Raw genomic sequence first — 115,343 nt, 5'->3', positions numbered from 1 at the left:
TTCAGCACAACATATTGCTCATGTTGAAGCATTATACAATCACCAGCAGTCTATTTTAATACGTCAGTCTTAGGGGAGTGTAATTGAAATGATTTATATTGATAAAAATGAAAGTCCAGTTACGCCGTTGGATGAAAAAACAATGACGTCTATTATTAGTGCAACGCCATATAATTTATATCCTGATGCAGCATATGAACAATTCAAGGAAGCTTATGCTAAGTTTTACGGATTATTGCCTGAACAAATTATTGCAGGAAATGGCTCTGATGAATTGATTCAAAAGTTAATGCTAATCATGCCAAAAGGTCCGGCATTAACGCTAAATCCTGATTTTTTTATGTATCAAGCATATGCGGCACAAGTAAATCGTGAAATTGCATTTGTAGATGCAGGATCAGATTTAACGTTTGATTTGGAAACCATTTTAACGAAAATCGATGAAGTACAACCATCATTTTTTATTATGAGTAATCCACATAACCCTTCAGGCAAGCAATTTGATACGGCATTTTTAACAGCTATTGCAGATAAGATGAAAGCATTAAACGGATACTTCGTCATTGATGAAGCATATTTAGATTATGGCATGGCATATGACGTTGAAATGGCACCACACATTTTAAGAATGCGCACATTATCAAAGGCGTTTGGAATAGCTGGCTTAAGATTAGGTGTCTTAATTAGTACTGCTGGAACGATACAGCGTATTCAAAAAATAGAACATCCATATCCATTAAATGTATTTACGCTAAATATTGCGACTTATATTTTTAGACATAGAGAAGAGACAAGAGTATTTTTAACGATGCAACGACAGTTAGCTGAGCAGTTAAAACAAATATTTGATACACATGTTGCAGATAAAATGTCAGTATTCCCATCAAATGCCAATTTTGTACTTACTAAAGGTTCAGCAGCGCAACAATTAGGACAATACGTATATGAACAAGGATTTAAACCTCGCTTTTATGGTGAGCCGGTAATGAAGGGCTATGTAAGATACTCAATTGCAACAGCACCACAGTTAAACCAATTAGAAGAAATTGTTAAAGAATGGAGCGCAAAATATGATTTATCAAAAACAACGAAACACAGCTGAAACACAACTAAATATTTCAATATCAGATGACCAGTCACCATCGCATATTAATACAGGTGTGGGCTTTTTAAATCATATGTTAACATTGTTTACATTTCATAGCGGTCTGTCATTAAACATTGAGGCACAAGGTGATATTGACGTAGATGATCACCACGTAACTGAAGATATCGGCATTGTCATTGGCCAATTGTTACTTGAAATGATTAAAGATAAAAAGCATTTCGTTCGTTATGGAACGATGTACATTCCAATGGATGAAACATTAGCACGTGTCGTTGTGGATATAAGTGGGCGCCCATACCTATCATTCAATGCATCATTAAGTAAAGAAAAAGTTGGTACGTTTGATACGGAGTTAGTAGAAGAATTTTTTAGAGCGGTCGTAATCAATGCAAGATTAACAACGCATATTGATTTAATTCGTGGAGGTAATACACACCATGAAATTGAAGCTATATTCAAAGCGTTTTCCCGTGCATTAGGCATAGCGCTAACTGCAACTGATGATCAGCGTGTGCCGTCATCGAAAGGTGTGATTGAATGATTGTCATCGTTGATTATGGATTAGGGAATATTAGTAATGTAAAACGCGCTATTGAACATTTAGGGTATGAGGTGGTTGTCTCAAATACCTCAAAAATAATCGATCAAGCAGAAACAATCATATTGCCCGGTGTCGGCCATTTTAAAGATGCGATGTCAGAGATAAAGCGATTAAATCTCAATGCAATATTGGCTAAGAATACTGATAAGAAGATGATTGGTATTTGTTTAGGCATGCAATTAATGTATGAGCATAGTGATGAAGGCGATGCATCTGGATTAGGGTTAATCCCAGGAAATATTTCGCGTATCCAAACAGAATACCCAGTGCCACACTTAGGCTGGAATAATTTAGTGAGTAAGCACCCTATGTTAAATCAAGATGTTTATTTCGTACATTCTTATCAAGCGCCGATGTCAGAAAATGTAATTGCATATGCGCAGTATGGGGCTGATATTCCGGCAATTGTTCAATTTAACAATTATATTGGTATTCAATTCCATCCTGAAAAAAGCGGTACATATGGGTTACAAATTTTGCGTCAGGCAATACAAGGGGGATTTATAAATGATTGAATTATGGCCAGCGATTGATTTGATTGGGTCAACAAGTGTGAGGTTAACAGAGGGTAAATATGATAGTGAAGAAAAAATGTCACGCTCGGCTGAAGAAAGTATTGCTTACTATAGTCAATTTGAATGTGTGAATCGTATTCATATCGTCGACTTGATAGGTGCTAAGGCACAGCATGCCCGAGAGTTTGATTATATTAAGTCATTGAGGAGATTAACAACCAAAGATATTGAAGTAGGTGGTGGCATTCGTACGAAGTCACAAATCATGGACTACTTTGCCGCAGGGATTAATTATTGCATAGTTGGAACGAAAGGTATTCAAGATACTGATTGGCTTAAAGAGATGGCACATACATTTCCAGGTCGCATTTATTTATCTGTTGATGCCTATGGAGAAGATATTAAAGTGAACGGATGGGAAGAGGACACAGAGTTAAATTTATTTAGTTTTGTGAGACGGTTATCGGATATACCTCTTGGCGGCATTATATATACTGATATTGCTAAAGATGGCAAAATGTCCGGACCTAACTTTGAATTAACTGGTCAATTAGTAAAGGCAACGACGATTCCTGTCATTGCTTCCGGTGGTATTAGACATCAGCAAGATATTCAACGATTAGCGTCGCTAAATGTTCACGCTGCTATTATAGGAAAGGCTGCACATCAAGCATCTTTTTGGGAGGGGCTAAAATGATTAAAAAACGTATCATTCCATGTTTAGATGTCAAAGATGGTCGTGTCGTTAAAGGGATTCAATTTAAAGGATTAAGGGATATTGGGAATCCTGTTGATTTAGCAATGTATTACAATGAAGCGGGTGCTGATGAATTAGTATTTTTAGACATCTCTAAGACGGAAGAGGGTCATAGCTTAATGCTAGAAGTGATTGAACAGACAGCGTCACGCTTGTTTATCCCTCTTACTGTAGGGGGTGGGATTCAAAGTCTCGATGATATTACCCAATTGCTAAATCATGGTGCAGATAAAGTATCATTAAATTCAAGTGCTTTAAAAAATCCACAGCTCATTAAACAAGCGAGTGATAAATTCGGTAGACAATGCATCTGCATAGCAATTGATAGCTATTATGATCCTGAAAGAAAAGCACATTATTGTTGTACGACTGGTGGTAAAAAAATGACAAATATTAAAGTATATGACTGGGTACAGCAAGTAGAACAGTTAGGTGCAGGTGAGCTCCTCGTTACAAGTATGGGACATGATGGTATGAAACAAGGCTTTGATATTGAACACCTAGCAAATATTAAGTCTCTTGTAAATATTCCAATCATTGCTTCTGGTGGTGGTGGCAATGCACAACACTTTGTAGAATTATTTGATCAGACGGATGTTTCTGCAGGTTTAGCTGCAAGTATATTACATGATCGAGAAACGACGGTTCAATCTATTAAAGAAGTGATACGGCAAGGAGGTATAGCAGTAAGATGACCAATTACAAAATTGATTTTAGCAAAGGTTTAGTGCCAGCAATTTTACAAGATAATCAAACAAAACAAGTATTGATGTTGGGTTATATGAATCAAGAAGCTTTTGATAAAACGATAGAAGATGGTGTAGTATGTTTCTATTCGCGGTCGAAACAACGTCTATGGACAAAAGGTGAAACATCTGGTCATACGCAACGTGTTAAAGATATTCATGTAGATTGCGACAATGATACTATTTTAATTGATGTCATACCAAATGGACCAACATGTCATACAGGCAGTCAAAGTTGTTTCAACACAGAAGTTCCATTTTCAGTGCAAACATTAGCGCAGACAGTTCAAGATAGTGCCCAATCCAATAATGAAAAGTCATATACAAAATATTTATTAACAGAAGGTATAGAAAAGATTACGAAAAAATATGGTGAAGAAGCTTTTGAAGTCGTAATTGAAGCAATTAAAGGTGACAAAAAAGCATTTGTAAGTGAAGTAGCAGATGAACTTTATCATTTATTTGTCTTGATGCATGCGCTAGGCGTCGATTTTTCAGAAATTGAGGCAGAATTAGCGCGTAGACATCATAAGCGCAATAACTTTAAAGGCGAACGACAAAATATCGAACAGTGGTAAAACAAGTATGGGCTGAGATATAGAGAAAAGGATCATGGCTTATACACTTACAAATATTGTGGAAAACGTGACATTTTCAAGTTTAAAATACGACACCAACATATTTTAACTATGAATGCTGTGATGGTACTAAAGTTGCAAACGCGTTATAGATAAGTAGTGGATAATCACAATACGAAACCAAAAATAATTATGAAAAGTGAATTGAGCAACTCAGGAATAGATGTCACTGTTAAAGATGTTGAAAAGTATATGAATCGATATAATGAAGTTATGAAGGGAAAAAATGGCGAAAAAGCTAAAGAGTTATGTTTGTCGTTACTACCTATTAATATCATAGTTGTCTTTACATTCTTTGTATTTATACTATAAATAAAAATATATCTAGCCTGAAATAGAAATGTCATAGCCTATTTAAAAGACAATCTCCATTAGAACTAAGATGTGCATCCCGAAAGTTAGACTAAAAAACTAACTTTATGGGATGTATTTTTATGCTAATCATCATAAATTCGAGATTAAGTTAAAGGTAGTTCAAGAGTAATTAAACAATAAATTAAAAATAGTAGGATACTTACTTTGAGGGAAGAAAATTAACTGTATATATTTAGTTTAGGAACAAGTATTACGGTTTATCCTGATACAATTATTGTGGATGGGATGATATTTTTAGGTTTAAAATACGACACCAGCAAACATAATAACTGTAATAGCTCATAAATCTCCCCATATAGCTAATCTAAAAAAATAATACATCATTGGAATTAAGCCCCAAGCATGTAAATATTAAAAATCAAAAAAGATATATGTAAAAAAGTTACAATTTGCATAATTAAATTGTGTCTAATTATTGACTAATTAAATTTTGCCAAATATAATATTAATTAATAATTTGAAATGATTAGCGTATACACTTTAAATTCTCTTTGGAGAATATATTTTTTAAATACAAATGTAAACGCTTTCTCGTCAAATTAAACAATAGAAAGGATGGTCATTATGAGTGCTTGGTTAAGTAAATTATTTGAGTTTATTCCTCGAATAATTATCAATTTGTTTATCTAAAATAAAAAAATAGAGGTGCTGACAATGATGAAAAGTCAAAATAAGTATAGTATTCGTAAATTTAGTGTAGGTGCATCTTCCATTTTAATAGCTACATTACTATTTTTAAGTGGTGGACAAGCACAAGCAGCTGAGAAGCAAGTGAATATGGGAAATTCACAGGAGGATACAGTTACAGCACAATCTATTGGGGATCAACAAACTAGGGAAAATGCTAATTATCAACGTGAAAACGGTGTTGACGAACAGCAACATACTGAAAATTTAACTAAGAACTTGCATAATGATAAAACAATATCAGAAGAAAATCATCGTAAAACAGATGATTTGAATAAAGATCAACTAAAGGATGATAAAAAATCATCGCTTAATAATAAAAATATTCAACGTGATACAACAAAAAATAACAATGCTAATCCTAGCGATGTAAATCAAGGGTTAGAACAGGCTATTAATGATGGTAAACAAAGTAAAGTGGCGTCACAGCAACAGTCAAAAGAGGCAGATAATAGTCAAGATTCAAACGCTAATAACAATCTACCTTCACAAAGTCGAATAAAGGAAGCACCATCATTAAATAAGTTAGATCAAACAAGTCAACGAGAAATTGTTAATGAGACAGAAATAGAGAAAGTACAACCACAACAAAATAATCAAGCGAATGATAAAATTACTAACTACAATTTTAACAATGAACAAGAAGTGAAACCTCAAAAAGACGAAAAAACACTATCAGTTTCAGATTTAAAAAACAATCAAAAATCACCAGTAGAACCAACAAAGGACAATGACAAGAAAAATGGATTAAATTTATTAAAAAGTAGTGCAGTAGCAACGTTACCAAACAAAGGGACAAAGGAACTTACTGCAAAAGCGAAAGATGATCAAACGAATAAAGTTGCCAAACAAGGGCAGTATAAAAATCAGGATCCTATCGTTTTAGTGCATGGTTTCAATGGGTTTACAGATGATATTAATCCTTCAGTGTTAGCTCATTATTGGGGCGGTAATAAAATGAACATTCGCCAAGATTTAGAAGAAAATGGTTACAAAGCTTATGAAGCAAGTATAAGTGCTTTTGGAAGTAACTATGACCGCGCAGTTGAACTTTATTATTATATCAAAGGCGGTCGTGTAGATTATGGTGCAGCACATGCAGCAAAATATGGACATGAACGTTATGGAAAAACATACGAAGGAATTTACAAAGACTGGAAACCAGGACAGAAGGTACACCTAGTTGGACATAGTATGGGCGGTCAAACGATACGTCAACTAGAAGAATTACTGCGTAATGGTAATCGTGAAGAAATAGAGTATCAAAAGAAACATGGTGGCGAAATTTCTCCACTATTCAAAGGTAATCATGACAATATGATTTCATCAATTACTACTTTAGGAACACCACATAATGGTACACACGCATCAGATTTAGCTGGTAATGAAGCTTTAGTGAGACAAATCGTATTTGATATCGGTAAAATGTTTGGTAATAAAAATTCAAGAGTAGACTTCGGGTTGGCTCAATGGGGTCTAAAACAGAAGCCAAATGAATCATATATTGATTATGTCAAACGCGTTAAACAATCTAATTTATGGAAATCAAAAGATAATGGATTTTACGATCTGACGCGTGAGGGTGCAACAGATTTAAATCGTAAAACGTCGTTGAACCCTAACATTGTGTATAAAACATACACTGGTGAAGCAACGCACAAAGCATTAAATAGCGATAGACAAAAAGCAGACTTAAATATGTTTTTCCCATTTGTGATTACTGGTAACTTAATCGGTAAAGCTACTGAAAAAGAATGGCGAGAAAACGATGGTTTAGTATCCGTTATTTCTTCTCAACATCCATTTAATCAAGCTTATACAAAAGCGACAGATAAAATTCAAAAAGGCATTTGGCAAGTGACGCCTACAAAACATGATTGGGATCATGTTGACTTTGTAGGACAAGACAGTTCTGATACAGTGCGCACAAGAGAAGAATTACAAGATTTTTGGCATCATTTAGCAGACGATTTAGTGAAAACTGAAAAGCTGACTGATACTAAGCAAGCATAATTTATAAAGTAAAGGGAGGAATTAATAATGACTGCAGACTTCTTTCAATTAATCGGATCATTATTTAGAATTCTAAAAGAATTATTCAAGTAAAACATTGGCGAGGCCCCAACATAAAGAATTTCGAAAAGAAATTCTACAAACAATGCAAGTTGGCGGGGCCCCAACAAAGAAGCTGGCGGAAAGTCAGGTTACAATAATGTGCAAGTTGGGGTGGGACGACGAAATAATTTTGCGAAAATATCATTTCTGTCCCACTCCCATTGGCATTTACGAAGTTTAAATGTGCAATTAGAATATATGTATAACAATATTAAACACGCGGTAAAACGAAGTCAGTCAATTCAAACTGATTTCGCCCACCGCGTGTTTTTAACATAGCTTAATAATTAATAAGCATTAATGTTCAATTTATATGGTTGTTTTCCAATAATAAACCTAAAGATATAGAATTCACGCAATATCATGCCGACACCTATACATAATCCTAAAATGAATAGTAGTGATATCGCTAGAAAGACCATTGTATTATCCTCAAATATATTTGTATATGCAAACAATGAGTCTAGAATGATTGGATGTAATAAATAAATAAAGAATGAGAAAGCACTAATCATTTGAATCGTATTAAATAACATTGTTTTAAAATGCGTGCAAATACCCAAGATAACAATAAACATAATACTATTATATGGTGTTAATGAATATGAAAAGCTGGTAACGTTCCAATAGTCTCCATTTGCTAACGCAATAAACACAAAATAAGTAGCTACAGCTAATACAATCATAATAACTAAATAACGTTCTAAGAAATTTAATACACGTTCGTAGTTATAACCCATATATGCACCTAAGAAGAAATAAAAAATCCATCCGAATATTATAGTATTTTCACTTAATGGATAATAGTGTAGCACGGTATCGTGAAACGCTGTGTTGTTCGTAAAGTAATATAAAAATGATTGCTGTAAAATAAAAGATAACAATAATAATATTTTACTGTTGAATAGGTTATAGTTAATTTTAAAAATGATATAACTCAAAATAAAGAATTGCATGATAACAACGATAAAATAGCCATACCATTGACCTAATAGGACATTTTCAATGAATTGTTTATTGAAACTTGAATCTGTTAATAATGATTCACTATAACTGTAAAACAATCCCATTAATATGTAAGGAATAAGTATATATTTTACGCGTGTAGTTAAGTATCTATAGGTGACTTTTTGGTAATTCAAGGTTGTCAGTAACTGTGACAAGATAATAAAGCAAGGTGTACCAAAAATCACAATATTACGAATGTAAAATTGTAACACTAAGGATCCACCCTCCATATTTTCATGTTTTAAAGTAATTTGTGTAAGTAAATGTGTGATAATAATAATTGCACATATAATAGCACGTAAATATACGAGTTCAAGTCTAATCTTTTTCATGGAATCCGTCCCATCTCTTAATTAAATGCTCAAAAGCATCATCACTAATTAATATTCTAGGGATGTAATAATCATTGGAGTTCGGAGTGACTGCTTTTTCCTCTAATGAAAAACCGTATTTTAACCCAGCTTTTTTGATTACCGGTAATTTATCGTCATTCATCAAGCCATAAGGATAGGCTATAGTTTTCTGCGACTTTTTAAAGTTTTTAGTTAGATATTTTTCACTTTTGTTTAAATCTTTTATGATTGTAGCTTCAGAAGCTTTCATTAATTTTGACTTATTATTTTTAGATAAGTTATGCAAATCGTGGGTATGTGTTTCAAATTCCCATAACCCAGTTTTATACATTTCTTTTAGTTCTTTTTTACTAATCATATCGAGGTTGTGAAAGTTTTCTTCCCCAACATGACCTGTGATAATAAACCCAGTTGCCGGTATTTTATATTTTTTTAAGATTGGATAAGCATTTTCATAAATAGTTTCATCCATATCATCAAAGTTAATCCATACACTTCGTTTTGGAAACTTACCTTTTTTCTTGTAATATAAAAATTCTTTCAAGGTTAAAAATTTAGCATCATGTGATTTTAGCCATTTTATTTGAGATTCAAATTGTGATTGACTAACACTATAATTTTTAATTTCTTTACTACTAGAAAAGAAGTAAATAAAATTATTCAGAAAATTCGCTTTTCTTACACGGTGATAATTTAATGCCAGAGCACTATTTTCTTTATATTTCAGTTTTTTAGGTGAATCGTCATCTGCATTTGCAATATGATGACCATCCAGTGTGCTTACAGGCAATATGATCAAGATACTCAACACTAAAATTATAAATTTTCTATACTTCACGATTCTCTTCCTCTCTGCCATTTTTGAATCAATATGCTAATTGTAAAAAATACAAAAATGATAATCGCGAAAATGCCCATAGTTTCAAATATATCTAAAATTTCAGTATTTTCAATGTTTAAAGCAACACGTATTGTATTGATACTTTCGTCATGAATTTCAAATATAGTACCAATATAAACGAGTAGAACAACTAAACAATATATCCAAAAGACACAAGATATAGCGATAAGTGCTGTTTCTCTTACAATATTTAGCGATGATTTTAGCGTTGGGTATTCCCTCTGTCTGGGCTTGACCATGTTGCGTAACCACCTTTCTTACGTTTTAATGCTTTTGGAAATGCGACAAGAACTACTGCTGCGTTAATAATCCAGTATACTGTCGGATACCAACTTACAAATATGAGTCCAGCCATATTCTTTTTCTCGTAGCGACTATCAATAAAGAGTGCGACTGTAAATTGAATAACGTTTATAAAAGTCATAGTAAATGATGATAGTAGAAATATTGAAAAACTATATGTCATAAATGTATAGTCTAAGAAGTTTGCTGTTATGAACAAATAGCCTAAATATAGAAGCACTATATATACCCATAAAATCGAGATGATTTGCTCAAACATCAAAATATATAAAGGAAACCTTTTCGTTTTCATTGTGCTAAAAAAGTCTCGTAGTAATACTTCGTGTCCCCCTTGAGCCCATCTCACGCGTTGCTTCCAAAGACCTCCCAATGTTTCTGGAACCAACATCCAACACATGGCAAGCGGTTCATACTTAATACGATATCCACGTAAATGCAATTTCCAAGAAACTGCAATATCTTCGGTAATCATATCAGTATCCCAGTAGCCAACGTCGACAACTGCACTTTTTTTAAATAGAGTGAAGACACCCGAAATAGTATTGACTGCGCCAGCAAGTGTCTGACTTCGCTTAATACAGCCAATTAAACTTGCATATTCTATCGTTTGAATTTTACCTAAAATAGAACTCTTATTTCGAATTCTAGGATTACCTGTAACTGCACCAAGTTTTGGATCATGTTTGAAATTCTCAATCATATAATATGGTGCATCTTGATCAACGATAGTATCTGCATCCAAGCACATTACATAATCATATGAAGCCTGTTTAATGCCTTGATTGAGTGCGTTGGCTTTACCTCTGTTTTCTTGTAAATCGACGAAAATAAAGTCATTATTTTCTTTGATTTTATAGATGAGTTCTGCTGTATTATCTGAACTTCCATCATTAATGATAATAATTTCTTTCTTCTCGTATTTGAGTGCAAGAACATTAGACAACGTATCTTCAATCGTGTCACTTTCGTTATAACAGGCAAGTAAAAATGTAATGCCTTCTAATTCATCCACATTTATGTCAGGCTTCTTGTTCAATGAATATCTAATTTCTCTGGTAAAATAGAAATAAATTGAACCGACAATCCAGTAAATAGACATAAATACAGGATAAAAAAGCAAAAAGTTAAAAAATTGCAATTTCTTTACCTACCTTTCGTTAGTTAGGTTGTAAGCCATATGGTAATTGATAGTATTTTAATTTGCAATAGATTGTTGTTATAATTAAACGGAAATATTTGTAATTGCAACTTAATTTTCCTGTAACATAGTGTGATTAATTTTCAGTAGGGGGTTATAAAAATTGAAGGATAAGATTATTGATAACGCAATAACCTTATTTTCAGAGAAGGGGTATGACGGTACAACACTTGATGATATAGCTAAAAGTGTAAATATAAAGAAAGCGAGTTTATATTACCATTTTGACTCGAAAAAAAGTATTTACGAACAAAGTGTTAAATGTTGTTTTGATTACCTTAATAATATTATTATGATGAATCAAAATAAATCGAACTATTCAATTGATGCTTTATATCAATTCTTATTTGAGTTTATTTTCGACATCGAAGAAAGGTATATTAGAATGTACGTTCAATTATCTAATACGCCTGAGGAATTTTCTGGAAATATTTACGGACAAATACAAGATTTAAATCAATCATTAAGTAAAGAGATAGCAAAATTCTATGATGAATCAAAGATAAAGATGACAAAAGAAGACTTTCAGAATTTAATATTGCTGTTTCTTGAAAGTTGGTATTTGAAAGCATCCTTTTCGCAAAAATTTGGAGCAGTGGAAGAAAGTAAAAGTCAATTCAAAGATGAAGTGTATTCGCTACTAAATATATTTTTGAAGAAATAATTTTTGTTACTAGTTTGTAATAATTAACTTACTTTTGTAAAAAAAGACATGAGATTATTTTTTTAAATCTATATAAAGTTGACAATACAAATCGATATTGAGAATATTAAGATGTATATGAATTTTATAAATTAAATGCAATACATTAATATAAATATCAATTGTTGCAAAATACGATTTGTTCAATGATTTGATAATATTATTCTTTATATTTGTGAATGGTTAAGTTTGTCTTTGAACATATTATAAAAGTGTAATGTTCCCCTGAAAAGAATAAGTTGTCATCTAATTACAGGAAATCCGCATAAATTAGATGAAATGGAAAGTAATAAGTAATAATTTATTGATAAGCGCCTATGTGATGGTAAATCATGACATAGGCGCTTTTTTTTATAAGTTAAAAATGTAAATAAAAATTATATAAATTACCCACATCTTTTTAAAAGGTGTGGGCTTTATTATCATTAACCCAACTCACAGTGACGGGTTACGCAAGGTATTGAATTACCGAGTACGGGCACGCTCGGTGTTGTAAAGAGCAAATAATCAAGTAATGATGATGCTTCTACTCGATTATAAGAAAGCCATGATAGAGTACGATGGTATCTAGTTTTATTATTAATAGGTTTGGATATTTAAAGTTGGACAATATTATATCTTGTGCAAAAATATAAATAAGTTATACATAATGGTAGAGAATCATGATATAATTTTAAACGATAAAATATTTATATAAATAATTAGAGAAAATGTAGTTGTGTATGTTTTGTGGTCGTTAAACTAGATATAATTGTCCGATTTATAAAACATACATAATGAATACAATGATTGATTATGTGGAGGAAACCATGAAAGAAAAGTTTGATTTAGTAAAACTATTAAATATTCTAAAGAAGAATATTAAATTATTGCTTATTTTACCGGCAATATGTCTTGTAGTAAGTGCGGCATTAACCTTTTTTGTTATGCCTGACAAATATACTGCTTCTACTCAAATATTAGTGAACATGAAAAAGTCCTCAAGTGATTTAGCTTTCCAAAATGTTCAAAGTAGTTTGCAGTCTGTTAATACATATACGGAAATTATCAAAAGTCCTAGAATTCTAGATAAAGTATCTAGAGAATTTGATGGTCAGTATTCAACAGCTGAGTTGAATTCATTTTTAAAAGTAACCAATCAAACAAACTCTCAAATTATTACTGTATCAGTTACCACTGGGAATAAATCTGAATCTGACAAAATTGTTAATAAAATATCTAAAGTTTTTGCTCATGACATGCCTAAAATTATGAGTGTTGATAATGTTACGATACTTTCCTCAGCACATGATAATGCTGTAAAAGTATCTCCAATAGTATCTGTCAACTTAGTTATCAGCATTATTGTTGGTATTGTTTTAGCAATATTGATTATTTTCTTAAAAGAATTATTAGATAAGCGTATTAAGACAGAAGAAGATGTTGAATCGCAACTAGGATTACCTATTTTAGGTTCAATACAAAAATTTTAATTTACGAGGAATTACCATGACGAATACACGAAGAAGTACATCAAGTTTAATTGTCCATGAACAACCAAAGTCACCTATTAGCGAGAAATTTCGAGGCATAAGATCAAATATTATGTTTGCAAATCCTGACAGTGCAGTTCAAAGCATTGTAATCACTTCAGAGGCACCAGGCGCAGGTAAGTCTACAATTGCAGCAAATTTAGCAGTTGCATATGCGCAAGCAGGTTATAAAACACTAATCGTAGACGGGGATATGCGTAAACCTACGCAGCATTATATTTTTAATTTGCCAAACAATGAAGGCCTATCAAGTTTATTGCTAAATTGGTCAACTTATCAAGACAGTATTATCTCAACTGAAATTCAAGATTTAGACGTCTTGACGTCTGGGCCAATCCCACCGAATCCGTCAGAGTTAATTACATCAAGGGCATTTGCAAATTTGTATGACACATTATTGATGAATTATAACTTTGTAATTATCGATACGCCACCAGTGAACACAGTTACAGATGCGCAATTATTTTCAAAGTTTACCGGCAATGTTGTCTACGTAGTTAATTCGGAAAATAATAATAAAGATGAAGTTAAAAAAGGAAAAGAACTTATTGAAGCAACAGGTGCTAAATTATTAGGTGTAGTCTTAAATAGAATGCCTAAAGATAAAAGTGCTAGTTACTATGCATATTATGGGACTGATGAATCATGATTGATATTCATAACCATATATTAGTTGATATAGATGATGGTCCTAAAACAATTGAAAAGAGTATTGCACTATTAAAGCAAGCTAAGGATGAAGGTGTAACAAGTATTGTAGCGACACCTCATCATTTGCATCCGAGATATGATAATACATTTCAACAAGTGCTTGTGAAATTGGCGGAGTTAAGAACGCATCCAGAAGTTCAAGCATTGGATATTAAATTATTTCCCGGGCAAGAAATTAGAATTACAGATTCGATTCTGAAAGGCTTAGATAATGGTAGTATTCAAGGTATTAATCGTTCGAAATATTTATTAATTGAATTTCCAACGGGCGAAGTACCACATTATACAAAACAATTGTTTTTTGAAATACAATCGAGAGGTTACATACCAATCATTGCACATCCTGAAAGAAATAGAAGTATCGCCAAAAATCCGGAAATATTATATGAATTGGTTGCAAATGGGGCATTGAGTCAATTAACATCGAGTTCTTTAGTTGGTGGATTTGGTAAAAACATTCAAAAGTTATCATTACAATTTATAGAATGTAATTTGGCTCATTTTGTAGCTTCAGATGCACATTCATGTGACCAAAGACCATTTTTGATGCAAGAATTATTTCACAATCATAAATTGAAGAAATATTCGAATGATATTGAAGCATTACTTCGAAATGCCAGTTCAGTAATCAATGATAATTTTGTTTATTTAGACAGACCGACTAAGCCAGGAAAAGTGAAGTCGTTTTTGAAATGGTTTTAACTAAATATATTTTTTCGAATTAGACTGGTATACATGTACCAGTCTTTTTGAGTATGCTTAAAATGAATTATAATCATGATTATTTACTAATTCGTATAATACAACTTGTCTAATTGATTAAGGCGAATGGCTTTCAATAAAAAGACTCGTTTTTTATAGTGAAGGTAGTTTGAAAATAATGAATATAAAGATGAAGGTATTACTTTTGATATATAGGGCTAAGGAAGTGTTTTTATGGTATTAAGAAAAGTAATCATGCAGGACTTAGATCAAATTATTGCACTTGAAAATATTGGTTTTTCACCGGAAGAAGCTGCAACACGAGAGGCATTGAAATTGAGAATTGAATAAATTCAAGAAACTTTTATTGTAGCTGAAAAGAATGATGAAGTAATTGGATACATCAACGGTCCAGTCATAAAAGAGCGTTACATTAGCGATGATTTATTTAAAAATGTCTCCACAAATAATAGTGAAGGTGGCTATATTAGTGTGTTAGGTCTTGTTGTAGCACCAAATTATCAAGGTCAGGGTATTGCAGGTCGCTTACTAAACTATTTTGAAACTCTTGCTAAGAATCATCATCGACATGGTGTAACGTTAACATGTCGAGAATCATTAATTTCATTTTATGAAAAATATGGGTATCGTAATGAAGGTGTATCAGAATCATGTCATGGCGGTATTAAATGGTATAACCTTGTTAAAAATATAAAAAAGGATGATGAGGTGTAAATATGGCAGTTGTTTATGTAGCAGGAGGATGTTTATGGGGTGTTGAAGCATTTTTTGCAACAATACCTGGAATTATACATACAGAAGCAGGAAGAGCAAATGGAAGAAGTTCTAAATTAGACGGTCCGTATGATGGTTATGCTGAATGTGTCAAACTTCATTTCGATGATCGTATGTTAACAATTACAGACATTATGAATTATTTATTTGAAATCATTGATCCTTACAGTGTGAATCAACAAGGAAATGATATTGGACAAAAGTATCGAACGGGTTTATATAGTTGTGTAGATGACCACTTAATTGAAGCGCGTCAGTTCATTGAACGACGTAAAGACAGAGATCAAATTGCAGTGGAAGTCTTACCGCTGTCTAACTACATTAAAAGTGCTGAAGAACATCAGCAACATTTAGAAAAATATCCAGAAGATATGCATATGTGTCATATTTCAAAAGATTTGCTAAATAAATACAAGTGATTTTCAGAGGAGAATAGATGTTTAAATTAACCAAAATCGGAGAAATACCTAGATATACTTAGAAAAGAGGTAGGTATTATGTATACGTTTGATGCACAATCATTAACTGCTAGAGAAAACTATAAATTATTAATTGGTTCAATTATTCCACGACCTATAGCTTTTGTTACAACATTAAATCAAGATGCATCAGTAAATGCAGCACCATTTAGCTTTTTTAATATTGTTAATAATCATCCGCCAATGATTGCTATTGCAGTTCAACGTGCAGGAGGTAAGAGAAAAGATACTGCATTAAATATAGAACGGACTGGAGACTTTGTTGTGCATATTACAGACGAAGATAATGTTCAAGATATTAATGAGACTGCAGCGCCGTTAGCATATGGTGACAGTGAGTTGAGTCGTACAGAATTATCACTTTTAACATCTACAACGATTAAGACGCCAGGAATTAAAGATGCGAAAATGAGATTCGAATGTAAACTATCGCAAATGATATTGCTTGGAGATGTATTAGATGGGGCTGATTTAATAATAGGTGAAATTGTAACTTATCATATTGATGACAGTATTTATGAGGGTGATTTTAAAATCAATCCACACGCATTACAGGCTGTTTCTCGTTTAGCCGGAAATGATTATGCTAAATTAGGGGGAATATTTACGATAAAGAGACCAGAAAAATAATAAAACACATGCTATAGCGGTGTACCGTTTATGGATTGAATCAAAAGTACACAGGTGCTAAAGTATGTGCTTCTAAAATGAAGACTATTTTTTATTACAAGAAAATGTATCTAGTAAACTTAAAGTAGCAAGACCTAATAAATCTAATGCATGTTGTGCACCTTTTTTACCTTGGCCAGCTTCGAAATGTTTGTAAGCAGCTACACTTAAAATGCCTATCGTTGATAGTGATGCAAGGCGAGAAATGTTTTTATTGATAAAGCTAGCTGAGTATAAAGCAGCAGTAGTTGCTTCTGCAATGCCGACGTATTTTACAAGTTCTTTTTGCAAGCCAAAAGTATGTTCAAACAGTTCAATCATACCCTTATCTTCTTGCAATTTAGGTTTACTGGCTTGGTATAGCTCTTTCGCAAGTTTTAAATTCGTTGCGTAACGCAAAATCATATTTAATTCCTCCCAATATTTGATTTTTTGTGAAAGATGATTACTTTATCATTTTTACCCGTTTCTATAAAAATGAATCAATTATGTAACGTATGTGTAGTTTAGGAATGTTTGCTATGGAAATATAATTCTGTTCACTCAAAATGTATGAAATTAATGTGTAGTTTTGTCGAGTTGCTCTTTTAATTTGGTTAGATTGTTTTTTAGAGGAGCGGTACTATTTTTAAGTGCATCAACAGATTTACCTTCGTTTTGAGACATTGCGTTTATTACAGCACGAAGTTCTGTTTCTAGTATGTCAGCGTCGCCTTTAGCATTAGAACTTAATACTTTAATATCTCTTAAAAGGCTATCTGATAGTAGTGCATTTTTGCCAGTCTCCAATTTCGAATTGTAATTCCAACCGCTACTTAACTCAATAGCATCTAAATCGGTTATATGATTATTTGTTCTCATCATACTTTCCTCCCTCGATGGAAATTACATTAGTATCCGATTTTAAACGGCCATTTCCATCTACCATTGACGGGGAAACATCATCTTTATAAAACTGTACAAATTTTGTGCTAGGATATGATTGCATAATGTCATTTATAGATTTTTGAAGGTTCCAAGCATAGTTTTTTACTGTTTCTCTATTTTTTTCTTTATCATAATAAGCAATGAACTCTGATTTCATATTTTTTTGTATTTGTGGATATTTGTTAATCAAAGATTGTAACTGTTGATTGAATGCATCACCTTTTAAGTGCATAACAGGTTTGAATTCTTTTTTGAACTTATCCAGATCATCGATACTATCTGTTCTGAAATTCAAGTATTGCCTTGTAACGCCGTTAAATTCTTGTTTTACTTGAAGTTTTTCGCTCATCGCATAATAGCTGTCTTTTTCAATTTCACTTTTAAGCTTTAATCGAGCTTGTTCAATTTCATGTTCATAACGTTTGTACATCATGGCTGAAACGGCTGCTGATGTTTCATTTATATGACCAGGTGTAAATGTTGAAATAGTTATACCATTTCCAGATTCAACAAAAAGCAATTGGAGTTGAAAAGGAACGTCATAATTGACAGTACCAACCACTGAGATACCATCTACCTTACTTTTCTCGCTAAATCCAGATTTATTAGTGTAGGCATCAACTAAATTAATTTTACAATCATAACCAAAGGTGTCTTTCACGTAGTCTTTGTATTTTTTGATTGCTTCATCTTTATGTTTTTTCAGAAATACTTCGTTTCTTTTTTTATGTTCACCAATATATTTACCATCATAATCTTTGACGCTAACCGTTTTTGGAATAGATTTTGTTTGATTCTTTGGTATGAAAGAGCAACCGCTTACTATGATTGATGCGCACAATAAGATTCGCATAATTTTTCTCATATCTTCATTAGCTCCTTTGTATTAGCTGTTTTTCAGTTGATAGATAAATTACACAAAAATCAAAAAATTGTTATTCAATATTATTATAAACTAATCATGATTGAAGTAACTATAATTAATTAAATTTACAAAAGATATCATAAATATTAATTGCATAAATCCTTATCTGAAATTTTCGGATCAAGAACGCAAATTATAAGCAACCACGTCATATATAGTTTCTACTTATAAATAAATTGTTTATTTATATTAGACGCTTATGTAAAGAGGGCGTAACCTTAAATGTAATTACTTATAAGGGGTGAAGATAGTATGAATTATTCGCCAAAACAAGGTGTAAGAAGTCATGGTTTACCGCACGACCCATTTAAAAGTAGTACAGTACCACGTCCAATAGGGTGGATCTCTACTGTATCGAAAGATGGGAAAGATAATTTAGCGCCTTATAGTCAGTATCAAAACTTAACTTGGGATCCGCCTATGGTTATGTTCGCAGCAAATCAATCCGTTCTTGGTGATCACGAACGTAAAGATACAGTGAAAAATGCTGAAGAGACAGGTTGGTTTGTGTGGAATATGGCAACGTATGATTTAAGAGAAGCAGTTAATTTATCATCGAAAGCATTGCCACCAGAAGAGGATGAATTTAATTTTGCAGGTGTAACAAAGGAAAAATGTATAGAAGCTCCAGGATATCGTGTAAAAGAATCGCCAGTTCATTTTGAATGTGAGTACGTTCAAACGATTCGTATTCCAACTGGAGATCCAGTATCTACCGTAGATATTGTTATAGGAAGAGTTGCTCAAGTTCATATTGACGATAAGGTTATTCTTGATAATGGTAAATTGGACATTAAGTCGATTAAACCTATTGCCAGATTAGGATATTACGATTACACAGTAGTGAATGAGATATTTGAAATGAAAGCACCTGCAGCTTCTAAAGAAGAGTTAGCAGGTTTAGAAGGAAGAAATTTCGATAATCAATCAGATGAAAAGATATAAGTAATTTAATCATTTTAGTGAATTCAATGCATCCTTACTAAACATTCAACTTAGTAGCGATGCATTTTTTCGCTTTATAAATGAAAATGTTAAAGCAATATGTCGTGGTATTTATATTTTTAAAGAAGAATCTTTTAGAATTACACATATATTACACTAGGTTTATTGAAAAAATATTGGTATTACTTTAATATTAAAGATGTATTTTGCATATAATATTTATCGTTTAGTTGTAAATTAACTATTTATAAATAAAAGGTGGATGGTATAGATATATTAATACAATAATTATTTTAAAAACGAAACAATTATAATGATTAAACATAAAGCCAATTAGCCAAATTTATATAAAAAAAGATTATACGCATAAACGAGAAAAAGTAATTTTAAAAATATGAAAACGATTACATTTAGACGAATAAAAATGAATTTTTACAAATTTTAACAAAATGAGTATTTTTGTATCAAAAAAGAGTTGTATTAAATTGAATAGTGGCATATATTATAATCTAATGAATGTAAAGATAATACAAGGAGTTATTACATGAGTAAAAGACAGAAAGAATTTCATGACAGCTTAGCAAACGAAAAAACAAGAGTAAGACTTTATAAATCTGGAAAAAATTGGGTAAAATCCGGAATTAAAGAAATAGAAATGTTCAAAATTATGGGGCTACCATTTATTAGTCATAGTTTAGTGAGTCAAGATAATCAAAGCATTAGTAAAAAAATGACGGGATACGGACTGAAAACTACGGCGGTTATTGGTGGTGCATTCACGGTAAATATGTTGCATGACCAGCAAGCTTTTGCGGCTTCTGATGCACCATTAACTTCTGAATTAAACACACAAAGTGAAACAGTAGGTAATCAAAACTCAACGACAATCGAAGCATCAACATCAACAGCCGATTCCACAAGTGTAACGAAAAATAGTAGTTCGGTACAAACATCAAATAGTGACACAGTCTCAAGTGAAAAGTCTGAAAAGGTCACTTCGACAACTAATAGTACAAGCAATCAACAAGAAAAATTGACATCTACATCAGAATCAACATCCTCAAAGAATACTACATCAAGTTCTGATACTAAATCTGTAGCTTCAACTTCAAGTACAGAACAACCAATTAATACATCAACAAATCAAAGTACTGCATCAAATAACACTTCACAAAGCACAACGCCATCTTCGGTCAACTTAAACAAAACTAGCACAACGTCAACTAGCACCGCACCAGTAAAACTTCGAACTTTCAGTCGCTTAGCTATGTCAACATTTGCGTCAGCAGCGACGACAACCGCAGTAACTGCTAATACAATTACAGTTAATAAAGATAACTTAAAACAATATATGACAACGTCAGGTAATGCTACCTATGATCAAAGTACCGGTATTGTGACGTTAACACAGGATGCATACAGCCAAAAAGGTGCCATTACATTAGGAACACGTATTGACTCTAATAAGAGTTTTCATTTTTCTGGAAAAGTAAATTTAGGTAATAAATACGAAGGTAATGGAAATGGTGGAGATGGTATCGGCTTTGCCTTTTCGCCAGGTGTATTAGGTGAAACAGGGTTAAACGGTGCCGCAGTAGGTATTGGTGGCTTAAGTAACGCATTTGGCTTCAAATTGGATACGTATCACAATACATCTAAACCAAATTCAGCTGCAAAGGCGAATGCTGACCCATCTAATGTAGCTGGTGGAGGTGCGTTTGGTGCCTTTGTAACAACAGATAGTTATGGTGTTGCGACAACGTATACATCAAGTTCAACAGCTGATAATGCTGCGAAGTTAAAAGTGCAACCTACGAACAACACGTTCCAAGATTTTGATATTAATTATAATGGTGATACAAAAGTTATGACTGTAACGTATGCAGGTCAAACATGGACACGTAATATTTCAGATTGGATTGCAAAAAGTGGTACGACCAACTTTTCATTATCAATGACAGCCTCAACAGGTGGCGCGACAAATTTACAACAAGTACAATTTGGAACATTCGAATATACAGAGTCTGCTGTTACACAAGTGAGATACGTTGATGTAACAACAGGTAAAGATATTATTCCACCAAAAACATATTCAGGAAATGTTGATCAAGTCGTGACAATCGATAATCAGCAATCTGCATTGACTGCTAAAGGATATAACTACACGTCCGTCGATAGTTCATATGCGTCAACTTATAATGATACAAATAAAACTGTAAAAATGACGAATGCTGGACAATCAGTGACATATTATTTTACTGATGTAAAAGCACCAACTGTAACTGTAGGCAATCAAACCATTGAAGTGGGTAAAACAATGAATCCTGTTGTGTTGACTACAACGGATAATGGTACTGGGACTGTGACAAATACAGTTACAGGATTACCAAGCGGATTAAGTTATGATAGTGCAACGAATTCAATCATTGGGACGCCAACGAAAATTGGTCAATCAACAGTGACAGTTGTGTCTACTGACCAAGCAAACAATAAATCGACGACAACTTTTACAATAAATGTTGTGGATACGACAGCACCAACAGTGACACCAATAGGAGATCAATCATCAGAAGTGTATTCGCCAATATCACCGATTAAAATTGCTACGCAGGACAACAGTGGAAATGCGGTGACGAATACAGTGACTGGATTGCCATCTGGACTAACATTCGATAGTACAAATAATACCATTAGTGGTACACCAACAAACATTGGTACAAGTACTATTACAATCGTTTCTACAGATGCGAGTGGTAACAAAACGACAACAACTTTTAAATATGAAGTAACAAGAAATAGCATGAGTGATTCCGTATCAACATCAGGAAGTACACAACAATCCCAAAGTGTCTCAACAAGTAAAGCTGACTCACAAAGTGCATCAACGAGTACATCAGGATCGATTGTGGTATCTACATCAGCTAGTACCTCGAAATCGACAAGTGTAAGCCTATCTGATTCTGTGAGTGCATCTAAGTCATTAAGCACATCTGAAAGTAATAGTGTATCAAGCTCAACAAGCACAAGTTTAGTGAATTCACAAAGTGTATCATCAAGCATGTCGGATTCAGCTAGTAAATCAACATCATTAAGCGATTCTATTTCAAACTCTAGCAGTACTGAAAAATCCGAAAGTCTATCAACAAGTACATCTGATTCATTGCGTACATCAACGTCACTCAGTGACTCATTAAGTATGAGTACATCGGGGAGCTTGTCTAAGTCACAAAGTCTATCAACAAGTACATCAGAATCGTCTAGTACATCAGCATCATTAAGTGACAGCACATCGAATGCAATCAGCACATCAGAATCATTGAGCGAGTCAGCTAGCACCTCGGACTCTATCAGTATTTCAAATAGCATAGCCAACTCTCAAAGTGCGTCAACAAGCAAATCAGATTCACAAAGTACATCAATATCATTAAGTACAAGTGATTCAAAATCGATGAGTACATCAGAATCATTGAGCGATTCGACGAGCACAAGTGGTTCTGTTTCTGGATCACTAAGCATAGCAGCATCACAAAGTGTCTCAACAAGTACATCAGACTCGATGAGTACTTCAGAGATAGTAAGTGACTCTATCAGTACAAGTGGGTCATTATCTGCATCAGACAGTAAATCAATGTCTGTAAGTAGTTCAATGAGCACGTCTCAGTCAGGTAGTACATCAGAATCATTAAGTGATTCACAAAGTACATCTGATTCTGATAGTAAGTCATTATCACTAAGTACTAGTCAATCAGGTTCAACAAGTACATCAACGTCGACAAGTGCTTCAGTACGTACTTCGGAATCACAAAGTACGTCTGGTTCAATGAGTGCAAGTCAATCCGATTCAATGAGCATATCAACGTCGTTTAGTGATTCAACGAGTGATAGCAAATCAGCATCAACTGCATCAAGTGAATCAATATCACAAAGTGCTTCTACGAGCACATCTGGTTCGGTAAGTACTTCGACATCGTTAAGTACAAGTAATTCAGAACGTACATCAACATCTATGAGTGATTCCACAAGCTTAAGTACATCAGAGTCTGATTCAATAAGTGAATCAACGTCAACGAGCGACTCTATAAGTGAAGCAATATCTGCTTCAGAGAGCACGTTTATATCATTAAGTGAATCAAATAGTACTAGCGATTCAGAATCACAAAGTGCATCTGCCTTTTTAAGTGAATCATTAAGTGAAAGTACGTCTGAATCAACATCAGAGTCAGTGAGTAGTTCGACAAGTGAGAGTACGTCATTATCAGACAGTACATCAGAATCTGGTAGCACATCAACATCATTAAGTAATTCAACAAGTGGTAGTGCGTCCATTTCAACATCGACAAGTATCAGTGAATCAACGTCAACGTTTAAGAGCGAGAGTGTTTCAACATCACTAAGTATGTCAACGAGTACAAGTTTGTCTGACTCTACAAGTTTGTCAACATCATTAAGTGATTCCACAAGTGATAGTAAGTCTGATTCATTAAGTACATCAATGTCGACAAGTGATTCAATCAGTACAAGTAAATCTGATTCCATTAGTACATCCACATCATTAAGTGGTTCTACAAGTGAAAGTGAATCCGACTCAACATCATCAAGTGAAAGTAAATCCGATTCAACATCAATGAGCATAAGTATGTCTCAATCAACATCAGGAAGTACAAGTACGTCAACGAGTACAAGTTTGTCTGACTCAACGAGTACGTCATTGTCACTAAGTGCATCAATGAATCAAAGCGGAGTAGACTCAAACTCAGCAAGCCAAAGTGCCTCAAACTCAACAAGTACAAGCACGAGCGAATCCGATTCACAAAGCACATCATCATATACAAGTCAGTCAACAAGCCAAAGTGAATCCACATCGACATCAACGTCACTAAGCGATTCAACAAGTATATCTAAAAGTACGAGTCAATCAGGTTCGGTAAGCACATCAGCGTCATTAAGTGGTTCAGAGAGTGAATCTGATTCACAAAGTATCTCAACAAGTGCAAGTGAATCAACATCAGAAAGTGCGTCAACATCACTCAGTGACTCAACAAGTACAAGTAACTCAGGATCAGCAAGTACGTCAACATCGCTCAGTAACTCAGCAAGCGCAAGTGAATCCGATTCGTCGTCAACATCTTTAAGTGATTCAACATCTGCGTCAATGCAAAGCAGTGAATCCGATTCACAAAGCACATCAGCATCATTAAGTGATTCGCTAAGTACATCAACTTCAAACCGCATGTCGACCATTGCAAGTTTATCAACATCGGTAAGTACATCAGAATCTGGCTCAACATCAGAAAGTACAAGTGAATCCGATTCAACATCAACATCATTAAGCGATTCACAAAGCACATCAAGAAGTACAAGTGCATCTGGATCAGCAAGTACATCAACATCAACAAGTGACTCTCGTAGTACATCAGCTTCAACTAGTACTTCGATGCGTACAAGTACAAGTGATTCACAAAGTATGTCGCTTTCAACAAGTACATCAACAAGTATGAGTGATTCAACGTCATTATCTGATAGTGTTAGTGATTCAACATCAGACTCAACAAGTGCGAGTACATCTGGTTCGATGAGTGTGTCTATATCGTTAAGTGATTCGACAAGCACATCAACATCGGCTAGTGAAGTAATGAGCGCAAGCATATCTGATTCACAAAGTATGTCAGAATCTGTAAATGATTCAGAAAGTGTAAGCGAATCTAATTCTGAAAGTGACTCAAAATCGATGAGTGGTTCAACAAGCGTAAGTGATTCTGGCTCATTGAGCGTCTCAACGTCATTAAGAAAATCAGAAAGTGTAAGCGAGTCTAGTTCATTGAGTGGCTCACAATCGATGAGCGATTCAGTAAGCACAAGCGATTCGTCATCATTAAGTGTATCGACGTCACTAAGAAGTTCGGAAAGCGTGAGTGAATCTGATTCATTAAGTGATTCAAAATCGACAAGTGGTTCGACTTCAACAAGTACATCTGGTTCATTGAGTACCTCAACATCATTAAGTGGTTCAGAAAGCGTAAGCGAGTCTACCTCGCTAAGTGATTCAATATCAATGAGTGATTCTACTAGTACAAGTGACTCCGACTCATTAAGTGGATCAATATCTTTAAGTGGTTCCACAAGTCTTAGCACTTCGGATTCATTAAGTGATTCAAAATCATTGAGTAGCTCGCAAAGTATGAGTGGATCAGAATCAACGTCAACAAGTGTGAGCGATTCGCAGTCAAGCTCAACAAGTAATAGTCAATTTGACTCTATGAGCATCAGTGCATCAGAAAGCGACTCAATGTCTACAAGTGATTCGTCTAGCATCAGTGGATCAAATTCAACGAGTACATCACTTTCAACATCTGACTCAATGAGCGGAAGCGTATCAGTTTCAACATCGACAAGTTTAAGTGACTCAATATCAGGTTCAACAAGTTTAAGTGACTCGAGCTCAACAAGCACATCTACATCATTAAGTGATTCAATGTCACAAAGCCAGTCAACAAGTACAAGTGCATCTGGTTCCTTAAGTACATCGATATCAACATCAATGTCAATGAGTGCTAGTACATCGTCATCACAAAGCACATCGGTGTCGACATCATTATCAACATCAGACAGTATCAGTGATTCTACTTCAATAAGTATCAGTGGTTCACAAAGTACAGTAGAATCAGAATCTACAAGTGATTCAACTTCTATCAGTGACTCAGAATCATTGAGTACATCAGATTCAGACTCGACATCGACAAGTACATCGGACTCAACAAGTGGTTCAACTTCAACAAGCATATCTGAATCATTAAGTACGTCTGGTTCAGGTTCAACGAGCGTATCTGACTCAACATCAATGAGTGAATCCGATTCAACAAGTGTTTCAATGTCACAAAGTATGTCCGGTTCAACGTACAACTCGACTTCAGTGAGCGACTCAGAATCAGTGTCAACAAGCACATCAACGTCATTGAGCACATCCGATTCGACAAGCACATCCGAATCACTGAGTACATCTATGTCTGGTTCACAAAGCATTTCTGACTCGACATCAACAAGTATGTCCGGCTCAACAAGTACATCTGAATCTAACTCAATGCATCCGTCAGACTCAATGAGTATGCATCATACTCACAGCACGAGCACATCTCGCTTATCAAGTGAAGCAACAACGAGCACGAGTGAATCTCAGTCTACATTAAGTGCAACATCTGAAGTGACTAAACATAATGGCACGCCAGCACAAAGTGAAAAAAGATTGCCAGATACAGGTGACTCAATAAAACAAAATGGATTACTAGGTGGCGTTATGACATTATTAGTTGGTTTAGGTTTAATGAAGAGAAAGAAAAAGAAAGATGAAAATGATCAAGATGATTCTCAAGCATAAATTGAATTTATAGCTGGCTAAAATTAAAAAGACTGAGGCACCAATCACTAGAAAAATCGATATAGGATTTTAATAATTAGTGATGAACCCTTAGTCTTTTTAATGTTTTTGATATAAAAGAGGTGCAACATGTTAAAACTTTTACAACAATACGAATATAAAATTATATATAAACGTATGCTATACACATGTTTTATCTTGTTTATTTATATATTAGGCACAAACATTTCCATCGTTTCCTATAACGATATGCAAGTAAAACATGAGTCATTTTTTAAAATAGCTATTTCTAATATGGGTGGAGACGTTAATACTTTAAACATTTTCACTTTAGGATTAGGTCCGTGGTTAACATCAATGATTATCTTGATGCTGATTTCTTATCGGAATATGGATAAATACATGAAACAAACAAGTCTTGAGAAGCATTATAAAGAGCGCATCTTAACATTAATTTTAAGTGTTATTCAAAGTTATTTTGTGATTCATGAATATGTTTCGAAAGAACGTGTTCATCAAGACAATATTTACTTAACAATATTGATTTTGGTTACTGGAACGATGTTATTAGTTTGGTTAGCTGACAAAAATAGTCGTTACGGCATTGCAGGACCAATGCCGATTGTAATGGTTAGCATTATTAAATCAATGATGCATCAAAAAATGGAATATATAGATGCAAGTCATATTGTGATTGCGTTGTTAATCATCCTTGTGATAATCACATTGTTTATCTTATTATTTATTGAATTAGTAGAAGTGAGAATACCATATATCGATTTAATGAACGTTTCCGCAACAAATATGAAATCTTATTTATCTTGGAAAGTTAACCCTGCAGGCAGTATTACTTTAATGATGAGCATTTCAGCTTTTGTTTTCTTAAAAAGTGGCATTCATTTTATTTTATCTATGTTTAATAAAAGCATATCAGATGACATGCCAATGCTGACATTTGATAGTCCAATTGGTATTTCGGTGTATTTAGTGATTCAAATGTTATTGGGTTATTTTTTATCGAGATTTTTAATCAATACTAAACAAAAATCCAAAGATTTCTTAAAGAGTGGCAATTATTTTTCAGGAGTTAAACCTGGTAAGGATACAGAACGTTATTTAAATTATCAAGCACGACGCGTATGTTGGTTTGGATCGGCATTAGTTACAATCATTATTGGTATACCGCTTTATTTCACATTGTTTGTACCGCATTTATCTACTGAAATTTATTTCTCAGTACAACTAATTGTATTAGTTTACATCAGTATTAATATTGCAGAAACAATTCGTACATATTTATATTTTGATAAATATAAGCCATTTTTAAGCCAGTATTGGTAAGGAGGTAATTATGAAATACTTTATTCCAGCTTGGTACGATGACCAACGATGGTGGCAAGACACGACTGTGCCGTATTATCAACTACAAAATAAGACGGAATTTGACGATATGATTAGTTTAATGGGAATGCACCTTGAAAATGACTTAGATTATCAACTGATTGTTCTCAATCATGCACCAAATTTAAGAACATTTTTACATCGATATGACTTATATGAGACAAAGTATTCGTCTGTGTTTGATGAAATTCAAGGATTCAGCCACCATGCGCCACAAGCGATTAATTATCATCACTTAAAATGGCCGGATGATGTTGAGTTTGTGTACACACCGTATTTATTAAAATGTGTGACGAGTGAACAGACCTATACAAATATTTATTTTAGTCAAGAAGGGTATTCAATTTGGTTTGAAGAATTTGAAAGAGATCAGTTACAACGGCGTTATATTTTTGATGACAGAGGTTATTTATCAGCGATACGTTATTTTGATGATCAGGGAGAGGCTTCTTACCAAGAATATTTAACGATTAATGGAGATTGTGTACTTCATGAAGATTTGAAAAATGGCAGAGTCACTGTTTCAAAAAGATATCAACATCACTATCAACAAACAGAATATAACAATATGGCTCAACTAATTGAAGAAAAATTTCAAGCAATGATTGCACAACAAATACATGAAGATGATCATGTGATTGTGGCTTCAGATGCTAGGCACAATCGACAAATAGCCAATCATATTCCAGCGAAATCATTAAGTTATTCATTTTTTAAAAATAGAAATGAAACTGTGTCAGATGAGGAATATCAATCTATCGTAAAGAATGCCCATTTAATTGTTGATAGTGTGCAACTAGAACGTGATTTAATTAGTCATCAAGAGAAGTATCAGCGGGAGAATACAATGATTCGAATCACACCATTTGAAACGAGACAATCACCTAATATAAGTAGTCAATTGATGGAAACATTTATAGGTGTATGGATAGATGGTATGAGTGACGCTGATTTGCAACAAATGATGCAACGACTTGTGGATTATATCGCACAGGAAGATTATTACCGTTTAATTTTATTATCGCGCCATCAAAATGACATACCGATGTGGCTTCGTGAATGTATTACGTCGGTAAATGAGGAATACCAAGCTAAACAGAATGCGGATGTTAATGTTTCAGCATTAATGACACCTGAAGATCAAGATGACATCATTGCTGTTAAGACGATACATGCTGAACATGATGTTGTAGAAGCATTGCGGACGTTGCGACTTGTGATAGATATGTCAAAAGAACCTGACTTGTATTTACAAATTAGTGCAATTAGCGCTGGGATTCCACAAATTAATGGTCAACAAACAGATTACGTCTCTGATTATGACAATGGCCGTATTATAAATACAGTTGATGAATTAGATGATGCGTTAAATTATTATTTATTTTATTTGAAAAATTGGAATTATGCGTACGCCTATTCTTTAAAATTAATAGATGCATATGCTTCTAAGAATATTATTAATCAGCTCGATGAGTTAATAGAAGGTGAAAATGATGCCACGTAAATTTAGAGTTTTGCAAATTGGAGGAGACGATTTAGAACCTATTTTTCAACACAAAAAAGGTGTGAGTTGGGATTACTTCGATATTGGATTGTTTGAATTTGATAGTGGTTATGTAGAGGCTATTGAAGCGATTGTTGAAGCAGAAGGGCGCTTTGATTTTATCTATATTCAAGCACCATACTCGGAGACATTAACGAATTTATTACAAATGATAAGTGAACCATACAATACGTATGTTGATGAATCATTTTGGTCAGTTGAATATGAACAAGACGAAAATGTCCAAAAATACGTTGTTCAACCATTACATTACCGGAATATTGAAGAACGTAATAATAAATTAGAGGCAGTTAGCTTCTCAGGACAGTATGGAGATAAGGTTTCTCCTAAGTTAGCACTTGTGCATCCGAATTTTAAAGGAGATGTCGTTTACCAAGGTAATTCAGAGCTCACATTGAGTGGAGAATTTGGAAAAGAATTTAAACCTATCGCATCTTGGCAAAATAATCTCGTTTACGATAAAGATAAAGTCATTCAAATATGGCCAGAATTTGATATTGATGGTGCGGTCGAGTTGCAATATACATTTAGATTGATTCAGACTGGCGCTGATGGTGCATTAATTGAACAAATCGTATTGACTGATGATATGTTAGACAGTCCTTTAGAGATACCTACGAAACCATTTGATGCTTATATAAGTGTAACTGTTAAGGCGCGTGGCAACGGAACGGTACATTTAGGACCTATACACAAACGATGGTCTAGATTAGATATGGGTCAATTTTTACTCGGTGGTAGTCGTTTCGTAGATAGTCAACGACAGGAATTTATTTATTATTTCCACCCTGGTGATATGAAACCACCACTAAACGTATATTTTAGTGGTTATCGAACAGCGGAAGGTTTCGAAGGATATTATATGATGAAACGTATGAATGCACCGTTTTTACTTATCGGCGATCCTCGTGTTGAAGGTGGTAGTTTTTATATCGGTTCATCTGAATATGAACAAGGTATTATCAATGTTATTGACGAGACATTAGAAAAGCTGAATTTTAAATCACATGAATTAATATTATCTGGTTTATCTATGGGTTCATTTGGTGCCTTGTATTATGGTGCTCAGTTAAATCCTCAGGCAATTATTGTTGGTAAACCACTTGTTAATATTGGAACGATTGCTGAACATATGCGATTACTTAGACCAGAAGAGTTCGGTACAGCATTAGACGTCCTGGTGTCTAATGAAGGTGATACATCTCAAGCGTCGATACAGGCATTAAATCAAAAATTTTGGCAAACATTTCAAAAGAAATCATTGTCACAAACTGTTTTTGCCATAGCATATATGCAACATGATGATTATGATCCAAATGCATTTCAAGAGCTATTACCTGTATTGACAGCACACCAAGCAAGAGTGATGAATCGCAGTATTCCTGGGCGACATAATGATGATTCACCTACCATTGCAAGTTGGTTTGTTAATTTTTACAACATTATTTTGGAAGACAAGTTTGGGAGAGTTCAACATGCTGAAAAACAAAACATTTAAAGTTACTTGGAATTATATTTCACAAACTACATTTATGTATGGCTCTAAAGTATCATTTTCAAATGGTGAAGTGACTTTTATAAACCCTTTGATGCCCTCTGGATTACCGATTCATGAGTGGTTGATGTTAAAGCAATTTTCAAAATATAAAAGTGCGCCAAGTTTACCAATTTTGCGTAGAGGACAGCATTATAAATTGCATTTTGATTTTGATGCAACGCCTGCTGGTTCAGTGTATTTTATCATCATTTTTTATAATAAAAATGGCACAAAACTAAGTACTGAGATTGTAAAGTCAAATAGTATTACGATTCAATATCCTGATGAAGCCTATGCTTATAAAATAAAAATGATGAATGCAGCATCGACGAGTCTTGTATTTAGATGTTTAACAATCACAGAGATGACGCATCAAGATGATTTAGAATATAAAAGCATGCGGGTAACGAAGATAGACGATAACCAATATGGAAATGATAAAATAAATGTCATTATTGCAGAACCATCTGACGTCTATCCAACTATTTCGAATGATTTTTTGAAACTGTTTGGTCATGTTTGGCTCGTCGAACGTTGGATGGAAGACGATATCAAGGAAAATATTAAGCAACTAAAGGATGATTTGCAAAGTCAAGATACCCTAACGGCTATTAATTTGATTAGTTATGGGTCAAAGTCAAATGTTTTTGCAACTTATGTCGCTCAGCATTTAGATTGCAAAGTATATCGTACAAGCCATGAAGATGATGATTTAAAAGAATGGCTTAAAGAACATGTCCCAGGAAATCATGAACTAAAAGATACAAATGTCGAGGTTTATTTTAAAGAAGAGCAAGACAACCATCTAAATTATATGTCACGTTTAATGAATCCAGTACGATTTTTAGATTACTTAGATGTATCGAAACTGAATGGTGGGGAAGTAAATGAAACATAAACTAGATGTTACGATAAACGAATTAAGACTAAAGTCGATTAGAAAAATAGTGAAACGCATCAATACATGGGGCGATGAAGTTAAATCATATTCTGATGATGCGTTAAAACAAAAGACAATAGAATTTAAAGAACGTTTAGCATCAGGAGTTGATACACTAGATACATTGTTACCTGAAGCTTATGCAGTGGCACGTGAAGCGAGCTGGAGAGTATTAGGTATGTATCCTAAAGAAGTTCAGTTAATCGGAGCGATTGTATTGCATGAAGGTAACATTGCGGAGATGCAAACAGGCGAAGGTAAAACATTAACAGCAACGATGCCTTTATATTTAAATGCACTTTCGGGAAAAGGAACATATTTAATTACAACGAATGATTATTTAGCGAAGCGTGATTTTGAAGAGATGCAACCATTATATGAATGGTTAGGTTTAACTGCTTCATTAGGTTTTGTTGATATTGTGGATTATGAGTATCAAAAAGGGGAAAAACGTAATTTATATGAACATGATATTATATATACAACTAATGGACGTCTCGGTTTTGATTATTTAATTGATAATTTGGCTGATAGTGCGGAAGGGAAATTTTTACCACAATTAAATTACGGTATTATTGATGAAGTGGACTCAATCATTTTAGATGCTGCGCAAACACCATTAGTTATTTCGGGCGCACCAAGATTACAATCAAATCTATTTCATATTGTGAAAGAGTTTGTAGATACATTGATTGAAGACGTGCATTTTAAAATGAAGAAGACCAAAAAAGAAATATGGCTGTTAAATCAAGGTATTGAAGCGGCACAATCATACTTTAATGTTGAAGATTTATATAGCGAACAAGCGATGGTCCTAGTGCGTAATATTAATCTAGCACTGCGCGCGCAATATTTGTTTGAATCTAATGTCGATTACTTTGTATATAATGGTGATATTGTTTTAATTGACCGTATTACAGGTCGTATGTTACCGGGAACTAAGTTGCAAGCTGGACTTCACCAAGCTATTGAAGCGAAAGAAGGTATGGAGGTTTCAACAGATAAAAGTGTTATGGCAACAATTACCTTCCAGAATTTATTTAAACTTTTTGAATCATTTTCAGGTATGACAGCTACAGGAAAATTAGGCGAATCAGAGTTCTTTGATTTGTATTCAAAAATAGTCGTACAAGTACCAACTGATAAAGCGATTCAACGTATCGATGAACCAGATAAAGTGTTTCGTTCAGTTGATGAGAAAAACATCGCGATGATTCATGATATAGTTGAACTTCATGAAACGGGGCGACCGGTTTTACTCATAACGAGAACTGCTGAAGCGGCTGAATACTTTTCGAAAGTATTATTCCAAATGGATATTCCTAATAATTTACTCATTGCGCAAAATGTTGCAAAAGAAGCGCAGATGATAGCTGAAGCAGGGCAAATTGGTTCCATGACTGTTGCGACTAGTATGGCAGGTCGAGGCACAGATATTAAACTTGGTGAAGGTGTCGAAGCATTAGGTGGATTAGCTGTTATTATTCATGAACATATGGAAAATAGCCGTGTAGACAGGCAATTACGTGGTCGTTCTGGTAGACAAGGGGATCCGGGATCATCTTGTATATATATTTCACTAGATGATTATTTAGTTAAGCGATGGAGCGATAGTAATTTAGCGGAAAATAATCAATTATATTCATTAGATGCACAACGATTATCGCAAAGTAATTTGTTTAATCGCAAAGTTAAGCAAATTGTAGTTAAAGCGCAGCGTATCTCGGAAGAACAAGGGGTTAAAGCTCGTGAAATGGCTAATGAATTTGAAAAAAGCATTAGTATACAGCGAGATCTTGTATACGAGGAACGCAATCGAGTTTTAGAAATAGATGATGCTGAGAATCAAGATTTTAAAGCGTTAGCTAAAGATGTATTTGAAATGTTTGTAAATGAGGAAAAGGTGCTAACAAAATCGCGTGTTGTCGAGTATATTTATCAAAATTTAAGTTTCCAATTTAATAAAGATGTGGCTTGTGTTAATTTTAAAGATAAGCAAGCAGTAGTGACATTTTTATTAGAGCAATTTGAAAAGCAATTAGCTTTGAATCGTAAAAACATGCAAAGTGCATATTATTATAATATTTTCGTTCAAAAAGTCTTTTTGAAAGCAATTGATTCATGTTGGTTAGAACAAGTCGACTATTTACAACAATTAAAAGCAAGCGTTAATCAACGACAAAATGGGCAACGTAACGCTATTTTTGAATACCATAGAGTTGCATTAGATTCATTTGAAGTTATGACACGAAATATCAAAAAAAGAATGGTGAAAAATATTTGTCAAAGCATGATTACATTTGATAAAGAGGGTATGCCAGTTATACATTTTCCATAAATGAAAAGGGGTAGCGCATGACAATATATAATATAAACTTTGGTATAGGCTGGGCGAGTAGCGGTGTTGAATATGCACAAGCTTACCGTGCTAAATTATTGAGACGTACAAATCAAGACACTAAATTTGTGTTTTTAGATTTTATACAGTCAGAGAACATACAGACATTAACGCAAAACATTGGGTTTAAAGATCAAGAAGTTATTTGGTTGTATCAGTATTTTAGTGATATTTCTATAGCACCAACAACGTACACGTTAGATGACATTGAACGTGAGCTTGGTCATGAAATTAGTTTTAGAGAAAGAAATGGTAAGATAGTCCGTCTATATTTTAATGGGAAATCATCATTTGTAACATGTTATCTACAAAATGAACAAAAAGATGTTGTGGATCGTGCAGAATTTGTAATTAATAGTATGTTAGTACGTAAAGATTTTTATAGTTATACGCGTATATTTTCTGAGTATTATGCACCAGCTGATAATAAAGCGAAATTATATATGCGACAATTCTATAATGAAGATGGTTCCATCGCTTATAACGAATATATTGATGGAGACAGCTCTATATATGTGTTTGAAGATGCGGTGTTGTATAACAAAACCGAATTTATTGCATACTTTTTACAACGATTGAATTTAACCCGAGACGATATTGTCATATTAGACCGCGCTTCTGATATTGGTCAGGCTGTTTTGCAGCATAAAGGTGATAGTAAAGTTGGTGTTGTGATTCATGCTGATCATTATAGTAATAATATGATGAGTGAGCAGCATATACTATGGAACAATTATTATGAATATCAATTTTCAAAAGCTAAATACATTGATTTCTTTATTACAGCAACAGATATTCAAAATCATATGGTTTGTCGACAATTTGAGCAATATCAAGGTTATCGCCCACGTGTTTATACTATTCCTGTGGGAAGCATTGATGCATTATCATATCCTAAATTATCAAGAAAGCCATATGCGATGATTAGTGCATCTCGTTTAGCAAATGAGAAACATATTGATTGGCTTGTCAAAGCGGTTATCGTGGCTAAACGACAAGTGCCAGAATTAACATTTGATATTTATGGAGAAGGTAGCGAGAAGACGCGACTGCGTAAAATTATTGATACACACCGCGCGCAAGATTATATTCGTTTACTAGGGCATGTTAAACTTGATGAAATTTATAATGATTATGAGTTATTTCTTTCTGCATCAACTAGCGAAGGTTTTGGGTTAACACTAATGGAAGCGGTAGGCTCAGGACTAGGTATGATTGGATTAAATGTGAATTATGGTAACCCAACCTTTATTCGAGATGGGGAAAATGGCTACTTGGTACCTTTTGATACCGATGAAGATAGTGTGGATGATGTTATCGCAAAACTAGCTCATGCCATTGTAATGTATTTTAACAATGGTCCCCAGACACCACATGACATCTCTTATGAAGTGGCACAGCAATTTATGACTCAAGATATTATTTTAAAATGGGAAACATTAGTTCAAGAGGTGCTACATGATTAAATTATTTGATTACTTTAACAATCATTCACGAAAGTTATATGAGTCTTTTAAAGCCAGTAAGTTGGAAGAAGATTTAACAATTGTACTCAATGACAATGGCTTTTTACCGGACGATGTTATATCACCGTATCAATTTTTTGCAGATAATCATAATACAGAAAATATGAAACCACGATTTTTTAATCAGGTTACTGTACCAGCTTTTTGGGAAATTAAAGGTAACAACAATTCGGCTACAATTAATGATATGGGACGTCTACGAGGCAAAATATTTTATCAAAGTGGAGAGCGCCCTAGAATTGTTAGTCGTGTCGAATGGTTTGATGACCAACAACGTGTCCGATTTGTCGATTATTATTCTAAGAATGGTATTAAATTTGCACAAACTGTTTACGATTTAAATCGTAAAGCGATCTTGAAGAAATATATGACAGCAGAAGGTAAAGAAGTGATTTATGAAAATTTTGTAACATCTGATGTCATATTGGATTGGCAAGGGAAGTCTTACTTTTTCCCTTCAAAGCTCGCATTCGTATTATTTTTTATCAAGCAACTTGAAATTACGGAACATCATTTCGTTATTAACTCACTAGCCCTACCATTTTCAGTGTTATATAATTTGCCATCAAAAGGTAGTGATGTTTTGGTATGGCAAGAACACTGTAATGGTAATGTCCCGGGAAATATGCAATTGATGTGTAAAGGTGATATGAAACGACATTGTAATATTATTATTCCAGATAAAAACGAATATGAAACGATGCTCAATATAGCAGACGCAAAGGTTCAATCTCGTATTTTACAAGGCGGATATCTATATAACTATCGTAGTCGTAATAGATATACTAAAGAAATTGTAATATTAACTAACTCGGATCAACTTCGTAACATCAAGGTATTGGTTGAAACTTTACCAGATTTTAAGTTTCACATCGCTGCTATTACAGAGATGTCTGATAAGCTAATGCAACTTGATCAATATGCTAATGTGCATTTATACCCATCTATTAATATAGATAGGGTAAATGAACTATACCAGTTATGTGATATTTATCTTGATATCAATGAGGGTAATGAAATTTTAAATGCGGTGGAACAAGCGTTTGACTATGAGTTGTTGATTTTAGGTTATCGTCAAACCGCACACCATGCTAAAGTAACATTATCAGAGCACTTATTTGAGCATAATGATGAGATAACAATGGAAAGTAAAGACCAATTAATACAAATGTTAGAGAGTTTGAAAGATCAACAACAGTTTCAAGATGCTTTATTAGCACAAAAAGCACATGCACACGAAATCTCGCGTGAACAATTCGAGCAAGTTTTTAAACAGGCGCTCGAAAGCTAAAAAGAAAAAGCAGTCTAAAATAAAGCATCATTTAATATAAAAGATTTGACGTAATATGATGTAAGCGACATGGACAATATGATATTACGTCATGCTTGTTTTGTTTACTTAAATATAAGCTAAGTAATAAGTAGATAATTACTAACAACAATAACTAGATAGATAAGTATAAATTTCTTGTGAACAGGTATATAATAGTATGTAATTCTTTGAAGGAAGTAAGTGAGGAAGGAGTATATTGATGGCTAAATATCGAGGGGAACCGTTTCAATTATATGTAAAGTTATCGTGTTCGACAATGATGGCGACAAGTATCATTTTAACGAATATCTTGCCGTACGATGCCCAAGCTGCATCTGAAAAGGATACTGAAATTTCAAAAGAGATATTATCTAAGCAAGATTTATTAGACAAAGTTGACAAAGCAATTCGTCAAATTGAGCAATTAAAACAGTTATCGGCTTCATCTAAAGCACATTATAAAGCACAACTAAATGAAGCGAAAACAGCATCGCAAATAGATGAAATCATAAAACGAGCTAATGAGTTGGATAGCAAAGACAATAAAAGTTCTCACACTGAAATGAACGGTCAAAGTGATATAGACAGTAAATTAGATCAATTGCTTAAAGATTTAAATGAGGTTTCTTCAAATGTTGATAGGGGTCAACAAAGTGGCGAGGACGATCTTAATGCAATGAAAAATGATATGTCACAAACGGCTACAACAAAACATGGAGAAAAAGATGATAAAAATGATGAAGCAATGGTAAATAAGGCGTTAGAAGACCTAGACCATTTGAATCAGCAAATACACAAATCGAAAGATGCATTGAAATATGCATCGAAAGATCCAGCAGTGTCTACAACAGATAGTAATCATGAAGTAGCTAAAACGCCAAATAATGATGGTTCTGGACATGTTGTGTTAAATAAATTCCTTTCAAATGAAGAGAATCAAAGCCATAGTAATCGACTCACTGATAAATTACAAGGAAGCGATAAAATTAATCATGCTATGATTGAAAAATTGGCTAAAAGTAATGCCTCAACGCAACATTACACATATCATAAACTGAATACGTTACAATCTTTAGATCAACGTATTGCAAATACGCAACTTCCTAAAAATCAAAAATCAGACTTAATGAGCGAAGTAAATAAGACGAAAGAGCGTATAAAAAGTCAACGAAATATTATTTTGGAAGAACTTGCACGTACTGATGATAAAAAGTATGCTACACAAAGCATTTTAGAAAGTATATTTAATAAAGACGAGGCAGATAAAATTCTAAAAGATATACGTGTTGATGGTAAAACGGATCAACAAATTGCAGATCAAATTACTCGTCATATTGATCAACTATCTCTGACAACGAGTGATGATTTATTAACGTCATTGATTGATCAATCACAAGATAAGTCGCTATTGATTTCTCAAATTTTACAAACGAAATTAGGAAAAGCTGAAGCAGATAAATTGGCTAAAGATTGGACGAATAAAGGATTATCAAATCGCCAAATCGTTGACCAATTGAAGAAACATTTTGCATCAACTGGCGACACGTCTTCAGATGATATATTAAAAGCAATTTTGAATAATGCGAAAGATAAAAAACAAGCAATTGAAACGATTTTAGCAACACGTATAGAAAGACAAAAGGCAAAATTACTGGCAGATTTAATTACTAAAATAGAAACAGATCAAAATAAAATTTTTAATTTAGTTAAATCGGCATTGAATGGTAAAGCGGATGATTTATTGAATTTACAAAAGAGACTCAATCAAACGAAAAAAGATATAGACTATATTTTATCACCAATAGTAAATCGTCCAAGTTTACTAGATCGATTGAATAAAAATGGGAAAACGACGGATTTAAATAAGTTAGCAAATTTAATGAATCAAGGATCAAATTTATTAGACAGTATTCCAGATATACCCACACCAAAGCCAGAAAAGACGTTAACACTTGGTAAAGGTAATGGATTGTTAAGTGGATTATTAAATGCTGATGGTAATGTATCTTTGCCTAAAGCGGGGGAAACGATAAAAGAACATTGGTTGCCGATATCTGTAATTGTTGGTGCAATGGGTGTACTAATGATTTGGTTATCACGACGCAATAAGTTGAAAAATAAAGCATAATTATATTGGGGGAAGAGCATCTATATATTTTTTTTAAGTATATAAGACGTCTTATTTCCCCTTAAATTATTGTGAAGTATATGCAAAATGCAATGAATAGATTGTCCATCATTTTAACGTTATAATGAATTTAACGACTTAGAACTACACAAGTAAAGGAGAATGAAGATGTCTCGAAAAACGGCGCTATTAGTTTTGGATATGCAAGAAGGTATAGCGAGTAGTGTACCTAGAATAAAAAATATTATTAAAGCGAATCAGAGAGCAATTGAAGCAGCAAGACAACATCGAATACCAGTCATTTTCATACGTTTAGTTTTAGATAAGCATTTTAATGATGTCTCCTCGAGTAATAAAGTGTTTTCAACAATTAAAGCTCAAGGATATGCGATTACTGAAGCAGATGCATCTACACGAATACTTGAAGATTTAGCACCACTAGAAGATGAGCCGATTATTTCTAAGCGACGCTTTAGCGCATTTACAGGTAGTTACTTGGAAGTTTATTTACGTGCAAATGATATTAATCATTTAGTATTAACGGGTGTCTCTACAAGTGGAGCTGTATTGAGCACGGCATTAGAAAGTGTAGATAAAGACTATTATATTACTGTTTTAGAAGATGCTGTTGGTGATAGATCAGATGATAAACATGACTTTATTATTGAACAAATTTTATCACGCTCATGTGACATTGAATCCGTAGAGTCATGGAAAAGTAGTTTATAGTTAATATAACGTCAATTAAAGCTCGGCAGTAATGTTTGAGAATAAGTACATTTGCTCATATTTATAAAATGTGTGAGATGGCAATTGAAACGGATATGATGAGGAACATTTGAACATAAAATAATATATTTATATAAAATGACCCGAGGCGTTCGAACTGAATGCCTCGGGTTTAATTGAATAAGAAATCGGACTTATGAACAGAAATATGTTTAAGTCCGAACTCCTTGTTTATACTTATAAATTTTACGGGTTTAATAATACTTATTTACCTGTAATATATGATAATTCTTCAGCGGCAGCTGCATTGATAGTTCTATGAGAAATGATACCTAATCCTTTAACATTGGATTCTGAAATAACGATAGAACCATCACTGTTAACTTTTTCAACAAATGCTACATGACCGTAATGTTGATCTGCACCAAATTGTCCAGCCTCAAATACAACAGCAGCATGACGTTTTGGTGTATGACTTACTTGATAATCACGGTATTGAGCTCGATTATTCCAATTATGTGCATCACCTAAATCACCTGAGATAGATGTACCAAATTGTTTCATACGGTTATATACGTACCAAGTACATTGACCATGTGGATATGGCATACTATCAGATACCTCACGGAAAGGTTTGAATTCATCTGATGAATCATCATAATCCTTGATAGAACGTTCATATTTATCTAAATCTGGCATGCGTTCATCGTCAAACTGAGTTAATTGATAGTGTTTAATAATACTGTTTAATTTCTTAGCATAGTTTGGATCTGTAGCATATGTTTTAGATAAGTGTGATGTTGCATCTTTATAAGAATCGGCTTCCGATTTCCATGTTGGTTTATAAATTGTTCGATTGCCATCAATACCATTTTTAATAAGGTCAGAGTAATCTTTTAGTGATTCTTTCGTGCTTGGATATTTTCGGAATCCAGCATTAATACTATACAATTTATTACCATCAGCTTCTAATGTGTTAAAAGGAACAGAATTCCCTTCAAAAGCACCTTTGATACCGAATAAATTATGGTTTGGTGACTTAGCTAAAGCACTACGACCTGAGTCAGATTCTAAGATTGCTTGGGCAATCATGACAGACGCATAAATATCGTTATCTTGACCAATGCGATGTGCATCTTTAGCAATTGATTTGACAAATTGACGTGTATCTTTTGAGTCAACAACGTTAAATTGTCCGCTATCATCATTGTTAGATATACTAGGATCTGTTTCGAATAATGATGTTGCACGTGTATCCTTTTGATTAACATCGTTATTGAATGATTGAGCAGGTTTAGATTTATGTTTCAATTCATCTTGTGTTGGTAACTGTGGATTCTTTGTATTAGATTTTTCATTTTTGTCTTTTTTAGATTGAGATGCATAATCTTTTTGTGTTTTCTTTGCATCTTCACTGTATTGATCCAAAATAGAGTCTAAAGCCGAATCTGACATTGATTGATTATCTTTCGATGAAGATTTTTGATTTGCTTTATCGTCACTTGCTGGTTGACTATTTGATTGATTAGGTTGTGTTGGCTTTGGCGAATTTGGTTGCTTATTAGATGTACTTGGTTTTGTATTGTTTGATTTAGGTGCTTTTTGATTGTCTGCTTTATCTTGTTTAGATGATTGCGTATCAGTGTCATTTTTGATGCTATTGTCACTGTTTTTATTCGAATCATTTGTTGACTTTTCGCCATTACGAGGTTGTTCGTAATCAGAAATATCCGAATTTAAATTGAATAGGTTTTGGATTAAAGTTGTTAATGAGTAATTATCATCGTATTTATTTTTGGTTAGCAATTGGTTTATATTGGTTTGTGGTAAATTCTTATAAATAAAATCAATGATATTGTTAGAGTCTGAAGTGCTGTCGTCTATAGTTTTAAATTTTTTGTCGTTATTGTCTTGGTTACTTGTATTATTGTTGTCTGCTTTATCAATATCTTTACTTGTAGTATCCTTAGAAGTTTCATCGTCATTAGATTTTTTTGAATCATGAGATGTTGTCTTAGCTGTAGTATCTTTTTGAGGTGTATCAGCATAAGCGGTAGGTGAAACTAAAGTAGGTAATACGAGCGTAGTTGATAGCAAATAAATTAAAATTTTATTTTTAGGCATATTTCGTATTCTCCCTTGAAAAATATAATAATTAAGTGTGATAATAAACTATGATTTGTTATAATTTATCGTATGCTGAAAATAGTTGATAGGTATCAATCGACTAAATATCTTCCAGTAAATTGATTATACTAATTCACAACGCAAAAATAAATTAATTTACAAAAAATATATAAAAAATATGAATAATTCCTACATAGGAGTGTGACAATGAAGAACGCATTTAAATTATTTAAAATGGATCTGAAGAAAGTAGCTAAGACGCCAGCTGTGTGGATTATCTTAGCAGGCTTAGCTATTTTGCCATCGTTCTACGCTTGGTTTAACTTATGGGCAATGTGGGATCCATATGGCAACACGGGACACATCAAGGTCGCAGTCGTTAATGAAGATAAAGGCGACATAATCAGAGGGAAAAAAGTTAATGTCGGTAATACGATGGTTAATACACTCAAGAAAAATAAAAGTTTTGATTGGCAGTTTGTAAGTAGAGAGAAAGCTGATCATGAGATAAAAATGGGTAAATATTTTGCAGGTATTTACATCCCATCTAAGTTTACACATGAAATTACCGGGACACTACGTAAGCAGCCTCAAAAAGCAGATGTAGAATTTAAGGTGAATCAGAAGATTAACGCTGTTGCGTCTAAGCTAACAGATACTGGTTCGTCAGTTGTCGTTGAAAAAGCGAATGAACAATTTAATAAAACAGTAACTCGAGCATTATTAGAAGAAGCTAACAAAGCAGGTTTAACTATTGAAGAAAATGTGCCGACAATTAATAAGATAAAAAATGCGGTATATTCGGCAGATAAAGCTTTACCTAAGATTAATGACTTTGCGAATAAAATTGTATATTTGAATAACCACCAAGCGGATTTAGATAAATATGCCAATGATTTTAGAAAACTAGGAAATTATAAAGGTGATATTTTAGATGCTCAGAAAAAATTAAACGAAGTCAATGGTGCTATTCCGCAACTTAATGAAAAGGCTAAGTTGATATTAGCTTTAAATAATTATATGCCGAAAATTGAAAAAGCGTTAAATTTTGCAGCTGATGACGTGCCAGCGCAGTTCCCTAAAATTAATCAAGGACTTAACATTGCGAGTCAAGGGATTGATCAAGCTAATGGACAGTTAAATGATGCCAAAGGCTTCGTCACACAAGTTAGAAGTAGAGTCGGTGATTATCAAGATGCAATTCGACGCGCGCAAGATTTAAATCGAAGAAACCAGCAACAGATTCCTCAAAATAGCGCGGCGAACAACGAAACATCAAATAGTGCACCTGCAGCTGGTAATGGTGTAGCATCAACGCCACCAAGTGCACCAAGTGGCGATACTGCACCAAATAATAATGTTACGCAAAATACCGCACCAAATAGTAATAATGCGCCTGTATCGACTACACCACAAAGTACAAGCGGGAAAAAAGATGGTCAAAGTTTTGCAGATATAACAACAACACAAGTCAGCACAGCTAACGAGAACACACAAAACATTACAGATAAAGATGTTAAATCAATGGAAGCGGCATTAACGGGCTCTTTATTATCATTATCAAATAATTTAGATACCCAAGCGAAAGCCGCACAAAAAGATAGTCAGGCATTACGTAATATTTCGTATGGCATTTTAGCATCGGACAAGCCTTCTGATTTTAGAGAGTCTTTAGATAATGTTAAGTCCGGTTTAGAATACACAACGCAATATAATCAACAATTTATCGATACATTAAAAGAGATTGAGAAGAATGAAAATGTTGATTTATCAAAAGAAATTGATAAGGTAAAAGCAGCTAATAATCGAATTAATGAATCATTAAGGTTAGTTAATCAATTAAGCAATGCATTAAAGAATGGTAGTTCAGGAACTGCTGAAGCTACTAAATTACTAGATCAACTTTCAAAACTAGATTCATCATTATCATCATTTAGAGATTATGTTAAAAAAGATCTTAACAGCTCTTTAGTATCAATATCACAACGTATTATGGATGAATTGAACAAAGGGCAAACTGCATTATCCAATGTTCAGTCTAAATTAAATACAATTGATCAAGTCATTAACAGTGGACAAGCTATTTTAAAAAATGGTAAAACACGTATTGATCGCTTACAAACAGTATTACCAAGTATTGAACAACAATACATTAGTGCTGTTAAAAATGCTCAAGCAAACTTCCCGAAAGTGAAAAGTGATGTAGCTAAAGCTGCTAACTTTGTGCGCAATGACTTACCACAGTTGGAACAGCGATTAACTAATGCGACAGCAAGTGTGAATAAAAATTTACCAACGTTATTAAATGGTTATGATCAAGCGGTAGGATTACTAAATAAAAATCAGCCACAAGCGAAAAAGGCTTTATCAGATTTAGCTGATTTTTCTCAAAATAAATTGCCTGATGTTGAAAAAGATTTGAAAAAAGCGAATAAAATTTTCAAGAAATTAGACAAAGATGATGCAGTCGACAAATTAATCGACACACTTAAGAATGATTTGAAAAAGCAAGCGGGTATTATTGCAAATCCTATTAATAAGAAGACTGTTGATGTTTTCCCAGTTAAGGATTATGGTTCAGGTATGACACCATTCTATACTGCACTGTCAGTATGGGTAGGTGCACTCTTGATGGTAAGTTTATTAACGGTTGATAATAAACATAAGAGTCTAGAGTCAGTCTTAACGACAAGACAAGTGTTCTTAGGTAAGGCAGGATTCTTTATAATGCTTGGTATGTTGCAAGCACTCATTGTATCGGTTGGAGATTTGTTAATCCTAAAAGCAGGAGTTGAGTCACCTGTATTATTTGTACTTATAACGATTTTCTGTTCGATTATTTTCAACTCAATCGTATATACGTGCGTATCATTACTTGGTAATCCAGGTAAAGCCATTGCAATCGTATTGCTTGTATTACAAATTGCAGGTGGTGGAGGAACATTCCCAATTCAAACTACGCCACAATTTTTCCAAAACATTTCGCCATACTTACCATTTACGTATGCAATTGATTCATTACGTGAAACAGTAGGCGGTATTGTTCCGGAAATCCTAATTACAAAATTAATTATATTAACGTTATTTGGCATAGGATTCTTCGTTGTAGGTTTAATTTTAAAACCTGTAACAGATCCATTGATGAAGCGCGTATCTGAAAAAGTTGACCAAAGTAACGTTACAGAATAAAAATTAAATCCACACATTAGGGTTATAGCTCCTTAATGTGTGGATTTTTATGTTTTTAGACAGAAGAGATAGTAATTTCTGTCTTTTATGGGACGGGTGTTATCATTGCTATTATCCAGGATGACTTACTATAGCACTAATATTACCGACAAAGTGAATATCCTCGTCTTCCGTAGTTAAAATAAAGCTAGAACCTTTTTGGATGTCATAGTGCTTATCGTTTACTGTTAAAGTACCAGTACCATCGATAATAGTAACTAAGCAATAAGCATGTGGTTTATTGAATTTTAAATCTCCATGAATATCCCATTTATATACTGCAAAATATTGATTATCTACAAATTGAGTTACAGTGTGTGTGTCGATGTGAGTTGTTATAGGAGTAGTATTTGGTTCATGATTGCCTAATTCAATCACATCTTTACTTTGCTCTAAGTGCAAATCACGCAATTGACCATTTTGATCTCGTCTATCATAGTCATAAATACGGTATGTCGTATCGGATGATTGTTGTGTCTCTAAAATTAAAATACCCGAACCAATGGCATGGACAGTGCCAGCAGGCACATAATAAAAGTCACCGGGCTTAACAGGTATACGTTTGAAAAGACTGTCAAATTCATGATTATCAATCATGTCTATTAACGTCTGTTTATTATGTGCATGTACGCCATATATAATTTCAGCACCTGGGGCTGCATCTAAAATATACCAACATTCTGTTTTACCTAGTTCGCCTTCGTGTTTTAAAGCGTAGTCATCATCTGGATGAACTTGAACAGATAATTTATCATTGGCATCTAATACTTTAGTTAGCAGAGGGAAACTATCTCGTGAATCATTATCGAATAATTCACGATGTTGTGACCAAAGTTGATCTAGGGTCATATCCTTGTATGGACCATTGATAATTGTATTAGGACCATTTGGATGTGCAGAAATTGCCCAGCATTCACCAGTTGTCTCATTAGGGATATCATAGTTAAATGCTTTTAATGCATGACCGCCCCAAATTCTGTCTTTAAAAACGGGTTGTAAAAATAATGCCATAGTTAAAACTCCTCTATATTTTCATTAATAAGTTATAAATTTCTGTAGTACTGTTTGCATTAATTAGTGATTGGCGTGTCTCATCATTCATTAACGCTTTAGATAAGCGCTGAAGTATTTTTAAATGTGTATCCTGACTGTTGTTTGGTACGGCAATTAAGAATATCAATTGAGGTAGACTACCATCTAGACTGTCCCATTTAACACCATGATTATTTTTCATAACAGCTACAATCGGTTGTTTTACAACATCAGACTTTGCATGTGGAATGGCCACGTTCATGCCAATAGCTGTCGTAGACTCCATTTCACGTTCTAGGATTGCATTTTTTAAATGCGATGTGTGCTCTACATAACGGCAAATTTTAAGTTTATGAATCAACATATCAATTGCTTCGTTTCGAGACATGTCGTGATCAGTAATTATCATAGTTTGTTGATCAAAAACATGAGAATGTTTATTGAGATCTGAATGTTTCGCGGTTTTATCTACATTGTCAACCTCTGTATCATGTTGTGTAATATCTGTATCATGAAGTTGCGTGTGTTGCGCTGGTGCATCTACTGCTATAACTGGTGTATTGCGTTTTAATAATAGTACAGTAGTCATTGTGACAAGACTACCTACTATCACTGCAAAGATAAACCATAATACATGATCAATACCACCTAATACAGCCACGATTGGACCTCCATGTGCGACTCTATCGCTGACACCACCAATGGCTGCAATGACTGATGCAATCATTGCACCAATGATGTTTGCAGGTATAATGCGCAATGGATCTTGGGCTGCGAAAGGAATAGCACCTTCAGTAATACCAAACAGTCCCATAGTGAAGGAAGCCTTACCCATTTCTCTTTCGGAATGATTGAATTTATACTTTTGAACAAACGTTGCTAAACCTAAACCGATTGGTGGTGTACATACAGCAACTGCGACCATACCCATAACGGCGTAATTACCTTCAGCAATAAGTGCTGAGCCAAATAAAAATGCTACTTTGTTTACTGGACCGCCCATATCGAAGGCAATCATCGCACCTATAATCATCGCAAGTATAATAATATTAGCACCTTGCATACTTTTTAACCAGGTTGTTAATGCCTCAAAAATATTAGAAATTGGTGCACCGATTAAAAATATAAATATCAATCCTACAACGACCGATGAAATAATGGGAATAATAATGATAGGCATAATTGGTGCCATTGCTTTTGGAACTTTAATATCTTTAATCCACTTTGCGATATAACCTGCTAAGAAACCAGCAACAATACCACCTAAAAATCCTGCGCCTGCATCACTGCCATAAAAACTACCGTCAGCAGCGATAGCGCCGCCAATCATACCAGGAACAAGACCGGGCTTGTCAGCGATACTAACAGCGATATATCCAGCTAGTATTGGAACCATAAATTTAAAGGCTAAACTACCAATGTTTTCAATGGATTTCCAAAATGAATCATCTGGGATGACTAATCCTTTTGATGTCGTTTCACCGCCTAGAGTCAGCGCGATGGCGATAAGGAGTCCACCAACTACGATAAAAGGAACCATAAACGATACACCGTTCATTAAATGTTGATACACCATTTGAATACCACTTTTAGACTTACCGCGATCTTTCGAATGATAATTTGTTTCAGATTGATAAATAGGCGCATCTTGATTAATGATACGTTGAATTAGACCTCTCGGATTATGAATCCCTTCGCGAACATTTTCATTAATCAACCGTTTACCAACAAATCGGGACAGATCAACTTGTTTATCAGCTGCAATTATGACACCGTCAGCTTCTTCGATGTCTTGCGTAGTTAAAACATTTTCAGCACCAACACCGCCCTGTGTCTCTACTTTAATATCCACACCCATTTCTTTTGCTACCTGCTCAAGCTTTTCTTGAGCCATATATGTATGTGCAATGCCATTTGGGCATGAGGTAATAGCTACAATTTTCATAAAATCATCTCCTTTTCTATATTGTAAGCGTATTCTCGATACTAAAAAAAAGAATAATTACCGTTACTAGTGGCAATTATTCTTGTAAGTATTCAAATAACTGTTGCTTTAAACTATGATCATCTAAACTACATAAATGGTTCACTGAATCATCATCCAAGTTAGCAATTAATTGCATCATTTGTTTTGTAAAAGCTTTGTCTTTATGCGAAATCGCTAAGAAAAAGACAAGTTTGACATCGTGTTGTCGCCAAGGAAAAACATCTTTTGTGCGAAAAATAAGCACATGTGATTGTAAAACTTTTTCAGGATCTCCATGAGGAATCGCCATAAAATTACCTATGTATGTAGAAGATGATTTCTCACGCTCTAAAGCTGATTCGATATATCCTTCTACAATCGCATGATGTGCTTGTAATATTTTTTGAGCTTCTTCAAAAATTTGCACAGTATGCCGTGATTTTTGTTCAGTATTTACGACAAGGAAATTGACAGTGTCCATATGATGATGTGCTTGAACTGGATTTTGCTTTTGCTTCACAACGAGTCTGATTTTGTGACGGTCATCTTCAGAAAATAATGGTGCAACCTTGATAGTCGTTAGGTGCTTAGGAAGTATGTTTAGCGTTTGTTTTGGAATATCATGGGTCGTTATTAATAAATCTACATTGTCAAAGTGATAGTGTGTTATATTTTCTAGTTTAATCGTATTTATCACTGACAACTCTTCGGATAAGTTATTTATTTTAGTTTCTAAAAAATTCGACACACCTAGACCATAATAACAAGCAATGACTACATTTAATTGTGTTTTGGTACGACGCTCGATGGCAGCTTGAAAATGAATTGTTAAAAATGCAATTTCATCTTCGCTCATCTCTATATCAGTATCAATTGCTAATTTATCAATCGCTTCAAAAAGTGTGTTAAACACAAAGGGATAGAGTTTTTTAATCTCTATAACTAAAGGATTGTTTAAATAAATGTTTTGAGTGATACGTAAATATGCTTTACTAAAATGATTATATAAATTTTGTTGTAAAATCGAATCTTCATTGAAAGGTATATGAATACGTTGCTGCATCAATTCGATTAAGCGATCAATATAACTTTGTATAAATATACGTTCTATGCCAATATCGAGTTTATTAAAATGATAAGCAATAAAGAATGAAAACATATTGATTACTTTTTCGTTCAAGTCATAACCTAATCTTTCGTTGATTTGCTTAATGCAAGATTGAGATATCAATTTTGAATCGTGGTTTAACGTGTCTAGCTCACTTAAAGATTGCTTACGTTTAATGATTAAAATGAGATGAATTAAAAGCTGTTGTATTTGAATATCAGTTGTTTCAATACTATGTTGTTGAAGTGTCTCTTGTATAATATGCGAAATCATCCTTTGGTGTGAATCAGGTAATTCATTTAAAATTAGGTCTTCAACATGTACATGCCCTGATGATAATTGATTTAAATGGATGATGGCATTAGTGATATCATTATCTGTTCCATCGACCACAATACCTTGTTTTTTCTTGATTGTTAAAGCGATATTAAATTTTTGACACCATTGTTGAATTCGAACGAAATAGTCGTTGAGCACAGTTTTAGATAATAGATAATCTTGCTCTAGTTGTTGCAATGTCTGCGATTTATTGTGCATTAGCAGTTGATACGCCATAGATAATAATAGTTTTTCTTTATATGATTGAATATGCGTGTAACGTTCAGTTATCGTTTCTAAGGTATACTGCGATGTATTTAATTGATATCCTTTAGATTTAATACTAACGATGATATCATCCATAAAATTGCTATTGATAACATGAATATCATTGCGAACTGTGCGGTTTGAAACATTGACATGTTCAGCAATTTCATTAGAACTAATGTGCTTTGATGGATTTTTAATAAAAAACTGGAGTAGTTTTAAGTGTCTATCAAGCATTTAACATGTACCTCCTTTCTAAATTTTCCGTGTAAGCGTTTTTAAAGGTGTATTAATATTATTAAACATGAGAGCTTATACATACGTCAATGACATTAAAGCGAACTTTTATATGAATTTAACAGAGTGCGAATTATGCAAATAAAGAACAGCAGTAAGATATTTCAAATAGAAAAATATCATATTGCTGTTCTTCTGAATTTATGTACCTGATACTTGTGGACGTATCAGGTAAATGATTAATTTTTAGGTGATTGTGCTTGAGGTGTTTGTTTAGAAGACGTATTGGTATTATTTGATTTATTAGCAGGTGGTGTGTTCTGTTGTTGATTATTTTGGTTGTTTGTTGACGATTGACTACCACCATCGTGAGTATTATTTTTATTTGAATTTGAGTCTTTTGGCTGAGCTGGTTGCGTATTCGATGGTGCTGTTGAATGGTTGTTAGGAACATTTGACTGTGAAGATGGTTGATTGTCATTAGTAACGTTATTGCCATTATTTTGATTTTTATCTGCTTTGTCTGCACTATCATCTTGTTGATCATTTTCTTCGGTTTCTGTCTTTTTATGCGTAGCTTTATTTTCTTGTTCTTGGTTATTACTTGATGATGTAGAATGATTTATTGCAGCATAAATTGCGAACCCAAGTGCTCCGATTAATACGATAATTACGATGGTAATAAGAAGTTTTTTCAAATATAACGCCTCCATGTTAATGAAAAGTAGTTGATACGTGAAGCTAAATAATTTATTTCAATATTGCCATAATCATTTTAAAAAATAAATATTAGAAAAGTAGGCGATATTAATATTTTCATTGTTTTTTGTGTACTTCAATTAGTATAACAAAACTGTTGTGTATTTATAAATATAATCATTAGTATTTTTATGGCTGAAAAAGTTATAATAAAAGTGTAAGGAATAAAATATTTGTATGGAAAAGAGAGATAATTATGAATAAAACCAGTAAAGTTTGTGTAGCAGCAACATTAGCATTGGGCACACTGATTGGAGTAACAGTTGTTGAAAATTCGGCGCCAACAAGTAAACAGGCACAGGCAGCAATAACCCCATATTATACTTATAATGGTTATATTGGTAATAATGCTAATTTTATTCTGGATAAGAATTTTATTAACGCGATTAAGTATGATAATGTGAAATTCAATGGTATTAAATTAGCTAAAACGAATACGATAAAAAAAGTAGAGAAATATGATCAAACTTTTAAAGGTGTTTCTGCAAAAGGAAACGAAGCAAGTCAATTGCAATTTGTAGTTAAAAATAATATTTCATTAAAAGATATCCAAAAAGCTTATGGCAAGGACTTGAAAAAAGAAAATGGTAAAACAAAGGAAGCTGATAGCGGTATTTTTTACTATCAAAATGCTAAAAAGACATTAGGCATCTGGTTTGTCGTTGATCATAATAGAGTTGTCGAAGTAACAGTTGGACATACACCATACAAAACAAGTAAATAAAATAATGGCATATTAAGGCTAGAGTGTGAGGGGAGATACCGCATTCTAGTCTTTTTTATTAAATAATAACGATTATTGCGTCTTACATAGTTGTTTGAAATTGATAAAAATGTTTATTTGATCATGATTATTTAAATAGTTATCTCACATATTTCAAGCATTGATTAAGTGTATAGAGCACTATTTTGTATTTGTTAATATTTTCACAAAAATAAAGCCTTGATAAATTTTAAAATATAATTAAGCTCAATTTTTAAAATTTTATTTAGTTACAGATAACATTTTTAAAAAAGAAAAGAATCAATAAATAAAATCAACGAACAAAAAGTATCGAAATAAATAGAAATAATCATTTACTTTTCTGAAAAATTAAATTAATATTTTATTTATAAGCTGTTTTTAAGATTTCAGGAGGAATGAAATGTGAGGAAATTTTCAAGATATGCATTTACAAGTATGGCAGCAGTAACATTGTTGAGCACTTTATCACCAGCAGCATTAGCGATTGATTCAAAAAATAAACCAGCTAATTCTGATATTAAATTTGAGGTGACTCAAAAGAGTGATGCGGTCAAAGCATTAAAAGAATTGCCTAAATCCGAAAATGTAAAAAATATTTATCAAGATTACGCTGTTACTGATGTAAAAACTGATAAAAAAGGATTTACGCATTATACATTGCAACCGAGTGTTGATGGTGTTCATGCACCTGACAAAGAAGTGAAAGTACACGCAGACAAATCAGGAAAAGTCGTTTTAATCAATGGGGATACTGATGCGAAGAAAGTAAAGCCAACGAATAAAGTGACATTAAGTAAAGATGACGCAGCCGACAAAGCATTTAAAGCAGTTAAGATTGATAAGAATAAAGCGAAAAATCTTAAAGATAAAGTCATTAAAGAAAACAAAGTTGAAATCGATGGTGACAGTAATAAATACGTTTATAATGTTGAGTTAATTACAGTGACACCAGAAATTTCACATTGGAAAGTTAAAATTGATGCTCAAACTGGCGAAATTTTAGAAAAAATGAACTTAGTTAAAGAAGCTGCAGAAACTGGTAAAGGAAAAGGTGTACTTGGCGATACAAAAGATATCAATATCAATAGTATTGACGGTGGATTTAGCCTAGAAGATTTAACGCATCAAGGTAAATTATCAGCATTTAGCTTTAATGATCAAACAGGTCAAGCAACATTGATTACTAATGAAGATGAAAACTTCGTAAAAGATGAGCAACGTGCTGGCGTAGATGCAAATTATTACGCTAAACAAACATATGATTATTACAAAGACACATTTGGTCGTGAATCATATGACAACCAAGGTAGTCCAATTGTTTCATTAACGCATGTTAATAACTACGGTGGTCAAGATAACAGAAATAATGCCGCATGGATTGGTGACAAAATGATCTATGGTGATGGTGATGGTCGCACATTCACAAGTTTATCGGGTGCAAATGACGTAGTAGCACACGAATTAACACACGGTGTGACACAAGAGACTGCAAACTTAGAATATAAGGACCAGTCAGGCGCTCTAAATGAAAGCTTTTCAGATGTTTTTGGATACTTTGTAGATGACGAGGATTTCTTAATGGGTGAAGATGTCTACACACCTGGAAAAGAGGGAGACGCTTTACGCAGCATGTCAAACCCAGAACAATTTGGTCAACCAGCTCATATGAAAGACTATGTATTCACTGAAAAAGATAATGGTGGCGTACATACGAATTCTGGAATTCCAAATAAAGCAGCTTATAACGTGATTCAAGCAATAGGGAAATCTAAATCAGAACAAATTTACTACCGAGCATTAACGGAATACTTAACAAGTAATTCAAACTTCAAAGATTGTAAAGATGCATTATACCAAGCGGCCAAAGATTTATATGACGAGCAAACAGCTGAACAGGTGTATGAAGCATGGAATGAAGTAGGCGTGGAGTAAAAATATATAAACAAGAAGAAGTAATGTTAAACACTTATAAATAATTAAATTTTAAATACAGCTTATATATGGGGTATACCTACATTGATAATTGACTTTGTAGGTATACCCTCTCTTTGTAATTAGATGAGAGGAGTGTGAGGGTTGTCTGCCGAAAGACTACTCGGCAGTCTAAAATCATTACAAGTAGTAGATATGTGATAATTAAATGCTGACTTAGAATACAAAATTCATTTTAAAAGTTGTCACAAAAAATTTACATGTATTTTTATTATCTTTTGCAAAACAAAGTGTTAAATTATAAATGAAACATGCATGAATTTATTTTTTAATACAAGAAACGTAACTACCAAAGGAGTTTACAATATGAAGAAAAGTAAACGATTAGAAATTGTTTCTACAATAGTTAAAAAGCATAAGATTTATAAAAAAGAACAAATCATTTCATATATTGAAGAATATTTTGGTGTAAGATATAGTGCAACAACAATTGCTAAAGACTTGAAAGAACTTAATATATATCGTGTCCCTATCGATTGTGAAACATGGATTTATAAAGCTATTAATAATCAAACAGAACAAGAGATGAGAGAAAAGTTTAGACACTATTGTGAACATGAAGTTCTAAGTTCAATCATCAATGGTTCATACATTATCGTTAAAACCTCACCTGGTTTCGCCCAAGGCATAAACTATTTTATCGATCAGCTAAATATAGAAGAGATATTAGGTACGGTGAGTGGAAATGACACTACATTAATCTTAACTGCCTCAAATGATATGGCAGAATACGTATATGCAAAATTATTTAAATAGACATGTATCAAATGAATAATAAAAATTTGTTTCGTATCACGTGTACTCAAGTTAGTTACCAAATATTAACTTGTGTACGCGTTTTTTTATGGAAAGAAAGAATTCATAGTCATTCAATTGACTGTATAAAAAACTTTATACAACATGTTTTTATGGGTATTTTTGAATAAAAAATGTATATTTTGACCCAAAATACCTTTATTTATGTATAAAAATCCATTATTATGTATTGTATAACAAAAAGATATGAAATTTTCGACTTTCTTTATGTGAATATAATCACATGTAAGCGTTTGAAGATTGTCTATACTCTAAATGAATTCAAAGATAAAAGGAGGAAATAGACATGACAGATGGTCCAATTAAAGTAAATAGCGAAATTGGAGCTTTAAAAACTGTGTTACTTAAGCGTCCTGGAAAAGAATTAGAAAATTTAGTACCTGATTATTTAGATGGATTACTATTTGATGATATTCCATATTTAGAAGTAGCTCAAAAAGAGCATGACCATTTTGCGCAGGTGCTAAGAGAAGAGGGTGTTGAAGTACTTTACCTTGAGAAGTTAGCAGCTGAAAGTATTGAAAATCCTCAAGTAAGAAGTGAATTTATTGATGATGTATTAGCAGAGTCTAAAAAAACAATATTAGGTCATGAAGAAGAAATTAAGGCATTATTTGCGACACTTTCTAATCAAGAACTTGTAGATAAAATAATGTCAGGGGTACGTAAGGAAGAAATTAATCCGAAATGTACACATCTAGTAGAGTATATGGATGATAAGTATCCATTCTATTTAGATCCAATGCCAAACCTTTATTTTACTAGAGATCCACAAGCCTCAATAGGACACGGTATAACAATCAATCGGATGTTCTGGAGAGCACGACGACGAGAATCAATATTTATTCAATATATTGTAAAGCATCATCCTAGATTTAAAGATGCGAATATTCCAATCTGGTTAGATCGAGATTGCCCATTCAATATTGAAGGCGGCGATGAACTTGTTTTATCTAAAGATGTCTTGGCTATAGGCGTTTCAGAACGTACATCTGCACAAGCTATTGAAAAGTTAGCGCGACGTATTTTTGAAAATCCGCAGGCGACGTTTAAAAAAGTAGTAGCAATTGAAATTCCAACTAGTCGAACTTTTATGCACTTAGATACAGTATTTACAATGATAGATTATGACAAATTTACAATGCATTCAGCCATTTTAAAGGCAGAAGGCAATATGAATATATTTATTATTGAATATGATGACGTAAATAAAGATATTGCCATCAAACAATCTAGTCATTTAAAAGATACTTTAGAAGACGTACTAGGTATAGATGATATCCAATTCATTCCAACAGGAAATGGTGATGTCATTGATGGTGCTAGAGAGCAATGGAATGATGGCTCAAATACATTATGTATAAGACCAGGCGTTGTAGTGACTTACGATAGAAACTATGTATCGAATGATTTATTGAGACAAAAAGGCATTAAAGTCATTGAAATATCTGGTAGCGAGTTGGTACGTGGACGTGGGGGCCCTAGATGTATGAGTCAACCATTATTCAGAGAAGACATTTAACGTAATAAATTATAGAAACGAGGGTGAAAATAATGACAGAAATTCAAAAACCGTATGATTTAAAAGGCAGATCATTATTAAAAGAAAGTGATTTTACCAAAGCAGAATTCGAAGGACTTATTGATTTTGCAATTACATTAAAAGAGTATAAGAAAAACGGTATTAAGCATCACTACTTATCTGGAAAAAATATTGCACTACTATTCGAAAAGAATTCGACGAGAACGCGTGCTGCGTTTACAGTTGCGTCTATTGATTTAGGTGCGCATCCAGAATTTTTAGGGAAAAATGATATTCAATTAGGCAAAAAAGAATCTGTAGAGGATACTGCGAAAGTATTAGGTAGAATGTTCGATGGTATTGAATTCCGTGGTTTTTCACAACAAGCTGTTGAAGATTTAGCGAAGTTCTCTGGTGTGCCGGTGTGGAATGGATTAACAGACGATTGGCATCCTACACAAATGTTAGCTGATTTTATGACAATAAAAGAGAATTTTGGATATCTAGAAGGAATAAACTTAACTTACGTTGGAGATGGACGTAATAATATTGCGCATTCATTAATGGTAGCAGGTGCTATGTTAGGTGTTAATGTAAGAATTTGTACACCTAAATCATTAAATCCAAAAGAGGCATATGTTGATATTGCAAAAGAAAAAGCGAGTCAATATGGTGGTTCAGTCATGATTACGGATAATATTGCAGAAGCAGTTGAAAATACAGATGCTATATATACAGATGTTTGGGTATCGATGGGTGAAGAAAGTGAATTTGAACAACGTATTAATTTATTAAAAGACTATCAAGTGAATCAACAGATGTTTGATTTAACAGGTAAAGATTCAACGATATTCTTACATTGTTTACCAGCATTCCATGATACAAATACACTTTATGGACAAGAAATTTATGAAAAATATGGATTAGCTGAAATGGAAGTTACAGACCAAATCTTTAGAAGTGAACATTCAAAAGTGTTTGATCAAGCTGAAAATAGAATGCATACAATTAAGGCAGTAATGGCAGCAACATTGGGGAGTTAATCACTAAATGGAACGATATGAATATGATGTGTCTGATGATATAAGTGTCATGTACAGACACCTCATATTGGTATTAAAGGAGAAATGAATATGAACGAATCAGGAGATAACAAACTCAGTAAATCTTCTTTAATTGGACTAGTTATAGGATCCATGATTGGTGGCGGTGCGTTCAATATAATGTCTGATATGGGCGGTAAAGCCGGTGGATTAGCCATTATTATTGGTTGGATTATTACAGCTATAGGAATGATTTCATTAGCGTTCGTATTTCAAAATTTAACCAATGAACGGCCGGAGCTAGACGGTGGTATTTATAGTTATGCTCAAGCAGGATTTGGCGATTTTGTAGGATTTATCAGTGCTTGGGGATATTGGTTCTCAGCGTTTTTAGGCAATGTTGCCTATGCAACACTATTGATGTCAGCAGTAGGTAACTTTTTCCCGATTTTTAAAGGAGGCAACACATTACCAAGTATTATTGTCGCCTCGTTACTACTCTGGGGTGTCCATTTCTTGATTTTAAAAGGCGTTGAAACAGCAGCATTTATCAATAGTATTGTTACTGTTGCAAAGTTAATACCGATTTTACTTGTAATCATATGCATGATAATTGCATTCAATTTTGACACTTTTAAAACAGGCTTTTTCGGTATGACGTCAGAGGGTGTATTGCCATTTAGTTGGGCGAGCACAATGAGCCAAGTTAAAAGTACGATGCTAGTGACAGTTTGGGTGTTTATCGGTATCGAGGGTGCAGTAATTTTTTCTAGTAGAGCTAAAAATAAAAAAGATGTAGGTAGTGCCACGGTTATAGGACTTATATCAGTTTTAATTATCTATTTCTTATTAACTGTATTAGCTCAAGGCGTGATTTTGCAAAATCATATTTCTCAATTAGATTCGCCAAGTATGGCACAGGTGCTTGCAACTATTGTAGGTGGTTGGGGATCTACACTTGTAAATATTGGTTTAATTATTTCGGTACTAGGTGCATGGTTAGGATGGACATTGCTTGCTGGTGAATTACCTTTCATTGTTGCAAAAGATGGATTATTTCCAAAGTGGTTTGCTAAAGAAAATAAAAATGGAGCACCTGTAAATGCACTGCTTATTACCAATATATTAGTACAATTATTTTTAATAAGTATGCTATTTACACAGAGTGCGTATCAATTTGCATTTTCACTAGCATCAAGTGCTATTTTATACCCTTACATGTTCAGTGCATTTTACCAAGTTAAATACACTTTAGAGCATCGACAGCAAGCAACTACTAAGCAATGGACGATTGGCATCATAGCCTCAATTTATGCTATATGGCTTATATATGCAGCAGGTATCAATTACTTATTATTGACGATGTTACTTTATATTCCAGCTCTTCTTGTTTATTCAATCGTTCAAAAGAATAATCAGACACGTTTGATTAAATCAGACTATATTCTTTTTATGATTATTATCGTACTTGCAGTTATCGGATTAATTAAGTTATTGATGGGAACGATAAATGTTTTTTAAAAGGAGCGACAAAAATATGAAAGAGAAAATTGTCATTGCATTAGGCGGTAATGCGATACAGACAAAAGAAGCAACAGCTGAAGCACAACAAACAGCTATTAGACGTGCGATGCAAAACCTTAAACCTTTATTTGATTCACCAGCGCGTATTGTCATTTCACATGGTAATGGCCCACAAATTGGAAGTTTATTAATCCAACAAGCTAAATCGAACAGTGACACAACGCCGGCAATGCCATTGGATACTTGTGGTGCAATGTCACAGGGTATGATAGGCTATTGGTTGGAAACTGAAATCAATCGCATTTTAACTGAAATGAATAGTGATAGAACTGTAGGCACAATCGTTACACGTGTGGAAGTAGATAAAGATGATCCACGATTCAATAACCCAACCAAACCAATTGGTCCTTTTTATACGAAAGAAGAAGTTGAAGAATTACAAAAAGAACAGCCAGACTCAGTCTTTAAAGAAGATGCAGGACGTGGTTATAGAAAAGTAGTTGCGTCACCACTACCTCAATCTATACTAGAACACCAGTTAATTCGAACTTTAGCAGACGGTAAAAATATTGTCATTGCATGCGGTGGTGGCGGTATTCCAGTTATAAAAAAAGAAAATACCTATGAAGGTGTTGAAGCGGTTATAGATAAAGATTTTGCTAGTGAGAAATTAGCAACGCTGATTGAAGCAGATACCTTAATGATTCTTACGAATGTAGAAAATGTATTTATTAACTTTAATGAACCTAATCAACAACAAATCGATGATATTGATGTAGCAACACTGAAAAAATACGCGGCACAAGGTAAGTTTGCGGAAGGATCGATGTTGCCAAAAATAGAAGCTGCGATACGATTTGTTGAAAGTGGGGAAAACAAAAAAGTTATCATTACCAATTTAGAGCAGGCATACGAAGCTTTGATTGGTAATAAAGGTACACACATTCACATGTAGCACTTTATCACGCGACAAAACATTAAATATGTTTCTCCGTTGATTCAAATGAAAAAGTTGTCTGCTGACACTTTGCAAGGTTTGAAGGAGTTTAACTTATGACAGAAAACTTTATTTTGGGTAGAAATAATAAATTAGAACATGAACTAAAGGCATTAGCAGATTACATTAATATCCCATATAGTATATTACAACCATATCAAAGTGAATGTTTTGTCAGACATTATACGAAAGGCCAAGTTATTTATTTTTCGCCACAAGAAAGTAGCAATATTTACTTTTTAATTGAAGGTAACATTATTAGAGAACATTACAATCAAAATGGAGATGTATATCGTTATTTTAATAAAGAGCAAGTATTATTTCCAATCAGTAACTTATTTCATCCGAAAGAGGTTAACGAATTGTGTACAGCATTAACCGATTGTACAGTTCTTGGATTGCCTAGAGAATTGATGGCCTTTTTGTGCAAAGCTAATGATGATATATTTTTGACACTTTTTGCATTAATAAATGATAATGAGCAGCAACACATGAACTATAACATGGCATTAACAAGTAAATTTGCTAAAGATCGAATTATTAAATTGTTTTGTCATCTATGTCAGACAGTAGGGTACGATCAAGATGAATTTTATGAAATCAAACAGTTTTTAACTATTCAACTCATGAGTGATATGGCTGGGATTTCCCGGGAAACAGCTGGTCATATTATTCATGAACTTAAAGATGAAAAACTTGTTGTTAAAGATCATAAAAATTGGTTAGTAAGCAAACATTTATTCAATGATGTATGTGTTTAATATACAATGTAAAATGAATAAGTTGAACATGAGGTCTAACGTACATTTATACGTTAGGCCTTTTTTGCTAGCATGATGAATAATTTAAAATGTTAGTTAAATTTGATTGTTGAAATTACAGTAAAATTTAAGGTGATGAAAAATTTAGAACTTCTAAGTTTTTGAAAAGTAAAACATTTGCAATAGTGTAAAAATGGTATATTGATTTTTGCTAGTTAACAGAAAATTTTAAGTTATATAAATAGGAAGAAAACAAATTTTACGTAATTTTTTTCGAAAAGCAATTGATATAATTCTTATTTCATTATACAATTTAGACTAATCTAGAAATTGAAATGGAGTAATATTTTTGAAAAAAAGAATTGATTATTTGTCGAATAAGCAGAATAAGTATTCGATTAGACGTTTTACAGTAGGTACCACATCAGTAATAGTAGGGGCAACTATACTATTTGGGATAGGCAATCATCAAGCACAAGCTTCAGAACAATCGAACGATACAACGCAATCTTCGAAAAATAATGCAAGTGCAGATTCCGAAAAAAACAATATGATAGAAACACCTCAATTAAATACAACGGCTAATGATACATCTGATATTAGTGCAAACACAAACAGTGCGAATGTAGATAGCACAGCAAAACCAATGTCTACACAAACGAGCAATACCACTACAACAGAGCCAGCTTCAACAAATGAAACACCTCAACTGACGGCAATTAAAGATCAAGCAACTGCTGCAAAAATGCAAGATCAAACTGTTCCTCAAGAAGCAAATTCTCAAGTAGATAATAAAACAACGAATGATGCTAATAGCATAGCGACAAACAGTGAGCTTAAAAATCCTCAAACATTAGATTTACCACAATCATCACCACAAACAATTTCCAATGCGCAAGGAACTAGTAAACCAAGTGTTAGAACGAGAGCTGTACGTAGTCTTGCAGTTGCTGAACCTGTAGTAAATGCTGCTGATGCTAAAGGTACAAATGTAAATGATAAAGTTACGGCAAAAGATTTTCAATTAGAAAAGACTACATTTGACCCTAACCAAAGTGGTAATACTTTTATGGCGGCAAACTTTACAGTGACTGGACAAGTGAAATCAGGGGATTATTTTACAGCGAAGTTACCAGATAGTGTAACTGGTAATGGAGACGTGGATTACTCTAATTCGAATAATACGATGCCAATTGCAGATATAGTAAACGATAAAAATGAAGTTGTAGCAAAAGCGACATATGATATTTTGACTAAGACATATACATTTGTCTTTACAGATTATGTAAATGATAAGCAAAATATTAATGGGAAATTTTCATTACCACTATTTACAGACAGAGCAAAGGCACCTAAATCAGGAACATATGATGCAAATATTAATATTGCGGATGAAATGTTTAATAATAAAATTACTTATAACTATAGTTCGCCAATTGCAGGAATTGATAAGCCAAATGGCGCGAACATTTCTTCTCAAATTATTGGTGTAGATACAGCTTCAGGTCAAAATACATACAAGCAAACGGTATTTGTTAACCCTAAGCAACGAGTTTTAGGTAATACGTGGGTGTATATTAAAGGTTACCAAGATAAAATCGAAGAAAGTAGCGGTAAAGTAAGTGCTACAGATACAAAACTGAGAATTTTTGAAGTGAATGATACATCTAAATTATCAGATAGCTACTATGCAGACCCAAATGACTCTAATCTTAAAGAAGTAACTGATCAATTTAAGGATAAAATCACTTATAAATACCAAAATGTAGCAAGTATTAATTTTGGTGATATAAATAAAACGTATGTCGTTTTAGTCGAAGGTCATTATGATAAAACAGGTAAAAACTTGAAAACGCAAGTCATTCAAGAAAATGTTGACCCAGCGACAGGTAAAGACTACAGTATTTTCGGTTGGAATAATGAGAATGTTGTACGTTATGGTGGTGGAAGTGCTGATGGTGATTCAGCAGTAAATCCGAAAGACCCAACTCCAGGGCCACCGGTTGACCCAGAACCAAGCCCAGACCCGGATCCGGATTCGGATTCAGACAGCGACTCAGGTTCAGATAGCGATTCGGATTCAGACAGCGATTCAGACTCAGACAGCGACTCAGGTTCAGATAGCGATTCGGATTCAGACAGCGACTCAGAATCAGACAGTGAGTCAGATTCAGATAGCGATTCAGAATCAGATAGCGACTCAGATTCAGATAGTGAGTCAGATTCAGACAGTGACTCGGACTCAGATAGCGATTCAGACTCAGACAGCGATTCAGACTCAGACAGCGACTCAGATTCAGATAGCGACTCAGACTCAGACAGCGATTCAGAATCAGATAGCGACTCAGATTCAGATAGTGAGTCAGATTCAGATAGTGACTCGGACTCAGATAGCGATTCAGACTCAGACAGCGATTCAGACTCAGACAGCGACTCAGACTCAGATAGCGACTCAGATTCAGATAGTGAGTCAGATTCAGACAGTGACTCAGACTCAGATAGCGATTCAGACTCAGACAGCGATTCAGATTCAGACAGCGATTCAGACTCAGACAGCGACTCAGACTCAGACAGCGACTCAGAATCAGATAGCGATTCAGACTCAGACAGCGATTCAGATTCAGATAGCGACTCAGACTCAGACAGCGATTCAGATAGCGACTCAGACTCAGACAGCGACTCAGAATCAGATAGCGATTCAGACTCAGACAGCGATTCAGATTCAGACAGCGACTCAGACTCGGATAGCGACTCGGATTCAGATAGTGACTCCGATTCAAGAGTTACACCACCAAATAATGAACAGAAAGCACCATCAAATCCTAAAGGTGAAGTAAACCATTCTAATAAGGTATCAAAACAACACAAAACTGATGCTTTACCAGAAACAGGAGATAAGAGCGAAAACACAAATGCAACTTTATTTGGTGCAATGATGGCATTATTAGGATCATTACTATTGTTTAGAAAACGCAAGCAAGATCATAAAGAAAAAGCGTAAATACTTTTTTAGGCCGAATACATTTGTATTCGGTTTTTTTGTTGAAAATGATTTTAAAGTGAATTGATTAAGCGTAAAATGTTGATAGAGTAGAATTAGAAAGGGGTCATGACGTATGGCTTATATTTCATTAAACTATCATTCACCAACAATTGGTATGCATCAAAATTTGACAGTCATTTTACCGGAAGATCAAAGCTTCTTTAATAACGATATAACTGCTAAACCATTAAAAACTTTAATGTTGTTACATGGATTATCAAGTGATGAAACGACATATATGAGATATACAAGCATAGAAAGGTATGCGAATGAACACAAATTAGCTGTGATTATGCCCAATGTGGATCATAGCGCATATGCTAACATGGCATATGGTCATAGCTATTATGATTATATTTTGGAAGTATATGATTATGTTCATCAAATATTTCCACTTTCCAAAAAGCGTGATGACAATTTTATAGCAGGTCACTCTATGGGAGGATATGGCACAATTAAATTTGCATTAACACAAGGGGATAAATTTGCCAAAGCTGTACCATTATCTGCTGTGTTTGAAGCGCAAAATTTAATGGATCTAGAGTGGAATGATTTTTCAAAAGAGGCCATAATTGGCAATCTTTCAAGTGTTAAAGGAACTGAACATGATCCGTATTATTTGCTAGACAAAGCTGTAGCTGAAGATAAACAAATTCCAAAATTGCTCATTATGTGTGGTAAACAAGACTTTTTATATCAAGACAACTTAGATTTTATCGATTATTTATCACGTAAAAATGTTCCTTATCAATTTGAAGATGGACCAGGAGATCATGATTATGCATATTGGGACCAAGCGATTAAGCGTGCTATAACATGGATGGTGAATGATTAATTATTTCCTGGAAAATATGTGGTTGCATTAAATACACAGAGTGAGAGATACAAACTATTTACGCACGACTAACATTTCTGAGTGTTTAAATTAAATTTGTATTAATATGATTGGCGCAATTTGCTGATACGCAAAAATGTTTCTCGTGAAACTTAGATTTAGCTTATAGTTTTATCATCATTTGTATGACTTACATTATAAATTTTATTATAATGAGGTTAACGCTTTGAAAGGAGTCATCATCATGTCGACCAATAAAAACGATTATGAGCATATGTTGTTTTATTTTGCATATAAAACGTTTATTACTACCGCTGATGAAATTATAGAGAAGTATGGTATGAGCCGTCAGCATCATCGTTTTTTGTTTTTTATCAATAAATTACCTGGTATTACTATTAAATCATTACTAGAAATATTAGAAATTTCTAAACAAGGATCACATGCAACACTTCAAAAATTAAAAGAGCAAGGTCTCATTATTGAAAAAGTTTTAGAGACTGATCGACGTGTCAAAAAATTATATTCGACGGATAAAGGCGATCAACTCATTGCTGAATTGAACAAGGCGCAAGATGAATTATTGCAAAATATATATCAACAAGTCGGTTCGGATTGGTATGATGTGATGGAAGCATTGGCTAAAGGGCGACCTGGCTTTGATTTTATTAAGCATTTGAAAGATGAAAAAGAAAGCTAGCATCAGAAATGTTAAAAAATCTTCGCATTCTTAAATTTAAAAAATATGTCAAAAAGTGTATAATAAAAACATATAATTTAATTGAACTCAGTTTCAACACATCTTAGAAAGGAGTTTGAATGATGAAAAAATTAGCAGTTATTTTAACATTAGTTGGCGGTTTATACTTCGCATTTAAAAAATACCAAGAACGTGTTAACCAAGCACCTAACATTGAGTACTAAATTAAACCATAAAAAATTCCCGAACACCTTGTTATAGTGCTCGGGAATTTTTTTATGCTTTACTTGAATATATCAAATATTATTTTTGCGCTTTCTGTATTTTCGATATTACCACTAAATGATTCTGATCTAGGTCCATAAGCGTAGGTATTAACATCCTCGCCTGTATGTCCATCGGAAGTCCACCCTGTATAAGATTTATCATTTACTGGCTTCTGAATAGCGTGTTGTAGGGCTTTTGTTTGCGTTTCTACTTTTGCGGATTTTTCGTCTTTTTCTTTTTTAAGTAGTCTTTTTAGCTTTTTATTCTCTTTTTTAACCTTTTTCATATCATCTTGTGAAAATTCAAAGCCATAACCTTCATTAATAACTTTTTCAGGGTCTTCACCTTTAGCCATTTTTTCTGTCATATATGATCCAGAGTGTTTCATCGATTTAATCGGTTGAGGATTCCATTCGTATCCTTTATCTTTACCAATTGTTAGACCACCAGTAGAGTGATCTGCTGTTGCAACGACAAGTGTATCTTTATGTTTCTTAGCATATTGAATGGCGTCATCGAATGCTTTTTCAAAACCTTCCATTTCAGACATAACGCCTGTAATATCGTTGGAATGCGCTGATTTATCTATAGAAGCACCTTCGACCATTAAAAAGAATCCTTTTTTATTACGCTCAAGCTTACTAAGTGCACTTTGTTGCATATCAGCTAATGATGGTTCATCTTTAGAAGCATCTATTGCAAGTGGCATATTTTTATCTGCAAACAAACCAAGAACTTTATCTTTATCAGATTTTGATAACTCCTTACTGTTTGTGGCAAGGTCGTAACCATCATTTTTGAATTTTTTATCTAAATTGCCATTACTTTTACCGAAATATTTAGCGCCGCCGCCTAATAAAACATCAACTTTATGCTTTCCGTTGATTTTATCTTTATAAAATTGTTTAGCGATTTCGTTTTTATCATCTCTAGAAGTCACGTGTGCAGCATATGCTGCTGGTGTTGCATCTGTTAATTCAGCTGTTGAAACAAGACCAGTCGACTTACCTTTTTCTTTTGCACGTTCAAGCACCGTCTTTACTTTCTGCTTGTTACTGTCAACACCGATGGCACCATTATATGTCTTATGACCAGAACTAAAGGCTGTTCCGCCAGCTGCAGAATCAGTAATATTCTGTTTTGGGTCATTTGAATATGTACGATTTGTGCCTTTTAAATATGAATCAAAAGCAGTAGGGGTCATTTCTTTAGCATGCGGATCATTTTTATAATAACGATAAGCTGTGTTAAATGATGGACCCATGCCATCGCCAACTAAAAAGATAACATTTTTTGGATTTTTAGTATTACCAACCGCGAAACTTTCATCTTTAGAACTTTTATCGGATTGCGCAATTGCAGGTGTGACAGAACTAAAAACCGTTGACACGATAATAAGGTTAGCAACTGCAAATTTTGTGGCTTTTTTAACTGATAACATAAGACATCCTCCTGAGTATATGACTATGTCTTCAGTGTAAAAGAGGAATTTTGAGCAATTATGTAGTTTTAGTTAAAAATATGTAAACAGAGTGATTTAGAATAACAAAAAATGAATATATATGACAATTTGTTATAGAAAGCGTTAGAATAGAAGCGTGTGAAAATATAGAATTAAATATAATTTGAGGTGGAAAAATGATACTAGTAATGTTATCTCCATTATTAATCATATTCTTTATAGTGTTGTCTATTTTAGAGGAGCGTAAACGTACGAAGAAAAAGCAACTCGAGAAAGAAAAAGCAAATACACTAAATCAAAATACAAATGACACGGAAAGTTCAAATCAAGAGCCGTCATTGCAACAGGCTAAAGAACAAAAAGATAACAAAGGGTAATTCAATTGAAGGAAGAAGATTATAGATGAAAATATTAATTGTTGAAGATGATTTTGTTATAGCAGAAAGTTTAGCATCTGAACTTAAAAAATGGAATTACGGTGTTATTGTCGTTGAACAATTTGATGATATACTGTCTATCTTTAACCAACATCAACCTCAGCTTGTATTGCTAGATATTAATTTGCCAACGTTAAATGGTTTTCATTGGTGTCAAGAAATCCGAAAAACATCTAATGTGCCAATTATATTTATTAGTTCCCGTATTGATAATATGGACCAAATTATGGCAATACAAATGGGGGGAGATGATTTTATCGAAAAACCATTTAACTTGTCATTAACGATTGCCAAAATTCAAGCATTATTGAGACGAACTTATGACTTGTCAGTAGCTAATGATTCATTGACGGTTAAAGGTTGTACATTAATATTAGATGAAGCAAAAGTCGTGTATCAAGAACAAAACATACAGCTATCTTTGACTGAATTACAAATATTAAAGTTATTATTTCAAAATGAAGATAAATATGTAAGTAGAACTGCTTTAATTGAAAAATGTTGGGAATCAGAAAACTTCATAGATGATAACACATTAGCTGTTAACATGACGCGCCTGCGTAAAAAATTAAATACTATTGGCGTTAATGATTTTATTATTACAAAGAAAAATGTCGGATATAAAGTATAGGGTGAATGCAATGACCTTTCTTAAAAGTATTACTCAGGAAATAGCAATAGTCATAGTTATTTTTGCTTTATTTGGCTTAATGTTTTACCTGTATCATTTGCCATTAGAAGCATATTTACTAGCACTTGGCGTTATTTTATTATTATTACTCATATTCATAGGTATTAAATATTTAAGTTTTGTAAAAACTATAAGCCAACAACAACAAATTGAAAACTTAGAAAATGCGTTGTATCAGCTTAAAAATGAACAAATTGAATATAAAAATGATGTAGAGAGCTACTTTTTAACATGGGTACATCAAATGAAAACACCCATTACTGCAGCACAACTGTTACTTGAAAGAGATGAGCCTAATGTTGTGAATCGTGTTCGTCAAGAGGTTATTCAAATTGATAACTATACAAGTTTAGCACTTAGTTATTTAAAGTTATTAAATGAAACTTCTGATATTTCTGTCACTAAAATTTCGATTAACAATATCATTCGCCCAATTATTATGAAATATTCAATACAGTTTATTGATCAAAAAACAAAAATCCATTATGAACCTTGTCATCACGAAGTATTAACTGACGTTAGATGGACCTCTTTACTGATAGAACAATTAATAAATAATGCACTTAAGTATGCGAGAGGTAAAGATATATGGATTGAATTTGATGAGCAATCCAATCAATTATACGTAAAAGATAATGGTATCGGTATTAGTGAAGCGGACTTGCCTAAAATATTTGATAAGGGCTATTCAGGTTATAATGGCCAGCGTCAAAGTAACTCAAGTGGGATTGGCTTATTTATCGTAAAACAAATTTCAACTCACACAAACCATCCTGTTTCAGTCGTATCTAAACAAAATGAGGGTACAACATTTACGATTCAATTTCCAGATGAATAAAAACTTTCAATATTGTAAGCATACTAGTAACATTTTTTCACTAATTTAAATGTTATTAGTATTTTTTTGTTTTAATATAGAACTAACAAAGAAATGAGGTGCATGCCATGTTGCTAGAAGTGAAACATGTAAAAAAGGTTTATGGTAAAGGTTTGAATGCTACGACAGCACTTAATCAAATGAATTTATCAGTTGGAGCTGGTGAATTTGTTGCAATTATGGGTGAGTCTGGGTCAGGGAAGTCTACACTACTAAATTTAATTGCTTCTTTTGATGGACTAACTGAAGGTGACATTATTGTGGATGGCGCACATTTAAATAATATGAAAAATAAAAGTAAAGCACTGTATCGTCAACAAATGGTAGGTTTTGTTTTTCAAGATTTTAATCTTTTACCAACAATGACGAATAAAGAAAATATAATGATGCCATTAATTTTAGCTGGTGCTAAACGAAAAGATATAGAACAAAGGGTACATCAGTTGGCAGTACAATTACATTTAGAGGGATTCTTAAACAAGTATCCTTCTGAAATCTCGGGGGGTCAGAAGCAACGCATTGCCATTGCACGTGCATTAGTTACTAAACCGACGATTTTACTAGCCGATGAACCTACAGGTGCACTTGATTCAAAAACATCAAAGGCATTGATGATGTTATTTCAAGAGATTCATCAATTGGAACAGACAATTTTAATGGTAACTCATTCAAATATCGATGCGTCTTATGCAGAGCGAGTAATTTTTATTAAAGATGGGCGTCTATATCATGAAATATATCGTGGCGAAGAAAGTCAATTAGCTTTTCAACAACGAATAACAGATAGCTTAGCACTTGTGAATGGAGGAAGTGTCAATATATGAAGTTAAGATTGTTATGGCACATAGTGCGACGTCAATTTATTACGCAGCGACTTGTAATCATTCCATTCATTTTAGCGGTAAGTGTACTATTCATGATTGAATATACGCTTGTGTCAATTGGGTTAAATAGCTACATAAAACAGAAGAATGACTTCCTAGTACCATTTATTATCATAGCTAATTTTTTTATGGCGCTTTTAACTTTTATTTTTATTTTCTATGCAAATCACTTTATGATGTCACAAAGACGAAAAGAGTTTAGCATTTTTATGACATTGGGCATGACCAAGAAAAGTATGCGTTTAATTGTAGTAATGGAAACTATCTTACAATTTATAATAATTTCAGTCGTTAGTATTGCCGGCGGATACTTACTTGGTGCGATATTTTTCTTGTTTATACAGAAAATAATGGGCAGTGAAGTTGCGACGTTAAGGTATTATCCATTTGACTTTGTAGCGATGTTTATTACTTTGATTATCATTGCTGTATTAATGGGCATGCTACTTATATTCAACTTGTTCAGTATTAATTTTCAACGGCCGATAACTTATCAACATCGTTCCGATTCTAGTGTCATATCACGATGGTTGCGTTACGTTTTAATTGTTATAGGAAGCGCAGCACTATATTTAGGCTACTTTATTGCATTACAACAAGATACGACGTTTGGTGCCTTTTTTAAAATATGGATTGTCATAGGATTAGTTATTATCGGTACTTATGCATTTTTTGTAGGTATAAGTGAAATAATTATTAGTATATTGCAGCAGGTATCAAAAGTTTACTATCATCCACGGTATTTTTTTGTGGTAGTTGGGATGCGTGTACGTCTTAAAATGAATGCAGTCAGTCTTGCAACAATCACTTTGCTGTGTACATTTTTGATTGTAACGCTCACAATGACATTAACAACCTATCGTGATATGAATCATACCATTACGAAATTGATTACGAATGATTATGATTTGTCATTTAGCGACAATTCTAAGTCACAAATAGAACGTCAACAAACAATTGAGAATATTAAACGTGATATACAGGGTTCGGTTAATGCAAAAGACTTCAAAGTATATGAAACGACATTATTTAGAGCTTCTTTAGAAAAGAATCGTGCTTATTACAAGTTAAAACAGGCTAGTGATGATATTCCAATAGACTTCATTGGTAATGAAGGCGCGATATTTTCAAGACAATCAGTAATGATTACAGCTTTTACTGCACAAGATTATAATCGATATCACCAAAACAAATTACACTTAGACAATCAAAGTATAGGTATGATTACGAATGTACCTATTTTTAAAAAGCAGTCTAAGGTCGGTCTTAATAATGAAGTCTTTAAAGTGAAACAACTTGACGCACATGCGTTAAATTTGATGATGATTCAAGATAGTATGGTTTTAATTGTTAAAGATAACAATCAATTACAAAAAGTAAAAGGATTTTATGCACATGAACAAAAGAATTCGACAATATCGATAAACTTTAATGTATTTGGAAAGACGAAATTAACAACATCACAAATACAAAAGCTATCGAAAAAATACGATGCGTCAATAAATTCTAAATCAGAAATGCTAATGGTTTGGGATCGTTTGACAGGTGGACTAATATTTGTAGGTGGCGTAGTATCAATTGTACTTGTCATTGGAATATTTCTAATGATGTACTATAAACAAGTTTCAGAAGCCTATGCAAATCAGCACAATTATGACATTATGAAAAAACTTGGTTTAGATAATGGAAGAATAGCAAAGATAACACGAAATCAAATGACTTTCTTGTTCGCAATACCAATAACAGTAGCACTGATTCACACATTAATTTCTAGTAACATTGTATATACGTTACTAAATATGATAGGTATTAATAACCATCATATATTTTTAACAAGTTACGTACTAGCTGTCATTATAATTTCGTTTCTATATATGGCGATGTACAAAATAACTTCCTATATTTATGCTAAAGTTATTCATCAACAACGCAATTAACCATGTTTCAGTGAAATCACAATCAATCATGTATTTTCACTGAAATATATTATATTAAAAAGAAACCTAAAAACATTACAAATAACAATAACAAATTTCAACCGATAAGATAAAATGTCTTGTCGGTTTTTAATATAACAAGTGATATTTTGGAAATGCCAAAAATATATAGATTGTTTATATAAAATGATTTAAAATGTTTTATAACAACATATTTTATGCAACACATAAAATGGGTAACTAACATCACGAAATCATTGTATTTGTTGTTACACTGATGAAGCGATGTCACAAAGAAATGTCGTTATCAAACGAAGCCCGAAATACATACTGATACTCGAAATAATGTAACGATAAATAACAATGATAACGATTGATTACTACGCAAAAATATATGTAAATTGACGATTTAAATGCAATTCGTATATTTTGCCAATGATTTACACATTAAAATGTTTGAAAATTGTCATAATTCAGTCTAATTTAAAAGGAAGTTAATTACAAAATTCAAAAATCATGCATCGTGTCATTTAGATATTGAAAAAGATGAGTCAAATTTGTTTCATATATTTTCCAATAACAAATTATTATATCTAAATATACAATCAGAAATATATGAATAGAAATATCAATAAGAAAAATAATATGATTAAAAATGATGAATGGCATACTTATAAAGTGTCTAAATATTGGCGGTCAATATTACTTATAAACACGAATGTTAAGTAATGTAGACAATGATGAAAAAACAATAAGTAGAAACTCTATATAGAATGTTCGTTTTTATTTTTAATAATTGAATAATCATTATTGATGATTTAATATGTATTCGGTCGCACACGATACAAAGTGACTTGTTTTAATGATATGCAATAATATGACGTTTATCGTCGCGTGTAACAATGTATGAGTGTGTCAGTTTAATTTTAAAAGGGTTATAAGGATATTTAATAAGATAAAGGAGGGCTTAATAAACAATCACATGTGAAGTTTTTAAGGATTATATGAGTTGGGCAGCTCTTTAATCCATAGTTATAACGAATTTTAAATTGTTAGATCTAACGTATGGTATCAGTATGTATGAGTTTAACTTAAGTATTAATCTATAGTTTAAAGAGCGGTCTAATTGTCTTTTTAAAAATAGAAAATAAGGATGATTATAATGAGGGGTTATAACGAAAGATATTGTAGCTGGACTAATACAGCTATACAATGTGATTATTTTAATAAAGTAAGACAGGTGAAAAAAGACGGTAAATCGGATAGGTTGAGCAACAACATAAACTCGAACATTATTTATCGTGTGCTCGAAAAATGTATCACGCTATATAATGTATGTTCGCGGTGTAAACGCGCACTTATTTTATCAGAACATTCTAAAAAGAACATATTCAATATAAAAAAGGCTGTGTAGGGGTGTCTTATGAATAATAGAAATGTGTATGATATCGAAGTAAGTGATTATAAAGGCTTAACTTATAAATTAGAAGCATTTAGAGGTAAAGTGATTTTAGTTGTTAATACTGCAACAGAATGTATATATAGCGAACAATTGAAAAAACTAGAGACTTTGTTTCAAAAATATAAGGATCGTGGGTTTGTAGTGTTGAGTTTTCCGAATAATAATTTTGACAATCGACAACCAGGTTCTAATGAAGAAATCTTGAAAATTAGTCGTGAGAAATTTGGTGTTACATTTCCAGTGCTAGCTAAAATATCTGTGAACGGGAACGATGAACATCCGTTATTTACGCATTTAAAGAATGAACAACCAGGAATCTTTGGGTCCCCAATAAAATGGAATTTCACAAAATTTATAATCGATCGACAAGGCAATGTTGTAAATCGATTCTTGCCAATGGAAGATCCATTGGATATATCGACAAATATAGAAATATTATTGCAAGAATCTTCATCTTAAATTTAAAATTGAGCGCTTAGTATGCAAATAACACAAGAGCCTCTTAATGATGTACTAATAGTATGTCATTAGGAGGCATTTTATATTTAGAAAATCAGTAATTTGACCTATTTTACTGAAAGGCTGATTTGGTACATAATAAATAGTAAATAAATAAAAAATAACAACGATGCATTACTGTATGCATTAATAACTGACACGACATAATCAAAGTTTTGTCTGAATTACTGATAATGTCATTCAAGCAACATGAAAGTTGTAAATATTTGCAAGTATAACTATCAGACACAACTCAAGTTTGTTTTAATTTATACCATACATATTAAAAAATTGACTAAACTATCGATAAAAAAAGAGTCAATCATCTATTTCAAGTTTATTGAGGTGAAAACATTTGAAATTAAATACATCTAATAGTCCATTTACAGAAAAACAAGTCACAGAGATTAACAATCTGCTGCAAACATTAACAGAGAGCCAACAACAGTGGCTTAGTGGTTTTTTACTAGCTAATAGTAACGATACGACAAGTGATAGTAATCAACAACAATTAGAGACAGAAGTGTGGCAACAATCACAAATATCAGAAGAACAAGCAACTTCAACAACGTATATGTTACAAAATAAAGAGCCACATATCGAAGCTAATCAGCGGCATGTTACAGTGCTATATGGTTCTGAATCAGGTAATGCCATGCGTTTAGCTGAAATTTTTTCAGAACGTTTAAGTGATATCGGACATCAAGTTGTTTTGATGTCAATGGATGAATATGATACGACAAACATCGCGCAGTTAGAAGATTTATTTATTATTACGTCTACTCATGGTGAAGGAGAACCGCCTGATAATGCATGGGATTTCTTTGAATTTTTAGAAGACGATAACGCACCTAATTTAAATCATGTGAGATATTCAGTACTAGCTTTAGGTGATCAAACATATGAATTTTTCTGTCAAGCTGGTAAAGATGTAGATGCTTTACTAGAAAATCTAGGCGCTGAGCGTATATGTAAGCGTGTAGATTGTGATATTGATTATGAAGAAGACGCAGAAAAGTGGATGGCAGACATCATTAATATGATTGATACTACATCAGAAGGTATTCAAAGTGAATCGGTGATAAGTGAATCAATTAAGTCTGCCAAAGAAAAGAAATATTCTAAATTAAATCCATACCAAGCAGAAGTTTTAGCGAATATCAATTTAAATGGTACCGATTCAAATAAAGAAACACGACATATAGAATTTTTACTTGATGATTTTAGTGAATCATATGAACCAGGAGATTGTATAGTAGCATTACCGCAAAACGACCCTGAATTGGTTGAAAAACTAATATCCATGTTAGGTTGGGATCCGCAATCTCCGGTGCCAATTAATGATCATGGTGATACAGTTCCTATTGTTGAAGCACTAACATCACATTTTGAATTTACTAAATTAACATTGCCATTATTGAAAAATGCAGATATCTATTTTGACAATGAAGAATTATCTGAACGTATTCAAGATGAGTCATGGGCGCGTGAATATGTTATAAATCGGGACTTTATAGATTTAATAACAGATTTTCCAACTATAGAATTACAACCTGAGAATATGTATCAAATCCTTAGAAAATTACCACCAAGAGAGTATTCGATTTCTAGTAGTTTTATGGCAACGCCAGATGAAGTGCATATTACCGTTGGTACGGTTCGTTATCAAGCACATGGACGTGAGAGAAAAGGTGTATGCTCGGTTCATTTTGCTGAGCGAATTAAACCAGGCGATATAGTACCAATTTATTTGAAGAAAAATCCGAACTTCAAATTTCCGATGAAGCAAGATATACCGGTTATTATGATTGGACCAGGTACTGGAATTGCTCCTTTTAGAGCATATTTACAAGAACGTGAAGAACTTGGTATGACTGGGAAAACATGGTTGTTCTTTGGCGATCAACACCGTAGTTCTGACTTTTTATATGAAGAAGAAATAGAAGAATGGCTTGAAAATGGAAACTTAACACGCGTAGATTTAGCATTTTCAAGAGACCAAGAACACAAAGAATATGTACAGCATCGTATAATGGAAGAAAGTGAACGTTTCAATGAATGGATTGAGCAAGGCGCAGCAATCTATATTTGTGGTGATGAAAAATGTATGGCGAAAGATGTCCATCAAGCCATTAAAGATGTATTGGTAAAAGAACGTCATATTTCTCAAGAAGAAGCGGAGACGATATTGCGTCAAATGAAACAGCAACAACGCTATCAACGTGATGTTTATTAGCGATTGGTGTTAAATGTTTTAAGATGAAATGACGTAAAAAGATATAAAGGATGTTGCTCAACATGAATATGCCATTAATGATAGATTTAACAAATAAAAATGTCGTCATAGTTGGTGGAGGCCTCGTTGCAAGTCGTCGGGCACAAACATTAAGTCAATACGTTGAACACATAATGGTTATCAGTCCTGAAATCACTGAAAAACTTCAAAATATGGTAGATAAAGGTGTCGTCATATGGAAAGAAAAAGAGTTTGAACCAAGCGATATTGTAGACGCGTATCTAGTTATTGCAGCAACCAATGAGCCACGTGTCAATGAAGCGGTAAAACAAGCCTTACCTGAGCATGCCCTTTTTAATAATGTTGGAGATGCATCAAATGGCAATGTTGTATTTCCAAGTGCACTACACCGCGACAAGCTAACTATCAGTGTATCAACTGATGGTGCGAGTCCTAAGTTGACAAAATCAATTATGGCAGAGCTTGAGGCGTTATATCCACCATCATACAGTTCGTATATCGACTTTTTATATACTTGCCGACAGAAAATAAAGTTACTTGATATGAATCACAGCGAAAAGCAGCAATTGTTATCACAAATAGTGACGAAAGAATTTATAAACGATACTAAACAAGCTCAATTTTTAGCGTGGTTGGATAAAAAATAATAACTGTGTGCCGTCTAAAGGCAGTCTTGAAGTAATAACATGTCTGTTTGTAAATGAAGATGGGATGCATACTAATAATTTCTAAGCGAAGATGATAAACATATGTAAGATGATTTCTAACATAGAGAAATAGACGATTTGAAAAATCTTAATAAATATATAGGTTATTAGAAAAACTGGTTGAAGTTGCTATGAATAATAGCTAATTTTAGCCAGTTTTTTTGTGTAATAGAACCGAGAATTCAACCATTGCTATTAAAAATGATACTTATGAAAAGATTCAAATTAATCAATTGGATTCAAATAGTCATTAGAGATACTGCATAAAAATTAGATAACCGAATTAACTATTACGCAAAAAAGATTTTTTTGATAAAATGAGATAACTTAAATATAAAAAATTATATTAATTATAATATTTAAGTTAAAGAGGGGGATTATGTAAATTGTATTAAAAGTGGAGGGAGAAAATAATATGAATAGTGATAATATGTGGTTAACAGTAATGGGGCTCATTATTATTATTTCAATTGTAGGTTTACTCATTGCCAAAAAGATAAATCCAGTTGTTGGTATGACAATCATACCTTGCTTAGGTGCAATGATTTTAGGATATAGTGTGACAGATTTGGTTGGATTTTTTGCTAAAGGGTTAGATCAAGTCATCAACGTTGTTATTATGTTTATCTTTGCTATTATTTTCTTTGGCATCATGAACGATAGTGGTTTATTCAAGCCGCTTGTCAAACGCTTAATAATAATGACACGAGGCAATGTCGTCATTGTCTGTGCAATGACAGCTTTAATTGGCACAATAGCCCAATTAGATGGGGCCGGTGCGGTAACATTTTTGCTTTCTATTCCTGCATTATTACCTTTATATAAAGCGTTAAATATGAATAAATATTTATTGATTTTACTATTAGCATTAAGCGCGGCGATTATGAACATGGTACCTTGGGGAGGTCCAATGGCACGTGTAGCTGCAGTGTTAAAAGCCAAAAGTGTCAATGAATTATGGTATGGATTAATTCCTATTCAAATAATAGGATTCATTCTTATTATGTTGTTTGCGGTATATCTTGGATTTAAAGAACAGAAACGTATCAAAAAAGCAATAGAGAGAAATGAATTACCGCAAACACAAGATATAGATGTACATAAATTAGTTGAAGTATATGAACGAGATCAAGATGTAAGGTTTCCTGTAAAAGGACGTGCAAGAACAAAATCATGGATAAAATGGGTGAATACAGCTTTAACTTTAGCTGTTATTCTATCGATGTTAATAAATATTGCGCCACCTGAATTTGCATTCATGATAGGTGTCTCATTGGCGCTCGTTATTAATTTTAAATCAGTGGATGAACAAATGGAGCGATTAAGAGCGCATGCGCCGAATGCATTAATGATGGCTGCAGTGATTATTGCAGCAGGTATGTTTTTAGGTGTACTAAATGAAACCGGTATGCTTAAAGCGATTGCGACGAATTTAATCAAAGTGATTCCTGCAGAAGTAGGACCATACTTGCATATTATTGTAGGTTTACTTGGCGTACCATTAGATTTACTAACTAGCACAGACGCTTATTATTTTGCTGTGTTACCGATCGTCGAACAAACAGCAGGGCAATTTGGTGTACCGTCTGTATCAACAGCTTATTCAATGGTTATAGGGAATATTATAGGTACATTTGTCAGTCCGTTTTCACCAGCCTTATGGTTGGCAATTGGTTTAGCAGAGGCAAACATGGGCACGTATATTAAGTATGCATTCTTTTGGATTTGGGGATTCGCCATCGTTATGTTAGTAATTGCAATGTTGATGGGCATTGTGACGATTTAAGTATGAAAAATAGAAACTATAGTCCCGGTGCAAAATGAAATAATAGTTGCATAAACATGTCGAAATGACAGAACGATTCGAGAACAATTTTAAAAATTAATGAAATAATTGTGTAGAAATATGAATTTCACTAAATGTTAATAACTTTGTGACGTTTTAGTTAACAGACTAATAAAAATTTGAAAATACTATATATAGTGGTATAACGTAATGAGTAGACACAATATATAGGAAGAAGGGGTAAAATGAATCAAATCGAAGAAGCATTAACGGGTTTGATTTCTAAAGATCCTGCTATTGTTAACGAAAATGCCAACAAAGATAGTGATACATTTTCAACAATGAGAGATTTAACAGCAGGTATCGTTTCTAAATCTTACGCATTAAATTATTTATTACCAAAGCACGTTGCAGATGCACATCAAAGAGGGGACATACATTTTCACGACTTAGATTATCATCCATTCCAACCGTTAACAAACTGTTGTTTAATAGATGCTAAAAATATGCTACATAATGGATTTGAAATAGGCAACGCGAATGTAACTTCACCAAAATCAATACAAACTGCATCAGCGCAGCTTGTACAAATTATAGCCAATGTTTCCAGCAGTCAATATGGTGGCTGTACGGTTGACCGCGTTGACGAATTACTTAGTACATATGCACGACATAATGAAGAACAACATAGAAATATCGCAAAGCAATTTGTCAAAGAATCTGAAATTGATCGTTATGTTGATCAACAAGTCACTAAAGACATCAATGATGCGATTGAAAGTCTAGAATATGAAATTAATACCTTATATACATCTAATGGACAGACACCTTTTGTAACATTAGGATTCGGCTTAGGTACAGATCATTTAAGTCGCAAAATTCAACAAGCTATCTTAAATACTCGTATCAAAGGCTTAGGAAAAGACCGCACGACAGCGATTTTCCCGAAACTTGTATTTTCAATTAAAAAAGGAACCAACTTTAGTCCGCAAGATCCGAACTATGACATTAAACAACTAGCATTAAAGTGTTCAACGAAACGTATGTATCCAGATATTTTAAATTATGACAAACTCGTAGAAATATTAGGTGATTTCAAAGCGCCAATGGGTTGTCGTTCATTTTTACCAAGTTGGAAAGATGCGGAAGGTCATTTTGAAAATAATGGTCGTTGTAATCTTGGTGTTGTTACACTTAATTTACCTAGAATGGCATTAGAATCTGCCGGTAATATGACGAAATTCTGGGAAATCTTTTATGAACGTATCGATGTGTTACATGATGCATTACTTTATCGTATAAATCGTTTGAAAGATGCTGTACCGAATAACGCACCGATTTTATATAAAAGTGGCGCATTTAACTATAAATTAAAAGAAACAGATGATGTTGCTGAGTTATTTAAAAATAAACGTGCAACGATTTCAATGGGCTATATAGGGTTGTATGAAACAGCTACTGTTTTCTATGGTCCAGACTGGGAAACATCTCAAGAAGCAAAAGCATTTACGCTTGAAATTCTTAAAGAAATGAAACGTTATCAAACGAAATGGACAGAATTATATGACATTTGGTTCAGTATTTACAGTACGCCGAGTGAATCGCTAACGGATCGTTTTTGTCGTTTAGACCAAGAGAGATTTGGAGATATTAAAGACATTACAGATAAAGGATATTATCAAAACTCTTTCCATTATGATGTACGTAAAGATGTTACACCTTTTGAAAAGTTAGATTTTGAAAAAGATTATCCTTATTATGCGAGTGGTGGTTTCATTCACTATTGTGAGTATCCGAAATTGCAACACAATTTGAAAGCACTAGAAGCGGTATGGGACTACTCTTATGACAAAGTTGGTTACTTAGGTACAAATATTCCGATTGATCATTGTTATGAATGTGATTACGATGGAGATTTTGAAGCAACTGAAAAAGGATTTAAATGCCCGAACTGTGGCAATGATAATCCTAAAACAGTTGATGTCGTTAAACGAACATGTGGTTACTTAGGCAATCCAGTTCAACGTCCAGTAATTAAAGGCCGTCATAAAGAAATTTGCGCACGAGTAAAACATATGAAAGCGCCTAAAGAATGACACTTTTAGACATTAAACAAGGACAAGGTTATATTGCTAAAATAGAATCAAATAGCTTTGTTGACGGTGAAGGAGTAAGATGCAGTGTTTATGTATCAGGATGTCCATTTAATTGTGTTGGATGTTATAACAAAGCCTCACAAAAGTTCAGATATGGCGAGAAATACACTGATGAAATATTAGCAGAAATATTAGATGATTGCGATCATGATTATATATCTGGGCTAAGTCTATTAGGTGGCGAACCATTTTGTAATTTGGATATTACATTAAATCTTGTCAAAGCATTTCGAGCACGTTTTGGAAATAAAAAGACAATTTGGGTATGGACTGGATTTTTATATGAATATTTAGCAAATGATTGTGCAGAACGTCGAGAGTTATTATCATACATTGACGTTTTAGTAGATGGTCTATTTATACAACACTTATTCAAACCTGATTTACCATATAAAGGTTCTTTAAATCAACGCATTATAGATGTACAACAATCACTCTCGCATGCGCGTATGATTGAATATATAGTTAGTTGAATATGTATTAGAAGTCAAGGTAACATTCGTTGCCTTGGCTTCTTTTTAGGTTAGGTACATAATTGAAAGTTAATAAAAGCAATTCTTTAGAAAAATATATTGATAGAATATGACCTAACAATCATTTTGATACCAATACTAAAAGTTGCATATCCGTTTTTTAAAAAAGTTGAAAGAGAAAAGTGGTATTTTAGTGGGAAGGAAGTCTAACTTTTTGGTAGCGTTTTACAATAAATAAATATTCGTTAATAACGTATAAATATTCTTAAATGCCGTCCTAGTAAAATTTGTTAAATTCGTTAAATCATAACTTAACACTATTGTTTTAGCGCTATTAAGGTTTTGTTTATTACGGGAAAAATTATATAAATATTCAATAATTGCCAAGTTTCAAATTGTATGAAATTTGCATTATTATTAAATGTTAGTTATTGTCAATTTTGTGAATCAATATAATTATTACATTTTGAGATAAATCGAAACAGGATTCATAAAATTAATAATTAGGGGGAGCACAATTGAAAAAAGAGAAAGTTATGGACTGGACGACCTTTATAGGGACAGTAGCTGTACTTCTTTTTGCAGTTATACCTATGATGGCTTTTCCAAAAGCAAGTGAAGATATCATCACTGGTATTAATAGTGCCATTTCTGATTCAATTGGTTCGATATATTTATTTATGGGGCTGGCGATTTTTTGCTTTGTAATGTATATCGCATTTGGTAAATATGGTAATGTCACACTTGGTAAAGCAAGTGATAAACCAGAATTTAATACATTTACATGGGCGGCAATGCTGTTTTGTGCAGGCATAGGCTCTGATATTTTATACTGGGGCGTTATTGAATGGGCTTTTTACTATCAAGTTCCACCAAATGGCGCGAAAAGTATGAGTGATGAAGCACTCCAATATGCGACGCAATATGGTATGTTCCACTGGGGGCCAATTGCTTGGGCTATTTACGTTTTACCAGCATTACCAATTGGTTATTTAGTATTTGTTAAAAAACAACCGGTGTATAAAATTAGTCAAGCTTGTCGTCCGATTTTAAAAGGTCAAACAGATAAATTTGTAGGTAAAGTTGTAGATATCTTATTTATCTTTGGATTGCTAGGTGGTGCGGCAACATCACTAGCGTTAGGTGTGCCATTAATTTCTGCAGGCATAGAAAGATTAACTGGTTTAGATGGTAAAAATATGATTTTACGTTCGGCCATTTTATTAACAATCACGGTTATATTTGCCATTAGTTCATATACAGGATTGAAAAAAGGTATTCAAAAGTTAAGTGATATCAACGTTTGGCTATCCTTTGTACTTTTAGCCTTTATATTTATTATTGGACCGACTGTTTTTATTATGGAAACGACAGTGACAGGGTTCGGAAATATGTTGAGAGATTTTTTCCATATGGCAACATGGTTAGAACCATTCGGTGGTATTAAAGGTCGAAAAGAAACGAATTTCCCACAAGACTGGACAATATTCTACTGGTCATGGTGGTTAGTATATGCGCCATTTATCGGTTTATTTATCGCTAGAATTTCAAAAGGTCGACGCCTTAAAGAAGTCGTGCTAGGAACAATTATTTATGGAACGCTTGGATGCGTATTATTCTTTGGTATTTTTGGTAACTATGCTGTGTATTTGCAAATTTCTGGACAGTTTAATGTAACACAATATTTAAATACACATGGTACAGAGGCAACCATTATTGAAGTGGTGCATCATTTACCATTCCCATCATTGATGATTGTACTATTCTTAGTATCTGCTTTCTTATTCTTAGCAACAACATTTGATTCGGGTTCATATATTTTAGCGGCAGCATCTCAGAAAAAAGTGGTAGGCGAACCATTACGTGCCAATCGTTTATTCTGGGCATTTGCATTGTGCTTATTGCCATTTTCATTGATGCTAGTTGGTGGCGAACGTGCATTAGAAGTATTGAAAACTGCTTCAATACTGGCAAGTGTGCCATTAATTGTTATTTTTATTTTCATGATGATATCATTTTTAATCATTTTAGGGCGCGATAGAATTAAACTTGAAACGCGTGCTGAAAAATTAAAAGAAGTTGAACGTCGTTCATTGCGAATCGTTCAAGTATCAGAAGAAGAACAAGACGATAATTTATAATTCAAAGCGGGTCTGGGACGACGAAATGAATTTTGTGAAAATATCATTTCTGTTCCATTCCCCTTTTTTTAGTAGCATTGTAGGATGAACTTTTAGGTTTTCATTAATGTTGTACTAAAAGATTTAATTTTTTAGTGCTCCAAGTACTTATTTATTGTATGAAGCATATTCTAAATCGAAGTTTGAAAGACTCTCATTGATTATTAAATAAAGGGTACTGCGTATGTACAATTCAAATTAATCGAAGGATGAAATAAAATGACTAATCAATTTAAAAATAAACAGTCCAAATTACATGACAGTTTAGAATCCATCACAAAAAACTTATATGCGACACCTACTTCGGAACTGCCTTTTGATAATCGATTTCTATTTAAATCTTTTATTTTAAAACGTGAAACAGGTAATATTGTTATCTATCATTCCGGACACTTAGGTGACTCCCAACAAGACATTGCATCATTAGGTGGTGTTTCAAAAGTATTGATGAATCATGATCATGAATCTATAGGAGGTTCTAATCAAGTTGAAGCCCCTTACTTTATACATGAAAATGATGTGGCTGCACTGAAACATAAGATTTCTGTTCAAAAACAATTTAGTAATCGTGTAATGTTGGATAAGGATTTAGAAGTTATTCCCGCGCCTGGACATACACCAGGGACGACACTATTTTTATGGGATGATGGTCATCACCGTTACTTATTTACTGGAGATTTTATATGTTTTGAAGGGAAGAGATGGCGTACAGTTATATTAGGTTCAAGTGATAGAGAAAAATCTATTCAAAGTTTAGAGATGGTTAAAGAATTAGATTTTGATGTACTTGTACCTTGGGTTACTATCAAAGATGAACCGTTAGTTTATTTTGTAGAAAATGAATATGAAAAACGTGAACAAATACAAAATATTATTGATAGAGTACGTGAGGGCGAGAATAGCTAATTGAAATAAATTGGCGAAGCAATGTAACGAATCTAAGAAAGCTCTAGAAAATACCTCCATGATTGATTGTCATATAAAACAAAAACGGTAATTTCTATTTATTGAGATAGAAATTACCGTTTATTTCGTGGACCTATTGCATTGTTTTCATCATGCATAATCATCATTGTCGTTGTTTGAGTCAATTTTAATTTTCAGAATCAGAAGGCTGTTCTGGAATTGGGAAATATTTGAAAATTTCACCGCTTTCAATCGCTTCGGTTAACTGTTCTAACCATTCGTAATAAACATGTGTATGATCAAGCTGAGCTTTAATTTTTTGTGCCTCTTGTGTTTCAGCTTCAGTTAAATCACTGCTTTCAAGTAATGGATTGATAATAGCTTGAGCATCTTTTACTGCTTCGACATTGATGTCAATTTCACGCTGAAATTTTTTAGTGAAAAAGTTTCGGAAAAAGATGAAAAAGTCTTTCTCGGCGATAAAATGTTGTTTGCGGCTTCCTCTCGTAAATTGTTGTTTAACAATATCAAATTCCTGCAATTTCTTAACGCCAGCACTCATACTTGGTTTGCTCATTTGCAATTGATGACGCATTTCATCAAGCGTCATACTGCCTTCAAACACCATAGTGCCATATAAGTTTCCTACACTTCTATTAGTGCCATACAAATCCATTGTCTGTCCAATTGAATTAATTACAATATCTTTTGCTTGTTCTAATTGTTGCTGTTTGTTCTGAGAACGAGTCATCATTGCACCTCCGTACATCATTTTGGTCATTCTAAAATAAATACTAATACATTATAAAACCTTTTCTAAAAAAAGACATTAAAAATATTTAAAGCATTAAAGTTAAATGTTTCGTTAAATAAAAATCTAACAAACTTACAAAACTTAATTCTTGAGTTGTTTTGTAAATTGACACATTTTTCATTTCTATGCTAACATAAGTTTGTAAAATTCGTTAAATAAAAATTTAACAAACTTAACGGAGGTTGTTGAATGGAACTTTTAAAACATTTATCTCAGCGTCAATATATTGATGGTGAGTGGGTTGAAAGCGCGAATAAAAATACAAGAGATATTATCAATCCTTACAATCAAGAAGTGATATTTACGGTTTCTGAAGGGACAAAAGAGGATGCAGAACGTGCAATCTTAGCTGCAAGACGTGCGTTTGAGTCTGGTGAATGGTCGCAAGAAACTGCTGAAACAAGAGGTAAAAAAGTACGTGCCATCGCGGACAAGATTAAAGAACATCGCGAAGCGTTAGCACGATTAGAAACATTAGATACTGGAAAAACGTTAGAAGAATCATATGCAGATATGGATGATATTCATAATGTGTTTATGTATTTTGCTGGATTAGCAGATAAAGACGGTGGCGAAATGATTGATTCACCAATTCCAGATACAGAAAGCAAAATTGTTAAAGAACCAGTAGGTGTAGTTACACAAATTACACCTTGGAATTATCCGTTATTACAAGCATCATGGAAAATTGCGCCAGCGCTTGCTACGGGTTGTTCACTAGTTATGAAACCAAGTGAAATTACACCATTAACAACAATACGTGTTTTTGAATTAATGGAAGAAGTTGGTTTCCCTAAAGGAACAATTAATCTTATTCTAGGTGCAGGTTCTGAAGTTGGTGACGTAATGTCAGGTCATAAAGAGGTTGACCTTGTATCATTTACAGGTGGCATTGAGACTGGTAAGCATATTATGAAAAATGCTGCTAATAATGTTACGAATATTGCCTTGGAACTTGGCGGTAAAAATCCAAACATTATCTTTGATGATGCTGATTTTGAATTGGCAGTAGACCAAGCGTTAAATGGTGGATATTTCCATGCAGGTCAAGTTTGTTCAGCAGGATCAAGAATATTAGTACAAAACAGTATTAAAGACAAATTTGAGCAAGCACTTATTGATCGCGTGAAAAAAATCAAATTAGGTAATGGTTTTGATGCTGATACTGAAATGGGACCAGTGATTTCAACAGAACATCGTAATAAGATCGAATCTTATATGGATGTAGCTAAAGCAGAAGGCGCAACAATTGCTGTTGGTGGTAAACGTCCAGATAGAGACGATTTAAAAGATGGTCTATTCTTCGAGCCAACAGTCATTACAAATTGTGATACGTCAATGCGTATTGTACAAGAAGAGGTTTTCGGACCTGTCGTTACTGTAGAAGGCTTTGAAACTGAACAAGAAGCGATTCAATTAGCGAATGATTCTATATATGGTTTAGCAGGTGCTGTATTTTCTAAAGATATTGGAAAAGCGCAACGCGTTGCTAACAAGTTGAAACTTGGAACGGTGTGGATTAATGATTTCCATCCATATTTTGCACAAGCGCCATGGGGTGGATACAAACAATCAGGTATCGGTAGAGAATTAGGCAAAGAAGGCTTAGAAGAGTACCTTGTTTCAAAACACATTTTAACAAATACAAATCCACAATTAGTGAATTGGTTTAGCAAATAAAAATTAGATAAGGTGAGTGCCATTGTAAGAACACAAGACACTCACTTTGTTTTGTATAAGTGGCGAAATGTTGATTGATAATTTGGACTAAACGCAAAATGAATCATAGATTATTTCATGACTGTTAGTAACAATCGTAAAAGGAAAATCGAGTGTTTTGGTTAGCTAAGTTTAGCAATTCAACGATAACCAATCAGCCACTAACAAATATTTCATGCAATACTCACTTTGAAATACAACAAACTTTGGAGGTCATAACGATGAGTAACAAAAACAAATCATATGATTATGTCATCATTGGAGGAGGCAGTGCAGGTTCTGTACTAGGTAATCGTCTGAGTGAAGATAAAGATAAAGAAGTCTTAGTATTAGAAGCGGGTCGCAGTGATTATTTTTGGGATTTATTTATCCAAATGCCTGCTGCGTTAATGTTCCCTTCAGGCAATAAATTTTACGATTGGATTTATTCAACAGATGAAGAACCACATATGGGCGGTCGTAAAGTAGCACATGCCCGAGGTAAAGTTTTAGGTGGATCAAGTTCGATTAATGGCATGATTTACCAACGTGGTAATCCAATGGACTATGAAGGCTGGGCAGAACCAGAAGGTATGGAAACTTGGGATTTTGCACACTGTTTACCGTATTTTAAAAAATTAGAAAAAACATACGGTGCAGCGCCTTATGATAAATTTAGAGGCCATGATGGACCAATTAAGTTAAAACGAGGGCCAGCAACGAATCCTTTATTCCAGTCATTCTTTGATGCAGGTGTTGAAGCAGGCTATCATAAAACACCTGATGTGAATGGATTTAGACAAGAAGGTTTTGGACCGTTCGATAGTCAAGTACATCGTGGTCGCCGAATGTCAGCTTCAAGAGCATATTTACATCCAGCGATGAAGCGTAAAAACTTAACCGTTGAAACACGTGCCTTTGTAACTGAAATTCATTATGAAGGTAGAAGAGCAACTGGTGTTACGTATAAGAAAAATGGCAAACTACATACCATCGATGCTAAAGAAGTCATTTTGTCTGGTGGGGCATTCAATACGCCACAATTACTACAATTATCTGGTATAGGTGATTCAGAGTTCCTAAAATCAAAAGGCATTGAGCCACGTGTTCATTTACCTGGTGTGGGTGAAAACTTTGAAGATCACTTAGAGGTATACATTCAACATAAATGTAAGGAACCTGTATCATTACAGCCAAGCTTAGATATCAAGCGCATGCCATTTATTGGTTTACAATGGATTTTCACACGTACAGGTGCAGCAGCATCTAACCATTTTGAAGGTGGCGGATTTGTACGTTCAAATAACGAAGTTGATTATCCTAACTTAATGTTCCATTTCTTACCAATAGCTGTAAGATATGATGGTCAAAAGGCAGCGGTCGCACATGGTTATCAAGTTCACGTAGGACCAATGTATTCAAACTCTCGTGGTAGCTTGAAAATCAAATCTAAAGATCCATTCGAAAAACCAAGTATCCGCTTTAATTATTTATCAACAGAAGAAGATAAAAAAGAATGGGTAGAAGCAATTCGTGTAGCAAGAAATATCTTATCTCAAAAAGCAATGGATCCATTCAATGGTGGAGAAATTTCACCAGGACCAGAAGTGCAAACAGACGAAGAAATTCTTGATTGGGTTCGTAGAGATGGTGAAACAGCATTACACCCATCTTGTAGTGCTAAAATGGGTCCTGCTTCAGATCCAATGGCAGTAGTTGACCCGTTAACAATGAAAGTCCACGGTATGGAAAATTTACGTGTAGTTGATGCATCCGCTATGCCACGTACGACAAATGGCAATATACACGCACCTGTTTTAATGTTAGCTGAAAAAGCAGCAGACATTATACGTGGCAGAAAGCCTTTAGAGCCACAATATATTGATTATTATAAGCATGGTGTTCATGATGAAAATGAAGGTGCAATCGAAGTAAAACCATACGCTAAATAAATTTATATAGTAGGCTCTTAGTCTGGCATCTATTGTATTGGTGCCAGGCTTTTTTGCGTTTTATCTAAATGAGAAGTTAATGTGTTGTTCAAAAACGGTGTGTGAGTATATGAACTGAAAATAGAGTTAATTGTACATTGTGATGATTAATTGACCTAATTGGCAGACATTAAAAGAGTGCACAACCTTAAAAAGTTCACTAAATAGACATTTAATTGTGTTTTCTTGAAAGCTTTCGTGGTAGGATTTATATAAGTAAATTGAGAGAAGGAATACTATGAGCTTTTACGAATATATACAAACATTTAAAGATGATAAAACACCATTAGGCGAATTAGCGATTTGGATTAAAGAAGATGATTCATTCCCAAAACAAGAGAAGCTAACAGAAAACATTTTGTCTTATTTTCATCAAATGTCCAATATAGATCATGAGTTTTTAGAAATTGTAAAAAGATCACTTTCTCTGTATGATCAATTAAAATCGTAAAATCAGAAATAAAGTTAGCTAAAATAAAAGGCCGGTGATTTCACAGATGAAGTTGTCGGCTATTTTCATGACTAATGTTAAATAATGATCATGAAATTGAAGACACAAAAATAGTGGGCGACTCCTGTCCCCATTTGCATGAAATATTAATACTTTTTACAAAGTCTTATCTTTTAAAAAGAAGCCAAACTATGATTGTAATTAATAAATACGGGAATGAATTAGTAATAGATATAAAGTAATATGACCAAAAATATAAATGAAATGAAGGCATTTATTATGAACATTTATGATGAATATAGAAGTTATGTAATAGAAGAACTGGATGATTGTCTCACAATACAAAAAAATAATGACACTGCATATTACGATGTTTTGGAAGCGATAAATGATTTATCAAATGATTCATTATGTGTGTTAAATCATTTATATATTAACGAAGGACAAGAAGAAACATTCGAGCAAAAATTTTTGCGACGTAATAAGCATTTAAAAAACGTTGATGGATTTAAAGCATTAAGGTTTTTAAGACCTAGAACAGCTGGTAGACACTATATCATTATTACGCTGTGGGAAAATAGGCAAGCATTTTATCATTGGCAAAATTCAGCTGAGTACAAGCATACACACAAGCATCGTGGCACTTCGAAAGGTGCAGATGTAAAAATAATTAATCGTGAATTATCATACAATATTCGTATTGAATTAGCTGATATGGTCTAGCCCGAGATATCAACCCTCAATCATTTGAAAGTCCTTGAATGCTACGTCATGTCAAAGTGTAGTGTCGAGGACTTTGGTATTTAACCCTATTTAATTGAAAATTCTGTAAAGATAGGCGTATGATATATATAATTCATTTATAAAATTACAATGTTCATCACAGGAAAAGTGGATGTATGAAAGGAAGTTAGTTATGCAAAAGTCAGCTCTATTCGCGCCTGAAAAATATAACATTATTTCGGAAATCGAAAAATATAGCCACATACCAGATAAAAAGGCAATTTTATATCATAATACTGAAGGCGAAGATATATCAGTCACTTACCAACAGCTCATTGAACAGTCTAATAAAGTAGGTAATGTTTTAGCATCGCACGGTTTATCTAAAGGCGATAAAGTACTCATTATGATGCCACGATCTATTGCGACGTATGAATTATATATTGCTGCTTTAAAATTAGGTGTTGCAATCATTCCATGTTCTGAAATGCTAAGAACTAAAGATTTACAATACCGTATCACGCACGGTGAAATAAATGCAGTTATTGCACTAGAGCCATTCACAGTTGAATTTGAAAAAATTAAAGAATATGATGCGTTAACTAAATTTGTTATTGCCGGTCAAAAAGATGGATGGATTTCACTTGAAGCTGAAAAAGAAAACGCAAGTAACAAACTAGAAATGGCAGATACGACGCGTGATGATATGGCGATTCTGTCATATACATCTGGTACAACTGGCAATCCTAAAGCCGTTACACATTGTCATGGATGGGGATTTGCACATTTACAAATGGCACCAAAACATTGGTTATGTATTAATGAAGATGACTTAGTTTGGGCAACAGCAGCACCAGGTTGGCAAAAGTGGGTATGGAGTCCTTTCTTATCTGTATTAGGTTCAGGCGCAACTGCTTTTGTATTTAATGGAAGATTCAGTCCTGAAACATACTTAGAATTGCTTCAAAAATATCAAATTAATGTTTTATGTTGTACACCGACAGAATATCGTATGATGGCTAAATTACAGAACTTAAATGATTATGACTTAACGCATTTACATAGTGCCGTTTCTGCAGGTGAGCCACTAAATCGAGAAGTAGTTGAACAATTCAAGAAATACTTTAATTTAACTGTAAGAGATGGATATGGCCAGACTGAAAGTACCTTGCTTATAGGCTTTTTAAAAGATACACCACAGAGGATTGGATCAATGGGTAAAGGCATTCCAGGTAGTTCGGTCACTGTAGTAGATGATGAGGGGAATAGCGTACCTGCTAATACGAAAGGGAATATTGCAGTACCACTTGATTTGCCAGCACTTTTTAAAGGGTATTATAAAGAGCCAGAACGTACGGCGAAAGCGCAAACAGGTAAATACTACATCACTGGTGACTTAGCTCATGTAGATGATGATGGTTATTTCTGGTTTGAAGGACGTCGAGATGACATTATTATTAGTTCAGGCTATACGATTGGGCCTTTTGAAGTTGAAGATGCGTTAACGAATCATCCAGCCGTTAAAGAATGTGCTGTAGTAGCAAAGCCTCATGATATACGAGGAAATATTGTTAAAGCATTCGTTATTTTACAGGACCATACTGCGGGTGATGATACGTTAGTTAAAGAACTACAACAATTTGTTAAAAATGAAGTTGCACCATATAAATATCCGAGAGAGATTGAATTCGTTGACGACTTACCAAAAACAAACTCAGGTAAAATTCGTCGTGTTGAACTACGAGATTCTGAAATAGAAAAATGGCAACAACAAAAAGATAGCAATCAATAAACATAGCAAAGCAGTCCAATGCGTAAGGTATGATGATACGCACTGGACTGCTTGTTTATTTATGATGTTCTTTGTCGTCTAGTTATAAATATTAAAATTAGTTTAGAAACAAGCGCAACCAGTATTAAGAATGAGAAAATATAAGATGTTAAACCTCGAATATCCCATGTTAATAAAAACACATTACTATCACCGGCATTAAGTTGAAACTCAGCATGTGTAAAAACGATAATCACAATGCCTATAAGTGAAAGATTCAAAATAGTTTTCAATATTAAAGGTAATTGTGATGTTTTTCTTGGATGCAGATATTGAATCTCCTTTTTATGATTGATTTTACACTTATATTGTATCAAAATAGAGTATAGGTTTAAAATGCTATAATCCAAATGTAGATTAAAACAATCGTTAGCTATTTGTTGTCAAATAATTATGATCGATTTGATATTTATCTTCTATGAATAAAAGATTTAATATATTGCAAAGTTAATGAATAATTATAATTTACATTTACCACTGCTTGCTTTAACATATACATGTAAGCACTAACTATAGTATTTTGTTACAGCGTATCAATTAAAACAGGAAGTTATCTATGGCGTTGATATTTTAAAGAAATATGTCAGTTTTATGTAACTTTCATATTGATGATACACATTTACAATTTTTGGAGAGGTGAAACCAATGGCTAAGTCTAATAGTAAAGACATCGTTTTAATTGGAGCCGGTGTACTTAGCACAACATTTGGTTCAATGTTAAAAGAAATTGAGCCAGACTGGAATATCCACGTTTACGAACGCTTGGATCGTCCTGCAATCGAAAGTTCAAACGAAAGAAATAATGCTGGTACGGGTCATGCAGCATTATGTGAGTTGAACTACACAGTTTTACAACCTGATGGTTCTATCGACATCGAAAAAGCGAAAGTGATTAACGAAGAGTTTGAGATTTCAAAACAATTCTGGGGTCACTTAGTGAAAAGCGGTAGCATCGAGAACCCAAGAGAATTTATCAATCCATTACCACACATCAGTTATGTTAGAGGTAAAAACAATGTTAAATTCTTAAAAGATCGTTACGAAGCGATGAAAGCTTTCCCTATGTTCGATAATATCGAATATACTGAAGACATCGAAGTAATGAAAAAATGGATTCCATTGATGATGAAAGGCCGTGAAGATAACCCTGGTATCATGGCGGCAAGTAAAATTGACGAAGGTACAGATGTAAACTTCGGTGAATTAACACGTAAAATGGCTAAAAGCATTGAAGCACATCCAAATGCTACAGTGCAATTTAACCATGAAGTTGTTGATTTTGAACAATTATCAAATGGTCAATGGGAAGTTACTGTTAAAAATCGCCTAACTGGTGAGAAATTCAAACAAGTAACTGACTATGTATTCATCGGTGCTGGCGGTGGAGCGATTCCATTATTACAAAAAACAGGTATCCCTGAAAGTAAACATTTGGGTGGATTCCCTATCAGTGGTCAATTCTTAGCTTGTACAAACCCACAAGTTATTGAACAACACGATGCCAAAGTTTATGGTAAAGAGCCACCTGGTACACCACCAATGACTGTACCTCATTTAGATACGCGTTACATTGACGGCCAAAGAACATTGTTATTTGGACCATTTGCTAATGTTGGACCTAAATTCTTGAAAAATGGTTCTAACTTAGATTTATTCAAGTCTGTTAAAACATACAACATTACAACTTTATTAGCAGCAGCAGTTAAAAACTTACCTTTAATTAAATACTCATTTGACCAAGTAATTATGACAAAAGAAGGTTGTATGAACCACTTACGTACTTTCTATCCAGAAGCACGTAATGAAGATTGGCAATTATACACTGCTGGTAAACGTGTACAAGTTATCAAAGATACACCTGAACACGGTAAAGGATTCATCCAATTCGGTACAGAAGTGGTTAACTCACAAGACCACACTGTAATCGCATTATTAGGTGAATCACCAGGGGCTTCAACTTCAGTTTCAGTTGCGTTAGAAGTATTAGAACGTAACTTCCCTGAATACAAAACTGAATGGGCACCTAAAATCAAGAAAATGATTCCATCATACGGTGAATCATTAATTGAAGACGAAAAATTAATGAGAAAAATCCGTAAACAAACTTCAAAAGACTTAGAATTAGGTTACTACGAAAACTAAATTCTAATAGCTATATTTAAAATCGGGCAACTGAGAAATCTTATAGATTTTTCAGCTGTCCGATTTTTTCGCGTAATCTATAATACATATGGCAAAATCAACTTTAATCAAAAAGACTCATACACAATGCCTTTAAAGCACATGTATGAGTCCTTTTAGTAGTTTATATCAAAAAATATGTTTAATGTATAAATTAGTTTTTGTTTACAGATGCGTCGTAGATTGATTCTACAGCGTCACCTAATGCTTTATCGAATTCTTCTTTAGATTGTCCAGCTCTTAAATCACTAGCTAATGCACGTGAGAAGCTTGCGATAAGTTCAGCGTTATCTTTAAGTAATTCATTTGCTTTTTCTCTGCTGTAACCACCTGATAATACAACGACACGAACAACATTAGGATGTTCAGCTAACTCTTTGTATAAGTTTGGTTCAGTAGGAATTGTTAATTTCAACATTACTAATTGATCAGCATTTAAGTTATCTAAACCTTTTTTAAGTTCAGCTTTTAATACTTTTTCAATTTCAGCTTTGTCTTTTGCATTAATATTAACTTCTGGTTCGATAATTGGAACTAAACCTTTAGCAATAATTTGTTTAGCAACTTCAAATTGTTGTTCAACAACGTCTTTGATACCTTGCTCATTTAATTCTAAAATGTTAGAACGCATTTTTGTACCAAAAATGTGACGTTCGTTTGCACGGTCTAATAAACTGTCTAAGTTGTCGATTGGTTTCATTAATTGAACACCATTTTGCTCTTCAGCAAGACCTTTGTCTACTTTTAAGAACGGAACAACACCTTTATCAGCTAAGTAATCTGCAGTGTATTTGCCTTCTACTTCGCGATCCATTGTTTGTTCGAAAAGAATAGCACCCAAAATTTTATCTGGTGAGAATGAAGGTGAAGTTACCACACGTGTACGCATATCGTGAACAAGTTGGAACATTTCGTCTTCATTGCTATATTGATCTTCGTTTACACCATATTCTTTAAGTGCTTTTGGTGTACTACCACCACTTTGGTCTAATGCGGCAATAAAGCCTTTTCCATTTTTCATTTTTTCTAATTGCTCTTTATTCATACTTTCCACTCCTTAACTTTTCAATACACCTCCAGTATGATAAAAATGAGAACATTTCTCAAGTCATAAACCTTGAAAAGTGTATAAAATGTGAAAAATAATTGTCAGTTTAATTAAAAATATTATTTTATTCTAGGTATGACTAACGCCATTAATGACATAAAGAAAATATGTGTAATAATCCAACCGATTAATTCTGTCACACTAAATTGAAAAATTGGACGTTGCGCAATAAATACTAAAAAGGGATACAATGCTATAAATAAGAAAAATAAAGGGATATAACATAGATAGTAAAGCCTTTTAGAAGTATGAAACAGTAACACAAATACAAAATAAATGAGGCTACCAATTAGTAAGTGACATATTATTTCTAGAATAAATGGTGTATTGTCAGAAGGAATTAGAAAATCTAAATTCAATAATAAAGCTTTTAAATGTGATTGATTGCTTATTAAGTCAAACAACATGGTCATCCATAGCAACATGAATGATATGAAAATAGCAGCAATGAAATGGAACAATACTTTTAAACGCATTCGTATCACCTCAGAGTCAAATGGAATATAGTAAACAATTCCCTAATCGAACAAAATTATGCGCATAAACAAAGTAGATTGATATAAAATTCTTAATTATCAGAATATATTTACAAATCTGAAATTTATTAGTATATTGGATAGTATTCATAGAGGCATGACGGTATTTGAGCAGTATTTTAAATCGGATTTTATAATCGATTTAAGAGAGGCCACTTTGCTTGCACATTAATACTGTCAATGGGAGGGGAATGTATATGAGTAAAGCACATCAATTAATTCAAGAGGATGAACATTATTTTGCGAAATCAGGACGTATTAAATATTATCCGTTAGTGATTGATCATGGATATGGAGCAACATTGGTTGATATTGAGGGGAAGACATATATCGATTTGTTATCGAGTGCGAGTTCTCAAAACGTAGGTCATGCACCTAGAGAAGTAACAGAAGCGATAAAGGCACAAGTTGATAAATTTATTCATTATACACCAGCATATATGTATCATGAACCGTTGGTACGTTTAGCTAAGAAGCTTTGTGAGATTACACCTGGAGATTTTGAAAAAAGAGTGACCTTCGATTTAACCGGATCAGACGCAAATGATGGCATCATTAAATTTGCCAGAGCATATACAGGGCGTCCTTATATCATTAGTTTCACTAATGCATATCATGGTTCAACTTTTGGCTCATTGTCTATGTCAGCTATTAGTTTAAATATGCGCAAACATTATGGTCCGTTATTGAATGGTTTTTATCATATTCCGTTTCCAGATAAATATCGTGGTATGTACGAGCAGCCACAAGCTAATTCAGTAGAAGAATATTTAGCACCCTTAAAAGAAATGTTTGCGAAATATGTACCTGCTGACGAAGTAGCATGTATTGTTATTGAAACGATACAAGGCGATGGTGGACTTTTAGAACCAGTTCCAGGGTATTTTGAAGCGTTAGAAAAGATTTGTCGTGAACATGGTATTTTAATCGCTGTCGATGATATTCAACAAGGTTTTGGGCGAACAGGTACATGGAGTTCAGTCTCGCATTTTAATTTTACGCCTGATTTAATCACTTTTGGAAAATCTTTAGCAGGTGGTATGCCTATGTCAGCAATTGTTGGACGCAAAGAGATTATGAATTGTTTAGAAGCGCCAGCACATTTATTTACAACAGGTGCTAATCCAGTTAGTTGTGAAGCTGCATTAGCCACAATTCAAATGATTGAAGATCAGTCGCTTCTTCAGGCTAGTGCGGAAAAAGGGGAATATGTTAGGAAACGAATGGATCAATGGGTATCTAAATACAATAGTGTAGGCGATGTTAGAGGTAAAGGTTTGAGCATTGGTATTGATATTGTTTCCGACAAAAAACTCAAAACACGTGATGGCAGTGCGGCACTTAAAATTTGTAATTACTGCTTTGAGCATGGCGTAGTTATTATAGCTGTAGCAGGAAATGTGTTGCGATTCCAACCGCCATTGGTAATAACATATGAGCAATTAGACACGGCGTTAAACACTATAGAAGATGCACTGACTGCTTTGGAAGCAGGTAACTTAGATCAATATGACATATCTGGACAAGGTTGGTAATAGCGATTATCTTAATATAAAATAAAAAATCATTTCCACATCTGGATGTTAATCAGATGGGAAATGATTTTTTTGATTTTTATTTTGGTGGGTGGTATTCAGCTACGTCATTTTTCTTAGAATGTCTAAGTCCATAACTTAAATATAGAATGATACCAACAATAAACCAAATTAAAGTGTATAATTTCGCTTCGAATCCTAATCCCCAGAATACTAGCAATACTAAAACAAATGTAACTGCTGGTAACACAGGATATAAAGGTAATTTAAATGCAGGAATTGGTAGATCTTTACCTTCACGCTTTCTCAAACGATACATTGCTAATGAAACGAACATAAATGCAACAAGTGTACCTGCTGAAATTAATTGTGCTAAAAATGCGAATGGGAACATAGAACCAATTAAAACACCAATAATAGTAAGTATAACTAGTGCGCGATTAGGTAAATGTTTGTCGTTTAAATGGCTTAACCATGAAGGTAATAAGCCGTCACGTCCAAATGAATAAAGTAAACGTGAGCCTGCTAACATCATACCAATTAATGCTGTAAACATACCGATAACAGAGATAGCTTGAACAATAGCTGCTACAACACCATGACCACTTTGACGTAAAGCCCAACCAACAGGTTCAGCATTGTTTGCGTATTGTGAGTAATGGAACATACCAACTAACACAAGTGCTACAGCAATAAATAATACGATAGCAACACTTAAAGAACCAAGAATACCTCTAGGCATTGTCTTTTGAGGGTCAAGTGCTTCTGCTGAGTTTGCTGCGATAGAATCGAAACCGATATACGCTAAGAAAATCATTGAAACACCAGCATATATGCCTTGCCAACCACCAAAGTCACCTGTAGCAGTTACTTTGTGTTCTGGAATAAATGGCACATAGTTACTAACATTTATTGCTGTTAAACCTACGATGACAAATAAAATAATAGCTAATACTTTTAAAATAACTAAAATATTTTCCATACGTGCTGCTTCCGACATACCACGTGATAGTAATAATGCAGTTAATAAAATAACGATAGCAGCAATAATATCGATAAAACCGCCATTCGTACCAAATGGATTTGATAATGCTGCTGGTAATTCGATGCCAATTGGTTTCACAAGTCCGCGTAAATTCGCTGAGAATCCTGATGCAACAAAGGCTACGGCGATAAAATATTCAGCTAATAGAGCCCAACCGGCAACCCATCCAAAAAATTCACCAAATAATACATTGACCCAAGAATAGGCTGAACCTGCAAATGGCATAGCGGCAGCCATTTCTGCATAAGTAAATGCAACTAAACCAGCAACAATAGCAGCGAGTAAGAATGATAACGCAACGGCCGGTCCTGCATGTTCTGCAGCAACAATGCCAGGTAGTGTAAAGATAGATGTCGATACAATTGTTCCTACACCTAAAGCTAAGAAATCACGCACCCGAAGTGTACGCTTTAAATGACCATCTTTATTTTGATAGATAGCCGGATCCTCTTTTCGTGCTATTTTATTGAAAAAACTTCCCATAAACTTTCCTCCCAAACATTCATAAACAATTCTATACGGTGTTTTTTTATATGTTATATCATAGCACAAATAATCAATATTTTGTCTAAAAATTCTGAAAAATCACAACTTTATGTTACGTATTAATGACTTGTCTTGATAACATCCATAGATTTTTTAAATGATAAAACTGATTATAACAGATATTAAATGAATAAGTACTATTTTTTGCTAATTTTCTAACAATTTTGCACATTATATTTTTAAAATCAATTTCATGTTTATGTCTGATTGGCTAGTTTGTATGAAATGTAATTCTTTGACTATAAAATGATGCATCAAATATGATGAGGGTAAGGCGGAAAATAGGAGGTTATATAGTAAGTCATTTAAGTCGAATAGCCATCCTTTTTAAAATGAAAAAAATAGAAAGCTCAATAGTTTGTTAAAGCCTTTAAATAGCGTCGTTACGCAATTTTAGAATGCTAAAAATTGTCACAAATTTCAAATTACGTGCTAAAGCTTGAGATATCAATATTTATTGGCGATAGAGTGTAATTTGACTCCGCTTACATCTCAGTTTTATGTTTGTAATTTGGTAGCATAATATTATAATAAAATAAAATTGTTAATCTTTAATTTCAGTATAGATATTTTTACGTGTAGTCACGTGTAAAATAAATTCAATTAGGTTAGGAGACATAATTATGAAAACATTTGGTAAAAAGGTTGTATTAATCGGAGATGGATCTGTAGGATCAAGCTATGCCTTTGCAATGGTTACGCAAGGTGTTGCTGATGAATTTGTAATTATTGACATTGCAAAAGACAAAGTAAAAGCAGATGTTCAAGATTTAAACCATGGTACAGTCCACAGTCCTTCACCAGTTGATGTGAAAGCAGGTGAATACGAAGACTGTAAAGATGCAGATTTAGTTGTTATTACAGCTGGTGCACCTCAAAAGCCAGGTGAAACACGTTTACAATTAGTTGAAAAAAATACTAAGATTATGAAGAGCATCGTTAAGAGTGTTATGGATAGTGGCTTTGATGGATATTTCTTAATCGCGGCAAACCCTGTAGACATTTTAACAAGATTTGTAAAAGAATATACTGGATTACCAGCAGAGCGTGTTATCGGTTCAGGTACTGTATTGGACAGTGCACGTTTACAATATTTAATTAGCCAAGAACTTGGTGTTGCACCTTCAAGTGTTGACGCTAGTATTATTGGTGAGCATGGTGATACTGAACTTGCAGTTTGGTCACAAGCAAATGTAGCAGGTATTTCAGTATATGACACATTAAAAGAACAAACTGGTAGCGAAGCTAAAGCGGAAGAAATTTATGTAAATACACGTGACGCTGCTTATGAAATTATCCAAGCTAAAGGGTCAACATACTATGGTATTGCATTAGCATTGATGCGCATTTCAAAAGCCATTTTAAATAATGAAAATAATGTCTTAAATGTTTCTATACAATTAGATGGTCAATATGGTGGTCACAAAGGCGTTTACCTAGGTGTACCAACATTAGTTAACCAACATGGCGCAGTTAAAATTTATGAAATGCCATTAAGTGCCGAAGAACAAGCGTTGTTCGATAAATCTGTTAAAACATTAGAAGATACATTTGATTCAATTAAATATTTATTAGAAGACTAAGCCTATTTTAAGTATTAATTAGAAATATATTAATGGTAAGAGGATCTATTAGTGTTGCAGTAACACGTGGCACTGATAGGTCCATTTTTTTAGCAAGCATTGATAGAGGCAATACTTTTGCGTAAAATAATAATTGAATAAAGTATTATGACTCGTGAAAATTTAGTGACATGAATAAAAATGTTGAGGCGTCATTGAGTATAAAGGAAAGTAGTTCTGCATTAATCACGAAGTAGAGCATGACAACGAGGAATAACTATAGGGAGATGGTTTTGGAATGACGAATGTCTTGTATCAACATGGTACATTAGGTACGTTAATGGCTGGCTTACTAGAAGGCACAGCTACAATTAATGAATTGTTAGAACATGGGAATTTAGGGATTGCAACGTTAACAGGGTCTGATGGCGAAGTAATATTTTTAGACGGGAAGGCATATCATGCTAACGAGCATAAAGAATTTATAGAATTAAAAGGCGATGAGAAAGTACCGTATGCATCGATTACTAATTTTAAAGCGAGTAAGACATTTTCATTGCAACAATTATCACAAGATGATGTATTCGCACAAATTAAAAATGAAATGTTAAGTGAGAATTTATTTTCGGCTGTTAAAATTTATGGCACATTTAAACATATGCATGTACGAATGATGCCTGCTCAGCAACCGCCATATACACGTTTGATTGATTCAGCACGCAGACAACCTGAGGAAAAAAGACAAAATATTCGTGGTGCCATTGTTGGATTTTTTACACCAGAATTATTTCATGGCGTAGGATCTGCTGGTTTTCATATACATTTTGCAGATGATGAAAGAGCTTATGGTGGACATGTTCTTGACTTTGAAGTGGATGACGTTGTCGTTGAGATACAAAACTTTGAAACATTCCAACAACATTTCCCGGTAAATAACGAGACGTTTGTTAAAGCGAAAATAGACTATAAAGATGTGGCAGAAGAAATTAGAGAAGCTGAATAGTCTAATATAATTAAAAGACCTTAGCGATATAAGGAACAGGTGGTTCTAAATGCATCGTTAAGGTCTTTTTATATTATATATGAGCTTACATATTTTGTTGATACGCGCGTAAAAAGCTATAAATAGTATCAAGATATGGGGTGTCAAGATTGTGTTCACGTGCACGTCGATAAATAAAGCCTTGAATTGCTTCGACTTCAAGAGGTTGCTGATGCACAATGTCGTAATACATGCTCGTTCCCATTTCGTCGGGATAACCTTGATATATAGTCATAATAGTATCGACAGTTTGTTCTGAAAAGTTTAACCCCTCTGCCTGTGCAACACGACAACCATCTAGTAATAGCTGTCTACACAGTGTACGTATTTCAGGATTATGCATGATTGCAACTGTCTGTCTACCGAGTGCTGTGATAGAATTAATGCCCAAGTTAACTAACAATTTATACCAAATAGCTTGTTGAATATTTGCTTCTAATACAATGTCGATTTGACTGTCTTGGACCAAATCTCTAAATTGTCGAGTTAATGCATTATCTTGTATACGTAATTGATAATCTCTGAAGTGCGTAACAACATCGCCTTTCTTTTGACCACTTATATAGACAACTGCTTGGCATACGTTTTTAAATGAAATATGTTCGAGTTGACCATAACCATTTTGGGCTAAAATGATGAGCGTGTCCTCATGTGCAAGATGAGTTAAATGAGGAATAACTGCATCAAGTTGATGTGTTTTGACTGCAATAATAATAACATCAAATGTGTTTGTGACATCTTCATAACCTTTCACAACAATATCTTGTGCAGGTGCATGTGGTACAGTATAATATGTTATTGTTTTGGCGTGTCTCCCGATAAGCGTTGTATGAGGCAATGATTGTTGTAATTCATAGGCAATAGTTGTACCGACAGCGCCTGGGCCGATAATCGCAACTGATAACATCTTCTTCTTTCCTTTCTATAAAAGATTCATTATACTATTTCTAATAATACTGCAAAAAGAGGTTGAATAACATTGAAAACAGTAAGTCAATTAATAGATATGAAACAAAAGCAAACTAAAATTTCTATGGTAACAGCTTATGATTTTCCAAGTGCTAAACAAGTGGAAGCAGCGGGTATTGATATGATTCTTGTTGGGGATTCACTTGGTATGACTGTATTAGGTTATGAAAGTACCGTACAAGTGACGTTAGCAGATATGATTCATCACGGTCGTGCAGTAAGAAGAGGCGCACCAAATACATTTGTAGTTGTTGATATGCCGATTGGTGCAGTAGGCATCTCTATGACACAAGACTTAAATCATGCTCTAAAGCTTTATCAGGAGACGAATGCAAATGCAATTAAAGCAGAAGGAGCGCATATTACACCATTTATTGAAAAAGCAACGGCAATTGGTATTCCTGTTGTTGCACATTTAGGATTAACACCTCAAAGTGTTGGCGTTATGGGGTATAAATTACAAGGTGCAACGAAAGAAGCAGCGGAGCAACTTATTTTAGATGCGAAAAATGTAGAACAAGCTGGTGCAGTTGCGTTAGTACTTGAAGCAATTCCAAATGATTTAGCAGAAGAAATTAGCAAGCACTTAACAATTCCAGTCATTGGTATTGGTGCAGGAAAAGGTACAGATGGTCAAGTATTGGTTTATCACGATATGTTAAATTATGGTGTTGAACATAAAGCGAAATTTGTGAAGCAATTTGCTGATTTTAGTGTTGGTGTGGATGGTTTAAAACAATACGATCAAGAAGTTAAATCTGGTGCATTTCCATCAGAAGAATATACGTATAAAAAGAAAATTATGAATGAGGTTAATAACAATGACTAAGCTGATTACTACGGTAAAAGAGATGCAACACATTGTTAAAGCAGCCAAACGCTCAGGAACAACGATTGGTTTTATCCCAACAATGGGTGCCTTACATGATGGACATTTAACGATGGTACGCGAATCAGTTAGTACAAATGATATTACAGTTGTGAGTGTATTTGTTAATCCATTACAATTTGGTCCAAACGAAGATTTCGATGCTTATCCGAGACAAATTGATAAAGATTTAGAATTAGTATCGGAAGTAGGGGCGGACATTGTTTTTCATCCTGCAGTAGAAGATATGTATCCAGGTGAATTAGGTATTGATGTCAAAGTAGGTCCATTAGCTGATGTGTTAGAAGGAGCGAAGCGTCCAGGGCATTTTGATGGGGTGGTAACAGTAGTTAATAAGCTATTTAATATTGTTATGCCGGATTATGCTTATTTTGGTAAAAAAGATGCCCAGCAATTGGCTATTGTCGAGCAAATGGTAAAAGACTTCAATCATGCCGTTGAAATTATTGGTATTGATATCGTTCGAGAAGCAGATGGTTTGGCGAAAAGTTCAAGAAATGTTTATTTAACAGAGCAAGAACGACAAGAAGCGGTACATTTAAGTAAAAGTTTGCTATTAGCACAAGCGTTGTATCAAGACGGTGAACGTCAAAGTAAAGTAATTATAGACAGGGTTACTGAATATCTTGAATCACATATAAGTGGACGCATTGAAGAAGTTGCTGTTTATAGTTATCCTCAATTAGTAGAACAACACGAAATAACTGGACGCATATTTATCTCGTTAGCTGTTAAATTTTCAAAAGCGCGTTTAATAGATAATATAATAATTGGAGCTGAATAAAGTGATAAGAACAATGATGAATGCTAAAATTCATAGAGCAAGAGTGACTGAGTCAAATTTAAATTATGTAGGTAGCATTACGATTGATTCAGATATATTGGAAGCGGTAGACATCTTGCCAAATGAAAAAGTAGCCATCGTGAATAATAATAATGGTGCACGTTTTGAAACATACGTAATAGCTGGTGAAAGAGGTAGTGGTAAAATTTGTTTAAACGGTGCAGCATCAAGACTTGTTGAAGTAGGCGATGTAGTCATAATCATGACTTATGCACAGTTGAATGAAGAAGAAATTCAAAACCATGCACCTAAAGTAGCAGTAATGAATGAAGACAATGTCATTATTGAAATGATTCATGAAAAAGAAAATACGATAGTGTTATAAAATAGTATAAGTTAGAAACCTCTAGTAGATAACAATGTAGTTATCCATTAGGGGTTTTTATTTTTATGCCAATTGGGTTAGCGTAATAGAAGTAAAGGTATTATCGTTGCAATTTTATCAGTGTTGATTTTTACGGATAATGCGAACGCCGAAAATAACAAGCCTGAAGGTGTGAATGAAAACAGCAATTTAATACCAGTTAGACAACCGGATGCAAATTATCCTGGGCCAGTTAGTGACATAGCACGTGTGAAAAAACTTGATAATTTAATAGATGGCACGAAAGATCCAGATGTTATCAAGCAGTTGAAAGATGATAATGAGGTGCCGAATAATGCGGTAAAGGCAAAAGATTCTAAAATAGTATCCGACTGCAGACATTTACTAAAACATCCAGATAATTTAATAGATGGCACGAAAGATCCAAATGTTATTAATCAGTTGAAAAACGCAAATGGAACATCGAATAATAGTGCTGTAAATCCAAGTATTAAAGCAAATGATATTCACACAAAAAGTAATAAACAAATGGCTAAACAACAAAGTATTCATTTGGATAGCAAGAGCAAGTCAGTACATAAGCAACAATTGAAAGAATTGCCAAAAACAGGAGTAAACAACGAAAGTAATACAGCAATAATGGCTTTATTTATTGGTTTAATATTGCTTGTAGTAAGTTTAGTGACAAGATTTATAAAATTAAATAGCCATCAATAATAAAAAGGGCCACACCTTGGTTTAAGATTCCAAGCGTGTGGCCTTCTCTTCTATCACTATGTCACTTTTAATCAAAAGCGACCGTAATTGCTGCATATCAATTAACGATAGGAATGATTAATTGTGAATCATATTTACCACCAGTATAAATCATGTGCATGCCTTTATTTACGGTTTCTTCATGTTCATAACGCGTTTTCATGCCAGGGGTACTATTACCAATTACAATTTCACTACCTTTTACAACAACTTCTAATGTTTCGCCTTGTTTAAATAGCGTGCCTGAAGGTAACAATTCGATTTCAACAGGTACAATCTCATCTTGTGACAACTTTAATTCTGTTTCATGTTTATGCCAAGGTTGCGCAATTGTGGATTTTTCTTGATCTAATTCACGATGTGATACGCGTAACCAACCGGTAGCTACTTGACCATTTTCAATATGATTAAAATCAGGGAAGTTAACTTCATTACCACGACGATCTAACTTTTTAATACCTGCAAATAAATCCATATCGTCTGAGTCTTTAGTGCTTACCCATAGTTTTAAGTTCATGTTTCCAACTAACTCAGTATCTTTGTCAAACGTATATTTAAAACTTACATCTTGTCGTTTATCTTCAGAGTCATATTGTGCGACATACGCGCTACTAATCTTTGCATGATTCAATGTGTGATTTTCAGCATTCAAATACAATGGTGTATATTCTGTGTTAGGTAAAGGGAACGCTGACGCTGATTTGAATTCGCCTTTATAAAATTGATCTCTAACTTCATAAATGACATGAGGCGTATCTTTCCAATCGTTATTTTCTTCTTTAAGGTAAAAATCAAAGAATGATTTTTGGCGTTCGAGATTTTCTCTAGCGTAGTAACTTTCCCACTCTTTACGTCCATGCACATATAGCCATTTTTCTTCTGATACAGCTTGTTTAAATCCTTCAAAAGAGCCACGGTTGTGCAAACCTTGTGTAGACCAACTAGCACATGTTAGTAGAGGTGTTTTAATTTGTGATAATTGCACTTGATGCTGTTTCCAAAAATCATCGAACAAAGGGTGTTCTTGTTGTGCTTGAATCAAGTCTTCGATATTTGGATTATCTGTCCATCTCGCAAAAATACCTTGAGTCCAGAAACGATAAAAGCCAGTATCCGGTATACCTCCATGAAAGGCTACTTCTCTATACATATCATTTAAGCCTTCCCAAGGAATCATTGCTTTTAAATGTGGTGGATTTAATGATGCGACCCACCATTGAGTCACCGCAAGATAAGAAACACCATTTGTCCCGATATTTCCATTACTCCATGACTGATTTGCTGCCCATTCAATCACTTCGTAATAATCTTCCGCTTCTCTTTTTGACCATGGAGATAAGACGCCTTTTGATTTGTCACTACCGCGTAATGCAACTTTAACTACAACATAATCATTTGGCACCCAAAATCCTGGGTCTGGTGATTCTTCAGGTGTAAAACTAGATGTCGGAATGGCGCCTAATGTTGGCCAAAGGGCACCCATATTGGTGATTTTAGGCTTATTATCTTTACCATAAGTATCTGCAGACATAACTACAGGGAATTTGCCATCTTTATTTGGTCTGAAAATATTAATATATAATTTTTCGCCATCGCGCATTTCCACAGTGACATCTTTTTCCATAATCATTTCTTGATTTCCATATTGAACACTGTCGACAACGATGTGGTTAATACCGGCTTTCACTTCATTGACATGAGTTACAGTTAATTTTGGATTTCCTAGTAAATGTTGGTTCATTGTTATCACCTTTTTCTGTTTGTTTGTATCACCTATATTAAACAGGTAAACATTGTGTGCCAATCATCAATGTTGGAGATTTGTAGGATAATGAAAATAACATTTATAATTGTTTATAATCATTGGGGAGGACTTGATACAAATGACTATAGATCGACGTATTAGAAAATCACAAGTTGCAATGAGAAATGCATTTATTGAACTTTTACATCAACACCAATTAGAAGAGATTACTGTGCAACAAATTGCAGATTTAGCTGATGTTAACCGTAGTACATTTTATACGCATTATTATGATAAGTATGATTTGCTTGAAAAATTAGAGGACCAGCAGTTGGAGGAAATAAGAGACTTCATTCATGATGAGAAGTTAAATGGAGCAGTTAAGTTATCCACGGATAACATACATCAAATTATGACCGTTTTAATAGAAATGATAGAAAAAGACATCGCATTTTATCAATTGATGTTTCGTATGGGTAAAGATTCAAATATCCACGAAAAACTTTATGATTTAATTATGTGTCATTTACAACGTTATAAAAATGAAAATGATCAAATTAATGGTATACCATTTTCTTATTTCATGAGTTATGTTTCAGGTGCGGGATTGTCTTTTATAAGACATTGGGTAGAAGATCCAAACCGTATAGACAAAGTTGACTTAATAAGGCATTTTAATACGATTGTCAATCAAGGGCCAGCAACGATAATTAAAAATATACAATAAAATAAGGCAAGCCATGAATCGAGAGTGGCTTGCCTTGCTAAATAACATAAGCTTATTAAATGATATCTTTATCAATAACATTATTGTTGGATTGCAGTATAGTCTTGACCATGTAACATCCAACGAACACCGTATTTATCGGTAAAGACGCCCATTTTGCCACCCCAGAATTGGTCAGCAAACGGTAATTCTATTTCAATTGAAGAATGATCTTTAATTTGCTCATAGAATGCTTCAACTTTATCAGCATCTTCCTTATTGTTAACATCATAATCAATTAATAATGATATGCCATTATTAATTTTGTCAGCGCGACCAAAAGAATCAGAACATAGCACTTTTACGCCAAGCACTTCAAACTCAGCATGCATAGTTGCTTCTTGCGCTTCTTCCTTAGTCATGCCAAAATGTGACGCTTGTTCTTCGCCAACTTCTAAACGTTTAACGTCAGTTGCACCAAATACTTCTTCGTAATATGCAATGGCTTCTTTTGAATTTTCAAAAGCGATATAAGGGAATAATGCTGTCATATAAAACACCTCAATGTATTATTTTTATTACTAACACCATGTTACATTAAAAAATGGCAAAAGTATAACTTTTACGATGAATTGAAGTCAATCTTTTGTAAAATACACGATAAATTATAAGATGAAATTGATTTAAATGAAGTAAACATATATATGACATACAAAAAATGAAAATGACACAGAGACGTATGTGTTGTTTAGTGTTTTAAAATTCAAGTTTAAAAAATGCTTTTAGATACATAAGGGATTTTCGAAATATAAATGCATTAAAATGAATTTCTAACTTTTTTGACTGACATTTAATATGAATCATATATAATAGAAGTTAATGATTAAATGTGGGAGGTTAAATCATGATTAATGCTGAACCTATTATCAGTAAAATGAAAAATCAAAAAATTAATTATGACAAGGTGTTGAAGAAATTAATCGGGCAGTGGGAAAGAGAAGCAATCAGACCTAAAATCTTATTGCATAGTTGTTGTGCACCTTGTAGTACATATACATTAGAGTTTTTAACACAATATGCAGACATTGCAATTTATTTCGCGAATTCAAATATTCATCCGAAAAATGAGTACTTACGACGTGCTAAAGTGCAAGAACAATTTGTGGAAGATTTTAATCGCAAGACTGGTGCGAATGTGAAGTATATTGAAGCACCTTATGAACCGCATAAGTTTGTGAAAATGGTGAAGGATAAAGAATTAGCTGATGAAAAAGAAGGCGGCTTACGTTGTACCGCTTGTTTTGAAATGCGTTTGGATATTGTAGCGAAAGCAGCTGTAGAACATGGCTATGATTATTTTGGCAGTGCAATCACATTATCACCTAAAAAGAACGCACAATTAATCAATGAACTTGGTATGGATGTCCAAAAAATATACGATGTGAACTATTTGCCAAGTGATTTTAAGAAAAGTAAAGGTTATGAGCGTTCCATAGAAATGTGTAATGACTATAATATCTTTAGGCAGTGTTATTGTGGATGTGTCTTTGCAGCGATGCAACAAGGTATTGATTTTAAAACAGTTAATAAAGAAGCGAAAGCATTTTTAGAACAATATCCAGATTAATCATTGGAAATGAGATAAAAGGCAAGAACGTATACATGCCATATCCCATTAAAAATTATCAAATAGAAACCCGAGATTTTAGTGAAATGAATCATACTAAAATCTCGGGTTATTTATATAATCGTAAATATTGTAGATATAATGAATAACTGGATCCTGAGACATAAAACAATGTCTCACTCTAATTACATCATTTTATGAACAAATCTTATAATTGCTAAAATGACAATGACAAGTGTTGAAATAAGTGAAAACACTTTAAACTTTTTATAGTCATTTTTCGTTTCATTTTCTCCTGTTTTCATCATTTCACGTAGCTCTTGCTCGATTTCTAAATCAAGATCTGTTTTACGATAACCATTCAAACCTTGACGTTCATCTTCTTCAGGTTGATTTTGTTGCTGTGTGTCTTTGTTGTCAGAAGTCGCTACTGTTTTTTTATTATCTGTTTCTTTAGTCATAACAAACGCCTCCGTTATAAAACGCTATATTTAATGATATGTGATATTTAAGCCATTATTTTGAAAAATGGTGATAAATATATCTTCTTGAGTTATATCATAATTTTAATAAGACGATTCAGCAAGTTTTAAAGTATTATTTGACTATGTTGGATTAGGCATCTAGTCCTATAATATCACTGACATTGTCAAAATGATGATCTTTTAAGTAACGTGCGATGCCTTTGTTCATTTTCTTAGTTAAACCTGGGCCTTCAATAACAAGTGATGAATAAATTTGAATAAGTGACGCACCGTGACGCATCATTTTGATTGCATCTTCAGTACTGAATACGCCGCCTGTACCTATAATTAAAAATTCACCATTTGTTTGCTGATAAGCATACTTAATCAATTTTAAATTACGTTCAAATAATGGACGACCACTCAAACCGCCTTCTTCGACTTTATTAGCAGAAGTTAAACCATCTCGTTGTCGCGTTGTGTTTGCTAAGATGATACCGTCAAATGTCTCAGTAATCGCTGGTAATAGTGCTTTTAAGCCATCGAAATCCATATCAGACGTTAGTTTTAAATAAATTGGCACTGTTACATCATGTTGTTTTTTAAATGTTGTCAAAGCTTGACATAACATTGAAAATTCATCTTTATCATGGAAATTTTGAAGGTTTTCAGTATTTGGAGAACTGATATTGACTGTGAAAAATGAAACGTCGTGTTTAAACGTATCAATGACTTTTATATAATCTTGATAACGCGCTTCATAAGGTGTCATTTTATTCACACCAACATTGATACCAACAGGTACTTGATAAGCATTTTTACGCAAATGACTGAGTGCTTTGTTCATACCAATATTATTGAAGCCCATTCGATTTATCAAGGCATCATCTTCTAATAATCTAAACATGCGTGGTTGAGGGTTACCCGGTTGAGGTTTAGGTGTGATACCACCTAATTCTAAAGCACCGAATCCAAGGTGTTCCAATGCTTTTGGTACTTCGCAAGATTTGTCGAAACCAGCTGCTAAGCCAATTGGATTGTCGTACGTATTACCTTGTATCGTTTGTGATAACGTTGGATTCTTATAAGTAAATAGTTTATCGACGACTGGGAATAAAACCGGAAACTTTTGTAACGTTTTTAATGCATCGATAGTTAGTCCGTGTGCTTTTTCGGGTTCGATTTTGAATAAGAAAGGTTTAATTAATTTGTACATGAGTATGCTCCTATTTCATTATATTTGAGGCTTACTATCCTCAACTTAATATATGTGAAATATATTCTTTTAATAGACTAGCATTTCCCTACATAATTTCCTAGTTAAAACTAAAAAGTTTTGAAAATTGACGCAAGTTTGAATAACGTTTTTAAGATTAAATCATCCTAATTAGGCAATATTATAGTATAAAGTAAGTAGATTGGAAGGTGTTTGTATGAATGAACAATGGTTAGAGCATTTACCTTTAAAAGATATTAAAGAGATTTCACCAGTGAGTGGTGGTGATGTAAACGAAGCATATCGAGTCGAAACAGATACGGATACATTTTTCTTACTTGTCCAACGTGGACGTAAAGAATCATTTTATGCTGCAGAAATTGCAGGTTTAAATGAATTTGAACGTGCAGGTATCACGGCACCTAGAGTAATTGCAAGTGGCGAGGTTAACGGTGATGCGTATTTAGTGATGACGTATTTAGAAGAAGGGGCTTCAGGGAGTCAACGCCAATTAGGGCAACTCGTAGCTCAATTACACAGTCAGCAACAAGAAGAAGGCAAATTTGGCTTCTCATTACCTTATGAAGGTGGCGATATTTCTTTTGATAATCATTGGCAAGACGATTGGTGTACCATTTTTGTCGACAAGCGCTTGGACCATTTGAAAGATGAGTTGCTAAATAGAGGGCTATGGGATGCCAACGATATCAAAGTATATGACAAAGTGCGACGTCAAATTGTGGCGGAATTAGAAAAGCATCAAAGTAAACCGTCTTTATTACATGGTGACCTATGGGGTGGTAATTATATGTTTTTAAAAGATGGACGTCCTGCATTATTTGATCCAGCACCATTATATGGTGACAGAGAATTCGATATCGGTATTACAACGGTATTTGGTGGTTTTACGAGCGAATTTTATGATGCGTATAATAAACATTATCCACTCGCAAAAGGTGCATCCTATAGACTTGAATTTTATCGTTTATATTTATTGATGGTCCATTTATTGAAATTTGGTGAAATGTACCGTGATAGTGTTGCGCATTCTATGAATAAGATTTTACAAGATACAACAAGTTAGTTATTACGTTAGATTGAGATAATAATATGCACAGATATTTTTACAATGAGAAGCGATACAGCTGCCTCAATAAAAATATTTGTGCTTTTTTATTGTTGGAAAATAAAATTTTAATCGCTATTGTTAATTTCTGTAATGTAAAACAAGGTTGAGTTGCAATAAAAGTTATTTTATAACTTTTTGTTCAATAAAATTCTAGGAATGATACATATTTATTGATACAATAATTTTGAATATAATCATAAAACAATATTTAAGTATAATTGAATGTTTGAATATCATATATTGATACAGTTTCTAATAATTTTAAAATAATTAAAATGGAGAGAGAGGTGTAAATGATGAGTACAGTTCAAAGTGATATTTTTAAGACCAATAGTGCATCATCATCTATTAAAAGCGCTGTTGAAACATGTAATAATGTGTCGAAACCGGATAAAGATGAAAGTACAACAGTAAGTGGAAATAATAATGCTCATAGTGTGATAGATGATTTGATGAGTAAGAATCAATCTGTTGCTGAAGCAATACGAACTGCGAGCGATAATATACAAAAAGTTGGTGAGGCTTTTGACCAAACTGACGTAATGATTGGTAATGAAATTGGTAAAAATTAAAACGTGGTGAAATGATGTCGAATAAACTGGATGAAATCAATAAAATAATCACAGCGAAACATAAGCAAATGGATGACTTATATGATGAAAAGCGAGAGGTTAAAGCATTGATAGATGAAAGTGATGCGCTTAATCATTCGATAGATCAATTATATCAACATTTAGGTGAGCGTTATTATAGTAGCAATATGGCTAGTCGTATGGAACAGTTCCGCGATGAATTTCATTTTGCGAAACGACGTTCAACGGAAGCGTTATACGAGCAGCAACAGCAAATTCAACATGGCATTCGTAAAGCAGAAGAAGAGATGATTGACTTGGAAATGCGAAGGAATGTTGAAATTGAGACGGTGACAAAGGAGGAAAATAAATGGAAACAATAGGAAGCATTATTTATTTAAAAGAAGGTTCGCAAAAGTTAATGATTATTAATAGAGGACCAATTGTAGAAATTGAAAATCAAAAGTATATGTTTGACTATTCTGCATGTAAATATCCGATTGGTGTTGTAGAAGATGAAATTTATTATTTTAACGAGGAAAATATAGATTCAGTTATTTTTAAAGGTTATTCTGATCAAGATGAGGTTAGATTTCAAGAGTTGTTTGAAAATATGAAACAAAATTTGGATAGTGAAATACAACGTGGAGAAGTTACACCCCAATAAATTTTGTAAAAATATGATTTCTGTCTCACCGCCAAAATGTTATCTCCAAGTACTGAGGCTGGATGATACCATGAAATGTCATTCATAATCATTTGAACTAACCGTAGCATCTTTAAATTTAATAAAAAAGACACATACCAACTTCCGAAATGTAGATGAATTCTCTACAATAACGGAAGTTTTTCTTTTAATATTGAAATTTCTCAAGGATAGGTCTATACTTTATAAATCGTAATTATTACGATTTATAGTCAAAAACAATAACTTGAAATAGATCATTGAGGGAGTGTTAATATGCAACATCATAAAGTGGCTATTATCGGTGCCGGTGCTGCAGGTATAGGTATGGCCATTACCTTAAAAGATTTCGGTATAACAGATGTCATTATTTTAGAAAAAGGAACAGTAGGACATTCATTTAAACATTGGCCGAAATCGACTCGTACGATCACGCCATCATTTACGTCTAATGGATTTGGCATGCCTGATATGAATGCAATTTCCATGGATACTTCACCAGCATTTACATTTAATGAAGAACATATTTCCGGAGAAACATATGCTGAATATTTACAAGTGGTTGCCAACCATTACGAGCTGAATATCTTTGAAAATACAGTTGTCACAAATATATCTGTAGATGATGCATATTATACGATTGCAACGACAACAGAGATATATCACGCGGATTATATCTTTGTCGCAACAGGTGATTATAATTTCCCTAAAAAGCCATTTAAATATGGTATTCATTATAGTGAAATTGAAGACTTTGATAACTTTAATAAGGGGCAATATGTGGTTATCGGAGGTAATGAAAGTGGCTTTGATGCTGCATATCAACTTGCAAAAAATGGCTCTGACATCGCACTTTATACTAGCACAACCGGTTTAAATGATCCGGATGCTGATCCTAGTGTTAGATTTTCACCTTATACACGTCAGCGACTAGGTAATGTCATTAAGCAAGGTGCTCGCATCGAAATGAATGTACATTATACAGTTAAAGATATTGATTTTAACAATGGACAGTATCATATCAGTTTTGATAGCGGACAAAGTGTGCATACGCCTCATGAACCAATACTAGCAACTGGCTTTGATGCAACAAAAAATCCAATCGTTCAACAATTATTTGTGACAACAAATCAAGATATTAAATTAACAACACATGATGAATCGACACGTTATCCGAATATTTTTATGATTGGTGCAACAGTTGAAAATGATAATGCCAAATTATGCTATATCTATAAATTCAGAGCGCGATTTGCAGTACTTGCCCATCTTTTAACACAGCGGGAAGGCTTACCAGCTAAACAAGATGTCATTGAAAATTATCAAAAAAATCAAATGTATTTAGATGATTATTCATGTTGTGAAGTGTCATGCACATGTTAGAAGTGAAATATGATATGAGAACTGGGCATTATACGCCCATACCTAATGAACCTCATTATTTAGTTATTAGTCATGCGGATAAACTTACCGCAACAGAAAAAGCGAAATTAAGATTATTAATCATAAAACAGAAGTTAGATATTTCATTGGCAGAAAGTGTAGTTTCTTCGCCTATAGCGAGCGAACATGTGATAGAACAATTGACACTATTTCAACATGAGCGACGACATTTAAGGCCTAAAATAAGTGCGACATTTTTAGCCTGGTTGTTGATATTTTTAATGTTTGCATTACCAATCGGTATCGCTTATCAATTTTCAGATTGGTTTCAAAATCAGTATGTATCAGCATGGATAGAATATTTAACTCAA

Annotated in this window: 100 protein-coding genes and 4 pseudogenes (2 of these 104 cut by a window edge); 78 read left to right on the top strand and 26 right to left on the bottom strand. The window is 33.6% G+C overall.

Annotated features, from left to right (window positions below; all coding sequences use genetic code 11):
- The 8 genes and pseudogenes from hisD to lip1 all read left to right on the top strand — a co-directional run.
- Positions 1-73: the final stretch of a histidinol dehydrogenase gene (hisD, locus tag IDG66_RS04285; protein ID WP_000930649.1), read on the top strand. The gene continues 1,178 nt to the left of window position 1, outside the view; only the last 73 of its 1,251 coding nucleotides appear in the window; its start codon lies off the left edge, out of view; its stop codon occupies positions 71-73.
- A gap of 15 nt (positions 74-88) precedes the next feature.
- Positions 89-1,102, top strand: a complete 1,014-nt coding sequence (locus IDG66_RS04280; protein ID WP_000639180.1) for a pyridoxal phosphate-dependent aminotransferase — start codon at positions 89-91, stop codon at positions 1,100-1,102.
- Positions 1,071-1,649: an imidazoleglycerol-phosphate dehydratase HisB gene (gene hisB / locus IDG66_RS04275; RefSeq protein WP_000640266.1), complete on the top strand. Its 579-nt coding sequence runs from the start codon at positions 1,071-1,073 to the stop codon at positions 1,647-1,649. Before IDG66_RS04280 ends, hisB begins: the two co-directional genes overlap by 32 nt.
- Positions 1,646-2,224, top strand: a complete 579-nt coding sequence (hisH, locus tag IDG66_RS04270) for an imidazole glycerol phosphate synthase subunit HisH (protein ID WP_103143683.1) — start codon at positions 1,646-1,648, stop codon at positions 2,222-2,224. The genes hisB and hisH overlap by 4 nt, the downstream gene beginning before the upstream one ends.
- Positions 2,217-2,921, top strand: a complete 705-nt coding sequence (gene hisA, locus IDG66_RS04265) for a 1-(5-phosphoribosyl)-5-((5-phosphoribosylamino)methylideneamino)imidazole-4-carboxamide isomerase (protein ID WP_000571736.1) — start codon at positions 2,217-2,219, stop codon at positions 2,919-2,921. Before hisH ends, hisA begins: the two co-directional genes overlap by 8 nt.
- Positions 2,918-4,305: pseudogene (gene hisF, locus IDG66_RS14130) on the top strand (imidazole glycerol phosphate synthase subunit HisF). The gene hisA and the pseudogene hisF overlap by 4 nt, the downstream one beginning before the upstream one ends.
- Positions 4,306-4,497: 192 nt before the next feature.
- Positions 4,498-4,677, top strand: coding sequence for a hypothetical protein (locus tag IDG66_RS04250; RefSeq protein WP_000834346.1), 180 nt, complete (start codon positions 4,498-4,500; stop codon positions 4,675-4,677).
- A 720-nt stretch (positions 4,678-5,397) separates the two neighbouring features.
- Positions 5,398-7,440, top strand: coding sequence for a YSIRK domain-containing triacylglycerol lipase Lip1 (gene lip1 / locus IDG66_RS04245; protein ID WP_000842036.1), 2,043 nt, complete (start codon positions 5,398-5,400; stop codon positions 7,438-7,440).
- A gap of 389 nt (positions 7,441-7,829) precedes the next feature.
- Here lip1 and icaC read toward each other — a convergent pair whose 3' ends face one another.
- The 4 genes from icaC to icaA are packed head-to-tail and all read right to left on the bottom strand — an operon-like array spanning position 7,830 to position 11,245.
- A complete protein-coding gene (gene icaC / locus IDG66_RS04240; RefSeq protein ID WP_000723836.1) occupies positions 7,830-8,882 on the bottom strand; it encodes a polysaccharide intercellular adhesin biosynthesis/export protein IcaC in 1,053 nt (350 codons plus the stop codon).
- Complete coding sequence (gene icaB / locus IDG66_RS04235; RefSeq protein ID WP_000877317.1) at positions 8,869-9,741, bottom strand: intercellular adhesin biosynthesis polysaccharide N-deacetylase; 873 nt, start codon at positions 9,739-9,741, stop codon at positions 8,869-8,871. The genes icaC and icaB overlap by 14 nt, the downstream gene beginning before the upstream one ends.
- Positions 9,738-10,043, bottom strand: a complete 306-nt coding sequence (gene icaD, locus IDG66_RS04230) for an intracellular adhesion protein IcaD (protein WP_000240580.1) — start codon at positions 10,041-10,043, stop codon at positions 9,738-9,740. The genes icaB and icaD overlap by 4 nt, the downstream gene beginning before the upstream one ends.
- Positions 10,007-11,245, bottom strand: a complete 1,239-nt coding sequence (icaA, locus tag IDG66_RS04225; RefSeq protein ID WP_001159427.1) for a poly-beta-1,6 N-acetyl-D-glucosamine synthase IcaA — start codon at positions 11,243-11,245, stop codon at positions 10,007-10,009. The genes icaD and icaA overlap by 37 nt, the downstream gene beginning before the upstream one ends.
- A gap of 163 nt (positions 11,246-11,408) precedes the next feature.
- On the opposite strand from icaA, the gene icaR reads away from it, so the two are divergent.
- From icaR to IDG66_RS04190, 7 genes and pseudogenes are all read left to right on the top strand, one after another.
- On the top strand, positions 11,409-11,969 hold the full coding sequence (icaR, locus tag IDG66_RS04220; protein WP_000653261.1) for an ica operon transcriptional regulator IcaR: 561 nt from the start codon (positions 11,409-11,411) through the stop codon (positions 11,967-11,969).
- 848 nt (positions 11,970-12,817) lie between these two features.
- Positions 12,818-13,480: a Wzz/FepE/Etk N-terminal domain-containing protein gene (locus IDG66_RS04215; RefSeq protein WP_000659675.1), complete on the top strand. Its 663-nt coding sequence runs from the start codon at positions 12,818-12,820 to the stop codon at positions 13,478-13,480.
- Between the two features lie 16 nt (positions 13,481-13,496).
- Complete coding sequence (locus IDG66_RS04210) at positions 13,497-14,189, top strand: polysaccharide biosynthesis tyrosine autokinase (protein WP_000185863.1); 693 nt, start codon at positions 13,497-13,499, stop codon at positions 14,187-14,189.
- A complete protein-coding gene (locus tag IDG66_RS04205; RefSeq protein ID WP_000565310.1) occupies positions 14,186-14,953 on the top strand; it encodes a tyrosine-protein phosphatase in 768 nt (255 codons plus the stop codon). The genes IDG66_RS04210 and IDG66_RS04205 overlap by 4 nt, the downstream gene beginning before the upstream one ends.
- 234 nt (positions 14,954-15,187) lie before the next feature.
- Positions 15,188-15,688: pseudogene (locus tag IDG66_RS04200) on the top strand (GNAT family N-acetyltransferase).
- Between the two features lie 2 nt (positions 15,689-15,690).
- A complete protein-coding gene (locus tag IDG66_RS04195) occupies positions 15,691-16,167 on the top strand; it encodes a peptide-methionine (S)-S-oxide reductase (protein WP_000301926.1) in 477 nt (158 codons plus the stop codon).
- Between the two features lie 78 nt (positions 16,168-16,245).
- Positions 16,246-16,857 carry a flavin reductase family protein gene (locus IDG66_RS04190; protein WP_000287917.1) on the top strand — a complete coding sequence of 204 codons (612 nt, stop codon included), beginning with the start codon at positions 16,246-16,248 and terminating at the stop codon, positions 16,855-16,857.
- Between the two features lie 84 nt (positions 16,858-16,941).
- On the opposite strand, the gene IDG66_RS04185 is transcribed toward IDG66_RS04190, so the two are convergent.
- The 3 genes from IDG66_RS04185 to IDG66_RS04175 all read right to left on the bottom strand — a co-directional run bounded on the left by IDG66_RS04185 (position 16,942) and on the right by IDG66_RS04175 (position 18,688).
- Positions 16,942-17,301 carry a hypothetical protein gene (locus IDG66_RS04185; RefSeq protein ID WP_000603479.1) on the bottom strand — a complete coding sequence of 120 codons (360 nt, stop codon included), beginning with the start codon at positions 17,299-17,301 and terminating at the stop codon, positions 16,942-16,944.
- Between the two features lie 153 nt (positions 17,302-17,454).
- Positions 17,455-17,757 carry a hypothetical protein gene (locus IDG66_RS04180; RefSeq protein WP_001260042.1) on the bottom strand — a complete coding sequence of 101 codons (303 nt, stop codon included), beginning with the start codon at positions 17,755-17,757 and terminating at the stop codon, positions 17,455-17,457.
- Positions 17,744-18,688, bottom strand: coding sequence for a hypothetical protein (locus tag IDG66_RS04175; protein ID WP_001226791.1), 945 nt, complete (start codon positions 18,686-18,688; stop codon positions 17,744-17,746). Before IDG66_RS04175 ends, IDG66_RS04180 begins: the two co-directional genes overlap by 14 nt.
- 312 nt (positions 18,689-19,000) lie before the next feature.
- On the opposite strand from IDG66_RS04175, the gene IDG66_RS04170 reads away from it, so the two are divergent.
- The 11 genes from IDG66_RS04170 (at position 19,001) to IDG66_RS04120 (ending at position 40,600) form a co-directional block, all read left to right on the top strand.
- On the top strand, positions 19,001-19,693 hold the full coding sequence (locus tag IDG66_RS04170) for a flavin reductase family protein (RefSeq protein WP_001109879.1): 693 nt from the start codon (positions 19,001-19,003) through the stop codon (positions 19,691-19,693).
- A gap of 544 nt (positions 19,694-20,237) precedes the next feature.
- Complete coding sequence (sasA, locus tag IDG66_RS04165; RefSeq protein WP_000044592.1) at positions 20,238-27,065, top strand: serine-rich repeat glycoprotein adhesin SasA; 6,828 nt, start codon at positions 20,238-20,240, stop codon at positions 27,063-27,065.
- A gap of 129 nt (positions 27,066-27,194) precedes the next feature.
- Complete coding sequence (secY2, locus tag IDG66_RS04160) at positions 27,195-28,406, top strand: accessory Sec system protein translocase subunit SecY2 (protein WP_000916118.1); 1,212 nt, start codon at positions 27,195-27,197, stop codon at positions 28,404-28,406.
- Between the two features lie 10 nt (positions 28,407-28,416).
- Positions 28,417-29,970 carry an accessory Sec system protein Asp1 gene (gene asp1 / locus IDG66_RS04155; RefSeq protein WP_000873197.1) on the top strand — a complete coding sequence of 518 codons (1,554 nt, stop codon included), beginning with the start codon at positions 28,417-28,419 and terminating at the stop codon, positions 29,968-29,970.
- Positions 29,960-31,528 (top strand): accessory Sec system protein Asp2, encoded by a 1,569-nt coding sequence (asp2, locus tag IDG66_RS04150; protein WP_001137475.1) that lies wholly within the window; start codon positions 29,960-29,962, stop codon positions 31,526-31,528. Before asp1 ends, asp2 begins: the two co-directional genes overlap by 11 nt.
- Positions 31,506-32,465, top strand: coding sequence for an accessory Sec system protein Asp3 (gene asp3, locus IDG66_RS04145; RefSeq protein ID WP_000916746.1), 960 nt, complete (start codon positions 31,506-31,508; stop codon positions 32,463-32,465). The genes asp2 and asp3 overlap by 23 nt, the downstream gene beginning before the upstream one ends.
- Complete coding sequence (gene secA2, locus IDG66_RS04140; protein WP_000680932.1) at positions 32,455-34,845, top strand: accessory Sec system translocase SecA2; 2,391 nt, start codon at positions 32,455-32,457, stop codon at positions 34,843-34,845. The genes asp3 and secA2 overlap by 11 nt, the downstream gene beginning before the upstream one ends.
- A 17-nt stretch (positions 34,846-34,862) precedes the next feature.
- On the top strand, positions 34,863-36,371 hold the full coding sequence (gene gtfA, locus IDG66_RS04135) for an accessory Sec system glycosyltransferase GtfA (protein WP_000158425.1): 1,509 nt from the start codon (positions 34,863-34,865) through the stop codon (positions 36,369-36,371).
- A complete protein-coding gene (gene gtfB / locus IDG66_RS04130) occupies positions 36,364-37,722 on the top strand; it encodes an accessory Sec system glycosylation chaperone GtfB (RefSeq protein WP_000593171.1) in 1,359 nt (452 codons plus the stop codon). The genes gtfA and gtfB overlap by 8 nt, the downstream gene beginning before the upstream one ends.
- 241 nt (positions 37,723-37,963) lie before the next feature.
- Positions 37,964-39,871 carry a cell-wall-anchored protein SasF gene (gene sasF, locus IDG66_RS04125; protein WP_001151881.1) on the top strand — a complete coding sequence of 636 codons (1,908 nt, stop codon included), beginning with the start codon at positions 37,964-37,966 and terminating at the stop codon, positions 39,869-39,871.
- Between the two features lie 168 nt (positions 39,872-40,039).
- Positions 40,040-40,600: a cysteine hydrolase family protein gene (locus IDG66_RS04120; RefSeq protein WP_000088195.1), complete on the top strand. Its 561-nt coding sequence runs from the start codon at positions 40,040-40,042 to the stop codon at positions 40,598-40,600.
- Between the two features lie 264 nt (positions 40,601-40,864).
- Here IDG66_RS04120 and IDG66_RS04115 read toward each other — a convergent pair whose 3' ends face one another.
- Positions 40,865-42,724, bottom strand: coding sequence for an amidase domain-containing protein (locus IDG66_RS04115; protein WP_001125619.1), 1,860 nt, complete (start codon positions 42,722-42,724; stop codon positions 40,865-40,867).
- A 210-nt stretch (positions 42,725-42,934) separates the two neighbouring features.
- On the opposite strand from IDG66_RS04115, the gene IDG66_RS04110 reads away from it, so the two are divergent.
- The gene (locus IDG66_RS04110) at positions 42,935-45,916 is read left to right on the top strand and encodes a YhgE/Pip domain-containing protein (RefSeq protein ID WP_000785090.1); all 2,982 of its coding nucleotides are present in this window, start codon (positions 42,935-42,937) and stop codon (positions 45,914-45,916) included.
- A 111-nt stretch (positions 45,917-46,027) separates the two neighbouring features.
- On the opposite strand, the gene manA is transcribed toward IDG66_RS04110, so the two are convergent.
- From manA to IDG66_RS04090, 4 genes are all read right to left on the bottom strand, one after another.
- Entirely contained in the window at positions 46,028-46,966 is a 939-nt protein-coding gene (gene manA / locus IDG66_RS04105) for a mannose-6-phosphate isomerase, class I (RefSeq protein ID WP_001173201.1), read from the bottom strand.
- 13 nt (positions 46,967-46,979) lie between these two features.
- Entirely contained in the window at positions 46,980-48,932 is a 1,953-nt protein-coding gene (locus IDG66_RS04100) for a fructose-specific PTS transporter subunit EIIC (protein ID WP_206172179.1), read from the bottom strand.
- Between the two features lie 76 nt (positions 48,933-49,008).
- On the bottom strand, positions 49,009-50,883 hold the full coding sequence (locus IDG66_RS04095; protein ID WP_000887016.1) for a BglG family transcription antiterminator: 1,875 nt from the start codon (positions 50,881-50,883) through the stop codon (positions 49,009-49,011).
- A 239-nt stretch (positions 50,884-51,122) separates the two neighbouring features.
- Positions 51,123-51,581 (bottom strand): hypothetical protein, encoded by a 459-nt coding sequence (locus IDG66_RS04090; RefSeq protein WP_000734795.1) that lies wholly within the window; start codon positions 51,579-51,581, stop codon positions 51,123-51,125.
- Between the two features lie 257 nt (positions 51,582-51,838).
- Between IDG66_RS04090 and isaB the strand changes: the two genes are divergently transcribed.
- The 13 genes from isaB to IDG66_RS14290 all read left to right on the top strand — a co-directional run bounded on the left by isaB (position 51,839) and on the right by IDG66_RS14290 (position 65,844).
- Positions 51,839-52,366 (top strand): immunodominant staphylococcal antigen IsaB, encoded by a 528-nt coding sequence (isaB, locus tag IDG66_RS04085; RefSeq protein WP_001044560.1) that lies wholly within the window; start codon positions 51,839-51,841, stop codon positions 52,364-52,366.
- Between the two features lie 423 nt (positions 52,367-52,789).
- Positions 52,790-54,319, top strand: a complete 1,530-nt coding sequence (gene aur / locus IDG66_RS04080; RefSeq protein ID WP_001225025.1) for a zinc metalloproteinase aureolysin — start codon at positions 52,790-52,792, stop codon at positions 54,317-54,319.
- A 366-nt stretch (positions 54,320-54,685) separates the two neighbouring features.
- Entirely contained in the window at positions 54,686-55,135 is a 450-nt protein-coding gene (locus tag IDG66_RS04075; RefSeq protein WP_000748760.1) for an arginine repressor, read from the top strand.
- Positions 55,136-55,137: 2 nt separating this feature from the next.
- Positions 55,138-55,305, top strand: coding sequence for a hypothetical protein (locus tag IDG66_RS04070; protein WP_001792441.1), 168 nt, complete (start codon positions 55,138-55,140; stop codon positions 55,303-55,305).
- Between the two features lie 176 nt (positions 55,306-55,481).
- Entirely contained in the window at positions 55,482-56,717 is a 1,236-nt protein-coding gene (gene arcA / locus IDG66_RS04065) for an arginine deiminase (protein ID WP_000129411.1), read from the top strand.
- A gap of 32 nt (positions 56,718-56,749) precedes the next feature.
- The gene (gene argF, locus IDG66_RS04060) at positions 56,750-57,760 is read left to right on the top strand and encodes an ornithine carbamoyltransferase (RefSeq protein ID WP_000136166.1); all 1,011 of its coding nucleotides are present in this window, start codon (positions 56,750-56,752) and stop codon (positions 57,758-57,760) included.
- A gap of 90 nt (positions 57,761-57,850) precedes the next feature.
- On the top strand, positions 57,851-59,281 hold the full coding sequence (gene arcD, locus IDG66_RS04055; protein ID WP_001005835.1) for an arginine-ornithine antiporter: 1,431 nt from the start codon (positions 57,851-57,853) through the stop codon (positions 59,279-59,281).
- A 16-nt stretch (positions 59,282-59,297) separates the two neighbouring features.
- Positions 59,298-60,239 (top strand): carbamate kinase, encoded by a 942-nt coding sequence (gene arcC, locus IDG66_RS04050; protein ID WP_000660028.1) that lies wholly within the window; start codon positions 59,298-59,300, stop codon positions 60,237-60,239.
- 98 nt (positions 60,240-60,337) lie between these two features.
- The gene (locus IDG66_RS04045; protein ID WP_000138213.1) at positions 60,338-61,042 is read left to right on the top strand and encodes a Crp/Fnr family transcriptional regulator; all 705 of its coding nucleotides are present in this window, start codon (positions 60,338-60,340) and stop codon (positions 61,040-61,042) included.
- A 349-nt stretch (positions 61,043-61,391) separates the two neighbouring features.
- Positions 61,392-64,043, top strand: a complete 2,652-nt coding sequence (gene clfB / locus IDG66_RS04040; protein ID WP_103143653.1) for an MSCRAMM family adhesin clumping factor ClfB — start codon at positions 61,392-61,394, stop codon at positions 64,041-64,043.
- Between the two features lie 115 nt (positions 64,044-64,158).
- Entirely contained in the window at positions 64,159-64,920 is a 762-nt protein-coding gene (locus IDG66_RS04035; RefSeq protein ID WP_000323441.1) for an alpha/beta hydrolase, read from the top strand.
- 244 nt (positions 64,921-65,164) lie between these two features.
- Complete coding sequence (locus IDG66_RS04030; protein ID WP_000106185.1) at positions 65,165-65,620, top strand: MarR family winged helix-turn-helix transcriptional regulator; 456 nt, start codon at positions 65,165-65,167, stop codon at positions 65,618-65,620.
- 122 nt (positions 65,621-65,742) lie between these two features.
- Entirely contained in the window at positions 65,743-65,844 is a 102-nt protein-coding gene (locus IDG66_RS14290) for an SE2200 family small protein (RefSeq protein WP_000731972.1), read from the top strand.
- A gap of 59 nt (positions 65,845-65,903) precedes the next feature.
- On the opposite strand, the gene IDG66_RS04020 is transcribed toward IDG66_RS14290, so the two are convergent.
- Positions 65,904-67,328 carry an alkaline phosphatase gene (locus tag IDG66_RS04020; RefSeq protein WP_000953748.1) on the bottom strand — a complete coding sequence of 475 codons (1,425 nt, stop codon included), beginning with the start codon at positions 67,326-67,328 and terminating at the stop codon, positions 65,904-65,906.
- A 197-nt stretch (positions 67,329-67,525) separates the two neighbouring features.
- Here IDG66_RS04020 and IDG66_RS04015 point away from each other — a divergent pair, with 197 nt between their 5' ends.
- From IDG66_RS04015 to IDG66_RS03980, 8 genes and pseudogenes are all read left to right on the top strand, one after another.
- Positions 67,526-67,726 carry a hypothetical protein gene (locus tag IDG66_RS04015; RefSeq protein WP_000604727.1) on the top strand — a complete coding sequence of 67 codons (201 nt, stop codon included), beginning with the start codon at positions 67,526-67,528 and terminating at the stop codon, positions 67,724-67,726.
- Between the two features lie 25 nt (positions 67,727-67,751).
- Complete coding sequence (gene nsaR / locus IDG66_RS04010; RefSeq protein ID WP_000697877.1) at positions 67,752-68,417, top strand: nisin susceptibility-associated two-component system response regulator NsaR; 666 nt, start codon at positions 67,752-67,754, stop codon at positions 68,415-68,417.
- Between the two features lie 10 nt (positions 68,418-68,427).
- Complete coding sequence (gene nsaS, locus IDG66_RS04005) at positions 68,428-69,315, top strand: nisin susceptibility-associated two-component system sensor histidine kinase NsaS (protein WP_000143417.1); 888 nt, start codon at positions 68,428-68,430, stop codon at positions 69,313-69,315.
- 107 nt (positions 69,316-69,422) lie between these two features.
- The gene (locus IDG66_RS04000) at positions 69,423-70,178 is read left to right on the top strand and encodes an ABC transporter ATP-binding protein (protein ID WP_000923760.1); all 756 of its coding nucleotides are present in this window, start codon (positions 69,423-69,425) and stop codon (positions 70,176-70,178) included.
- Complete coding sequence (locus IDG66_RS03995) at positions 70,175-72,175, top strand: ABC transporter permease (RefSeq protein ID WP_000776740.1); 2,001 nt, start codon at positions 70,175-70,177, stop codon at positions 72,173-72,175. Before IDG66_RS04000 ends, IDG66_RS03995 begins: the two co-directional genes overlap by 4 nt.
- Positions 72,176-72,833: 658 nt before the next feature.
- A pseudogene (locus tag IDG66_RS03990) lies at positions 72,834-72,947 on the top strand (hypothetical protein).
- Between the two features lie 381 nt (positions 72,948-73,328).
- The gene (locus tag IDG66_RS03985) at positions 73,329-73,589 is read left to right on the top strand and encodes a hypothetical protein (protein ID WP_001791974.1); all 261 of its coding nucleotides are present in this window, start codon (positions 73,329-73,331) and stop codon (positions 73,587-73,589) included.
- A 9-nt stretch (positions 73,590-73,598) separates the two neighbouring features.
- Positions 73,599-74,096 carry a glutathione peroxidase gene (locus IDG66_RS03980; protein ID WP_001065268.1) on the top strand — a complete coding sequence of 166 codons (498 nt, stop codon included), beginning with the start codon at positions 73,599-73,601 and terminating at the stop codon, positions 74,094-74,096.
- A 107-nt stretch (positions 74,097-74,203) separates the two neighbouring features.
- Here IDG66_RS03980 and IDG66_RS03975 read toward each other — a convergent pair whose 3' ends face one another.
- Positions 74,204-74,296, bottom strand: coding sequence for a hypothetical protein (locus IDG66_RS03975; RefSeq protein WP_010956583.1), 93 nt, complete (start codon positions 74,294-74,296; stop codon positions 74,204-74,206).
- Positions 74,297-74,490: 194 nt separating this feature from the next.
- Here IDG66_RS03975 and IDG66_RS03970 point away from each other — a divergent pair, with 194 nt between their 5' ends.
- The 6 genes from IDG66_RS03970 (at position 74,491) to IDG66_RS03945 (ending at position 81,724) form a co-directional block, all read left to right on the top strand.
- Positions 74,491-76,371: an assimilatory sulfite reductase (NADPH) flavoprotein subunit gene (locus tag IDG66_RS03970; protein WP_000775148.1), complete on the top strand. Its 1,881-nt coding sequence runs from the start codon at positions 74,491-74,493 to the stop codon at positions 76,369-76,371.
- A 62-nt stretch (positions 76,372-76,433) separates the two neighbouring features.
- Positions 76,434-77,039: an NAD(P)-binding protein gene (locus IDG66_RS03965; RefSeq protein ID WP_001057045.1), complete on the top strand. Its 606-nt coding sequence runs from the start codon at positions 76,434-76,436 to the stop codon at positions 77,037-77,039.
- 475 nt (positions 77,040-77,514) lie between these two features.
- Entirely contained in the window at positions 77,515-78,885 is a 1,371-nt protein-coding gene (locus tag IDG66_RS03960; RefSeq protein ID WP_001083491.1) for a CitMHS family transporter, read from the top strand.
- 245 nt (positions 78,886-79,130) lie between these two features.
- Entirely contained in the window at positions 79,131-80,981 is a 1,851-nt protein-coding gene (gene nrdD / locus IDG66_RS03955; RefSeq protein WP_001071729.1) for an anaerobic ribonucleoside-triphosphate reductase, read from the top strand.
- Positions 80,978-81,514: an anaerobic ribonucleoside-triphosphate reductase activating protein gene (gene nrdG / locus IDG66_RS03950; RefSeq protein ID WP_000173328.1), complete on the top strand. Its 537-nt coding sequence runs from the start codon at positions 80,978-80,980 to the stop codon at positions 81,512-81,514. Before nrdD ends, nrdG begins: the two co-directional genes overlap by 4 nt.
- A 99-nt stretch (positions 81,515-81,613) precedes the next feature.
- Entirely contained in the window at positions 81,614-81,724 is a 111-nt protein-coding gene (locus IDG66_RS03945; protein WP_001790600.1) for a hypothetical protein, read from the top strand.
- Positions 81,725-81,739: 15 nt separating this feature from the next.
- Here IDG66_RS03945 and IDG66_RS03940 read toward each other — a convergent pair whose 3' ends face one another.
- A complete protein-coding gene (locus IDG66_RS03940) occupies positions 81,740-81,901 on the bottom strand; it encodes a hypothetical protein (RefSeq protein ID WP_001789302.1) in 162 nt (53 codons plus the stop codon).
- A gap of 131 nt (positions 81,902-82,032) precedes the next feature.
- Here IDG66_RS03940 and IDG66_RS03935 point away from each other — a divergent pair, with 131 nt between their 5' ends.
- Together IDG66_RS03935 and IDG66_RS03930 are read left to right on the top strand one after the other, a co-directional pair.
- Positions 82,033-83,655 carry a BCCT family transporter gene (locus IDG66_RS03935; RefSeq protein WP_000711870.1) on the top strand — a complete coding sequence of 541 codons (1,623 nt, stop codon included), beginning with the start codon at positions 82,033-82,035 and terminating at the stop codon, positions 83,653-83,655.
- 258 nt (positions 83,656-83,913) lie between these two features.
- The gene (locus IDG66_RS03930) at positions 83,914-84,600 is read left to right on the top strand and encodes an MBL fold metallo-hydrolase (protein WP_000184398.1); all 687 of its coding nucleotides are present in this window, start codon (positions 83,914-83,916) and stop codon (positions 84,598-84,600) included.
- 187 nt (positions 84,601-84,787) lie between these two features.
- Here IDG66_RS03930 and cudC read toward each other — a convergent pair whose 3' ends face one another.
- Together cudC and IDG66_RS03920 are read right to left on the bottom strand one after the other, a co-directional pair.
- Positions 84,788-85,351 carry a choline uptake/conversion transcriptional regulator CudC gene (gene cudC, locus IDG66_RS03925; protein WP_000198598.1) on the bottom strand — a complete coding sequence of 188 codons (564 nt, stop codon included), beginning with the start codon at positions 85,349-85,351 and terminating at the stop codon, positions 84,788-84,790.
- Positions 85,352-85,439: 88 nt separating this feature from the next.
- A complete protein-coding gene (locus IDG66_RS03920; RefSeq protein WP_001803568.1) occupies positions 85,440-85,535 on the bottom strand; it encodes a hypothetical protein in 96 nt (31 codons plus the stop codon).
- A 68-nt stretch (positions 85,536-85,603) separates the two neighbouring features.
- On the opposite strand from IDG66_RS03920, the gene betB reads away from it, so the two are divergent.
- From betB to mbcS, 5 genes are all read left to right on the top strand, one after another.
- The gene (betB, locus tag IDG66_RS03915) at positions 85,604-87,094 is read left to right on the top strand and encodes a betaine-aldehyde dehydrogenase (RefSeq protein ID WP_000421701.1); all 1,491 of its coding nucleotides are present in this window, start codon (positions 85,604-85,606) and stop codon (positions 87,092-87,094) included.
- A 260-nt stretch (positions 87,095-87,354) separates the two neighbouring features.
- The gene (gene betA / locus IDG66_RS03910) at positions 87,355-89,064 is read left to right on the top strand and encodes a choline dehydrogenase (RefSeq protein ID WP_000066517.1); all 1,710 of its coding nucleotides are present in this window, start codon (positions 87,355-87,357) and stop codon (positions 89,062-89,064) included.
- Between the two features lie 277 nt (positions 89,065-89,341).
- Complete coding sequence (locus tag IDG66_RS03905) at positions 89,342-89,554, top strand: sterile alpha motif-like domain-containing protein (RefSeq protein WP_000011688.1); 213 nt, start codon at positions 89,342-89,344, stop codon at positions 89,552-89,554.
- Between the two features lie 279 nt (positions 89,555-89,833).
- Positions 89,834-90,277, top strand: a complete 444-nt coding sequence (locus IDG66_RS03900) for an antibiotic biosynthesis monooxygenase family protein (RefSeq protein WP_001028786.1) — start codon at positions 89,834-89,836, stop codon at positions 90,275-90,277.
- A gap of 193 nt (positions 90,278-90,470) precedes the next feature.
- Positions 90,471-92,069, top strand: a complete 1,599-nt coding sequence (mbcS, locus tag IDG66_RS03895; RefSeq protein ID WP_001172341.1) for an acyl-CoA synthetase MbcS — start codon at positions 90,471-90,473, stop codon at positions 92,067-92,069.
- A 59-nt stretch (positions 92,070-92,128) separates the two neighbouring features.
- On the opposite strand, the gene IDG66_RS03890 is transcribed toward mbcS, so the two are convergent.
- Positions 92,129-92,458, bottom strand: a complete 330-nt coding sequence (locus IDG66_RS03890) for a hypothetical protein (RefSeq protein ID WP_001793296.1) — start codon at positions 92,456-92,458, stop codon at positions 92,129-92,131.
- A 295-nt stretch (positions 92,459-92,753) separates the two neighbouring features.
- Here IDG66_RS03890 and lqo point away from each other — a divergent pair, with 295 nt between their 5' ends.
- Entirely contained in the window at positions 92,754-94,250 is a 1,497-nt protein-coding gene (lqo, locus tag IDG66_RS03885) for an L-lactate dehydrogenase (quinone) (protein ID WP_001130051.1), read from the top strand.
- 193 nt (positions 94,251-94,443) lie between these two features.
- Here lqo and IDG66_RS03880 read toward each other — a convergent pair whose 3' ends face one another.
- Together IDG66_RS03880 and IDG66_RS03875 are read right to left on the bottom strand one after the other, a co-directional pair.
- Complete coding sequence (locus tag IDG66_RS03880; protein ID WP_001031405.1) at positions 94,444-95,334, bottom strand: fructose bisphosphate aldolase; 891 nt, start codon at positions 95,332-95,334, stop codon at positions 94,444-94,446.
- A 122-nt stretch (positions 95,335-95,456) separates the two neighbouring features.
- Entirely contained in the window at positions 95,457-95,873 is a 417-nt protein-coding gene (locus IDG66_RS03875) for a hypothetical protein (RefSeq protein ID WP_001237628.1), read from the bottom strand.
- Positions 95,874-96,130: 257 nt separating this feature from the next.
- On the opposite strand from IDG66_RS03875, the gene IDG66_RS03870 reads away from it, so the two are divergent.
- Positions 96,131-97,468, top strand: a complete 1,338-nt coding sequence (locus IDG66_RS03870; RefSeq protein ID WP_000030062.1) for an aspartate aminotransferase family protein — start codon at positions 96,131-96,133, stop codon at positions 97,466-97,468.
- Between the two features lie 79 nt (positions 97,469-97,547).
- Here the strand turns inward: IDG66_RS03870 and IDG66_RS03865 are convergent, their stop codons facing one another.
- Positions 97,548-98,996, bottom strand: a complete 1,449-nt coding sequence (locus IDG66_RS03865; RefSeq protein ID WP_000534428.1) for an APC family permease — start codon at positions 98,994-98,996, stop codon at positions 97,548-97,550.
- Between the two features lie 686 nt (positions 98,997-99,682).
- On the opposite strand from IDG66_RS03865, the gene IDG66_RS03860 reads away from it, so the two are divergent.
- Both IDG66_RS03860 and budA read left to right on the top strand, forming a co-directional pair.
- Entirely contained in the window at positions 99,683-100,642 is a 960-nt protein-coding gene (locus IDG66_RS03860; RefSeq protein WP_000846637.1) for an L-lactate dehydrogenase, read from the top strand.
- A gap of 277 nt (positions 100,643-100,919) precedes the next feature.
- Positions 100,920-101,624 (top strand): acetolactate decarboxylase, encoded by a 705-nt coding sequence (budA, locus tag IDG66_RS03855; protein ID WP_000186126.1) that lies wholly within the window; start codon positions 100,920-100,922, stop codon positions 101,622-101,624.
- Positions 101,625-101,709: 85 nt separating this feature from the next.
- Here budA and IDG66_RS03850 read toward each other — a convergent pair whose 3' ends face one another.
- Positions 101,710-102,570, bottom strand: coding sequence for an oxidoreductase (locus tag IDG66_RS03850; protein WP_000953569.1), 861 nt, complete (start codon positions 102,568-102,570; stop codon positions 101,710-101,712).
- Positions 102,571-102,642: 72 nt separating this feature from the next.
- Between IDG66_RS03850 and panB the strand changes: the two genes are divergently transcribed.
- From panB to sasK, 4 genes are all read left to right on the top strand, one after another.
- Positions 102,643-103,461: a 3-methyl-2-oxobutanoate hydroxymethyltransferase gene (panB, locus tag IDG66_RS03845; protein ID WP_000860047.1), complete on the top strand. Its 819-nt coding sequence runs from the start codon at positions 102,643-102,645 to the stop codon at positions 103,459-103,461.
- Positions 103,454-104,305 carry a pantoate--beta-alanine ligase gene (panC, locus tag IDG66_RS03840; protein ID WP_000163742.1) on the top strand — a complete coding sequence of 284 codons (852 nt, stop codon included), beginning with the start codon at positions 103,454-103,456 and terminating at the stop codon, positions 104,303-104,305. Before panB ends, panC begins: the two co-directional genes overlap by 8 nt.
- A gap of 1 nt (position 104,306) precedes the next feature.
- On the top strand, positions 104,307-104,690 hold the full coding sequence (gene panD / locus IDG66_RS03835; protein ID WP_000621533.1) for an aspartate 1-decarboxylase: 384 nt from the start codon (positions 104,307-104,309) through the stop codon (positions 104,688-104,690).
- Between the two features lie 99 nt (positions 104,691-104,789).
- Positions 104,790-105,407 carry an LPXTG-anchored surface protein SasK gene (sasK, locus tag IDG66_RS03830; protein WP_001838109.1) on the top strand — a complete coding sequence of 206 codons (618 nt, stop codon included), beginning with the start codon at positions 104,790-104,792 and terminating at the stop codon, positions 105,405-105,407.
- Positions 105,408-105,504: 97 nt separating this feature from the next.
- Here sasK and IDG66_RS03825 read toward each other — a convergent pair whose 3' ends face one another.
- Positions 105,505-107,187 (bottom strand): CocE/NonD family hydrolase, encoded by a 1,683-nt coding sequence (locus IDG66_RS03825; RefSeq protein ID WP_001071579.1) that lies wholly within the window; start codon positions 107,185-107,187, stop codon positions 105,505-105,507.
- A gap of 56 nt (positions 107,188-107,243) precedes the next feature.
- Between IDG66_RS03825 and IDG66_RS03820 the strand changes: the two are divergent.
- Both IDG66_RS03820 and IDG66_RS03815 read left to right on the top strand, forming a co-directional pair.
- A pseudogene (locus tag IDG66_RS03820) lies at positions 107,244-107,352 on the top strand (hypothetical protein).
- Positions 107,330-107,917, top strand: a complete 588-nt coding sequence (locus IDG66_RS03815) for a TetR/AcrR family transcriptional regulator (RefSeq protein ID WP_000151112.1) — start codon at positions 107,330-107,332, stop codon at positions 107,915-107,917. The pseudogene IDG66_RS03820 and the gene IDG66_RS03815 overlap by 23 nt, the downstream one beginning before the upstream one ends.
- An 80-nt stretch (positions 107,918-107,997) precedes the next feature.
- Here the strand turns inward: IDG66_RS03815 and IDG66_RS03810 are convergent, their stop codons facing one another.
- Entirely contained in the window at positions 107,998-108,447 is a 450-nt protein-coding gene (locus IDG66_RS03810) for a VOC family protein (protein WP_000125697.1), read from the bottom strand.
- Between the two features lie 353 nt (positions 108,448-108,800).
- Here IDG66_RS03810 and IDG66_RS03805 point away from each other — a divergent pair, with 353 nt between their 5' ends.
- Positions 108,801-109,523 (top strand): epoxyqueuosine reductase QueH, encoded by a 723-nt coding sequence (locus IDG66_RS03805; protein WP_000606210.1) that lies wholly within the window; start codon positions 108,801-108,803, stop codon positions 109,521-109,523.
- A gap of 185 nt (positions 109,524-109,708) precedes the next feature.
- On the opposite strand, the gene IDG66_RS03800 is transcribed toward IDG66_RS03805, so the two are convergent.
- Together IDG66_RS03800 and IDG66_RS03795 are read right to left on the bottom strand one after the other, a co-directional pair.
- Positions 109,709-109,984, bottom strand: coding sequence for a hypothetical protein (locus IDG66_RS03800; RefSeq protein ID WP_000159837.1), 276 nt, complete (start codon positions 109,982-109,984; stop codon positions 109,709-109,711).
- A 154-nt stretch (positions 109,985-110,138) separates the two neighbouring features.
- Positions 110,139-111,203, bottom strand: coding sequence for a quinone-dependent dihydroorotate dehydrogenase (locus tag IDG66_RS03795; RefSeq protein WP_000277419.1), 1,065 nt, complete (start codon positions 111,201-111,203; stop codon positions 110,139-110,141).
- A 217-nt stretch (positions 111,204-111,420) separates the two neighbouring features.
- On the opposite strand from IDG66_RS03795, the gene IDG66_RS03790 reads away from it, so the two are divergent.
- The 6 genes from IDG66_RS03790 to IDG66_RS03765 form a co-directional block, all read left to right on the top strand.
- A complete protein-coding gene (locus IDG66_RS03790) occupies positions 111,421-112,287 on the top strand; it encodes a fructosamine kinase family protein (protein WP_001005510.1) in 867 nt (288 codons plus the stop codon).
- Between the two features lie 338 nt (positions 112,288-112,625).
- The gene (locus tag IDG66_RS03785; RefSeq protein WP_000987949.1) at positions 112,626-112,904 is read left to right on the top strand and encodes a TIGR04197 family type VII secretion effector; all 279 of its coding nucleotides are present in this window, start codon (positions 112,626-112,628) and stop codon (positions 112,902-112,904) included.
- Between the two features lie 14 nt (positions 112,905-112,918).
- Positions 112,919-113,287, top strand: a complete 369-nt coding sequence (locus IDG66_RS03780) for a hypothetical protein (RefSeq protein WP_000066356.1) — start codon at positions 112,919-112,921, stop codon at positions 113,285-113,287.
- A complete protein-coding gene (locus IDG66_RS03775; protein ID WP_000447709.1) occupies positions 113,275-113,571 on the top strand; it encodes a DUF4176 domain-containing protein in 297 nt (98 codons plus the stop codon). The genes IDG66_RS03780 and IDG66_RS03775 overlap by 13 nt, the downstream gene beginning before the upstream one ends.
- Positions 113,572-113,865: 294 nt before the next feature.
- Positions 113,866-114,972, top strand: coding sequence for an NAD(P)/FAD-dependent oxidoreductase (locus IDG66_RS03770; protein WP_103143651.1), 1,107 nt, complete (start codon positions 113,866-113,868; stop codon positions 114,970-114,972).
- Positions 114,966-115,343, top strand: the beginning of a protein-coding gene (locus IDG66_RS03765) for a nucleoside recognition domain-containing protein (protein WP_000895196.1). 963 nt of this gene lie beyond the right edge of the window; 378 of the gene's 1,341 nt are visible here — the first part of the coding sequence; the start codon lies at positions 114,966-114,968; its stop codon lies beyond the right edge, outside the window. The genes IDG66_RS03770 and IDG66_RS03765 overlap by 7 nt, the downstream gene beginning before the upstream one ends.

This window comes from Staphylococcus sp. EG-SA-18, assembly GCF_017151825.1.
Taxonomy (GTDB): Bacteria; Bacillota; Bacilli; order Staphylococcales; family Staphylococcaceae; genus Staphylococcus; species Staphylococcus aureus.
This window is presented reverse-complemented; position numbering and strand designations above follow the sequence as displayed.

Bases quoted from the DNA above. Each gene is read 5' to 3' on its own strand.
- IDG66_RS04280 (WP_000639180.1), top strand. From the start codon at position 89: ATGATTTATATTGATAAAAATGAAAGTCCAGTTACGCCGTTGGATGAA.
- hisB (WP_000640266.1), top strand. From the start codon at position 1,071: ATGATTTATCAAAAACAACGAAACACAGCTGAAACACAACTAAATATT.
- hisH (WP_103143683.1), top strand. From the start codon at position 1,646: ATGATTGTCATCGTTGATTATGGATTAGGGAATATTAGTAATGTAAAA.
- hisA (WP_000571736.1), top strand. From the start codon at position 2,217: ATGATTGAATTATGGCCAGCGATTGATTTGATTGGGTCAACAAGTGTG.
- IDG66_RS04250 (WP_000834346.1), top strand. From the start codon at position 4,498: ATGAAAAGTGAATTGAGCAACTCAGGAATAGATGTCACTGTTAAAGAT.
- lip1 (WP_000842036.1), top strand. From the start codon at position 5,398: ATGAAAAGTCAAAATAAGTATAGTATTCGTAAATTTAGTGTAGGTGCA.
- icaC (WP_000723836.1), bottom strand. From the start codon at position 8,882: ATGAAAAAGATTAGACTTGAACTCGTATATTTACGTGCTATTATATGT.
- icaD (WP_000240580.1), bottom strand. From the start codon at position 10,043: ATGGTCAAGCCCAGACAGAGGGAATACCCAACGCTAAAATCATCGCTA.
- IDG66_RS04215 (WP_000659675.1), top strand. From the start codon at position 12,818: ATGAAAGAAAAGTTTGATTTAGTAAAACTATTAAATATTCTAAAGAAG.
- IDG66_RS04210 (WP_000185863.1), top strand. From the start codon at position 13,497: ATGACGAATACACGAAGAAGTACATCAAGTTTAATTGTCCATGAACAA.
- IDG66_RS04205 (WP_000565310.1), top strand. From the start codon at position 14,186: ATGATTGATATTCATAACCATATATTAGTTGATATAGATGATGGTCCT.
- IDG66_RS04195 (WP_000301926.1), top strand. From the start codon at position 15,691: ATGGCAGTTGTTTATGTAGCAGGAGGATGTTTATGGGGTGTTGAAGCA.
- IDG66_RS04190 (WP_000287917.1), top strand. From the start codon at position 16,246: ATGTATACGTTTGATGCACAATCATTAACTGCTAGAGAAAACTATAAA.
- IDG66_RS04185 (WP_000603479.1), bottom strand. From the start codon at position 17,301: ATGATTTTGCGTTACGCAACGAATTTAAAACTTGCGAAAGAGCTATAC.
- IDG66_RS04180 (WP_001260042.1), bottom strand. From the start codon at position 17,757: ATGAGAACAAATAATCATATAACCGATTTAGATGCTATTGAGTTAAGT.
- IDG66_RS04175 (WP_001226791.1), bottom strand. From the start codon at position 18,688: ATGAGAAAAATTATGCGAATCTTATTGTGCGCATCAATCATAGTAAGC.
- IDG66_RS04170 (WP_001109879.1), top strand. From the start codon at position 19,001: ATGAATTATTCGCCAAAACAAGGTGTAAGAAGTCATGGTTTACCGCAC.
- sasA (WP_000044592.1), top strand. From the start codon at position 20,238: ATGAGTAAAAGACAGAAAGAATTTCATGACAGCTTAGCAAACGAAAAA.
- secY2 (WP_000916118.1), top strand. From the start codon at position 27,195: ATGTTAAAACTTTTACAACAATACGAATATAAAATTATATATAAACGT.
- asp1 (WP_000873197.1), top strand. From the start codon at position 28,417: ATGAAATACTTTATTCCAGCTTGGTACGATGACCAACGATGGTGGCAA.
- asp2 (WP_001137475.1), top strand. From the start codon at position 29,960: ATGCCACGTAAATTTAGAGTTTTGCAAATTGGAGGAGACGATTTAGAA.
- asp3 (WP_000916746.1), top strand. From the start codon at position 31,506: ATGCTGAAAAACAAAACATTTAAAGTTACTTGGAATTATATTTCACAA.
- secA2 (WP_000680932.1), top strand. From the start codon at position 32,455: ATGAAACATAAACTAGATGTTACGATAAACGAATTAAGACTAAAGTCG.
- gtfA (WP_000158425.1), top strand. From the start codon at position 34,863: ATGACAATATATAATATAAACTTTGGTATAGGCTGGGCGAGTAGCGGT.
- gtfB (WP_000593171.1), top strand. From the start codon at position 36,364: ATGATTAAATTATTTGATTACTTTAACAATCATTCACGAAAGTTATAT.
- sasF (WP_001151881.1), top strand. From the start codon at position 37,964: ATGGCTAAATATCGAGGGGAACCGTTTCAATTATATGTAAAGTTATCG.
- IDG66_RS04120 (WP_000088195.1), top strand. From the start codon at position 40,040: ATGTCTCGAAAAACGGCGCTATTAGTTTTGGATATGCAAGAAGGTATA.
- IDG66_RS04115 (WP_001125619.1), bottom strand. From the start codon at position 42,724: ATGCCTAAAAATAAAATTTTAATTTATTTGCTATCAACTACGCTCGTA.
- IDG66_RS04110 (WP_000785090.1), top strand. From the start codon at position 42,935: ATGAAGAACGCATTTAAATTATTTAAAATGGATCTGAAGAAAGTAGCT.
- manA (WP_001173201.1), bottom strand. From the start codon at position 46,966: ATGGCATTATTTTTACAACCCGTTTTTAAAGACAGAATTTGGGGCGGT.
- IDG66_RS04100 (WP_206172179.1), bottom strand. From the start codon at position 48,932: ATGAAAATTGTAGCTATTACCTCATGCCCAAATGGCATTGCACATACA.
- IDG66_RS04095 (WP_000887016.1), bottom strand. From the start codon at position 50,883: ATGCTTGATAGACACTTAAAACTACTCCAGTTTTTTATTAAAAATCCA.
- isaB (WP_001044560.1), top strand. From the start codon at position 51,839: ATGAATAAAACCAGTAAAGTTTGTGTAGCAGCAACATTAGCATTGGGC.
- IDG66_RS04075 (WP_000748760.1), top strand. From the start codon at position 54,686: ATGAAGAAAAGTAAACGATTAGAAATTGTTTCTACAATAGTTAAAAAG.
- IDG66_RS04070 (WP_001792441.1), top strand. From the start codon at position 55,138: ATGTATCAAATGAATAATAAAAATTTGTTTCGTATCACGTGTACTCAA.
- arcA (WP_000129411.1), top strand. From the start codon at position 55,482: ATGACAGATGGTCCAATTAAAGTAAATAGCGAAATTGGAGCTTTAAAA.
- argF (WP_000136166.1), top strand. From the start codon at position 56,750: ATGACAGAAATTCAAAAACCGTATGATTTAAAAGGCAGATCATTATTA.
- arcD (WP_001005835.1), top strand. From the start codon at position 57,851: ATGAACGAATCAGGAGATAACAAACTCAGTAAATCTTCTTTAATTGGA.
- arcC (WP_000660028.1), top strand. From the start codon at position 59,298: ATGAAAGAGAAAATTGTCATTGCATTAGGCGGTAATGCGATACAGACA.
- IDG66_RS04045 (WP_000138213.1), top strand. From the start codon at position 60,338: ATGACAGAAAACTTTATTTTGGGTAGAAATAATAAATTAGAACATGAA.
- IDG66_RS04035 (WP_000323441.1), top strand. From the start codon at position 64,159: ATGGCTTATATTTCATTAAACTATCATTCACCAACAATTGGTATGCAT.
- IDG66_RS04030 (WP_000106185.1), top strand. From the start codon at position 65,165: ATGTCGACCAATAAAAACGATTATGAGCATATGTTGTTTTATTTTGCA.
- IDG66_RS14290 (WP_000731972.1), top strand. From the start codon at position 65,743: ATGAAAAAATTAGCAGTTATTTTAACATTAGTTGGCGGTTTATACTTC.
- IDG66_RS04020 (WP_000953748.1), bottom strand. From the start codon at position 67,328: ATGTTATCAGTTAAAAAAGCCACAAAATTTGCAGTTGCTAACCTTATT.
- IDG66_RS04015 (WP_000604727.1), top strand. From the start codon at position 67,526: ATGATACTAGTAATGTTATCTCCATTATTAATCATATTCTTTATAGTG.
- nsaR (WP_000697877.1), top strand. From the start codon at position 67,752: ATGAAAATATTAATTGTTGAAGATGATTTTGTTATAGCAGAAAGTTTA.
- nsaS (WP_000143417.1), top strand. From the start codon at position 68,428: ATGACCTTTCTTAAAAGTATTACTCAGGAAATAGCAATAGTCATAGTT.
- IDG66_RS04000 (WP_000923760.1), top strand. From the start codon at position 69,423: ATGTTGCTAGAAGTGAAACATGTAAAAAAGGTTTATGGTAAAGGTTTG.
- IDG66_RS03995 (WP_000776740.1), top strand. From the start codon at position 70,175: ATGAAGTTAAGATTGTTATGGCACATAGTGCGACGTCAATTTATTACG.
- IDG66_RS03985 (WP_001791974.1), top strand. From the start codon at position 73,329: ATGATTATAATGAGGGGTTATAACGAAAGATATTGTAGCTGGACTAAT.
- IDG66_RS03980 (WP_001065268.1), top strand. From the start codon at position 73,599: ATGAATAATAGAAATGTGTATGATATCGAAGTAAGTGATTATAAAGGC.
- IDG66_RS03965 (WP_001057045.1), top strand. From the start codon at position 76,434: ATGAATATGCCATTAATGATAGATTTAACAAATAAAAATGTCGTCATA.
- IDG66_RS03960 (WP_001083491.1), top strand. From the start codon at position 77,515: ATGAATAGTGATAATATGTGGTTAACAGTAATGGGGCTCATTATTATT.
- nrdD (WP_001071729.1), top strand. From the start codon at position 79,131: ATGAATCAAATCGAAGAAGCATTAACGGGTTTGATTTCTAAAGATCCT.
- nrdG (WP_000173328.1), top strand. From the start codon at position 80,978: ATGACACTTTTAGACATTAAACAAGGACAAGGTTATATTGCTAAAATA.
- IDG66_RS03930 (WP_000184398.1), top strand. From the start codon at position 83,914: ATGACTAATCAATTTAAAAATAAACAGTCCAAATTACATGACAGTTTA.
- cudC (WP_000198598.1), bottom strand. From the start codon at position 85,351: ATGACTCGTTCTCAGAACAAACAGCAACAATTAGAACAAGCAAAAGAT.
- IDG66_RS03920 (WP_001803568.1), bottom strand. From the start codon at position 85,535: ATGAAAAATGTGTCAATTTACAAAACAACTCAAGAATTAAGTTTTGTA.
- betB (WP_000421701.1), top strand. From the start codon at position 85,604: ATGGAACTTTTAAAACATTTATCTCAGCGTCAATATATTGATGGTGAG.
- betA (WP_000066517.1), top strand. From the start codon at position 87,355: ATGAGTAACAAAAACAAATCATATGATTATGTCATCATTGGAGGAGGC.
- IDG66_RS03905 (WP_000011688.1), top strand. From the start codon at position 89,342: ATGAGCTTTTACGAATATATACAAACATTTAAAGATGATAAAACACCA.
- IDG66_RS03900 (WP_001028786.1), top strand. From the start codon at position 89,834: ATGAACATTTATGATGAATATAGAAGTTATGTAATAGAAGAACTGGAT.
- mbcS (WP_001172341.1), top strand. From the start codon at position 90,471: ATGCAAAAGTCAGCTCTATTCGCGCCTGAAAAATATAACATTATTTCG.
- lqo (WP_001130051.1), top strand. From the start codon at position 92,754: ATGGCTAAGTCTAATAGTAAAGACATCGTTTTAATTGGAGCCGGTGTA.
- IDG66_RS03880 (WP_001031405.1), bottom strand. From the start codon at position 95,334: ATGAATAAAGAGCAATTAGAAAAAATGAAAAATGGAAAAGGCTTTATT.
- IDG66_RS03875 (WP_001237628.1), bottom strand. From the start codon at position 95,873: ATGCGTTTAAAAGTATTGTTCCATTTCATTGCTGCTATTTTCATATCA.
- IDG66_RS03870 (WP_000030062.1), top strand. From the start codon at position 96,131: ATGAGTAAAGCACATCAATTAATTCAAGAGGATGAACATTATTTTGCG.
- IDG66_RS03865 (WP_000534428.1), bottom strand. From the start codon at position 98,996: ATGGGAAGTTTTTTCAATAAAATAGCACGAAAAGAGGATCCGGCTATC.
- IDG66_RS03860 (WP_000846637.1), top strand. From the start codon at position 99,683: ATGAAAACATTTGGTAAAAAGGTTGTATTAATCGGAGATGGATCTGTA.
- budA (WP_000186126.1), top strand. From the start codon at position 100,920: ATGACGAATGTCTTGTATCAACATGGTACATTAGGTACGTTAATGGCT.
- IDG66_RS03850 (WP_000953569.1), bottom strand. From the start codon at position 102,570: ATGTTATCAGTTGCGATTATCGGCCCAGGCGCTGTCGGTACAACTATT.
- panC (WP_000163742.1), top strand. From the start codon at position 103,454: ATGACTAAGCTGATTACTACGGTAAAAGAGATGCAACACATTGTTAAA.
- IDG66_RS03825 (WP_001071579.1), bottom strand. From the start codon at position 107,187: ATGAACCAACATTTACTAGGAAATCCAAAATTAACTGTAACTCATGTC.
- IDG66_RS03815 (WP_000151112.1), top strand. From the start codon at position 107,330: ATGACTATAGATCGACGTATTAGAAAATCACAAGTTGCAATGAGAAAT.
- IDG66_RS03810 (WP_000125697.1), bottom strand. From the start codon at position 108,447: ATGACAGCATTATTCCCTTATATCGCTTTTGAAAATTCAAAAGAAGCC.
- IDG66_RS03805 (WP_000606210.1), top strand. From the start codon at position 108,801: ATGATTAATGCTGAACCTATTATCAGTAAAATGAAAAATCAAAAAATT.
- IDG66_RS03800 (WP_000159837.1), bottom strand. From the start codon at position 109,984: ATGACTAAAGAAACAGATAATAAAAAAACAGTAGCGACTTCTGACAAC.
- IDG66_RS03795 (WP_000277419.1), bottom strand. From the start codon at position 111,203: ATGTACAAATTAATTAAACCTTTCTTATTCAAAATCGAACCCGAAAAA.
- IDG66_RS03790 (WP_001005510.1), top strand. From the start codon at position 111,421: ATGAATGAACAATGGTTAGAGCATTTACCTTTAAAAGATATTAAAGAG.
- IDG66_RS03785 (WP_000987949.1), top strand. From the start codon at position 112,626: ATGATGAGTACAGTTCAAAGTGATATTTTTAAGACCAATAGTGCATCA.
- IDG66_RS03780 (WP_000066356.1), top strand. From the start codon at position 112,919: ATGTCGAATAAACTGGATGAAATCAATAAAATAATCACAGCGAAACAT.
- IDG66_RS03775 (WP_000447709.1), top strand. From the start codon at position 113,275: ATGGAAACAATAGGAAGCATTATTTATTTAAAAGAAGGTTCGCAAAAG.
- IDG66_RS03770 (WP_103143651.1), top strand. From the start codon at position 113,866: ATGCAACATCATAAAGTGGCTATTATCGGTGCCGGTGCTGCAGGTATA.